The organism is Pseudomonas sp. FSL R10-1339, assembly GCF_009600545.1.
In the GTDB taxonomy this organism is placed as follows: Bacteria; Pseudomonadota; Gammaproteobacteria; order Pseudomonadales; family Pseudomonadaceae; genus Aquipseudomonas; species Aquipseudomonas bubulae.
On record NZ_WIVQ01000001.1, the window covers coordinates 114799 to 226747 of the forward strand.

Genomic DNA, 111949 nt, shown 5'->3' on the forward strand with positions numbered 1-111949 from the left:
CAGGACACTTTCATGCGGCTGCTGACCGCCCGCGAAACCCCGGCCCCTGGCGAACCCCGGGCGTTTTTGACCGTGGTCGCCAAGCGCGTGCTGTTTAATCACTATCGCCGCCAGGATCTGGAGCGCGCCTACCTGCAGGCCCTGGCTGACCTGCCCGAACAGGTTGCCCCCAGTGAAGAAGAACGCGCAATCATTCTGCAAACCCTGATGGAGCTCGATCAATTGCTCGACGGCCTGCCTTCCCCGGTCAAACGGGCCTTTTTACTGGCTCAGGTCGATGGCCTGGGCTACGCAGAAATCGGCGCTCAACTGGGTATCTCGATTGCCACGGTCAAACGTCATTTGAGCAAGGCAGCCCTGCGTTGCTACTTCGCCCTGTGAACGGTGCCTTCAATGCACCGCCCGACATCGGCACGGCGGTGGCCGAGCAAGCAGTCAGCTGGCTGGTCGAAATGCAGGGCGGTGCGCTCAGTCCCAGGCGCCAGCAGGCCTGGGAGCAATGGTTACACGCCCATCCTGAACACCAGCGGGCGTGGGAGCATATCCAGCGCATCAACCAGCGCTTGCGCGGTTTGTCGTCGCCACTGGCCCATGCGGCCCTGAACGCGCCCAAAAGCAGCAGTCGCCGTCAGGCATTGAAGCTGTTGCTGCTTTTAGGCGCAGGCTCGGCATTGACCTGGGGCCTGCGCGAGCAGTTGCCCGTCACCCCGTTGCTGGCAGACTTCAGCACACCGGTGGGCCAGCGGCGCAACCTGCAGTTGCATGATGGCAGCCAGCTCCAGCTCAACACCGCCAGCGCGGTGGATGTGAAATTCGATGCCCAGCAACGAGTCATCCGCCTGCTCGAAGGCGAAATGCTGCTCACCGCCGCCCGGGATTCGCGGCCCTTGCAGGTGCTCACCGCCCACGGCAGCTTGCAGCCCCAGGGCGCCCGCCTGAATGTGCGCCAATTTGGCGAGCATACTGAAATCGCCGTATTCGATGGCCGGGTAGCGCTGATGCCAACAGCGCATACGGGTAGTGCATTGTGGGTTGAGCCGCACCAGCAACTGAGCTTCACCCGCCAGGCCTGGAACACCCCGCGCCCTCTGGATGCGGGGAGCGGTGCGTGGACCGACGGCATGCTGGTTGCTGCGCATATGCGCCTGGCGGATTTTCTCGTCGAACTGGGCCGCTATCGCCGGGGCCAGCTCAACTGCGACCCAAAAGTCGCCGACCTGCTGATCTCCGGCACCTACCCGGTGGACGACAGCGAACGCGTGCTGGACCTGCTTGCCGTCAGCTTGCCAGTGCGAATCAAGCGCTTTACCCGCTATTGGGTAACGGTTGAAGCGCGGGTGTAACGGCTCTGTGCAAACGGACGTGTTGTAGCAGCGAGCTTGTTGTGGGAGCGGGCTTGCTCGCGATGGCAACAACGCGGTCTGCCAGTCACACCACGGCGATCCAATCGCGAGCAAGCCCGCTCCCACAAAGGGTGTGCATTTTATTTTCAAAAAATGTGAGCCGATTTCGGATCTGGCGTGACAGAGAAGGTAAGCCACTTAGATTCTCATCCCCACAGGATCCCTCATGCCCGCTCAGCCCTTCCGTCTTACGTCCCTGGCCCGCTTGCTATTAGGTGCCAGTTTGAGTTTCAGCGTCCTGCCGATGGCATTTGCCGACGCCAAGGCTTACCACATCGCACCGTCATCGCTGGAAAACGCTCTCAACCAATTCGGACGCGAAGCCGGGGTGCTGATTTCGTTCAGCTCCGCCGCCGCCAGCGGTATTCAGAGCAAGGGCCTGGAAGGCACCTACGATCCAGAACAAGGCTTGCAGGCCCTGCTTGAAGGCACTGGCCTGCAAGCCCGCGCTGAAGGCCTGGGGGCATTCAGCCTGCAACCTGCAACCACCTCGACAGCTCCGGCAAGCATTGAGCTGGGCGCTTCCAGCGTGGTGGGTGACTGGCTCGGCGACGCGGCGCAAACCGATGTGTTCGAACACCCCGGCGCCCGCGACGTGATCCGCCGCGAAGAGTTTGAACGCCAGGGCGCTACCAGCGCCCGCGAAGTGCTCAATCGCATCCCGGGCGTCAACGCCCCGGAAAACAACGGTACCGGCAGCCACGACATGGCGCTCAACTTTGGTATCCGTGGGTTAAACCCACGCCTGGCAACCCGTTCCACCGTGTTGATGGACGGCATTCCCGTGCCCTTCGCCCCCTACGGTCAGCCGCAGCTGTCGTTTGCCCCCATCAGCATGGGCAATATGGATGCGGTAGACGTAGTGCGTGGCGGCGGTGCCGTGCGGTATGGCCCGCAGAACGTCGGCGGTATCGTCAACTTCGTGACCCGCGCCATTCCTGACGAACCGACTGTAAAAGTTGGCCTGCAAACCGAAACCAGCCCATCGTCCACCCAGGATGGCTTCAAGAAAACCGCCAACCTGCTGGCCGGCGGCACCGCCGACAACGGCCTCGGCGGCGCCCTGCTGTATTCCGGCGTACGCGGCGGCGACTGGCGCCAGCATAGCGACACACGCATCGACGACCTGATCCTCAAGGGCAACTATCAGATCGACGAAGCCAACAGCCTGCACGCCATGGCCCAATACTACGATGGCGAGGCCGATATGCCCGGCGGCCTGAGCACCGCGGCCTACAAGGCTGACCCGTATCAGTCGACCCGCCCCAACGACAAGTTCTGGGGCCGTCGCACCCTGGTCAACTTTGGCTATCGCTACCAGGAAGATCGCCGTGAATTCACCGTCAACAGCTTCTTCACCAAGACCCTGCGCAGCGGGTATCTGGACCAGGGCAGCTTCCTCTCGCTGTCACCGCGGGAATATTGGGTGCGCGGGATCGAAACCCGCATAGCCCAGGGCTTTGATCTGGGCAACAGCAGCCACGAAGTGGGCGCAGGTTATCGTTATATCAACGAAGCCGGCCATGAGTTGCGCTACCGCACGCCGATTGCCGCCAATGAACTGCCCACCACCAACAGCCGCAATGACCGCGACACCCGTGGTGCCACCGAAGCCCATGCATTCTTTATCGACGACAAGATCGACATCGGCAAATGGACCTTCACTCCGGGCATTCGCTACGAAATGATTGAACAACAGCAAACCAACTTGCTGACCAACGTCAAATACAAGGGCGACTACAACACTCCGCTTCCAGCCCTGAACGTGATGTACCACGTGACCGACAGCTGGAATCTGTATGCCAATACCGAAGGCTCCTTCGGCAGCGTGCAGTACAGCCAGATGCCGAACCGGGTCATCGGCGGCGAGGTAAAACCGGAAAAAGCGCGCACCTGGGAAATTGGCACTCGCTACGACAATGGCAACCTGCGCGCGGAGATCGGCGCATTTCTGATCAACTTCAACAACCAGTACGACAGCAACCAAACCACCGACACGGTGATCGCACGGGGCAAGACCCGTCATCAGGGCATCGAGGCCAGCGTCAACTACGCGCTGGATGGCCTGAGCCCGGTACTGGCGGGGTTCGACGTATACGCCACCTATGCCTATGTTGACGCGACCATCCGCGAAGATGGGCCGAACAAAGGCAATCGTGTGCCGTTCTCCTCGAAAAACAAAGGTAGCATCGGCGTCGGCTATACCGAGGGGCCGTGGAAAGCCAACCTGGACAGCACCTTCCAGAGCAACCAGTTCGCCGACAACGCCAATACCCGCGCCGAAAGCGCTGACGGCAGCACCGGTTTGATCCCAGGCTATATGGTCTTCAACAGCCGTGTGGGCTATGACTTTGGCCACCAGCTGTCCGACCTTAACGTGGCTGTGGGGGTCAAAAATATCCTCAACCACGAGTACTACACCCGCTCGTTTGACGACAACAACAAGGGCAAATACGTGGGCGAGCCACGCACGCTCTATGTACAAACCTCTGTCGCATTTTGATTTAAATTGGCTAAAGCCCGCACACGCGGGCTTTTCCTACAGACAAAGACTGACACCGGTCACGACTTGAAAGACTTCCTGAAAATAGTGCTTGAAATATTTGCTCATCGGCCCAAACACTGTAACTGAGCGATGACGATGAACCTTTGTACACCCAAGGCCGTCAGACCTCACACGAGCACGCTTATATAAGGGAAGAACTATGCTTACTCACGTCTTTTCCGATAAACACATCGACAGTGACAAACGCACCCAGGACTGGGTCACCGCTACTGTTGAAGTCACGCTCGAACGCCATTTGGAAGATCTGACCCGGGTCGAGGTCCATCTCAGTGATGAAAATGGCGGCAAGTCCGGTCCCAAGGACAAACGCTGCAAAATGGAGGCTCGACCTAAAGGACACCAGCCAATTCTCGTATCCCACGACGCTGATTCACTGACCCAGGCTGTGGAGGGTGCTGCTCAAAAACTGGAGCACGCTCTGGAGCACCTGTTCGGCAAGCTGCGTGGCAAACGTACAGTGACCCTCGCCCCGGAAGGGTTTGAGGCAAAAGAGCCAAAGCAGACCGCTGATGACTTGCTTGAAGAAGAGTTCCTGGAGAAAGAAAAGGAACTCGACAAGATCAGCTGATTGAACGTCAGTGAGGCACAAAAAAGGGCGGGCTTACCTTGGTAAGCCCGCCCTTTTTCATATGTAAAATCGACTTACAACTCCCCCTTCTCCACTTCCGGATGCTCGCCGGAACCGGCACCGGTTTTGCGATGAGGGTTCTCGATCTTCACCGACGGGAACTGCGAAGACGCATAGCGCACCACCAGAATGGCGAAGGCTAGCAACAGGATCGCCCCGGTCAGGTACACCACTCCCATGTCTGGCGGGTTGTGATGGGACACATTGGAAATCAGCAAGCGGGTCAGCGCCGTGATCGCCACATAAATCAGGAAGCGTACGGGCATGTGGTTGGTCTTGAAATAAATCCCGACCATTGCCCCCAGCTCGAGGTAGATAAACAGCAGCAGGATGTCATCAATCGTGATGTTGCCCTTCTCCACCATTCCCAGGAATTCCATCACCGCCGCCCAGGCAGTGACCGCGCCAATGGCAAACAATGCCAGGTAATGGAAGGTTTCGACGAACAGGTTGCCCATCGACTCGGCCAGTTCATGAACCTGGCGACGTAGCTTCTCAGCTTTGTTAACTCTCACGATGCAGCTCCTTGAATCGACTCGAACGGATCATCCGCGATGCACATGACGCTTTTAACATGCAGAAAAAAGGCCATGTGGCAGCCTGATGCTGCTCACTTAAGATGATGGCGGGCGGCAATTAGACACGTCAGGCGCCCGCTGCGCCTATCAATTACAGCTAGAGTGAAAAAGCCGCTATTCAAATCCCGATGATTGGCTTATCCTTTTAGCTGTATATAAATACAGTAATCGCTAGATAATTTACGTGAAGGCATATGAGGTGGTAAATGGCCGTCGAAGTGGTATACCGCAGCAGCCGAGATCTGGAGCGTTTGTTCATGGATAAAGCCGAAGCTGACCGTCATGACAAAATGCTGGAACTGGCAGAGTTGCTGGCCGAAGTGTTGCAAAAAGCTGTGCCGTCCCTGAACGAGCAGCAAGTCGAAGAAGCCGGTATCTACATGGCGAAAAATCGCGATGTGTTTGCCAAGGCATTCAAGAGCCAGCCGGACGCCCTGTCCGAGTTGCTGGTCGACAGCGAGTAATCGCCCCCGGTTCTCGCTTGACTCTCCCCTACGGGGCAGCCTCTACCCTCAAAGGCCCCCTTTGAGGTTGGCGTCATGATGAGCAAGCGAGTACTGGTGATTCTCGGTCACCCCGGCACGAACAGTTTCTGTAGCGCACTGGCAGACAGCTACATAGCTGCCGCCAAGGATGCCAGCCATGAAGTACGCATCATGCGCCTGGGCGCCCTGCGCTTCGACCCGGTGCTGCGCGAAGGCTATCAGGAGGTCCAGGCACTGGAGCCTGACCTGCTCCACGCCCAGGCCAACATCCTCTGGACCGAACACCTGGTGCTGGTCTACCCGATCTGGTGGGGCGGAATCCCCGCATTGCTCAAAGGCTTTTTCGATCGCATCCTGCTGCCCGGTTTTGCCTTTCAATACCGCAAGGGCAAGGCTTTCCCCGACAAGCTACTGAAAGGCCGCAGCGCGCACCTGCTGGTGACGATGGACACCCCGCCGTGGTACTACAGATGGGTGTACCGCATGCCGGGGTTGCATCAGATACGCAAAACCACACTGGCGTTCTGTGGCATAAAACCCACCGCCACCCTGACGTTTGGCCCCATCCTGAACGCCACGCCTCATCAAAGAGACGCCTGGCTTCTAGAGGCACGCAAGCTCGCCACTCGATAATTCGGCGGGCGGCGATTAAAAGGACTTTTCATGTACATCGGCAAAGCCGCCCAATTGTCGGGCACCACCGTCAAAAGCATTCGCCACTACGAAGAAATCGGCCTGTTACCTGCACCGCAACGCCGTGGCGCTTATCGCATCTACAGCGAGCAAAGCGTTGAACTGCTGACATTTATCAAATGCGCGCAACAGCTGGGCTTCAAGCTCAAGGAAATGCAGGCCATCCTTGATCAACACCGCGGCCAGACGCTGCCATGGGAGGTCGTGAGCAACGCCATCGCCCGCAAAAAACACGCCGTAATGAATCAGATCGAAGCGTTGCAACAGGTGCATGCGGGGTTGGAAGAGTTTGAAACACGCTTTGCCATGGAAGGCCCGGAACTGGACCTGGCCTGTGTTCAGTCCTTGGGGTACAACAATTGATGAGCCAGCTCGTCCGAAACCCGTGCCGGTGAACGCTTTTCGGCCTGGGCGTGAGCATAGATGCCGGTCAGGCGCTGACTGATCTGCAGCAACTGCTGGTTGATGGCCTCGGGGGCGGCACCTTCATGGGTCAGGGCCATATAGATCAGCCCGCCGGAATTGATGACGTAATCCGGGGCATACAAGATCCCCCGCCGCTCGAGCTGATCGGCCACTTGTAGATTGGTCAGCTGGTTATTGGCACACCCGGCCACAGCCGAGCAGCGCAGTTGCGCGACGCTGTGCCAGTTCAATACGCCGCCCAGACCACACGGCGCAAGGATATCGCAGGGTGTGCTGAGCAAGGCTTCGCAGGCAATCGGGTGCGCCCCCAGTTGTTCCATGGCCAGGCGCACTTTGCCGGGGTCGGTATCGCAGACCAGCAATTCGGCGCCCGCAGCATGCAGCTGTTCGGCCAGCGCGTAACCCACTTTGCCCAGGCCCTGCACCGCCACCCGCAAACCTTCGAGGTTGTCGCTACCCAATCGCGACGATGCGGTGCTGCGAATGCCGGCAAAAACCCCCATGGCCGTATGCGGCGAAGGATCCCCCGCAGCAGTGGTGCTGGTGACATGCCGGGTGTGCTGGGCAATGCAGTCCATATCGGCAGTGGAGGTGCCGCTGTCAATTGCCGTGATATAGCGCCCGTCCAGTTGGTCCACACAGCGACCAAAAGCCTCAAACAGCGCCGCGCGACTATCAACGTGGGCCGCACGCACCACCACCGCCTGCCCCCCTCCAACAGCCAGCCCTGCCAGCGCGGCTTTGTAGCTCATGTCTTGGGCCAGGCGGATGGCATCACCGACTGCACTTTCGTCATTGGGGTAAGCAAGATAACGACAGCCCCCCAGCGCCGGCCCCAGACGAGTGTTGTGGATGGCTATCACGGCTTTAAGGCCTGTAACGGGGTCTACACTAAGGTGCAGCGACTCGAGCTGAGCGCTTTGCATAAGAGCAAACATCATCAGGCCCTCGAACGATTATGGGTAAACGCCAGTATAGGTGGCGCCAGAAAATTCGTTGAAGAGCTCAGGAATAAGCCTGCGCGGTTTTCAGGGTTTCGGACATATCCCGGCGGGATAGGGTTCTGTGGGAGCGGGCTTGCTCGCGATGCAGGCAATGCGGTTATTACGCAAGACCGCGTTGATTCGATCGCGAGCAAGCCCGCTCCCACACACAGAGTGAAGTCAGGCAGGCGTGTCAGGCTGATTGGCCGGATGCGCCAGGATAAAGGCCGGGTTTTGCTCAGCCAGCGCTGCCACTCGGGCAATGCGCGGGTACGCCGCCATTGGCACGCCAAAACGCTGCGCCGCGTACAGCTGAGGGATCAAATACACATCCGCCAACCCAGGCTGCGCGCCAAAGCAGTAACCTTCGTCACCGATCAACTGCTCGATGGCTGCCAGTCCTTGGCCGATCCAGTGACCGATCCACTCCACCACCTGCTCCTCATCCTGCCCCAACTGGCGCAGTCGATTGAGCACGCTGACGTTGTGCAACGGGTGGATATCACAAGCAACCAGAGCCGCTACCCCCCGTTCATGAGCGCGGGTGGCGAGGTCAGCGGACAGCAGCGCCACCTGGGGATAGCGCTCTTCAAGGTACTCGATGATTGCTGGCGACTGGGTCAAGACGCAGCCTTCATCGGTACGCAAGGCCGGCACGCGGCCCTGCGGGTTGATGGCCAGATACGCCGGCTGACGGTGTTCACCGCCAGCCGGTACGAGCAGATTGACCGGCACCGCCTGATAATCCAGCCCTTTCAGGGCCAGCGCGATACGCACCCGGTAAGACGAGGTTGAGCGGTAATAGGTGAAGAGTTCCATGACCCGCTCCTTTTAGCGCGCGGCAACAACCTTGCCCCGGCACTCGCCAAAACCGATGGAAGCATGGCCTTCACGGGCGCAGCGGGCACGCAGGATGATTTCGTCACCATCCTCCAGAAATTTACGCACTTCGCCTGAAGCCAGTTCTATCGGGTGTTTACCGCCCTCGGTGATTTCCAGCAGGCTGCCCAGTTGCGAACGGGCCGGGCCCGACAAGGTGCCCGAACCGAACAGGTCACCGGACTGCAACTGGCAGCCGTTGACGCTGTGGTGAGCCACCAGTTGGGCCGCGGTCCAGTACATGTTCAGGCTGTTGCTCAAGCCCAGACGATGGGCTGGCAGGTTCTGCTCACGCATCGCCTCGGTCAGCAGCAGCACTTCAAGTTCGATATCCAGCGCGCCATTGGCCTGATCCCTGGTATCGAGCAGGTAAGCCAGTGGCTGTGGATCACCCTCAGGACGGGCCGGTTGCGCGCGACGGAATGGTTCCAGCGCCTCGGCACTCACCACCCACGGCGAGATACTGGTGATAAAGCTTTTGGACAGAAACGGGCCCAGCGGCTGGTATTCCCAGGCCTGGATGTCCCGTGCCGACCAGTCATTGAGCAGGCAGAAGCCGGCAATGTGCTCTGCAGCTTCGCTGACCGGGATGGCATCGCCCATGTCATTGCCTTTGCCAACCCAGATGCCCAGTTCCAGTTCGTAGTCCAGGCGGGCGCACGGGCCAAAGGTTGGCTCGGTCTGCCCGGCAGGCAAGGTCTGGCCTTTAGGGCGCCGAACTTCGGCACCGGACGGGCGAATGGTCGAGGCGCGCCCGTGATAGCCAATCGGCACATACTTATAGTTGGGCAGCAGCGGGTTGTCCGGGCGGAACAGCTTGCCGACGTTTTTGGCGTGCTCAATGCCCACATAAAAGTCGGTGTAGTCGCCGATTTTGGCCGGCAGGTGCATCTGGCAATCAGCTGCCAGTGGCAGCAGGCGGGAACCCTGGGCTTCGATTTTGCCGCGCAGGGAACTGCCCTCCCCCAGCAGTTCCTGCAAACGCTCGCGCAGGGCAACCCGGGCGCCCCGATCCAGGGCAAAGTAGCTATTCAACGCCCCGCCCAACGAAGCCTCTACGGCTATCTTGGCCTGACCTTCAAACAGCCCCGCTGCCAGCCCGGCTTCCAGGTCGAAAATGGCATCGCCAATAGCCACCCCGCTACGTGGCGCCGAGCCATCAATGCTGAAAATGCCCATAGGCAGGTTTTGCAGGGGGAAGTCGCTGTGGCCGTTGGCGGAGGCGATCCAGCTGCGGGTCAAAGTGGACTGGGTCATGGGTTATCTCCGGTTCGGGGTGAAGGTCACGGGCAGCGTGGCCCAGCAAGCGTCGTAGTTCGATTGCAGCTGCGGGCACTCCAGGGCGAACCGGCTGGGGCGCAACACCTGGCTGGTTTCGAACATAAAGGCCATGGTGTTTTCGATCTTGCTGGGTTGCAGCTCGGCCGCAATGGCTTTGGTACAGGTTTCGCCGTCCGGCCCGTGGGCGCTCATGCAGCTGTGCAGCGATGCACCGCCGGGCAGGAAGCCTTCGGCCTTGGCATCGTAACTGCCCTGGATCAGGCCCATGAATTCGTTCATCAGGTTGCGGTGGAACCAGGGTGGCCGGAAAGTGTTTTCAGCCACCATCCAGCGCGGCGGGAAAATCACGAAATCGAGGTTGGCCAGTCCCGGTACGCTGGTAGGCGAAGTCAAAACAGTAAAAATCGATGGATCGGGATGATCGAAGCTGACAGTGCCGATGGTGTTGAAGCGGCGCAGATCGTATTTGTACGGCACGTTGTTGCCATGCCAGGCCACTACGTTGAGCGGCGAATGATCCAGCTCGCAGCCCCACAACTCACCAAGAAATTTTTGCACCAGTTGCGTAGGGAGCGCACCGTCTTCGTAGTGGGCGAGCGGAGTCAGAAAGTCGCGAGGGTTGGCCAGGCCATTACTGCCAATCGGCCCCAGATCAGGCAGGCGCAGCGGTGCACCATGGTTCTCGGCAACATAGCCGCGGGCCTGCGGGTCAAGCAACTCGACACGAAACTTGAGACCGCGAGGAATGACCGCGATCTCCAGAGGCTGCAGATCCAGACGCCCCAGTTCGGTACAAATGCGCAAACGCCCCGACTCGGGAACCAGCAACATTTCGCCGTCGGCATTGAAAAACACCCGCTGCATCGAAGTATTGGCGCAGTAATGGTAAATGCTGATGCCCGAGGGTTTATCCGACCCGCCATTGGCCACCATGCCCACCAGGCCGTCGATAAAGTCCGTAGCCTCGGCAGGAATCGGCAGCGGGTTCCAGCGCAAGCGATTCGGCGTCACCGGGCCCAACGGGCCACCAGCCAGTTGCCGCTCCAGTTTGACGAACGCCGGATGGTTGGCTGACGGCTGGATGCGGTACATCCACGTACGCCGCGCCTCGCTGCGCACCATGGTGAACGCAGTTCCGGAAAACAATTCGGCGTACAGACCGTAGGGGGCTTTTTGCGGGGAGTTCTGACCCACCGGCAGGGCGCCGGGCAATGCTTCGCTGCTGAATTCGTTGCCAAACCCGGACAGATAGCCAAGACCTGACAAAGGCGAATCGACGTTCATGGAGCCTCCAGCATGGAGAAGGCAGATGACTGCGCCCTGCGCTGAAGGCATTTGCGCGTCGCTGCGTTATTTTTATCGTAATTCAATTACGCATAACGTAATTTGATTGGTAACAAGCGTCAAGCTATAAAGACGCCCATTCGTCCCGAGATATAAACACTTCCATGGAAAAGCCCCGCAGCAGCAACGACAGCACCGGCAAGCAAAAAGTGCGTTCGGCCGAGGTCGGCACTGACATCCTCAAGGCGCTGGCCGAGCTCTCACCCTCCACATCGCTGTCGCGCCTGGCCGAACACGTGCAAATGCCCGCGAGCAAGGTGCATCGCTATTTACAGGCACTGATTGCCAGCGGGTTTGCCGAGCAAAATGTCGCCACCAATCATTACGGTTTGGGGCGCGAGGCGTTGCGTGTGGGACTGGCTGCGCTCAACAGCATGGATGTGCTCAAGGTCGCCAGCCTGCCCCTGGCCGAACTGCGCGACGACTTGAACGAAACCTGCTTTTTGGCGGTGTGGGGTAACCAGGGCGCGACCGTGGTGCATATCGAGCCGGCGGTGCGGGCGGTCACGGTGGTGACCCAGCTGGGCTCGGTATTGCCATTGCTGAGCTCATCCACGGGGCTGGTGTTCAACGCTTTTTTACCGGATCGCGAAACCGCCGACTTGCGCGAACTGGAGTTCAAGACTGATCAGGTCCATCCGCTGCAAACACCTGCAGCCTACGTCGCACTTTGCAGTCAAATCCGCCAGCGCGGCCTGCACTTCGTCCATGGCTTGCTGATGCCTGGCGTCGATGCCTTGTCGGCCCCGGTGTTCAATGCGACCGGTCAGGTGGCGGCCGTACTGACAGTGGTTGGTCCCACCTCCCTGTTCCACGCCGATGAAAACGGGCCCGCAGCCAAACGCTTGTTGGCCGCGAGCCAGGCCATCAGTTGGCGGATGGGTTATCAGCCAGCCTGACAGCTCATTGTTTTAGACCATCCACTCGTATTTGGCCTCATCGAGCAGGTCTTTCATCATCTGCTCGATGTCGGCCATGGACGGTTGATCCACTCGCAGGCTGTCATCGAATGTCCAGGACCGGGAAAACACCCCCGACTCCCAGTCATCATGGGCCTGCACAGCGCCCCACTCCAGCGTATCCACACCCAGGCCGAGCAGGCTCTGACTGTACGTCAGGGTCTGGTCAACGATGTTGTTCACCGTATTGAGATAGATGCTTCTGCAATCCAGGCCCTGGGGCTGGAGTCGCTCGTCAAGAAACGAGCGCACGCGCTCGATCACTTCTGCGCTGGGTTTGAGGCTGAAGCTGTTGATCGGCGATGCGGGTTTTTCATTACGGGTCATGGTGAACCTCCTGTCAGTGCTCCAGGCCCATCCGGCGTCGTGCACGGTTCAAGTCGACCTGGAGAGTCCGTGTGAAGGCTCATTCAACACCGGGACGACAGCAGGTGTGCGGCACATAGTTACCGCACAAGGACTGTTGCCGTAGCTGTAATACAGATTGTCCCAAACCGGGCTTACTCCGCTGCTGGCCAGCCCTTAAGCTTGCCGGACTTCGCAACACGGACACGCATCGAGTCGCATCGACTCTGCTCTCCCCGATTTACCCTGACGTTGATTTGTAGCTCCTTGATGAACGTCTTCCTTGGCCGCTGTTTTACAGCGGCCTTTTTTATGCTGCCCAAAAAATTCTGTGGGAGCGGGCTTGCTCGCGATGGCATCGACACGGTTTTTCAGTCAGACCGAGTTGAGTCAATCGCGAGCAAGCCCGTTCCCACGGGGTATGTGGCGGGTTTAAGAACTAGAACACCATCGCCAGCAACGGCGCGGCAAACAGGTTAAGGATGCCGGTCAGCACCATCACCAAGCCTGCTACCGAGCCTTCCTCACTGCCCACTTCGCGGGCACGGCTGACCCCTGCGCCATGAGCGCCGATACCAAACAGGGCGCCCCGGGCCAGACTGCTGCGCAGCGGCAACCACTTGAGCAAAATACCGCCCAGCAACGCGCCAAACACACCGGTGAACATTACAAACACCGCCGTGAGCTCAGGTACGCCACCCAGATCCTGTGCCAGCGGCATGGCAAACGGTGTGGTGATGGAGCGCGGCACCAGCGACATGGTCAATGAGGTGTCCAGCGCCAGCGCCCGGGCCAGCCAGAATGAACTGCCAATGGATGCCGCGCTGCCCGCCAGCATCCCCAGCAGCAACGCCACCCAGTGACGGGCCAGCAACTTGCGTTGCTGCCAGATCGGTACGGCAAAGGCCACCGTTACCGGCCCCAGAACCAGCATCAGCCAATGGGTATTGCTTGAGTATTCAGCATAGGCAGTGTGCAACGGCACGGCCACGGCTAGCAGCAAGGCCGGGACCAGGATCAGCGGAGACAGCAGGTATCGCCCGGTACGCCGGTACAGCCAGCGGCTGAAGGCGTAGGTCAACAGCGTGAACAGCAGCCAGAACATGGGCATCAGTTCAAACTTCATGACGCATCCTCCAGCGGCACACCGCTTCCACCGTAAACGCCGTCACCACCATCACCAGCAAGGTACTCACGCCAATGACCAACAGGATGCGCCAACCTTCATCACGCACGATTACACCGTAATCAAGCAGGCTCATGAGTGCAGGGATGAAAAACAACAGCATTTCGGCCATCAACACACCGGCCCCCAATTGCAGGGTCGCCGGTCTGACCCAGCCCAGGGCAAACGCCAGCAACAGCAGCGCCATGCCCACCACCCCGCCCGGGATCGGCAAGTGCCCCCAGGTTGCCAGCTGGCAGCCCAGAAAATACAGCGCCAACAAAACGGCCAGTTCACTGACCAACCGACCCAGGCGTTTTACATCGAAGCGTTTCATGTTGTTTCCATTTCAGACAGGTTTCCAGTTTAAAGAGCCTGCTAACATCCCGGAAACGAATTGTCAGACTTGTAGCCATTCCAAAATGGAATCACGCCAATGGAATTCAAACACCTGCGCACCTTTGTCGAAGTCGCCCGCCAGGGCGGTTTTACCCCCGCCTCCCACAGCTTGCATATCAGCCAGTCAGCGGTGAGCAAACAAGTGGCGCAGCTCGAGCACAGCCTCGGTACACCGCTGTTCGACCGCCTGGGTTCTCAGGTGCGGCTGACGGCAGCGGGCAATGTGGTGTTGCAGCGGGCCGAAGGCATGCTGCGCTTGCATCGGGAGTTGTTGAGCGAGCTGGACGACTTGAGCCAGATGACCCGGGGGGAACTGCGGGTGGGCCTGCCGCTGCTGGGCAGCAACACCCTGTTTGCCGGGCTGTTTGCCGAATACCGTCGACGCTACCCGAATATCCGGGTGCAGTTGCTCGAAGAAGGCAGCTTGAATATCGAACAGGCCGTTTTGAGCGGCGAACTGGAGCTGGGCGGCAGCCTGACCCCGAATAATCCCGCGTTTGCTTATCAGCCGTTTTGTGACGAGCCGCTGGATGTTCTGCTCCCGGCCGATCATCCGCTGGCCGAGGGGCCTGGCGTAAGACTTGAGCAATTGGCTGATACGCCCTTTTTGCTCTACCAGCGCAGCTTTGTGCTCAACGACCGGGTGCTCAAAGCCTGCCAGCAGTCAGGCTTTACCCCCAACGAAGGCGGGCGCAGTGGCCAGGCGGATTTTCTGGTGGCATTGGTGGCTGCAGGCCAGGGCGTAGTGTTGCTGCCCAGTGTGGTCGCCCGTGGGCTGGTGCGCCCCGGGGTGGTGCGGCTCAAACTGCTCGCACCGGATGACTTGCGCTGGGATATCGCGTTTATCTGGCGTGATGGCGCGTATCTGTCACGGGCAGCCCAGGCCTGGCTTGAGCTGCTGCGTGAACGCCCGGTTACGGCTTCAGTGTTTTGATCAGTTCTGCAATCCACGGCTCGGAGTCTTCCTCCGGAGTCACCGTGACGCTGGAGTCCAAACGCAGCATCGGCAGCACTTCACGCACGCCAAGCTCGGCAAACAGTTCGCGCATTTGTTCACCACCGCCACAAAACGTGTCACCGTAACTTTCATCACCCAGAGCAATCACTGCCCCAGGCAGCCCGCGCCAGGCGCCTGGCAACTGGTCACGGATGGCGCTGTACAGCGGCACGAGATTGTCCGGCAGCTCGCCCATGCCCGTGGTCGAGGTCACCGCCAGCAGCGCTTCGGGAGCAAACGCCTGGAGATCTGCCAAAGTGGCGCGGGTATTGAGCAAAACCTCAAAACCGGCATCGGTCAGCAGTTGTTTCGCATTGCGGGCGACTTCTTCAGCGGTGCCATACACCGAGCCGGAAAGGATGGCGACTTTCATCAATCTGATCCTGTAGCTGACTAAAAGCCTGGGATATTAACAGGTCTGGCAGCGATGCCTTACCATGCGCCCATCTGTATGCCTCTCTGGAGAACCACTCAATGATCAACGCCCGTTTATTACAACGCATGGTGGACGCGTCGCAGGACGGCATTGTCGTGGCCGAACAAGAAGGTGAAGACAACATCCTGATTTATGCAAACAACGCCTTTGAAACCCTCACCGGCTACAGCCGCGACGACATCCTCTATCAGGACTGCCGCTTCTTGCAGGCTGGCGACCGTGACCAGCAGGGCCTGCAATTGATCCGCGAGGCGATTGCCAGCGGTCAGCCCACCCGCCAGATCCTGCGCAACTATCGCAAGGACGGCACGCACTTCTGGAATGAACTGTCGATCACGCCGGTGTTTAACGAAAACGACAAGCTGACATACTTTATTGGCGTGCAAAAAGACGTCACCTTGCAGGTAAAGGCCCAGCAGCGGGTCGCCCAGCTCGAAGCCCGACTGGCCTCGGCTCAGGCTGAACTGCAGGCGCTCAAAGCGACGAGCGGATTAAACAAAACGTAGAAATTACGGTCTGATAGTCGCTGTGACGATTTTTCAGACACCTTTTCGAGCTTTATCCATGTCGCACGATGCCCTTTTGACTCAGGACGAACTGGATTTCATCCAAACGATGCACCAAAACCCGCTGTTGAATAAACGGGATGCTTCGTCGAGCCTGATGGTCAACGGGATGTCGCAAATCCGCGATTTGCTGACACGCCTTGCCGCCCATGAACAGGTCACCATCCAGGCACAAATTGCCATTCAGCAAATGAGTTTTCCGCTGCGCCTGGTTGAAGACGAATTCCATGCCCAGCATCTGCAACTCGGCGCCCCGAGCATCTTCGAAGACGGGCCAAAGGCGCGCCCCTGGCGCCTGTCACTGGCCGAGCCGGTGCCGCTGGAAAATATCCGCGGCAAGGCAGGTCATCTGTGGGTAACCGAACTGTCATTCAAAGGCGTGCTGATTGAAATGCGTCACGACAGCCAGCCGCCACGCCAGTTTGCACAGTGGTTCAGCCCCGATGGATATGAGCGGATCAACCTGCGCGGCACCCTGGAGCGCAAAACGGAAACGGGCCTTTATGCCTACCGCCTAAGCCAGAGCGACAAGGGCGAAACCGAGCATCTGCGCCAGTACATCCTGCAACAACACCGCCTGGCGCACCCGGGCCTGCACGTCTGATCAACCCCCCGGCGTTGCCTTGAGTTCAGCATCCAGACGTTGATTGATCAGGCGTGACACACTCCCCAGGCAAGCGATGGATGAGTTCGCCAAAGCCTCCTGAACCACATCCGAGGCCTCACCTGCCAACGACACCGAGCAATTCAGGGTCTGTGCCAGGCGTGTCAGCCTGCGCTGGTGGACCGTGTTCAATGCATGGTTGGCAAACAGCACAACGGCCCGGGGCTCCAGCTTCTGGCAAACCAGTGACAACTCTTCCAATGGCTGACCTATGGCCACAACCCTGACCACGCGGTCATTACGAGTCAGCAGCAAGCCCGCCACCAGCAACTCCAGCTCGCGGCACAACTCAGGCATCGCCACCACCAGCACGCACGGGCGGGCAACAGCGGCCTGCAATTGAAGGCGATGCTGTACCCGACCGCGCAAGAAGCCGTCCAGCAGCAGCCATTCACTGGTACGGCCAAAAGTATCCCGGGTCCCAAGCAGTTGCTGCCACAGCGGCAGGAAAATCCCCTGAAACACAACGTCAATCGGGTAGCTGGAGAAAATCTGCCCGTAAAGACGCTCCAATTCGGGTTCGTTAAAGTCCGTGAGGGCGCTGCCAATACGGGTTTGCCAGTCGCGGTACTCACTGCTGGCGGGTGCCGGGACATCGACGGAACTGTTGCTTGCTAGCAATTGCGCGACTTTGCTGACAGAAACCCCACGCTCAAGCCAGCCCATGACCTGACGAATCGTTCCAATATCGCTCACGGAATACAGACGATGCCCACTTTCGGTGCGTTTTGGTTCGATCAACCCATAGCGGCGCTCCCAGGCACGCAGGGTTACCGGGTTGATTCCCGTCAGCCTGGCCACTTCCCGGATCGGATACAGACCCTGGCAATCATCAGCCTGGGCAATGGGCTCGAGTTCAGTAATCACAGGCATCGGCAGGGCAACAATCAGAAAGGGTGACTGGATTCTACCCGTCAATCCAGACCCTGTGGGAGCGGGCTTGCTCGCGGTGCAGGCCACGCGGTCTGTCAGGTGAGCGCGGTGATGCCCGCTCCCACAAACGGCGCTGTGTGTATTCAGGAACAATCCTTGCTTGTTTTTACGGACATGGCCCACCACCCCGGCGCCGTGTTTTGTGATTGCCCTACCCGGGCAGCATCAGCCTCATGGAGATACACAATGTCTACCTCCCCTGTCACATTGATGGTTGCGCGCCGTGTCGCCAAAGGCCGCTACCAGGAACTGATCGCCTGGCTGCACGAAGGCGAACAGCTGGCCACGGACTTTGCCGGCTACCTGGGCTCGGGCGTTCTGGCGCCGCCACCGGGCGACGACGAATTTCAAATCATCTTCCGCTTTGCCGACGAATCCACCTTGCATGCCTGGGAGCACTCCGTCTCGCGCAAGGCCTGGTTGCTGCGTGGCAGCGACCTGTTCGCCAACCCTTCCGAGCACCGGGTCAGCGGCATCGACGGCTGGTTCGGCAATACCGGGCAAAGACCGCCCCGCTGGAAGCAGGCAGTCGCCATCTGGCTGGCGTTCTTCCCGGTCTCACTCCTGTTCAACTTTGTATGCGCCCCCTTGCTCGGCGAGTTAGCCCTGTTGCCACGGGTACTGGTCAGTACCCTGGCCCTGACGCCGCTGATGGTTTACCTGTTTATTCCACTCTCTACCCACTTGCTGGCAGGTTGGCTGCACAGCACCCCAGGCAAACCCCTGCGCAGCGCTATCGCGACACCGCGCCACTAATCTCGGGCTTGGCCGTCAGGTCGCGGACACTGGTATAGTTTTGCCAATGCGCCGCGACTGTTTCCGGCTTTTGTGCACCGAGTACGTCATGCCCACTTCTACCGCACCGATTCTGATCACTGGCGCAGGCCAGCGCGTTGGCCTGCATTGTGCGCAGCAGCTGCTGGCCGACGGCTATCCGGTGATTTTCACCTATCGCAGTGAAAAACCCGGCGTGCAAATTCTCCGCGACCTGGGTGCCATTGCGCTGTTTGCCGACTTTTCGACCGAAGCCGGCATTCTCGATTTTATCGAACGGCTGAAAATACACACCGACAGCTTGCGGGCGATTGTCCACAACGCCTCGGCCTGGCTGGAAGAAACCCCACAGACAGAAACCAGCGCCTTTTTGCACATGTTCAGCGTGCATATGCTCGCGCCATATCTGATCAACCTGCATTGCAGCGAGCTGCTCAAACGCTCGAACCCTGCAGATATTGTGCATATCAGCGATGATGTAACACGCAAGGGCAGCAGCAAGCATATGGCCTATTGCGCAACCAAAGCCGGGCTCGACAGCCTGACCCTGTCATTCGCGGCTAAACTGGCGCCACAGATCAAAGTCAACGGTATCGCCCCGGCCTTGCTGATGTTCAACCCCGACGACGATGCGGCGTACCGCACCAAAGCGCTGGCCAAATCCGTGCTGGGCATCGAGCCCGGCGCCGAGGTGATTTACCGCAGCCTGCGCTATCTGCTGGACAACCCGTATGTGACCGGCACCACCCTGACCGTCAACGGCGGCCGGCATTTAAAATAATGCCGCCCCGCGAGGAAGTACTTAGATGAGCGCATCACTGCCTGAGCATTACCGCGAGATTCTTATTGGTTTAGGCGAAGACCCTGAGCGCGAAGGCCTGCTCGACACCCCCAAACGCGCCGCCAAAGCCATGCAATACCTGTGTCATGGCTACGAGCAGAGCGTGGAGAAAATCGTCAACGGCGCCCTCTTCGCCTCTGACAGTGACGAAATGGTGATCGTGGCCAATATCGAGCTGTACTCATTGTGCGAGCATCACCTGCTGCCCTTTATCGGCAAGGCCCATGTGGCCTATATACCGACGGGCAAGGTACTGGGGCTGTCGAAAATCGCCCGCATTGTCGACATGTTTGCCCGGCGCCTGCAGATCCAGGAAAACCTCACCCGGGAAATCGCGGACGCCATCGAAAGCGTCACCCAGGCTGCCGGTGTGGCCGTGGTGATCGAAGCCCAGCATATGTGCATGATGATGCGCGGCGTAGAAAAACAGAATTCGACCATGAACACCTCGGTCATGCTCGGCGCCTTCCGCGAACCGAGCACCCGCATGGAGTTCTTGCAACTGATTGGACGGAGCAAGTCGTAATGCCACAACTTCAGCCAGGAATGGCCCGTATTCGCGTCAAGGACTTGTGCCTGCGTACCTATATCGGCATCAATGAGGAAGAAATCCTCAACAAGCAGGATGTGTTGATCAACCTCACCATCCTCTACGCGGCGCAGGAGGCGGTGCGCGATAACGATATCGACCACGCGCTCAATTACCGCACCATCACCAAGGCCGTGATCCAGCATGTCGAAGAGAACCGCTTCGCCCTGCTTGAGCGCCTGACCCAGGAGTTGCTGGATCTGGTGATGGCCAACGACGCGGTACTGTATGCCGAAGTCGAAGTCGACAAACCGCACGCGCTGCGCTTTGCCGAATCGGTGTCGATTACACTGGCGGCGAGCCGTCAGTCTGCAACCTCATAACCCCGGTGAACCCCATGACACCTCAAGAACAGCTTGAACTGGAGGCAGCCGCCTTTCGCCGCCTTGTCGCGCACCTGGACAGCCGCAAGGACGTGCAAAACATAGACCTGATGAACCTCTCGGGTTTTTGCCGCAATTGCCTGTCCAAGTGGTACAAGGCCGCAGCAGACGAGCGCCAGATCGCCATCAGCCTCGATGACGCACGCGAAGTGGTCTACGGCATGCCGTATGCCGAGTGGAAAGCCCAGTACCAGAAAGAAGCCAGCGCCGAACAGACGGCGGCGTTCACCCAAGGAAAAAAGCATGACTGATTTGAACACCCTGCGCGCCAGCCTCAACAGCGGCGAGCACGTTTTTGCCGATACCCTGGCGTTTATTGGCGCGCACTACGATTACCAGCCTCAGAGCTTCATCAACGGCGGTGTGGAAAACGCTGCAGGGCAAAATGAAGGTTCGTGCAAGACCCTGGGCCTGGCCCTGCTGGAAGGTTTGAGCGACCAGGAAACCCTGCTGGCTTTCGGCGAACACTACCGCTCGGTACTGGCCACGCCTGAAGGCACAGACCACAGCAACATTCGCGCACTGATTGCCCACGGCCTGGCCGGGGTCAAGTTCGAAGCCCAGCCGCTTACGCGCAAGGCTTAATACTGCAACTCATCGTGGGAGCGGGCTTGCTCGCGATGCAGGCGCCGATTTTTTTTAGTTACACCGCTGCGATCCCATCGCGAGCAAGCCCGCTCCCACAGGGCAGACACAAAAAAACCGGCCAAGGCCGGTTTTTTTGTTGAGGCAGGCTATCAGAACTGGGCGTTCTGCAGGCCGTCCAGGTAGCGCTCGGTGTCCAGCGCTGCCATGCAACCGGCGCCAGCCGAGGTGATGGCCTGACGATAAACGTGGTCCGCCACGTCGCCCGCAGCAAACACGCCTTCAACGCTGGTCGCAGTAGCGTTGCCTTCACGGCCGCCCTGCACAACCATGTAGCCGTCTTTAAGCTCAAGCTGGCCTTCGAACAACGAAGTGTTCGGTGTGTGGCCGATGGCGATAAATACGCCATCGACTTTCAGCTCGTCAAAGCTGCCGTCGTTGTTCTTCAGGCGGGCACCGGTCACACCCATGTTGTCGCCCAGCACTTCGTCCAGGGTCGCATTCAGCTTGAGTTCGATCTTGCCTTCAGCAACACGGGCGTGCAGCTTGTCGATCAGGATCTTCTCGGCGCGGAAGGTTTCGCGACGGTGAACCAGGGTTACTTTGCTGGCGATATTGGCCAGGTACAGGGCCTCTTCAACCGCGGTGTTACCACCACCCACTACAGCAACAGGCTTGTTGCGGTAGAAGAAACCGTCACAGGTCGCACAGGCAGAAACGCCTTTGCCCATGAATGCCTCTTCCGACGGCAAGCCCAGATAACGGGCGCTGGCGCCGGTAGCGATGATCAGTGCGTCGCAGGTGAACGTACCGCTGTCACCCTTGAGGGTGAACGGACGGTTTTTCAGGTCCACTTCATTGATGTGGTCGAAAATGATTTCCGTCTCGAAACGCTCGGCATGCTCACGCATGCGTTCCATCAAGGCCGGGCCGGTCAGGCCGTGAACATCACCGGGCCAGTTGTCGACTTCGGTGGTGGTGGTCAGTTGACCGCCAGCCTGCATGCCCGTGATCAGCAGTGGTTTGAGGTTGGCGCGGGCCGCATAGACAGCGGCGCTGTAACCGGCAGGGCCGGAACCCAGAATAATCACACGCGAATGACGTACTTCAGACATGACTCACTCCTATGACCGCCCGCATTGAAACCGGGTCGGAACGCCGCTTTACCGGCTGGAATAAAAAGAAACCGTAAACCTGCCCAGGCTATGCCTGCAACGCGCAGATCCTGAAAAATATGGGTGAAGCATATAGAGGCCGCAGAGAGTAAGGAAATACGCATTAACAATCCAGCTCATAGCAGGTCTCTATGTAGTCGAAGTCGATTTTAGACGGCTTTGTTACAGTTATTGTCGATACTGCGACAAGGCTTTCGTCCTGCGGACAAAGCCGCTAAGGTCGCCCGGTTTTCCACTGTTCGGAGCACGCTATGCCCGCCCCTGTTCTCTCTGGCCCGCAGTACCTGCGTGAGGGCCTTAAGTTGATCCTCAGCCCAGGCTTGCGCCTGTTCGTGCTGCTGCCGTTACTGATCAATCTGGTGCTGTTCGTCGGATTGATTTATTTCGCCGGGCATCAGTTCAGCCTCTGGGTCGATACCTTGATGCCGACCCTGCCCAACTGGCTCGGTTTCCTCAACTACGTGTTGTGGCCACTGTTCGTGGTGCTGGTGGCGTTGATGGTGTTTTTCACCTTCACCATGCTGGCCAACATCATCGCCGCGCCATTTAACGGTTTTCTCTCGGAGAAGGTCGAAGCCGTGGTGCGCGGGGTCGATAATTCGCCACCTTTCAGCTGGGGCGAACTGGCCGCCATGGTGCCGCGCACCCTGGCCCGTGAAATGCGCAAGCTGGGCTACTTTCTGCCGCGGGCCATTGCCCTGCTGATCCTCTCGTTTATTCCGGTGCTCAACCTGATCGCGGCACCGCTGTGGCTGCTGTTCGGGATCTGGATGATGGCCATCCAGTACATCGACTACCCGGCCGACAACCACAAGCTGGGCTGGAACGAGATGCTCGCCTGGCTGCGCGAAAAACGCTGGCAGAGCATGAGTTTTGGCGGCATCGTCTATCTGGTGCTGCTGATCCCGGTGGTCAATATCCTGATGATGCCCGCAGCCGTTGCCGGTGCAACCCTGTTCTGGGTGCGCGAGCGTGGCGATGAAGCGCTGGCAGCCGCCAACCGCAGCCGCTGACTTCATCATTCCATCATCACCGTGACACATTGACGTCATGACCCCAACGCACACTGGGGTCATGACCACAGCCCTTCATATCGCACTTGTTACCGAAACCTTCGCCCCTGAAATCAATGGCGTGGCCAATACCCTTGGCCACCTGTGCGATGGCTTGCGCGCCCGCAACCACCGCGTGCAACTGATACGCCCACGCCAGAGCGCCGATGGCAATCAGCGCAGCAGCGACGACCTGATGCTCTGCCGCGGTTGGCCGCTGCCCGGTTATCCCGGCCTGCAATGGGGCCTGACCTCCACCCATCGCCTGACCAGGCGCTGGTGCCAGCACCCCCCTGACGTGGTTTATATCGCCACAGAGGGGCCCCTGGGGCTGTGCGCACTCAGGGTTGCCCGACGCCTCGGCATTACCGCGGTCACCGGCTTTCATACCAATTTTCAGCAGTACTTGCGCCAGCATGGCCTGACCCTGTTTACCCGGGCGCTGACTCACTACCTGCGCGGGTTTCACAACCGCTCGGCAATGACCCTGGTGCCCAGTGCCAGCCAACGCGTAGAACTTGAGCGCAGGCATTTTGAACGCCTGGAGCTGCTGCCCCGTGGCGTCGATAGCCAGCTGTTCAGCCCGGCAAAACGTCAGAATGCCTTGCGCCAGAGTTGGGGGCTCAGAGAAAACGATATTGCCCTGTTGTATGTAGGACGCTTGGCACCGGAAAAAAATCTGGACGCACTCAAGCGCTGTTTCGATGAACTACAAGCCCGTTATCCCGCACGCCGCTTCAAATTGATCGTGGTGGGCAACGGCTCAAAACGTGCCTCACTGGAAGCCTCGTTGCCTGAGGCCATTTTTTGCGGGCAGCAGTCTGGCGAAGCGCTAGCGTGCCATTACGCATCCGGTGACGTGTTTTTGTTTCCCAGCCTGAGCGAAACCTTCGGCAACGTGGTGCTCGAAGCCCAGGCTTCAGGCCTGGGAGTGGTGGCCTATGACGAGGCTGCTGCCGGCTTGCATATTCGTCATGGCTACAACGGCGTACTGGCCATGCCGGGGGATGAATACGCCTGGATCGAAGCCGCCTGCTGGCTGCTTGATGACCCGGAAACCTTGCGCACCCTGCGCCTCAATGCCCGCTGCCATGCCAGTCGGCAAAGCTGGACGGGGATTGTCGAGCAGTTCGAAAACCAGTTGCAGCAGGCTCGCCAGGGCCGCGAATACGCAGCCCCGGTGCCGGTTCCGATGACCGTAAAAAAGCCTTAGGCCAGGGACTTCTCAATGGCCTGAATGACCGTGGCATCGTCTGGGGCGGTACGCGGTGAGAAACGCGCCAATACCCGGCCATCCTTGCCAACCAGAAACTTCTCGAAGTTCCAGGTAATTTCCCCTTCAAATTCGGCGCCCTCGCCTGCCAGCAACCGATAAAGCTGATGGCGGTCAGGCCCGTTGACCTCAAGCTTGCTGCTCAGAGGGAAAGTGACGCCGTAGTTGAGGCTGCAAAATGCCTGGATATCCTGCTCGCTCCCCGGTTCCTGCCCGGCGAACTGATTGCATGGCACGCCTAGAACGCTGAAGCCCTTGCCCTTGAATTGCTGGTAGAGGTTTTCCAGGGCTGCGTACTGAGGGGTCAAACCGCACTTGGAGGCGACATTCACTACCAGCACCACTTTGCCTTTAAAAGTCTCCAGCGGCAGCGGCTTGCCATCCAGCGCGTCCAGGGTAAGTTCGTGAAATGCACTCATGACGGACTCCAAAAATTCCCGTATCCACATTCAAACAATCGTTCAGCCTGCCGATTGCCCTCATAATCCAGGATGCAAAAAGGCGCCCGTAGGCGCCTTTCCTGGCTAGCTCTCATGTGAGCGTAGCAGCACTTGTCAGTGCTGATGACCGCCTTCACCGTGTACGTGGCCGTGAGCGATTTCTTCTTCGCTCGCGTCACGGATGGCCACAACCTTGACCTTGAAGTTCAGACGCTGACCAGCCAGTGGGTGGTTACCGTCTACAGTCACGTCGTCGCCGTCCAGGTCACGGATGGTCACGATCTGCATTTGGCCGTCCGGCGCCGAAGCGTGGAACTGCATGCCAACTTCCAGTTGGTCAACGCCTTCGAACATGCTGCTGCTCAAGGTGCTGACCAGTTCGGCGGAGTACTCGCCGTACGCGTCTTCCGGCTCAACGGTAACGTCCAGCTCGTCACCGACGGCCTTGCCAACCAGAGCCTTTTCCAGACCCGGGATGATGTTGCCAGCGCCTTGCAGGTAAACCAGCGGCGCGCCGCCGGCGGAGCTGTCGATGACCTCACCAGCGTCGTTGGTCAGGGTATAGTCGATGGAGACAGCCTTGTTAGCGGCGATCGTCATGGGGCGAGACCTTTTGCAAAAAATAATGAGTTCGCAAGTTTAACCAAGCAATCGCCCGAAAGCGAACACAACCAAGACCAACGGATAATTTTGAAAACTTCAACGATCATTGGCTGGCGTCAGGATGAGGAGCAGCACTGGGTTGCCGTGCTCTCCTGTGGCCACACACAGCACCAGCGCCATCAACCGCCCTGGCAATCCCGGCCGTGGGTGCTTGATCCCGGGCAACGCCAGGCCAAAATAGGCCAGCCCTTTGCCTGTGGCTGGTGTGCTCAAGAGGCGGATAGCGCTAATCTTGGCAATTGATTCAGGCACAAGCCCCGTTTGAAGGGTGTTGCCCTTGCACTGCCACGTCAGGAAGCTCGCATGCAAACTTTCTTTATCGCGCCCACCGATTTTGGTGTGGGTCTGACATCCATTAGCCTGGGCCTGGTTCGCACTCTTGAGCGCGCCGGGCTTAAAGTCGGGTTTTTCAAGCCCATTGCCCAGCCGCACCCGGGGGATTTGGGGCCGGAGCGCTCCACTGAACTGGTGGCCCGCACCCACGGCCTCAAGCCGCCTACCCCGCTGGGCCTGGCCCATGTCGAGCGCATGCTGGGTGACGGCCAGCTCGATGAGTTGCTCGAAGAAATCATCAACCTCTATCAACAAGCGGCCATCGGCAAGGACGTGCTGATTGTCGAAGGCATGGTGCCCACCCGCACGGCCAGCTACGCGGCACGGGTCAACCTGCACCTGGCCAAGAGCCTGGATGCTGAAGTGATCCTGGTCTCGGCCCCGGAAAACGAAGTGCTGACCGAGCTGTCGGGTCGGGTGGAGTTGCAGGCCCAGCTGTTTGGCGGGCCAAAAGACCCGAAAGTGCTGGGCGTGATCCTCAACAAGGTGCGCACCGACGAAAGCATGGACGCTTTTGCGGCACGCCTCAAAGAGCATTCGCCGCTGCTGCGCAGTGGTGACTTCAAGTTACTGGGCTGCATTCCCTTTCAGCCCGAGCTGAATGCTCCACGCACCCGCGATGTGGCCGAATTGCTGGGAGCCCAGGTGCTCAATGCCGGGGACTATGAAACCCGTCGCATGTCGAAAATCATCCTCTGCGCACGCACGGTGCTCAACACCCTGCAACTGCTCAAACCGGGCGTGCTGGTGGTCACCCCGGGAGATCGCGACGACATTATCCTGGCCGTGAGCCTCGCTGCCATGAACGGCGTCCCGCTGGCCGGCCTGCTGCTGACCAGCGACACCCAGCCCGACCCACGCCTGATGGAACTCTGCCGTGGCGCCCTGCAGGCCGGGCTGCCGGTGCTGTCGGTGAGTACCGGCTCGTACGACACCGCCAACCGTCTCAACGGCCTGAACAAGGAAATTCCCATCGATGACCGCGAGCGCGCGGAAATCATCACTGATTTCGTCGCCAGCCACCTCGATGCCCACTGGCTGCACCAGCGCTGCGGTACACCCCGCGAAATGCGCCTCACCCCTGCAGTTTTTCGCTATCAGTTGATCCAGCGTGCCCAGCAGGCCAACAAGCGCATTGTCCTGCCCGAAGGCAGCGAACCCCTGACCGTACAGGCTGCGGCCATTTGCCAGGCACGCGGTATCGCCCGTTGTGTATTGCTGGCCAAGCCCGAAGAAGTCCAGGCAGTGGCCAAGGCCCACGGTTTTGAACTGCCCGAAGGACTGGAGATTCTTGACCCGGACCTGATCCGCGGCCGGTACGTCGAACCGATGGTGGCCCTGCGCAAAACCAAAAGCCTCAACGCGCCGATGGCCGAGCAGCAACTGGAAGACCCGGTAGTGATTGGCACCATGATGCTGGCTCTGGATGAGGTCGACGGTCTGGTATCCGGGGTGATTCATTCCACCGCCAACACCATCCGCCCTGCCCTGCAACTGATCAAAACCGCGCCGGGCTGTACGCTGGTGTCATCCGTGTTCTTCATGTTGTTCCCCGAGCAGGTGCTGGTGTATGGCGACTGCGTCATGAACCCGCACCCGAGCGCCACTGAACTGGCTGAGATCGCCCTGCAAAGTGCCGACTCTGCCGCTGCCTTCGGCATCACGCCACGGGTAGCCATGATCAGCTATTCCAGCGGCGAATCGGCCAGTGGTGAAGAAGTCGAAAAAGTCCGCGAAGCCACCCTTCTGGCGCACGAAGCGCAACATGCGCTGCTGATCGACGGCCCGTTGCAATACGACGCAGCAGCCAACGAAGTGGTGGCCAGGCAACTGGCGCCCAACAGCCAGGTGGCGGGCCGGGCTACGGTATTTGTGTTCCCCGACCTCAATACCGGCAACACCACGCACAAAGCCGTACAGCGCAGCGCCGACTGCGTCAGCCTGGGGCCGATGCTGCAGGGCCTGCGCAAACCGGTAAACGATCTGCCTCGCGGCGCACAAGTGGACGATATCGTCTACACCATCGCCCTTACGGCGATTCAAGCCGCCAACCGACCTATGGATGTGTAAATGCTGGACTTTCTGCCTGCGCCGATACGCGGCGTCATCGCTTCACTGCTGCTGGCGATCAACACCATCCTGTGTTGCACGCCGTTGTTTATCGTCGCGATTTTCAAGCTGTGCCTGCCGTTCCCGGCGGCGCAACGGCTGACCGACGAATTGATGCGCCGGATCCACGAAGCCTGGGTCGGCAACAACAACCGCTGGATGGACCTGATACGCAAGACCCGCTGGCATATCAAAGGCCTTGAAGGGCTGGACTATGAGCACTCGTATCTGGTGACCAGCAACCACCAGAGCTGGGTTGACATCATGGTGCTTCAATATGTGCTTAACAAACGCATCCGTCCGCTGAAGTTCTTCCTTAAACAGGAACTGATCTGGGTTCCGGTGATTGGCCTGGCGTGGTGGGCACTGGGCTTTCCGTTTATGAAACGCTATTCGAAGGCGTACCTGGCCAGGCACCCGGAAAAGAAAGGCGCTGACCTGGCAACTACGCGCAAGACCTGCGCCAAATTCAAGAACCAGTCGGTGGGCATCTTCAACTTCGTCGAAGGCACGCGCTTCACCGAAGCCAAGCATGCGCAACAGAACTCGCCGTTTCGCTACCTGCTCAAGCCCAAGGCCGGCGGTATCGCCTTCGTCCTGGACGCGATGGGCGAACAGCTGAAATCAATCGTCAACGTGACCATCCACTACCCGGGCGGGCGTCCGGGGTACTGGGACTTGTTGTGCGGCAATGTGAAGGACGTAGTCGTGGTGTTTGAAGAGCTGCAAATACCCGATGAATTCCTGGGCAAGAACTACGACCAGGACCCGGAGTACCGCCTGGCGTTCCAGGGCTGGATCAACCAGCTCTGGGAAGAGAAGGACCGCTTGCTGGAGCAGTTGCATCGGGACTATCCGGCACAGTGAAGAAGATCAAAAGCCCCTCACCCTAACCCTCTCCCAAAGGGAGAGGGGACTAAAGGCAAAAGCAGACCTGTACAACACCACAAATCAGCTCCCTCTCCCTCGGGAGAGGGCTGGGGGAAAATACAGCGCCCAACAAAAAGCCCGCCACCGATCACTCGGTGGCGGGCTTTTTAGTGCGGCTTAAATTGCGCCGCGTTGACGCAACAGGTCCAGCACCTGCTTGACGCTTTCTTCCAGTGACAGCGTTTGCGTGTCGACCACCAGGTCGGCATTCAACGGCACGTCATACGGGAAGGACTCACCCGGAATATTGTCGCCACCCGCCGCATACAAACCTTGCGGGTCTCGCTCGGCGCATACGGCCGGGGATGCCTGCACATACACGGTAAGCAGACGGTCGCTGCCGATCAGCGCCTTAGCCTGTTCACGGCCTTCGGCATCTGGTGCCACGAACGCGGCCAATGTCAGCAAGCCCGCTTCGTTAAACTGACGCGCCACGTGAGCGGCACGACGCCAGTTTTCCGTACGACCGGCACGATCCTGTGGCAGCCCCTTGTTCAGGTCATGGCGCAGGTTCTGACCATCGAGTACAAACACCGCACGGCCCATGTCGAACAGCTTGCGCTCAACTGCATAGGCCAGGGTGCTCTTGCCGGCGCCGGACAGGCCGCTGAACAGCACTGTGGCTGGCTGCTGGCCAAAGCGCTGGGCACGCTCTTCAACCGCCACATGCGCCAATTTGCCATGATGGGTCGCGGTGCCATGACTCAACGGCTGCGCAACGATCATCCCGGCACCGACAGTGCCATTGGTCAAACGGTCGATGATGATAAACGAACCGGTGGTGCGGTTGCTGGCGTAGCCGTCCAGGGCGATCGGTGCGTCGAGGCTGATCTTGACCTTGCCGATCTCGTTCAGTTGCAAGGCGCTGGCCGGGCCCTCTTCCAGGGTGTTCACATCGACCTTGTTGATGATGCTGGCAATCGAACCCGGTACATAGCTGGTGGCGCGCTTGATGTCGTACTTCTTGCCCGGCAGCATCGGCTCTTCAGCCATCCACACCAGCATGGCTTCGAAGTTGTCAGTCACCAGCGGCACATTGTCGGCATGCACCAACAGGTCGCCACGGGAGATGTCGATCTCGTCTTCCATGGTCAGCGTAACTGCCTGGCCCGGGCCTGCGTGTTCCAGCTCACCTTCAAAGGTGACGATGGATTTGACCCGGCTGCTCTTGCCCGACGGCAATACGACGATTTCATCGCCCTTGTGCACGATGCCGCTGGCCAGGGTACCGGCAAAACCACGGAAGTTCAGGTTCGGACGGTTCACGTACTGCACCGGGAAGCGCAGGTCGGTGAGGTTGCGGTCGGCCGCCACTTCCACGGTTTCGAGGATTTCCATCAGCGACTGGCCGGTGTACCACGGCGAGCGCTCGGACTTGTTCACCACGTTGTCGCCTTTAAGGGCGGACATCGGCACAAAGTGCAGGCTGGTAGGCTTCATCTTCAAGCCTTCGGCGAACTTCAGGTAGTCGGCCTTGATCGACTCGAACACACCCTCGTCGAAACCCTTGAGGTCCATCTTGTTGATGGCCACGACGATATGCTTGATGCCCAGCAACGAAGCAATAAAGCTGTGGCGACGGGTCTGGGTCTGCACGCCGTAACGGGCATCCACCAGAATGATCGCCAGGTCACAGGTCGATGCACCGGTGGCCATGTTGCGGGTGTACTGCTCATGGCCAGGGGTGTCGGCAATGATGAATTTGCGCTTGGCGGTGGAGAAATAACGATAAGCCACGTCGATGGTAATACCCTGCTCGCGCTCAGCTTGCAGGCCGTCTACCAGCAGCGCCAGGTCGATATCGTCGCCTGTGGTACCGCTTTTTTTCGAGTCGCGGGTAATGGCTTCCAGATGGTCTTCGTAGATCATCTTGGAGTCGTGCAGCAAGCGCCCGATCAGGGTGCTCTTGCCGTCGTCGACGTTGCCACAGGTCAGGAAACGCAGCATTTCTTTGCGTTCGTGCTGGCCCAGGTAGGCGAGGATGTCCTCGCTGATCAAATCAGATACGTGCGACATGACAACCCCTTAGAAATAACCTTGACGTTTTTTATCTTCCATCGAGCCTGCGCCATCGTGATCGATGACTCGGCCCTGGCGCTCGGAAGTTCGCGTCAGGAGCATTTCCTGGATGATGTCGGTCAGGGTTTCAGCCTCGGACTCCACCGCGCCGGTCAGCGGGTAGCAGCCAAGCGTCCGGAAACGGACCTTTTTCTTGACGATACGCGCCTTGTCTTCATCAGACAGGTGCTCAAGGATGCGCTCGTCGTCGATCATGATCAGCGTGCCGTTCTTCTCGATCACTTCGCGTTCTGCGGCGAAGTACAGCGGCACAATCGGGATGCCTTCGAGGTAGATGTACTGCCAGATATCCAGCTCGGTCCAGTTCGACAACGGGAACACGCGAATCGATTCGCCTTTGTTGACGTTGCCGTTGTAGACGTTCCACAACTCGGGCCGCTGATTTTTCGGGTCCCAGCGGTGCTTGCTGTCACGGAAGGAATACACGCGCTCTTTGGCACGGGATTTTTCTTCATCGCGACGCGCACCACCAAAGGCGGCATCAAAACCGTATTTGTCCAGAGCCTGCTTCAGGCCCTCGGTCTTCATGATATCGGTATGCTTGGCGCTGCCGTGGGTGAAAGGGTTAATCCCTTGTGCCACGCCGTCCGGGTTGACGTGAGTGATCAGGTCCAGGCCCAGCTCGGCGACCATCTTGTCGCGAAAGCTGTACATCTCCTGGAATTTCCACTGGGTATCGACATGCATCACCGGAAACGGCAGCTTGCCAGGGAAAAACGCCTTGCGAGCAAGGTGCAGCATCACGGCGGAATCTTTACCGATCGAGTACAGCATCACCGGGTTATCGAACTCGGCGGCCACCTCGCGGATGATGTGGATGCTTTCCGCCTCCAGCTGTTTCAGGTGCGTCAGTTTGTCGACCATGGCTACTCACGAAAGCTATCTTATGAACGGCCTGCGGGCCGTGTTCGAGGGGCGAATGCTAGCACAGCACCCTCTTCTATAGATGGCGCCAACTAGATCGAAACGGTCTAAGAATAGACCTCGGAGTTTGGGCGATTACTCCATGTGGGAGCGGGCTTGCTCGCGATGCAGGCAATGCGGTTATACAGCAAGAACGCGTTGATTCGATCGCGAGCAAGCCCGCTCCCACAGGGTTCAACTCCAATGCTCAGATCGGATTCGGGCAATCGATAAACAGGTGTTCCAGGGCGAAGCGCCGCGCCAGGTAATCCCCCAGGGCTTGCACGCCATAACGTTCGGTGGCGTGATGGCCTGCGGCAATAAAGCTGATGTCGTTTTCCCTGGCACTATGGAAAGTCTGCTCTGACGCTTCGCCACTCAGATACAGATCAACCCCCGCCTGTACCGCCTGATCGACAAAGCCCTGCCCGCCACCGGTACACCAGCCCACGCGGCGGATCATTTCGCTGCCTTCAATCAGCAACGGCTCACGGCCCAGCGCTTCTTGCACACGGCGGGCAAAATCGCGGGCCGTTACAGGCTCGGCCAAGGAACCCACCAGCCCCACCACTTTCGAATTGCCCGGTTCCAGCGGACCTTCGACGGTGATATCCAGCTGCCGGGCCAATTGCACGTTGTTGCCCACTTCTGGATGCAGATCCAGCGGCAAGTGGTAGGCCAGCAGGCTGATATCGTGCTTGAGCAGGGTTTTCAGGCGGCGCTGCTTCATACCGGTAACGCACGGGTCTTCGCCTTTCCAGAAGTAGCCGTGATGCACCAGCACCAGATCAGCCTGGGCCTCGACTGCGGCATCCAGCAATGCCTGGCTGGCGGTCACGCCACTGACTATACGCATCACCTGCGGGCGGCCTTCGACTTGCAAGCCATTGGGGCAGTAATCGCCGATGGCGGCACAGTTGAGGTAACGATTTGCCTCTTCTACCAGCGTGCTCAGGGAGACAGCCATAAAAGACTCCTAAATATAGCGTTCAGAGCCGGGCGGCCCTCGTATAATGGCGTCATTATGGGCCGTCAGAATGGCTCTGCAACCTTCAGGACTGAGTTCAATGTTTAAGGCTTTGCGTTTCTTTGGCTGGCCGTTGCTGGCTGGCGTGCTTATCGCTTTGCTGATTATTCAGCGTTACCCGCAATGGGTTGGGCTGCCGAGCCTGGACGTTAATCTGCAACAAGCCCCGCAAACCAGTTACATGCAGCAGGGTCCCGTGACCTACGCCGATGCAGTGGTGCGCGCCGCGCCTGCCGTGGCCAACTTGTACACCACCAAGGTGGTGAACAAAAACGCCCGCCCATTGTTTGAAGACCCGCAGTTCCGTCACTTTTTCGGCAACAACGAGCCTAAACAGCGTCGTATGGAGTCCAGCCTGGGTTCGGCAGTGCTGATGAGCCCCGAGGGCTATTTACTGACCAATAACCATGTAGTCGCAGGTGCCGACCAGATTGTGGTGGCACTCAAGGACGGCCGCGAAACACATGCACGGGTTATTGGTAGCGACCCGGAAACGGACCTGGCAGTACTGAAGATCGACCTGAAAAACCTGCCTGCAATTACCATCGGCCGCTCGGACACCCTGCGCATCGGTGATATCGCCCTGGCGATCGGCAACCCGTTTGGCGTTGGCCAGACCACCACCATGGGCATTATCAGTGCCACCGGGCGCAACCAGTTGGGCCTGAACAACTACGAAGACTTTATCCAGACGGATGCCGCGATCAACCCGGGTAACTCGGGCGGCGCGCTGGTGGATGCCAACGGTAACCTGACCGGCATCAACACCGCGATTTTCTCCAAGTCCGGCGGCTCACAGGGCATCGGTTTTGCGATCCCTATCAACCTGGCCATGGAAGTCATGAAGTCGATCATCGAGCACGGCCAGGTGATTCGCGGCTGGCTGGGCATTGAAGTGCAGCCGTTGACCCAGGAGCTGGCCGAGTCGTTTGGCCTCAGTGGTCGTCCGGGAATTGTGGTGGCGGGGATATTCCGTGATGGACCGGCGCAAAAAGCCGGTTTGCAACTGGGAGACGTGATTCTGAGCATTGATGGCGAACCCGCCAGCGATGGCCGTCGTTCGATGAATCAGGTGGCGCGGATCAAACCTTCGGACAAAATCACCATACAGGTCATGCGCAACGGCAAAGAGCTCAAGCTCACCGCCGCAGTGGGCCTGCGACCGCCGCAAGAGCAGCCGCCGCAGAACGACTGAAAACCCTCACCCCAGCCCTCTCCCTCCGGGAGAGGGCAGCGGTTACAAGTCTGACAACCCTTCAATCAACGCCGCATTCTGCTCCGGCGTGCCGATGCTGATGCGCAGGAACTGGGCAATGCGCAGTTGCTTGAAGTGACGCACGATCACCCCCTGATCACGCAGCTTGGCCGCCAACGCCGCCGCATCGTGTTCCGGGTGACGGGCGAAGATAAAGTTCGCGGCCGATGGCAGCACTTCAAAACCCAGCGCCTGCAACTGCGCGACCACTTGCTCGCGACTGTCGATCACCCACTGACAGGTCTGTTCGAAATACTCGCGGTCGGCAAACGCTGCCGCTGCGCCAACAATGGCGATACGATCAAGCGGATAGGAGTTGAAGCTGTTCTTGATTCGCTCCAGCGCTTCGATCAGATCCGGATGGCCCACCGCCAGGCCGACACGCAAACCGGCCAGGGAGCGCGACTTGGACAGGGTCTGGGTGACCAGCAGGTTCGGATAACGGTCCACCAGGCTGATGGCCGTTTCGCCGCCAAAGTCGATATACGCTTCATCCACCACGACCACCGAATCAGGGTTGGCCTTGAGGATCTGTTCGATGGCCTCCAGCGCCAGCAGGCAACCGGTCGGTGCATTGGGGTTGGGGAAGATGATCCCGCCATTGGCCCGGGTGTAGTCCGCAGGCTGGATCTGGAACTGCTCATCCAGTGCTATGGCGTCAAACTCGATGCCATACAGGCCGCAGTAAACCGGATAAAAACTGTAACTTATATCCGGAAACAGCAGCGGTTTGTCGTGCTGGAACAGGCCATTGAAAACATGGGCCAGCACCTCGTCCGAGCCGTTGCCCAAAAACACCTGATTGGTCTGCACACCGTAATACTCGGCCACCGCCTGCTTAAGCAGGTCGCTGTTCGGGTCGGGGTATAAACGCAGGTTGTCATTGATTTCGGCCTGCATCGCTGCCAGCGCTTTAGGCGAAGGCCCATAGGGGTTTTCGTTGGTGTTGAGCTTGACCAGTTTGGTCAGCTTCGGTTGCTCACCCGGCACATAAGGCACCAGGGCTTTAACGAATGGGCTCCAGAACTTGCTCATACTTGTTACCCCTGTTTGTCGGCGAGGATGCGGTATTCAGCACTGCGGGCGTGACCGGTCAGCGATTCGCCGCGAGCGAGAATCGAAGCGGTTTTGCCCAGGTCGGAAGCACCCTGCTCGGAGCAGAAGATAATCGAGGAGCGCTTCTGGAAATCATAAACGCCAAGCGGTGACGAAAAACGCGCCGTACCGGAAGTCGGCAGTACGTGATTAGGCCCTGCGCAGTAGTCGCCCAGCGCCTCTGAGGTGTGACGACCCATAAAGATCGCACCGGCGTGGCGGATCTGCGGCAACCAGGCTTGCGGGTCTGCCACCGATAGCTCCAGGTGTTCCGGAGCAATGCGGTTGGCCACGTCGATAGCCTGCTGCATGTCGTTCACCAGAATCAGCGCACCACGACCATTGATCGAGGTTTCGATGATTTCGGCCCGTTCCATGGTCGGCAGCAGTTTGGCGATGCTGGCCGCCACCTTGTCGAGGAACTCGGCATCGGGGCTAACCAGAATCGCTTGCGCGTCTTCATCGTGCTCGGCCTGGGAGAACAAATCCATGGCAATCCAGTCCGGGTCGGTCTGGCCGTCGCACACGACGAGGATCTCCGAAGGGCCGGCAATCATGTCGATGCCTACCTGGCCAAATACATGACGCTTGGCGGTCGCGACGTAGATATTGCCCGGGCCTACCACCTTGTCGACTTTGGGTACGCTTTCGGTGCCATAAGCCAATGCCGCAACCGCTTGTGCGCCACCAATGGTGAACACCCGGTCAACGCCCGCAATGCAGGCGGCAGCCAGCACCAGTTCATTGATTTCGCCACGCGGGGTCGGCACGACCATCACCACTTCGGTCACGCCGGCAACCTTGGCCGGAATCGCGTTCATCAGCACCGACGAAGGGTACGACGCTTTGCCACCCGGTACGTACAGACCGGCACGATCCAGCGGCGTGACTTTCTGGCCCAGCACCGTGCCATCGGCTTCGGTGTAGCTCCAGGAGTCCTGTTTCTGTTTCTCGTGGTAGCTGCGCACGCGCTGTGCGGCCGTTTCCAGTGCTTCACGTTGTGGCGCAGTGATGCGGGTCAGGGCCAGTTCCAGGCGCTCGCGCGGCAGGATCAGGTCAGCCATCGAGGCCACTTCAAGCCCGTCAAAGCGCTGGGTGAACTCAACCAGGGCAGCATCGCCCCGCTCACGCACAGCCTTGATGATGTCGAGCACACGCTGGTTGACCGAGTCGTCAGACACACTTTCCCAGCTCAGCAGATGATCCAGATGCTGCGCGAAGTCCGGGTCAGCAGCGTTGAGTCGGCGAATTGCAGTGGGAGCGGTCATAGCGAGGGCCTCGGTAATGGGCGAATGCTTGGAATAAAGGTTTTGCGCAGCTCAGGCACCACAAGACTACCAAGCCATCCGCGTGGGTACCTGAGATTTCTGGCTATTACGCGGATAGATGGGCGCGACCTGAAGCCGCGCAGGTGAGTCAGCCGCGGTGTCGAGATTCCACTGCTTTGCGCAGGGTATCGATCAGGGCTTGAATACGGGCGTGCTGCATTTTCATCGAAGCCTTGTTAACCACCAGGCGGGAGCTGATGGCGGCAATGAATTCCTGGGGTTCCAGGCCATTGGCACGCAAGGTGTTGCCGGTATCGACCACGTCAATGATCTTGTCGGCCAGACCAATCAGGGGGGCCAGCTCCATCGAGCCATACAGCTTGATGATGTCGACCTGACGGCCCTGTTCGGCGTAGTAACGCTTGGCGACATTGACGAACTTGGTCGCAACGCGCAGGCGGCCCTTGGGTTCAGCGACACCAATGGCACCGGCGGTCATCAGCTTGCACTGGGCAATCTGCAGGTCCAGCGGCTCGTACAGGCCCTGGCCACCATACTCCATCAGCACGTCTTTACCGGCCACACCGAGGTCGGCGGCACCATGCTCAACATAAGTCGGCACGTCGGTGGCACGGACGATCAGCAGGCGGACGTCAGGCTGTGAGGTCGGGATGATCAGCTTGCGGCTTTTGTCCGGATTCTCGGTCGGCACAATGCCTGCTTCGGCCAGAAGCGGCAGGGTGTCGTCAAGGATACGGCCCTTGGACAGTGCAATGGTCAACATGGGAAACGTTAGTCCTTATCAGGGTACTTTTGCCCGTGCGCAATCGGCGCCGGACAAGCATCGAGCCTGATATCAGGCTCGATTTGAACGATTCGAGGCCAGGTAAGGTAACGCTTGCAGGCCGTTACGTCACCTGGCAGCTGGACACTATCCCTGTGCCCATGATGCCAAACAGCAAAAACTAGCCCGGAACGCGGCGGATTTTGGCGCCCAGCATTTGCAGTTTTTCTTCGATGCACTCGTAACCACGGTCTATGTGGTAGATGCGATCGATCAGGGTATCGCCTTCCGCCACCAGCGCCGAAATCACCAGGCTGGCAGAAGCACGCAGGTCGGTGGCCATTACTGGCGCGCCCTTGAGGGTTTCAGTGCCGGTCACGATGGCAGTGTTGCCTTCAACCTGGATCTTGGCGCCCATGCGGTGCAGTTCATACACGTGCATGAAGCGGTTTTCGAAGATCGTCTCGATCACTGCACCCGTGCCTTCGGCAATGGCGTTGAGCGAGATGAACTGCGCCTGCATGTCGGTCGGAAACGCCGGGTACGGAGCAGTACGCACGTTCACCGCTTTAGGGCGTTTGCCGTGCATGTTCAGCTCGATCCAGTCTTCACCGGTGGTGACCTCGGCGCCTGCTTCCTTGAGCTTCTCAAGGACGGCTTCAAGGATGGTCGGATCAGTGTCCTTGACCTTCACGCGGCCACCGGTGACGGCAGCGGCTACCAGGTAAGTACCGGTTTCAATACGGTCCGGCATGACGCGGTAAGTCGCCGAATGCAGCTCTTTGACGCCATCAATGGTGATGGTGTCAGTACCAGCACCGCTTACCTTGGCGCCCATGGCGTTCAGGAAGTTGGCCAGGTCGACGACTTCAGGCTCGCGTGCAGAGTTCTGCAATACGCTGCGGCCGTTGGCCAGTGCTGCGGCCATCATGATGTTCTCGGTACCGGTCACGCTGACGGTATCAAAGAAGAAGCTGGCACCGCGCAAGCCGCCTTCAGGCGCCTTGGCCTTGATGTAGCCACCTTCAACGTCGATCACTGCGCCCATGGCTTCAAGGCCGCGGATGTGCAGGTCAACCGGACGCGAGCCAATGGCGCAGCCGCCCGGCAAGGCAACTTCAGCGTAACCGAAACGTGCAACCATCGGCCCCAGTACCAGGATCGATGCGCGCATGGTTTTCACCAGCTCATACGGCGCGACCAGGGTTTTGATGGTGTTCGGGTTGATTTCGACACTGAGCTTTTCATCGATCACCGGCTCAATGCCCATGCGACCGAACAGCTCGATCATGGTGGTGATGTCATGCAAATGCGGCAGGTTGGCTACAGTGACCGGGCCATTGCACAGCAGGGTCGCTGCCAGGATCGGCAGGGCAGAGTTCTTCGCCCCGGAAATGCGGATCTCGCCATCAAGGCGGGCACCGCCGGTAATAATCAATTTATCCATAACAATCTCGACGCCAATGGGCTCAGGGGGCTCAGGTGCGCTCGGCCCAGGCCGCGCTGCTGAAGAATTTCATAGTGACCGCATGGATGCTGCCATCAGCGATCCACGGGTTCAAATGGGCATAGATGCTTTGTTGACGTTTGACCGGGCTCAGGGTCACCAGTTCGTCACTGATCACGTTCAACTGAAAGTTGCAGCCTTCGCCCTCAACTTCTACCTGGGTTCCTGGCAGCTTTCCTTCAAGAAAGCTCTTCACTTCTACGGCCTGCATGCTCAACCTCAATCGGCGCCTAACGCGCACGGGTCGGCCATCATACAAAAAAGCCCCGCGCCTGCGAACCCCGCATAACAGGACTCTGACAGGGGGGCTTATTTATATGTGGCGATTAATGATGTGCCAGCAGCTCGGTCACACCCGAAACCTGGGCGATTTCGCGCATGTCTTCGGGCATGGCACGAATGCTCAATGGCTTGTTCAGGGCCTGGGCATCACGGATATAACACAGCAGCAGCGACAAACCGACGCTGCTCGATTTGGTAACGCCCGAGCAGTCAACCACCAGCTCTTTGGCCAGGGCTTTTTTGATCAGGGCCTGACCTTCTGTGCGCAAACGGGGGCCAGTCTGATAATCGAGCACGCCACTAAGGCGAAGCTCGCTCTCGCCGGCCAGGGTTATGGCCGCTTCACTCATTGCCCGGCTGCCTTGGGCGATGCCGCATCAGTGGTCTGCTTGGCCTTGGCCACTTCACCCGCCCAGTTGTCGATGGTTTTATCCAGGTTGTTGCCGTTGCGCTGCATGGCATCGGCGAACTGATCGCGGAACAGCTTGCCGATATTGATGCCATTGATGATCACGTTACGCACTTTCCACTCGCCGTTGACCTTGTTAAGGGTATAGGACAATGGATAAATGGCGCCGTTGTCACCCTTGACGGTCATGTCGACACTGGTGCGATCGCCGCTTTCGTCCTTGGCCGGGCCAACGGTGATGCCCTGATTCTTGAACTCAAGCAAGGCATTGCCGTAGAACTGCATCAGGCTGCGCTTGAAGTTCTCTTGAAAGCGCTGCATCTGGGCAGGCGTTGCATTGCGCGAGTACTTGACCGTCATGATGCTTTTGGAGATGCCATCAACATCTACTGCAGGGCCGACGATTTCGTTCAGGGCATCATAGAACTTGCTTGGGCTTTGTTTGTATTGCTCCTTGTTGGCAGCCAGGTCGGCCAGCAACCTTGTCGTGGTATCTGAAACGATGTCATGGGCCAACTGCCCCGGCGCGGCGTTCGCCACCAGAGGAAGGGCTGCGGCCAGTATTACCAGCAGGCCACGGCGCAAGAGAGAAATCATCTGGAAGCTCCTTATTTGGCGTCTTTGCTAACGGTATTGAGCAGGAATTTACCGATCAGGTCTTCAAGAACCAGCGACGACTGCGTGTCGTGAATGGTGCCGCCGTCCTTGAGGGTCGCGTCTTCGCCACCCACGCTGATGCCGATGTATTTCTCGCCCAGCAGGCCTGCTGTGAGGATAGACGCTGTCGAATCCACAGGCAGGTTATCCACCGCTTTTTCGAGCTGCAATGTGACGCGGGCCATGTAGTTGTCACGGTCCAGGTCGATTGCTGTCACCTTGCCGATGGTCACGCCAGCCATGGTGACTTTGGCGCGCACGGTCAGCCCGGCAATATTGTCGAAATTGGCATAGAGCTTGTAGGTGTCAGTGCTCGCCGTCGGGGACAGCCCGCTGACCCGCAAGGCAAGCAACAGCAAAGCCAGGATGCCAGCCAGCAGGAACAGGCCGACACCGATTTCCATGGTGCGGTTTTGCATCAGAAATCTCCAAACATCAAGGCGGTCAATATAAAGTCCAGCCCGAGGACTGCCAGTGAGGCATACACCACGGTCTTGGTAGTGGCACGGCTGATCCCCTCTGAGGTGGGCTCACAGTCATAACCTTGAAACACGGCAATCCAGGTCACCACAAAGGCAAACACGATGCTTTTGATGATCCCGTTAATTACGTCACCACTGAAGGTTACGCTGTTTTGCATGTTGGCCCAGTAGGAGCCGTCGTAGACACCGAGCCAGTCCACGGCAACCCACGAACCACCCCAGATCCCGACCACGCTGAAAATCATCGCCAGCACAGGCAGGGAAATAAACCCGGCCCACAACCGCGGCGCAATGATGTACTTGAGCGGATCAACACCGATCATTTCCAGGCTGGACAACTGCTCGGTCGATTTCATGTTGCCGATTTCAGCCGTCAGCGCCGACCCTGCGCGCCCGGCGAACAGCAAGGCGGTAACCACGGGACCCAGTTCGCGCAACAGGGTCAGGGCCACCATCTGCCCCACTGCCTGCTCCGAACCATAGCTGGACAGGATACTGAAGCCTTGCAGTGCCAGTACCATGCCGATAAATATGCCGGACACCACGATAATGACCAGCGACATGACGCCAACCGAATGCAGCTGCCTGACCAGCAAACCAAACCCGCCCCCGATACCGCCACGCCCCAGCAGTGCATGAAACAGGAACACTGCCGAACGCCCCAGTACCGCAACGGTGTCGATCCCGGCCCGGCCGAACAGACCGATACGGCTCATTAATGACATCTTGCGCATCAGCGCTTCCCCAGTAGATCGGTTCGGTAGTCCGACGCCGGAAAGTGGAACGGAACCGGGCCATCCGGGTCGCCGGTCATGAACTGGCGAATGCGCGGGTTATCGGCGTTCATCAATTCTTCGGGCGTGCCCTGCCCCAGCACCTGGCCATCGCCGACTACATACAGATAGTCGGCAATGCTCGCAGTTTCAGCCAGATCGTGAGAAACCACGATACTGGTAATGCCCAGCGCATCATTGAGCAAACGAATCAGGCGTACCAGCACGCCCATTGCAATGGGATCCTGCCCCACGAAGGGTTCGTCATACATCAGGATCTGCGGATCCAGGGCAATCGCCCGCGCCAGCGCCACCCGGCGTTTCATGCCGCCGGACAACTCGTCGGGCATCAGGTCGATAGCTCCGCGCAAGCCCACCGCCTGCAATTTAAGCAGCACGATGTCACGGATCATTTCTTCCGGCAGCTCGGTATGCACCCGCAACGGGAAAGCAACGTTCTCGAACACGTCCAGATCGGTAAACAGCGCACCGCTCTGAAACAACACGCCCATATGCTTGCGGGCATCAAACAAATCACTGCGCGACAGGGCCGGCAGGTTTTGATTGTTGACCCACACTTCGCCGCTGTTGGGACGCAGTTGCATGCCCATCAGGCGCAACAGTGTGGTCTTGCCGCAGCCAGACGGCCCCATGATCCCCGTGACCTTGCCACGCGGGATGCGAATATCGACATTATTGAAGATGCTGCGCGTACCGCGCTTGAAGGACACTCCCTTCAGCTCGACCGCGTAGGCGTTATCGGCGCTCATCTAAACTCCTTGCGATGCAGCCTCTGCCTCTCACCCGGACACCAAACTTCTTGTGAAGAAGCACGCGTTCCCTGGCGGGCCGAACTGGCGGCGAACTATACCACTGCTCATAGTGACCGCCCAAGACCGAAGGAGTGCCGGTTAAGTCTCAGTACAGTGAAATAAAGATGTTTTTTCTGCAAACACACGCGCACTTTGTAAGCACATGCAATAAAGCACAGCGATCAAGCGTGAGGGAACGCCACATAACCGCTATAATCGTTGCCTTTTCTCAGGCTACCCGACTTCAACCATGAGCCAATCCAGCGACCTGATCCAATCCGCCCAACGCACCATCCGCCTCGAACTGGAAGCCGTAGAGGGCTTGCTGACACATATCGACGCAGATTTCGTACGCGCTTGCGAGATGATTTTGGCCAGTAAAGGCCGGGTGGTCGTGGTCGGCATGGGCAAGTCAGGACACATCGGCAATAAAATTGCCGCAACCCTGGCCAGCACCGGCACCACGGCTTTTTTTGTCCACCCGGCAGAAGCCAGCCACGGCGACATGGGCATGATTACCCGCGATGACATTATCCTCGCACTGTCCAACTCCGGCTCGACCGCCGAAATCGTCACCCTGCTGCCACTGATCAAGCGCCTGGGCATCAAGCTGATCAGCATGACCGGCAACCCCGAATCGCCGCTGGCCAAGGCCGCCGATGTCAGCCTGGATGCCCGCGTGGCCCAGGAAGCCTGCCCGTTGAATCTGGCACCGACCTCGTCCACCACGGCAACCTTGGTGCTGGGCGATGCACTGGCTATTGCCCTGCTTGAAGCTCGCGGTTTTACTGCAGAAGATTTCGCCTTTTCCCACCCCGGCGGAGCACTGGGCCGACGCCTATTGCTGAAAGTGGAAAACGTCATGCACTCTGGCGATGAACTGCCGCAAGTCGTGCGCGGTACATTGCTCAAGGAGGCGTTGATGGAAATGACCCACAAGGGCCTGGGCATGACCGTCGTCATAGAAGAGGACGGTCGACTGGCCGGAATCTTTACTGACGGCGACTTGCGCCGCACCCTGGACCGCGAAATCGACATCCGCAACGCCACCATCGACGCGGTCATGACCCCGCACGGCAAAACCGCCCGCGCCGACATGCTGGCAGCCGAAGCCCTTAAAATCATGGAAGACCACAAAATCAGCGCGCTGGTGGTGGTCGACAAGCAAGATCGTCCGGTTGGCGCCTTGAACATGCACGATCTGCTACGCGCAGGAGTAATGTAATGACCCAGGAACTTCTCAAGCGCGGCAAGGGCATCAAGCTGGCCATTTTTGACGTTGACGGCGTATTGACCGACGGCCGCCTGTATTTCCTCGAAGATGGCAGCGAATTCAAGACCTTCAATACCCTCGACGGCCAGGGCATCAAGATGCTTATGGCCGCCGGTGTGCAAACGGCAATTATCAGCGGCCGCAAAACCCCGGTGGTCGAGCGTCGCGCGCAAAACCTGGGCATTCCGTACCTGTACCAGGGCCGCGAAGACAAATTGGTCGTACTGGACGAGCTTCTTGGCCAACTCAACCTAAGCTATGAACAGGTTGCCTACCTGGGAGATGACTTGCCCGACCTGCCGGTTATCCGCCGGGTAGGTCTGGGCATGGCCGTGGCCAACGCTGCGGACTTTGTCCGCGAGCACGCCCACGGGGTAACCCGGGCGCGGGGTGGCGAAGGTGCCGCCCGTGAATTCTGCGAGCTGATTCTGCGTGCCCAGGGCAGCCTGGACGCAGCCCACGCCGCCTACCTATAGAGCTTTCTATGCTGAGCAAAAAGATTCGCCAAATAGTGCTGTTTACAGTGATTGCCTCGCTGTTTGCAGCTGCTGGCTACTGGAATATCAGGCCGGAACGTTTTCTCAATGCCCCTACCCTGGCGGTGGATGAAAGCGCTATCGACTACTACGCCACCAATGCACACAGCCGTCAGTTTTTACCTGACGGCAAGCTGCAGTACGACATGACGTCCGAGAAGCTTGAACATTTGAAGGCTTCCGAGGTCACTCAGATGACCCAACCGAAAATGCAGCTCTACCGCGGCACGGCCTACCCGTGGAACGTGCAGAGCGAGCGCGGTGAAGTCAACCCGGATGGCACCGAGGTCGAGCTTATCGATTCGGTGCGCATCGCGCGCACTGACGAAAAAAACCGCACCACCATTATTACCAGTACCCGTATGACTGTATTCCCCCAGAAGGAATATGCGCAGACCGAGCGAGACGTTAGAATCGACGGCGCTGGCGGCGTAACCACTGGCAAGGGCATGAAAGCATATTTGAAAGACGGCAGGATGGACCTGCTGTCCAACGTAAGAGGACAGTATGAGTCTCGTTAAAACCCTCCCTTTATTGCTCAGCCTGAGCGCAGCACTGGGAAGCGTGAGCGCCTGGGCTCTGCCGAACGACACCGAACAACCTATTCGCATCCAGGCCAACGAGGCACAACTGGATGACAAGCAAGGTATTGCCACCTACAAGGGCGATGTCATCATCACCCAGGGCTCGATGAAAATCACCGGCAACACCGTCACCATCACCCGTAATGCTGCGGGCGAAATCGACGTAGTGACATCCGTCGGCAACCTGGCCTACTTCGAGCAACTGCAAAAAGCCACTGACCCCAAACCGGTACAGGCTTATGCCGTCACCATTCAATACCATGCACCACAAAACCGCATCGTACTGATTGACAAGGCCAAAGTGATTAACGACGGCAATACCACCGAGGGCGAGAAAATCGTCTACGACACGGTAAAACAAATTGCCAGTGCCGGCCGCGCCAATGGCGCCAATGTCACCGCACCTCGCCCGCGCATCGACATGGTGATCCAGCCCAAGAAGAAAACCGACCAGCAGAAGGCCCAGTAATGGCAACTCTGAAAGCCCAGCATCTGGCCAAAAGCTACAAGAGCCGTCAGGTAGTACGTGATGTCAGCCTGTCGATCGACAGCGGGCAAATCGTGGGCCTGCTCGGCCCCAACGGCGCGGGCAAAACCACCTGTTTCTACATGATTGTCGGCCTGGTGCACGCCGATCAGGGTCGCGTACTGATCGATGACCTGGACGTCAGCCACGAGCCCATGCATGGTCGCGCACGCGCCGGTATCGGTTACTTGCCACAGGAAGCCTCGATCTTTCGCAAGCTGTCGGTGGCCGACAACATCATGGCAATCCTCGAAACCCGCAAGGAGCTCGACAAGACCGGTCGTCGCAAGGAGCTGGAAAGCCTGCTGCAGGAATTCCATATCAACCATATTCGCGACAACCTGGGCATGAGCCTGTCGGGCGGTGAGCGCCGTCGGGTAGAAATTGCCCGCGCACTGGCCACGGCACCCAAGTTCATCCTGCTCGACGAACCCTTTGCCGGTGTCGATCCGATCTCGGTGGGCGACATCAAACAAATCATCTACCACCTCAAAGCCAAGGGCATTGGCGTGCTGATCACCGACCACAATGTGCGTGAGACCCTCGATATCTGCGAAACGGCCTATATCGTCAATGACGGGCAATTGATCGCTGAAGGCGATGCTGAAACGATTCTGGCCAACAAGTTGGTGCGGGAAGTTTACCTGGGTCACGAGTTCCGCCTATAAGCCCGGACACATCATGGGCAGCCAGGGCATCCGGGCAGTAAAAATGCGCCAGCATTTTATTGCCCGAATATTCAACGGGGTGCTCTCGATCAGTTCACCACCCGCAAACTAATTTAGACCGCCCCCTAGGCAAACGCACCGATTTCAGGCATATAATTTGCTTATGTTTGGCGCTCACGCGCCCTGTAGTGGATGGCGCCATGTGCGCCGGCGAATAAGGTGTTAAGCCCCTGCCATGAAACCATCGCTAGTCCTGAGAATGGGCCAGCAGCTGACAATGACACCTCAGCTGCAACAGGCCATCCGCCTGCTCCAATTGTCGACCCTCGATCTGCAACAGGAAATCCAGGAAGCCCTGGAGTCCAACCCCATGCTCGAGCGCCAGGAAGAAGGCGACGACTTCGACAATGCAGACCCCCTTGCCGACAACATTGAGCAAAAGCCCAATCCCGACGTTCAAGAGCCCACCTACCAGGAAACTGCCCAGACCGTAGATAATCTGGAAGACGGTGACTGGGGTGAGCGCATTCCCAACGAACTGCCCGTGGACACTGCCTGGGAAGACATCTACCAGACCAGCGCCAGCAGCCTGCCAAGCAACGACGATGACGAGTGGGACTTCACCACCCGCACCTCGACCGGTGAAAGCCTGCAAAGCCACCTGCTGTGGCAATTGAACCTGGCTCCGATGTCCGACACCGACCGTCTGATCGGCGTAACCCTGATCGACTGCATCAACAACCAGGGCTACCTGGACGAAACCCTCGAAGAAATCCTCGAAGCCTTTGATCCGGAACTGGACATTGAACTCGATGAAATCGAAGCCGTCCTGCATCGCATCCAGCAATTCGAACCGGCTGGCATTGGCGCGCGCAACCTGGGCGAATGCCTGCTCCTGCAATTGCGCCAACTGCCTGCCAAGACCCCCTGGCTGAGCGAGGCCAAGCGCCTGGTCACCGACTACATCGACCTGCTGGGCGCACGCGACTACAGCCAGCTGATGCGCCGCATGAAGCTCAAAGAGGACGAACTGCGCCAGGTCATTGAACTGGTACAGAGCCTCAACCCGCGCCCGGGTTCGCAAATCGAATCCAGCGAAGCCGAATACGTCGTACCTGACGTGATCGTGCGCAAGGACAACGAGCGCTGGCTGGTCGAGCTTAACCAGGAGTCCGTACCGCGCCTGCGGGTGCACGCGCAATACGCCGGTTTCGTACGCAGAGCCGATACCAGCGCCGACAACACCTTTATGCGCAACCAGCTGCAGGAAGCACGCTGGTTTATCAAAAGCCTGCAAAGCCGCAACGAAACCCTGATGAAAGTGGCGACCCAGATCGTCGAGCACCAACGCGGCTTTCTCGAGCATGGCGATGAAGCCATGAAACCCCTGGTACTGCACGATATCGCCGAAGCGGTGGGCATGCACGAATCCACCATTTCCCGGGTTACCACACAAAAATTCATGCATACCCCACGGGGCATTTATGAACTTAAATACTTTTTCTCCAGCCACGTCAGCACCTCTGAAGGCGGCGAATGCTCCTCCACCGCGATCCGTGCCATCATCAAAAAACTGGTTGCAGCGGAAAATCAGAAAAAGCCGTTGAGTGACAGCAAGATCGCTGGTTTACTGGAGGCACAAGGTATTCAGGTAGCCCGTCGCACCGTCGCCAAGTACCGCGAATCCCTCGGGATAGCGCCTTCGAGCGAACGCAAGCGTTTGATGTAAGCCACGGACCCCGGCGTTTCAGTGGCAGGCTGCTCGGCCTGCCGCTTTATGCAATGGCATCAAAGGAGAAACTGTATGCAAGTCAACATCAGTGGACACCAACTGGAAGTCACCGAACCGCTACGCGCATACATCGGCGAAAAACTCGACCGACTGGAGCGTCACTTCGACAAGATTACCAACGTACAGGTAACGATGGCGGTCGAAAAACTGAAACAGAAAATCGAAGCCACCTTGCACATCCATGGAGGAGAAGTCGTTGCCAACGCCGAGCATGACGATATGTATGCCGCCATCGATCTGCTCACTGACAAGCTTGATCGCCAACTGAAAAAGCATAAGGAAAAGACCCAAAGCCTGCTCCAGGGCGCGACCGGTCGTTAATACTCCCTACCCATGATCCGACTTGAAAGTATCCTGACCCCCGGCCGTTCCCTGGTGAACGCGCCGGGCGGCAGTAAAAAGCGTGCACTCGAACATATTGCCAACCTGATCAGCCGCGAAGTGCCTGGTCTCGAAATGCAGGATGTTTTCGAGAGCCTTATTGCCCGTGAAAAACTGGGTTCCACCGGTTTTGGCAACGGCATCGCCATACCCCATTGCCGCCTCAAGGGCTGCGAGTCGCCTGTAAGCGCCTTGCTGCACCTCGACGCCCCCATAGATTTCGACGCCATCGATGGCGCGCCGGTCGACCTGCTTTTCGTTTTGCTGGTGCCAGAAGCGGCAACCGATGCACACCTGGAACTGCTCCGGCAGATTGCCAGCATGCTCGATCGCAAAGACGTGCGCGAAAGACTGCGCAACGCACCTAGCAACGAAGCGTTGTATCAGGTTGTTCTGGACGTACAGAACGGTCATTAATCATGCGCTTAGTCATAGTCAGCGGACGCTCCGGCTCCGGTAAAAGCACTGCCCTCGCCGTCCTTGAAGACAACGGTTTCTATTGCATCGACAACCTGCCAGCCGGCTTGCTGCCGGAACTGGCCGAACGCGCGTTGATTCACACTGAACTGGCCCAGCCACTGGTGGCCGTTTCGATCGATGCGCGCAACCTGCCGAGTCATTTGTCACGTTTTCCGCAGTTGCTTGAAGAGGTGCGTAACCGGCATATCCAGTGCGACGTGCTGTACCTGGATGCCGACGAAGAAACCTTGCTCAAGCGCTTCTCGGAAACCCGCAGGCGCCACCCGCTCAGCAGCGCGAGCCGCTCCCTTGCCGAAGCCATTCGCGATGAAACCCAGCTTTTGGGCCCCATTGCCGACCTCGCTGACCTGACCATCAACACCACCAATCTGAATCTGTATCAGTTACGTGACACCATCAAGCTGCGTCTGCTGAACAAGCCAGAGCCAGGCACCGCCTTTTTGGTGGAGTCGTTCGGTTTCAAGCGCGGTATGCCGGTGGATGCCGACCTGGTGTTTGACGTGCGTTGCCTGCCCAACCCGTACTGGAAACCCGAGCTGCGCGAGCAGTCAGGGCTGGACCAGCCGGTAGCCGATTATCTGGCGGCGCAACCTGATGTCGAAGAGATGTTCCAGGACATCTCCAGCTACCTGCTTAAATGGCTACCGCGCTTTGCAGCCAGCAACCGCGCCTATGTGACAATCGGAATCGGCTGCACGGGCGGGCATCACCGCTCCGTGTACCTGACCGAACGCCTGGGCAAATGCCTGCAAGAAACTCTGAAGAACGTCCAGGTTCGCCACCGCGACCTTACTTGAAGGATCTACCCCGCGATGCCTGCAGTGGAAATTGAAATCATCAACAAACTGGGCTTGCACGCCCGTGCATCGGCAAAGTTTGTCGGCATCGCAGGGCAGTTCCCATGTCAGATCCAGGCGGGTCGCACCCCTGAGTCGATGGTCGACGGCAAAAGCATCATGGCCATGATGATGCTGGCCGCCGGCAAGGGCACAACCATCCACATCAAGACCGAAGGTGAGAAGGATCAGGAAGCGCTGGACGCACTGGTTGCCCTGATCAATAACTACTTTGATGAAGGCGAATAAGCCTGAAGCCTTTTCGACGCAGCGGCAGGAAAACTGCCACCGTGGGAGGGAGCCTGCTCGCGAAGGTCGTTCGCGAGCAGGCTCGCTCCCACGGCAGGAATTGATCGACTAAAGAGTATCTGCAGAGATCGATTCAACCAAGCGCCGTATCCATCACCATCATCAAACAAAAGCCGACACACAGCCCCAGGCTCGCCAGCTTTTCGTGGCCATTGCGCCGCGACTCGGGGATGACTTCCTGGGTGACCACCAGCAGCATCGCCCCGGCCGCCAATGCCAGACCCAACGGCAACAGCACCTCGGCCAAGTTGACCAGCCAGGCACAGAGCACCGCAAAGACCGGCTCAACCAGACCTGATGCCGCACCAATCAGGAACGCCTTGACCCGCGACATGCCCGCCCCTGCCAATACAAGGGCAATCACCAGGCCTTCCGGCACATCCTGCAACGCAATGCCCATCGCCAGGCTATCGGCATCCGGCATGCCGCCACCCGCCGACACCCCGACCGCCATGCCTTCAGGAATGTTGTGCGCCACAATGGCAATCACAAACAACCAGATGCGCGGCGCGATGACCGGCTCGCCGGGGCGACTGACAAATACCTCCGGCCCGGCGCCCGAGACCTTGCGATCCACCAGAAACAGGCAGAATGCGCCCAGCAGGATCCCTGCACTTATAAGCCCGCTGGCGGGCCAGGGTGACAACCCCAGGCTTTGCGCTGCCGCAATGCCCGGCACAATCAGCGAAAAGGCCGTGGCCGCCAGCATCACACCGGCCCCAAAGCCCAGCAGAGTGTCACTGACCGCCACCGGCATTTTTCGAATAACCAGGACAGGCACGGCGCCTAACGCCGTGCCCAGTGCACACAACGCACCGCCCTGCAGCGCCCGCAGCAGCCGGGGCTCCAGATCCAGCCAGACCAGCCCCTTGGCAACCAACAGGGCCGTACCCGCCAACAGCAAAAGCGTACCGAAGGCATAGCGAAACATTCGAACGCCACCGACCGCTAAAATTTGCGTGCCCATAATCCGCCTGAATCCTTTCGTTGCGCTTAGCCAATCGCCGCTTGATAGCGTCGCGCCACTTCCGGCCAGTTGATCACGTTGTAAAACGCGTTGATATACTCCGGGCGGCGGTTTTGATAACGCAGGTAATACGCGTGCTCCCACACATCAAGCCCCAGGATCGGCGTATTGCCGTTCATCAGCGGGCTGTCCTGGTTGCCGCTGCTTTCGATTACCAGCGTTTTTTGCGGGGTCACGCTCAACCATGCCCAGCCACTGCCAAAACGCGTCAGCGCGGCTTTGGTAAAGTTTTCCTTGAACACCTCCAGACCACCCAACTGCTCGTCAATCGCCTTGGCCAGCGCACCTTCGGGCTTACCCCCGCCTTTAGGGCTCATGACTTCCCAGAACAACGAGTGGTTGGCATGCCCGCCACCCTGGTTGATCACTGCAGCGCGCAGCTTTTCGGGCAACTGATGAACACTGGCCACCAGTTTTTCCACCGGCCACTTGGCCCATTCGGTGCCCTCTACGGCCGCATTGAGGTTGTTGATGTAGGTCTGGTGATGCTTGGTGTAGTGAATTTCCATGGTTTGCGCATCAATATGCGGTTCAAGCGCGTCATAGGCATAAGGCAATGCAGGCAAGGTGTAAGTCATTTCAATGTGCTCCTAAGTGATGGCCGCTAACTGTCGAGAACTCATGGCTGCTCTGAGCCACATTGCTTTTGAGCAACAGGTTGGAGCGCGGGTACTCGCCGTACTCACTGATAAAATTCAAAAGCTCTACGTAGGTCTTGCTGCTCTGACGCAGCGCCGCTTCACGCAATGCTGTCGGCAGGCGCGCGTTCTGCATGGTTTGCAACAATCGCTGATGAATCGCACAGAGGTACTCCACGCTCTCCTCCGGTTGATTGAGGCGCAAATGCAGATCCGCCAGGTTGTGGTGTGAAATGACGCAGGCGGCCACTGCTTCGTCGGCATCACTCCAGCGCTCGAACAGCACCTGGGCCAGGGCCAGCGCCTGCAGATAATGCTCGCGGGCATCGACCAGTTCGCCTTCGGCGAAACAGCGGTTGGCTCTTTCGATCGTGCGTTTCCAGTGATCCATGTGAACCTCCAAAGCAGTGTCGATGGATTAAACGCCGCCGGCGGTGAGTTTCTCGGGGTCGAGAAGGACCTCAAGCTGGCTGCGTGACAAATCCGTGTATTCAAGTGCCACATCGATTACCGGGCGCCCTTGCTGGTAAGCGGTCTTGGCAATTTCGGCGGCTTTTTGATAACCGATGATCGGGTTCAGTGCCGTTACCAGGATCGGGTTGCGCGACAGCGCCTCCTTGAGCTTGGCTTCATTGACCTTGAAGCTGGCGATGGCCTTGTCAGCCAACAGGCGGCTTGAGTTGGCCATGAGTTCGATGCTGCTCAACAGGTTGTGCGCAATCACCGGCAGCATGACGTTCAGTTCGAAATTGCCGGACTGACCTGCCACGGTGATCGCCGCGTCGTTGCCGATGACCTGGGCCGCGACCATCGCCGTGGCTTCCGGAATCACCGGATTGACCTTGCCCGGCATGATCGACGAGCCCGGCTGTAACGCCTCAAGTTCGATTTCGCCCAGACCGGCCAGGGGGCCGGAGTTCATCCAGCGCAGGTCGTTGGCGATTTTCATCAGTGACACTGCCGTGGCCTTCAACTGACCAGAAACAGCCACTGCGGTGTCTTGCGAACCAATCAAGGCAAACAGGTCCTTGCCCGGCGTGAAGGCCACCCCGGTCAGCTCGCTGAGTTGCTGACTGAATAACGCAGCAAACTGCGGGTGGGCGTTAATCCCGGTGCCCACCGCGGTACCGCCCTGGGCCAGGGCTTGCAGAGCTGGCTGCAGGTTATGCAAATGCTCGATATTGGCCTTGAGCTGCTGCGCCCAGCCATTGAGCACCTGGCTCATGCGTACCGGCATCGCGTCCATCAAGTGGGTGCGCCCGGTTTTGACGTAGGCGTGAACCTCGATCGCCTTGCGCTCGATAACCTGCACCAGATGGCTCAGCGCCGGCAGCAACTGCTCGTGCAGGCCCAGTGCAGCGCTGACATGGATGGTGGTCGGGATAATGTCGTTGCTGCTTTGCCCGCAGTTGACGTGATCGTTGGGGTTCACCGGCTCGCCCAGCAGCCGCGTGGCTAGGGTTGCAATCACTTCGTTGGCATTCATGTTGGAGCTGGTGCCCGAACCGGTCTGGAAAATATCCACCGGGAAGTGCTCCATGAAATCACCGGTCAACAGGATCTGGGTGGCCTCGACAATCGCCTCGCCCTGGGCCGTGCTGATCTGCTTGAGTTCAACGTTGGCCAGGGCCGCTGCGCCCTTGGCCAGGATCAGGGCGCGAATGAATTGCGCAGGCATGCGTTGATGGCTGATGGGGAAGTTGTCGACTGCACGCTGGGTTTGCGCACCGTACAACGCGGATTCAGGCACACGCAACTCACCCATGCTGTCACGTTCGATACGAGTGTTACTCATCGGGAAATCCTTGCACCAGTTCTGTTAAAGAAATTGAAGGTTCGAGCTCGCAGGTTGCCAACTGCCAGGCAAAGCTTTGCCAGCGCTTGAGTCGGCAATTGCACAAGGCTTGGGTTTCGAGGTCGCGCAGCGGACGCCACGCGTTGTCCAGGCACAGATTGCGCCAGTGCCAAGGCAGCGCGGTGTCAGTGGCTGTATCTAGCATCAGGCGGAAGGTGGTGACCGCAATCAACCACGGGGAAGTGGCTGTACAGCCAGCAAGATAGCGGCCTTCAGCCAGGTAATGCTCGATCAGGCGCGGCTCGTCCGGCGCCAGCCCGCAGCGGATCTGGCGGCTCATCCAGCGCCAGCTTTCTAGATACGGCCCTTCACGCAACGCAGAACTCATGACCCAGGCTCGCTCGATAATGAGATTCATTATTAAGCGATATTGATTATCAAAACAAGTCTGCTAAAGGACAGGATGCACAAACACAAAAAAGGCGTATCACCGCTGCAGTGATACGCCTTGGCATGGAACCGGCCAGTCTTAGCTGCCCGCCACCATCATGCGTTCAATCAGCACCGAACCGGTGCGGATGTTGCTGCGCAGCTCCAGATCGTTGCCCACGGCCACGATCTGTTTAAACATATCGCGCATATTGCCGGCGATGGTCACTTCCTGCACCGGGAACTGGATTTCGCCATTCTCGACCCAGAAACCCGCCGCGCCACGGGAATAGTCACCGGTGACCATGTTCAGGCCGCTGCCCATTAACTCGGTGACAAACAGACCACGCCCCATTTTGCGAATCAAGGCTGCCTGGTCTTCATCACCGTGTGTCACAAAGAGGTTATGCACGCCGCCGGCGTTGGCAGTGCTCGGCATGCCCAGTTTGCGCCCCGAGTAAGTGCTCAGGATGTACGAAACCAACTCGCCGTCCTTGATAAACGGTTTGGCGTAAGTGGCCAGGCCATCATTGTCGAACGACGAGCTGCCCATGGCGCGCATCAGGTGCGGGCGCTCATCCAGGGTCAACCATTCAGGGAAAATCTGCTGCCCCATTGCATCGAGCAGGAACGACGATTTACGGTACAGGTTGCCACCCGAGATTGCCCCCAGGAAACTGCCAAACAGGCCGCCAGCCAGTTCGGCCGAGAACAGCACCGGCACCTCGCACGTCGGTACCGGGCGCGAGCCCAGTCGCCGGGCAGCGCGCTCGGCGGCGCGCTGGCCAATGCTCACGGCGTCCATCAACAACTCGCCCTGGCAATTGACGTCATACCAGTAGTCACGCTGCATCTGGCCGTCGCCTTCGGCAATCATTACGCAGCTGAGGCTGTGACGGGTCGAAGCCGAGCCGCCGATAAAACCATGGCTATTGCCGTACACGCGGCAGCCCTGATGGGTGCTGAGGGTGGTGCCATCGGCATTTTTGATCCGGCTGTCGGCCTCAAATGCAGCGGCTTCGCAGGCCAGGGCCTTTTCAATGGCCTGCTCGGGGGTGATGTCCCAGGTGTGGAACACATCAAAGTCTTTCAGTTCACGAGCCATCAGGCTGGCATCGGCCAAACCCGAGCTTTCGTCTTCCGAGGTGTGTTTGGCAATCGCCAGGGCGGCGGCGACGGTTTCGCGGATGGCATCCGGGCCGGTGGCCGAGGTGCTGGCCGAGCCTTTGCGCTGGCCTACATAGAGGGTGATGCCAAAACCCTGGTCACGGTTGAACTCTACGGTTTCAACTTCGCGCTGACGTACCGAGGTCGACAACCCCTGCTCCAGCGACACGGCGACTTCACAGGCGCTGGCACCCTGGCGCCTGGCTTCGGCGATGATTTGCTCGACCTGTTCCTGCAGTGCCGGCAAGGCCTGCGGGCCGACGCTTTGAACTGCACTCATGGTTTTCTCCACTCAAATTCTGTTTTCGGCAGGGCCGCCGAGCGACCGGGCCGGACAAGCGGCCCCCGACTGGTTATCATGGCGGCGTTTCTTTGCGGACTGCCACCATGGTTGATTCTTACGACGACGCCTTCGACGGCGAAAAAAGCAAATCGCAGGTCAAACGCGAGCTTCATGCTCTGGTTGATCTGGGCGAGCGTCTCACGACACTCAAGCCTGACTTGCTGAACAAAATGCCCCTGACTGACGCTATGCGTAAGGCTTTGGCAGATGCTCCAAAACACACGGCTCATATTGCGCGCAAGCGCCATATGATGTTCATCGGCAAACTGATGCGCGATCAACCGCTTGACGAAATTCTTGCCTTGATCGATCAAGTCGATGCCTCTTCTCGCCAGTACAACGAACGTTTTCACAACCTCGAGCGCTGGCGTGATCGCCTGATCGAGGGTGATGACGCTGTACTGGAAAAGTTTGTTGCCGAGTTCCCTGAAGCCGACCGCCAGCAAATGCGTTCGGTGATACGTCAGGCCAAACACGAGCTGGCTCATAACAAGGCACCGGCTTCAAGCCGCAAATTGTTCAAGTACATCCGTGGGTTGGACGAGACTCAACGCGGTCTGCGTTAAGCCTCGTACCCGTGAAGGTTGCCTGGCAACCTTCACGGGACCTCCCCTCAACCGCCCGTACCGCCTACAGTGATCGCGTCAATCTTCAGGGTTGGCTGGCCGACACCTACCGGCACCGACTGCCCATCCTTGCCACACGTGCCTACGCCGCTGTCCAGCGACAGATCGTTACCGACCATCGACACCTTGCTCATTGCTTCCGGCCCGTTGCCAATCAGGGTCGCGCCTTTGACTGGGCGAGTGATTTTGCCGTCTTCAATCAGATAGGCTTCGCTGGTGGAGAACACAAACTTGCCGCTGGTGATATCGACCTGACCACCACCCAGATTGGCGCAGTAGATGCCCTTTTTCACCGAAGCGATGATTTCGGCAGGATCGCTTTCGCCGCCCAGCATGTAGGTGTTGGTCATGCGCGGCATCGGCAAGTGCGCATAGGATTCGCGACGGCCGTTGCCGGTGCGCGCCACGCCCATCAGACGGGCATTGAGCTTGTCCTGCATATAGCCCTTGAGCACGCCGTTTTCAATCAGGGTGGTGCACTCGGTCGGGGTGCCTTCGTCATCCACGCTCAGCGAGCCACGGCGGCCCGCCAGGGTACCGTCATCGACGATGGTGCACAGTTTGGAAGCAACCATTTCGCCCATGCGTCCGCTGTAGGCAGAACTGCCCTTGCGGTTGAAGTCCCCTTCCAGACCGTGACCCACCGCTTCATGCAACAGTACGCCGGACCAACCCGAGCCCAGAACCACCGGCATGGTGCCTGCCGGAGCCGGTACCGCTTCGAGGTTGACCAGGGCCTGGCGCAACGCTTCACGGGCGTAACCCATGGCACGATCGTCAGTGAGGAAATAGCGGTAGTCGGTACGCCCGCCACCACCATGACCGCCGCGCTCGCGACGGCCATTCTGCTCAACGATGACGCTGACGTTGAAACGCACCAGCGGCCGGATATCTGCCGCCAGCCCGCCATCGGTGGAGGCCACCAGAATCCGCTCCCAGACCCCGGCCATGCTCACGGTGACTTGCTGGATACGCGGATCGAGGGCGCGGGTGGCGGCATCGACACGCTTGAGCAGCTCGACCTTTTCTGCGCGGCTGATGACTTCCAGCGGGTTGTCCGGGCCATACAGCTGGGCCACGTCCTGGGTGGTGAACGCCTGTACCGTGCCGTTTTGCCCGGCACGGGAGATCGAACGGGCGGCGCGGGCGGCCTGACCCAATGCGTCCAGGGTAATGGCATTGCTGTAGGCAAAGCCGGTCTTCTCGCCAGACTGGGCGCGAACACCTACACCCTGGTCGAGGTTAAAGCTGCCTTCTTTGACGATGCCGTCTTCCAGCGCCCAGGATTCGGAAATCTGGCCCTGGAAATACAGGTCTGCCGCGTCGATACCCGGCCCGGCCAGGTCGCCCAATACGCTTTGCAGGCTTTCGATGGTGACACCTCCGGGTGCCAACAGGTGTTCGCTGACTGAGGTCAACAACTCGCTCATAATCACTCCGTCTTGGCCCCTGCTTCAGCATCTTTGAGTGCTGAACCCTCGGGCCTGAAAAATCTGTTCTGTGGGAGCGGGCTTGCTCGCGATGGCATCGATGCGGGGCAACGGTTACACCCTGTCGCCTGCATCGCGAGCAAGCCCGCTCCCACTTAAATTAGATGGGCGTTGAACCGCCGATGGCTCACCACCGGCATGCGCGCCCTGATATCCGCCTGCTCAAGCGCATCGCGGCGGGCCAGCAACACTCCCTCGCCCTGCGCCTGCTCGGCCAGCACCCGCCCCCAGGGATCGATAATAGCTGCATGCCCCCAGGTTTCTCGCGGGCCCGGATGCACGCCGCCCTGGGCCGCTGCAAGGATATAGCACTGGGTTTCAATGGCGCGGGCGCGTATCAGTATCTCCCAATGGGCCGCACCCGTGACAGCGGTAAAGGCCGAGGGCGCGGTAATCAGTTCAGCGCCCGCAGTGCGCAGCTCACTGTACAGCTCCGGGAAGCGCAGGTCATAACATACGCTCAGGCCCAGCTTGCCGACCGGGGTATCCGCCACGACCACACGCCCTCCATGAGCATAGTCATCAGACTCACGGTAGCGGCCACGGTTGTCAGACACATCCACGTCAAACAAGTGCAATTTGTCGTAACGGGCCGCTTGCTCGCCCTCGGCGTTGATCAGCAATGAACAAGCATTGACCTTGGCTTCAGGCTGCCCCTCGGGCGGCAGAGGCAAAGTACCAGCCACTACCCATAACTTGAGGTCGCGGGCGGTCTGTTTCAACCAGGGCAGGATCGGGCCCTCGCCCAAGGCCTCGGCGCGGCCGATGGCGGCAGTATCGCGACGGCCCATCGCGGCAAAGTTCTCGGGCAACACGGCCAGTTGCGCACCGCCTTGGGCAGCCTCCTCCAGCAGCCGGCGCGCCTGGGCCAGATTGGCCAGGACATCGCTCTGGCTGACCATTTGAATCACTGCCAGGGTCATGCTGCGCTCCTAGTGTTTCTCGAAAGGCTTGTCGAAGGTGATTTTCGGATCGTTCCACGGGCCCTGGATGCTGTATTGCACGCTGGCGAAGCGCGACACCTGGTCACCGATCAGCTTGTTGAGCAGGAACATCGCCCCGCCCGCTGCCGGCCCGCCCACCAACAGCGCTGCAAGGGGCAGGTTATTGGTCACGGGCAAGGTCACCAGCAGCTTGGCGTCGACCCGGTCGGTGACCATGTTCAATGTACCGTTAAGTTCCAGATTGGTGGACGGCCCGGTCATCAGGATCGGCTTGCCTGTGCTGTACACGCCGCTGCGGGCATTGAGCACGCCCTTGACCCGGTCATAGCTCAGGCCCTTGCCGAACAGGTCGGAGAAGTCCAGGCGCAGACGACGGCCAATGGCGTTGAAGTTGAGCAAGCCAAAAATGCGCAGCACCTGGGCGCTGCCGTCGACTTCCACAAACTGCCCCTTGTTGAGCGAGGCGTCCAGTGTGCCGGAGAAACGCTTGAGGCCAATCCACGCTGGCGAACCGGGCCAGTTGCCATCGATGTCCACATGAAAGTTGTCGCTGGTGACGCTGGGGGCAAAGCCCCAGTTCTTCAGCACCGTGGCCAGGTTGCCGCCACCCAGGCGCCCCTGGTACCAGCTTTTGCTGTTACCCGCCACGCCTTCCCAGCCGCCCGAACCTTCAAGCAGCATGCCCTTGAGCCCCAGATTGAGACTGGTAAGGCTGATGCCACGGCTGTTGGGTCGAATGTTGAGTGACCAGGCACCAAGCAGGTCCGCCCCCTGGTAGAGCTGGCGAATAATGATGTCCAGGGCCGGTATTTTGCGCGGGTCGACCGCAGCCAGCGGGTCGGGGGCATTCTCGTCTGCCACCGTCTTGGGATCAGGCGCAGGCAGGCGAATGGTCTGCATGTTGACCACAATCGGTGCGTTGTTCGCATCCGGCAGGGTCACGGCGCCGATGGCCTGCTTGCTGTCGATTTGCAGCGCCCAGGAGGCGGCGACGCGCTTCATGACCAGGCGCACCTGATCCAATTGGGTGCCGAAGGCAATCAACTTGCCGACTTTAAAGTCCGCACTGCTGAGCAGTTGCTTGGCGCTGCCGCCGGGGTCATTGCCGGCATATCGTTCGACCAGCGCCTGCCAGGGGGCGACGTCCAGCTCCGACAGCACGCCGCGAATGCGCAGGCCCTTGGTCGTGGGCAAAACGGGTTTGCCATCGCCCAGGAACAACTCGCCACGCCCGTCTTCAAACTTGCCATTGGGGGCAGCAAAGGTCAGGTTGACCAGGTCGCCGTAGTCAAACCAGTACCGCCGCTCGGCCCCTTGCAGAGTCATGCGAAACACGCTGTTGCGGCTTTCATTGGCCGCCAGCCCGAAGGGTGCCGGCAAATCCACCACCGCGCCCTTGAGGCTGGAGCTGACGCGCAACTGGCTGTCGGCACCGTCCAGGGTCAGTTGCAACTGATAGGGCAAGTCACCGCTTACCGGGATCGGTTGGTTGAACTTGAGCCAGTCCGTGAGTTTTTTCACCCCCACCTGACCGCTGGCCACCACCCGGGTGCTGATGCGGCCAGGCTTGCCGTCGGCAAAGATCTGCGCGGTGATCGGGCGATCGAACGCCCGGGCGCTGATGCCCTTGCCGCTCAGACCCTTGGCACTGTCAAAGCGCAGGTCACCCTTGAGCTGGGTCAGTTCAAGCTCGGGTTCGCTGATTTTCAGGCGCGCCTTGTCGACATTGAAGTCCACCAGGATTTTCGGCTCCACGCCCTGTTCCAGCGGGATGTCCAGATCAACACGGCCCTTGAGCGAACCTTCACCCTGCCAGCCAGCGAACGTTTCTGCGGTACCTATCGGTGCTTCCTGAAGAATTTTCAGACCGTCCCCCAGCCCGCCCTCAAAGTCGCCATCCAGAAACAGATGGCTGACCTTGCCGGCAGGCACATGCGGGATGCTGACAGCCACGTTACGCACACGGGTGTCGAGTAGCTGACCTTTGCTGGCCATGATCCGCACACCGCTGTCTTCAATAAACACATCGCCCGACACGTTACGCACATGGGGCCAGCCAGGCTGGAACGCCAGTTCTGCGCCATGCACCTTGAAAAACAGGCTGATATTGCGCGCCGCCGCAACGGCGTCATGGCTCAGCGAACCTTGATACTGGAAAAAACCCTCTTCGACTGCGCCTTTGATAATCGCCGTGCTCAGCCATTCCGAAAGCGCCGGACTCAGTACTTCAGGCAGGTACTTGGGGGTAAAACGGCCGTCGCCATCTGTCAGGCCCACCCGCAGGTCCATGTAATCTTCCTGGGAATGGTCAAGGTGAATGCGGATCAAAAAGTCGGCCGCGATATTGCCCTCTTCCCCCAGCACTTTGATGTAGGGCGCAATCAGGGTGAAGCTGTCCTTGTTCAGGGTCCAGGTCAGCAGGGCATTGGCTTGCAGGTATTGCCAGGGCTTGGCGAAGATCGGGTCGAGGTGCAGCATGAAGTCTTTGCTGTCCAGGCGCAGTTCGCCCTTGCCCAGGTCGCCGCTGATCAGGCCACTGACATTGCGCGCCGCCGGAGCGCCGTGGGTGGCATTGAAGCCGACCTGCTCCAGATTGGCCGCAAAGCTGATTTTTTGATCGTCCGTGGCTGCTGGTCGATAATCAGCCAGCACATTGCGCAAGGTGCCGGTAACGCTCAGTTGATCGATGACTTTGGCGACGGCTTCCGGCACGGGGGCCAGTGAGTCCATCAGCGGCGTGATCGGGGTCAGGTCCAGGCGGTCGGCCTGCAGGTGCCAACGCTCCTGCTCCTTGTCGGTGGCCGCGAACTGCTGCAGTTGCAGACGGGTTTCCCAACGGGTCTTGCCCAGGTTCATGGCCAGTGAGTCGAGCACCACCCTGAAACCCTGTTTGCCGCGCTCAGCCCAGGCATGCAGCGCCAGGTTCTCGATGGTCTCGGGTTTGCGATCGGCATAGGCACCACTGAACCGGGTCGCATTCAGGCGCGCCACCGCGCTCTGTACCGAGCCCTGGCTCCAGTTGAACCAGAACTCGCCTCCAGCCTTGAGCTCGGAGACTTTCCACGGTGCGATCAGCGTGGCCGGCAGCCACTTGGCCCAATCACTTTGCGGCAGGCTCACATAGGCCTGGGCCGCACCGTCACGCCAGTGGCTGGCCTGAACCTGTGTGCTGAGGCTCAGCGCCACGGGCTGGCCATCGGGCAAGGTCAGCCGCGCATCAAGACGCTGGTCCGACGCGCCGACGTCCAGCGTCAGCCCGACATAAGTCAGGGTCAGCGGGGATTGTTTGTAGGGTTCCAGGGTCACCTGGCTGTCGAGCACCGACAACCGCGCCACACGTTGCAGCTGGTTGAGCAACTGCTCAGGGTCAAGCGGCTGGTCATCCTGCACCGGCAGCCCTTCGAGTGCCCAGTGGCCGTGTTCATCCTGGCGCAAGCTCAGTTGCAGACCATTGAGTTGCACGTGACCAATACGGATATCACGGTTCAACAGGCTGGCCCACACATCGGGCACCACCTGCACTTCATCCAGACGCAGGGCGCTGTTGCCCTCACCGACCATGACGTCGTGGGCCTTCAATACCGGCGCCATGCCGCTCCAGCTTCCTTCCAGGCTGCCAATGGTCAATGGCATGCCCAGCGCTTCGCGGGCTTTGCTCTGCACTTCAACGCGGTATTCGGCGATCAGGGGGGTCAATTCACGGCCGATACTGACGTACAACGCCGTCAGGACCAAAACCAGAGCGCACGCGCCCAGCCCCCAACGGGTCAGCGCGGCAAAAAAGCGTGTCAGACGCTCCATGTCAGGTGGCCCCTTAAATAATGATCGTAGGGGCCGGTTTCAGCCCCTTTTCGACGCTATGTGACGCTAGATACTTCAGAGCAGCACCACGTCGTATTGTTCCTGGGAGTACATGGTTTCGACCTGAAAACGAATCGTGCGACCGATAAACCCTTCCAGCTCCGCGACATTGCCTGACTCTTCGTCCAGCAAACGATCCACCACTTTCTGGTTGGCCAGCACACGATAGCCGGTCGCTTGATAAGCCCGGGCCTCTCGCAGGATCTCACGGAAGATTTCATAGCAGATGGTTTCGGGGGTTTTCAACTTTCCCCGGCCCTGGCAGCACACGCACGGCTCGCACAACACTTGCTCCAGGCTCTCGCGCGTACGTTTGCGGGTCATCTGCACCAGACCCAACTCGGTAATGCCGATGATGTTGGTCTTGGCGTGATCACGCTCCAGCTGTTTTTCCAGGGTGCGTATCACCTGGCGCTGGTGCTCTTCATCTTCCATGTCGATAAAGTCGATGATGATGATCCCGCCCAGGTTGCGCAGGCGCAGTTGCCGGGCAATCGCGGTAGCCGCTTCGAGGTTGGTCTTGAAGATGGTTTCCTCAAGGTTGCGATGCCCCACAAACGCGCCGGTGTTGACGTCGATGGTGGTCATGGCCTCAGCCGGGTCGACCACCAGATAACCGCCGGACTTGAGCGGTACCTTGCGGTCCAGGGCCTTCTGGATTTCGTCTTCAACGCCGTACAAATCGAAAATCGGCCGTTCGCCCGGGTAGTGCTCAAGGCGGTCGGCGATTTCCGGCATCAGTTCGGCAACAAATTGCGTGGTCCTCTGAAAGGTTTCCCGCGAATCGATGCGAATTTTCTCGATCTTAGGGCTGACCAGATCACGCAATGTACGCAGCGCCAGGCCCAGGTCTTCGTAGATCACCGTCGGCGCGCCAACCGTCTTGATCTGGGCACCGATCTGGTCCCACAAACGACGCAGGTAGCGAATATCCATCAGGATCTCATCCGCCCCGGCACCTTCGGCCGCCGTACGCAGGATAAACCCGCCGGCTTCCTTGATGCCTTCCTGGGCCACGCAATCACTGACCACCTGTTTAAGGCGTTCGCGCTCGGCTTCGTCTTCGATCTTCAGCGAAATGCCGACATGGGCAGTGCGCGGCATATACACCAGGTAGCGCGAGGGTATCGACAGTTGAGTCGTCAGGCGCGCACCTTTTGAACCTATCGGGTCTTTGGTGACTTGCACCACCAGGCTCTGGCCTTCATGCACAAGCGTACCGATGCTTTCAACGGCCTGGCCTTCACGCAGGGAAATTTCGGAGGCATGAATAAAAGCAGCACGATCCAGACCGATATCCACAAAGGCAGCCTGCATGCCGGGCAAAACCCTGACAATCTTGCCTTTGTAGATATTACCGACAATGCCCCGGCGCTGGGTACGTTCGACATGCACCTCTTGCAGAACACCGTTCTCTACCACTGCCACGCGCGATTCCATCGGCGTGATGTTGATCAGGATCTCTTCACTCATGGCTGGGTCTCGTTCAGGCGTCATCACAGTAGTGCCACGTCTCGTAGGTGCCGTATTCAGCGCACGGTAAGGTTTTGCCAACAGGGTATGCCGAAATGCCCGAGCAGTTCTGCGGTTTCGCACACAGGCAGGCCCACGACGGCGGAATAACTGCCATTCAGGCCCGCCACAAACACCGCAGCCAAGCCCTGAATGGCGTAGCCACCGGCTTTGTCCAGGGGTTCACCGCTGGCCCAATACAGGCTGGCTTCTTGTTTGCTGATGTTTCTAAAGCGTACCTGACTGCGTACCACTCGGGTTTCACAGCGCCCGGCGTCAATAATCGCGATCGCGGTCAACACCTCATGCTCCCGGCCAGACAGCGCCATGAGCATAGCCAAGGCGTCGGCCTCGTCGACCGGTTTACCGAGAATGTGCTCATCGAGCACCACGGCCGTGTCAGCCCCCAGTACGCAAAACGCACCGTCCGGCATGGTCGTCAGCAGTTGTTGGCGCCCGGCCTGGGCCTTTTCGCGCGCCAGGCGCTCGACATAGGCCACAGGGGATTCATTCGGGAGGGGAGTTTCGTCAATGGCTGCGCTGACCGTTTCAAACGGCACGCCGATCTGAGTCAACAACTCGCGTCGGCGCGGTGAGCCAGAGGCCAGATAAAGCGAGGTCATCAAGACATCTCCCTGTCGAGGTGCACAAACCAGGAAATGGCTCGTATCCGGTTAATTAATTTTGAAGCGTCTGCACAGCCCGCGCAGCCCGTAACTGACCCAGGGCCACAGCAGGGCACTGACCACACCCGGCAACACCAGCGCCAGCGTTGGCTGGCGATTGCCGGTCAACGCACTGAGCCACAGTTGGGCAAGCTGCGCCAGGCCGAACACAACCAGAAGCACCAGGCATTGCTGCCACATCGGGAACACCCGCAAGCGCTGCTGAAGGGACAGCACCAGAAAGGTAATCAGGGTCAGGGTCAGGGCGTTCTGCCCCAGCAACGTGCCATACAGCACATCCTCCGCCAACCCCAGGCAAAACGCGGTGACCATGCCCACTTTGTGCGGCATGTACAAGGCCCAGAAAGCCAGTAGCAATGCCAGCCAGAGCGGGCGCAGGATTTCCATGAACTGGGGCATGGGTGAAATACTGAGCAACAGGCCAATGGCAAATGTCAGCCAGATGATCCAGCCGTTACGCGAACGGGTACTCGCCATTTATTGCCTCTCCCGGGTAGTGGCCGGCACGGCGGCTGGCGGCTTGGCGGCAGGGGTTGCAGCGGGCGCAGGTTTTTTCACGGTCTTGGGCTCGGCAACAGCCGCCGGAGCTGGAGCCACAGCCGCCGGGATAACGGCCGCTGCAGGCGCAACCGGCTTGGGCACCGTCGCCGGAATGATCGGCGGCGGTTCACCGTTTTGTTCAGCCTGCTGAGCCTTGGCCGCATCGTTGGCCCGCTCTTCAGGGGTACGGCTGTCACTGAACACCAGCAGCAGGTAACGGCTGCGATTCAGGGCTGCCGTCGGCACGGCCCGCACAATGGCAAAGGGCTGACCCGAATCGTGAATCACCTCCTTTACCGTTGCCACCGGATAACCGGCCGGGAAGCGCTGCCCCAGGCCCGAGCTGACCAACAGGTCACCCACCTTGATATCCGCCGTATCGGCAACATGACGCAGTTCAAGGCTCTCGGGGTTGCCCGTACCGCTGGCAATCGCCCGCAACCCGTTACGGTTGACCTGCACTGGAATGCTATGGGTGGTATCGGTCAGCAACAGGACACGCGAGGTGTAGGGCATCAACTCAACCACCTGCCCCATCAGACCGCGGGCATCGAGTACCGGCTGGCCCAGCACAACGCCGTCACGTTCACCCTTGTTGATGATGATGCGATGAGTGAAGGGGTTGGGGTCCATGCCGATCAGCTCGGCCACTTCGACCTTTTCGTTGACCAGCGCCGAAGAGTTGAGCAACTCGCGCAGGCGAACGTTCTGCTCGGTCAAGGCCGCCAGCTTTTGCATGCGCCCCTGAAGCAGAAGGTTTTCGGTTTTGAGTTTCTCGTTTTCAGCCACCAGCTCAGTGCGGCTGCCGAACTGACTGGCCACGCCCTGCCACAAACGCTGCGGCAGATCGGTGATCCAGTAGGACTGCATCAGTACCAGGGACATCTGGCTGCGCACAGGCTTGAGTAACGTAAAGCGAGCGTCCACTACCATTAGCGCGACCGATAGCACGACCAGCACCAGAAAGCGCACGCCCAATGAGGGGCCTTTGGAAAAGAGCGGTTTAATAAGCCGCTCCTCCCGGGCAGGTGTTCAATTTATTCATACGGCTTCAAGCGGCCTGGATGAAGATTGACAGAAGATAAACGCCAAAAGGCAGCACTGCAAAGTGCTACCTTCTGATGATAACGAAAGGGCTGCACCACGCGATCTTATTCGCTGGAGAGCAGGTCCATCGTGTGTTTATCCATCATTTCCAGCGCACGGCCACCGCCACGCGCAACACAGGTCAACGGGTCTTCGGCAACAATCACCGGCAGACCGGTTTCCTGAGCCAGCAACTTGTCGAGGTCACGCAGCAAGGCGCCACCACCGGTCAGTACCAGGCCACGCTCGGCGATGTCCGAAGCCAGCTCTGGCGGAGACTGTTCCAGCGCGCTTTTCACGGCCTGAACGATGGTTGCCAGCGACTCTTGCAGAGCCTCGAGCACTTCATTGGAGTTCAGGGTGAAGGCACGTGGTACGCCCTCTGCCAGGTTACGGCCGCGTACGTCGACTTCACGTACTTCACCACCCGGGTAGGCAGTGCCGATTTCCTGCTTGATGCGCTCGGCAGTCGATTCACCGATCAGGCTGCCGTAGTTACGGCGCACATAGGTGATGATTGCTTCGTCGAAACGGTCGCCACCTACCCGTACGGATTCGGCGTAAACCACACCGTTCAGGGAGATCAGCGCGATTTCAGTGGTACCGCCACCGATATCGACAACCATCGAGCCACGAGCTTCTTCAACCGGCAGGCCTGCACCGATGGCCGCAGCCATTGGTTCTTCGATCAGGAACACTTCACGGGCACCGGCACCGAGTGCCGATTCACGAATGGCGCGACGCTCTACCTGAGTCGACTTGCAAGGCACGCAAATCAAGACTCGCGGGCTAGGTTGCAGGAAACTGTTTTCATGCACCTTGTTGATGAAGTACTGCAGCATTTTTTCGCAAACGCTGAAATCGGCGATAACGCCGTCCTTCATCGGACGAATGGCAGCAATGTTGCCCGGTGTACGGCCAAGCATGCGCTTGGCCTCGGTGCCGACAGCAACGACACTTTTCTGGTTACCGTGTGTCCGAATAGCCACAACTGATGGCTCATTCAGGACAATACCGCGCTCGCGCACGTAAATAAGGGTGTTGGCAGTGCCCAGGTCGATGGAAAGATCGCTGGAAAACATGCCACGCAGTTTCTTGAACATGGGAAAGGGACCCTAGGCAACGCGTGGGTAAAAAAGTGCGGCAAACTCTAACAACGACAGGGATTTTGGGCAAGGCGCCAATATGTTAAATTGGGCGCTTTTCTGAGCACCAACACCCACAATCGCGGCCATATGACCGTAGAAATGCGGTAGTGTTCCGACAATCTAACACACGGATAGCATCCGTCCTGTTTTCCACTGGAGAATCCCATGGCGCTAGACCGCTCCGACGTGGAAAAAATCGCACATTTGGCCCGTCTTGGCCTCAATGATGCCGATATTCCACGCACCACCGAAGCCCTTAACAGCATTTTGGGGCTGATTGATCAGATGCAGGCCGTCGACACGACCGGTATCGAGCCTCTGGCCCACCCACTGGAAGCCAGCCAGCGCCTGCGTGCAGACGTCGTGACTGAGAGCAATCATCGCGAGGCGTATCAGTCCATCGCACCGGCGGTCGAAAACGGCCTCTATCTGGTTCCGAAAGTCATCGAGTAAAGGGAAAGCGCCTGCATGCATCAATTGACTCTGGCCGAGATCGCCCGCGGACTCGCCGATAAAAAGTTTTCTTCCGAAGAGCTGACCAAGACCCTGCTGGCGCGTATCGCCCAGCTCGATCCTCAGCTCAACAGTTTTATCACCCTCACCGAAGACCTTGCCCTGGAGCAGGCCAAGGCCGCTGACGCACGCCGCGCCAACGGTGAAAGCGGTGCCCTGCTGGGCGCCCCGATCGCTCACAAGGACCTGTTCTGCACCCTGGGCGTACGCACCAGCTGCGCCTCGAAGATGCTCGACAACTTCAAGGCACCGTACGACGCCACAGTGGTAGCCAAGCTGGCCGCTGCCGGCGCCGTAAGCCTGGGCAAGACCAACATGGACGAGTTCGCCATGGGTTCGGCCAACGAATCGAGCTACTACGGCGCGGTCAAAAACCCGTGGAACCTTGACCACGTACCCGGCGGTTCGTCGGGTGGTTCGGCCGCCGCCGTTGCCGCCCGCCTGTTGCCTGCCGCGACGGGGACCGACACTGGCGGATCAATCCGACAGCCGGCAGCCCTGACCAACCTCACAGGCCTGAAACCGACGTACGGTCGCGTTTCGCGCTGGGGCATGATCGCCTACGCCTCCAGCCTCGACCAGGCCGGCCCGCTGGCTCGCACGGCCGAAGACTGCGCCATCCTGCTGCAAGGCATGGCCGGTTTCGACCCGCAAGACTCCACCAGCATTGACGAACCCGTACCGGACTTCAGCGCCAACCTCAATGGTTCGCTGAAAGGCCTGCGTATCGGCGTGCCTAAAGAGTTCTTCAGCGAAGGCCTCGACACGCGTATCGCCGAGCTGATCCACAACAGCATCAAGGAACTGGAAAAACTCGGCGCCGTGATCAAGCCGATCAGCCTGCCGAACATGCAGCACGCGATTCCTGCGTACTACGTCATCGCACCTGCCGAGGCCTCGTCCAACCTGTCGCGTTTTGACGGTGTGCGCTTCGGCCATCGCTGCGAAAACCCCAAGGACCTCACTGACCTGTACAAGCGCTCGCGCGCCGAGGGCTTTGGCCCGGAAGTACAGCGCCGGATCCTGGTGGGGGCCTACGCCCTGTCGGCGGGCTACTACGACGCTTACTACCTGCAGGCGCAAAAAATCCGTCGCCTGATCAAAAACGACTTCATGGCGGCATTCAACGAAGTCGACATCATCCTCGGCCCGACCACGCCTAACCCGGCCTGGAAAATCGGCGCTAAAAACAGCGACCCGGTTTCCGCCTACCTGGAAGACGTCTACACCATCACCGCCAACCTCGCGGGCCTGCCGGGCCTGTCGATGCCAGCCGGTTTTGTCGATGGCTTGCCAGTGGGCGTGCAGTTGCTTGCACCTTATTTCCAGGAAGGTCGCCTGCTCAACGTCGCCCACCAGTATCAGTTGAACACTGACTGGCACACGCGCTCACCTGCCGGCTTCTGAGGAGAAACATATGCAATGGGAAGTTGTGATCGGGCTGGAAATTCACTCCCAGCTCGCCACCCAATCGAAGATTTTCTCCGGTAGTGCCACCACCTTTGGTGCAGAACCGAACACCCAGGCCAGCCTGGTAGACCTGGGCATGCCCGGCGTATTGCCGGTACTGAACCAGGAGGCCGTGCGCATGGCCGTCATGTTCGGCGTGGCAGTAGATGCCGAGATCGGTCAGCACAACGTGTTTGCCCGCAAGAACTATTTCTACCCCGACCTGCCCAAGGGCTACCAGATCAGCCAGATGGAGTTGCCGATCGTCGGCAAGGGTCACCTGGACATCACTCTGGAAGACGGCACCGTCAAGCGGGTCGGCATTACCCGCGCGCACCTTGAAGAAGACGCCGGCAAAAGCCTGCACGAAGACTTCAGCGGCTCCACCGGCATCGACCTGAACCGCGCGGGCACACCGCTGCTGGAAATCGTTTCCGAACCGGACATGCGCAGCGCCAAAGAGGCCGTGGCCTACGTCAAAGCCATGCACGCCCTGGTACGTTACCTGGGTATCTGCGACGGCAACATGGCCGAAGGCTCGCTGCGTTGCGACTGCAACGTATCGGTGCGCCCGGTGGGTCAGGCCGAGTTCGGCACCCGCTGCGAGATCAAGAACGTCAACTCGTTCCGTTTTATCGAGAAGGCGATCAACAGCGAAATCCAGCGTCAGATCGAGCTGATCGAAGACGGCGGCAAGGTTATCCAGCAAACCCGCCTGTATGACCCGAACAAGGACGAAACCCGCGCCATGCGCAGCAAGGAGGAAGCCAACGACTACCGTTACTTCCCCGATCCCGACCTGCTGCCGGTGGTGATCGAAGATGCGTTTATCGAACAGGTTCGCGCCACCCTGCCAGAACTGCCACCGCAAAAGCGCGAGCGCTTCCAGTCGCAGTTCGGCCTGTCGGCCTACGACGCCAGCGTTTTGGCTTCGAGCCGCGAACAAGCTGACTACTTCGAAAAAGTCGTGAGCATCAGCGGCGACGCCAAGCTGGCGGCCAACTGGGTCATGGTTGAGCTGGGCAGCCTGCTTAACAAGCAAGGCCTGGACATCGACCAGTCACCGGTAAGCGCCGAACAGCTGGGCGGCATGCTGCAGCGCATCAAGGACAACACCATCTCCGGCAAGATTGCCAAAGTGGTGCTTGAAGCAATGGCCAATGGCGAGGGCAGCGCTGACGAGGTCATCGAAAAGCGCGGTCTCAAGCAAGTCACCGACAGCGGCGCCATTGAAAAGGTGCTGGACGAAATGCTGGCGGCCAACGCAGAGCAGGTCGAGCAATACCGTGCGGCAGATGAAGCCAAGCGCGGCAAGATGTTCGGTTTCTTTGTCGGCCAGGCGATGAAAGCGTCCAAAGGCAAAGCTAACCCGCAACAGGTCAACGAGCTGCTGAAAAGCAAACTCGAAGGCTAAGCCACTCAACTGTGGGAGCGGGCTTGCCCGCTCCCACAGATTTTTGTGGTTATTTCCCGCAACAGAAGGATTCCCCCATGAAGCAGCTACTCGGCGCCTGCGCCCTGCTCAGCTTGCTCGCCGGCTGTGCCAGCCATGACATAGACCCCCGCGGCTATGACAAAACCGGCATTGCCTCCTATTACGGCGCTCGCCACCACGGCAAGCGAACCGCCAGCGGTGAACCTTTCGACCAAAATGCCCTTACCGCTGCCCATCCCGCCCTGCCTTTCGGGACGCGGGTACTGGTCACCAACTTGAGCAACGACAAATCCGTCGTGGTACGCATCAATGACCGCGGCCCGCATACGCGCAGCCGCTTGATCGATCTTTCACGCCAGGCCGCCAGGCAGTTGGATATGCTGCGCAGTGGCACGGCTAAAGTCCGGGTCCAGGGCTTGAGCGACTAAGCGAGGGGGTCACTATTTTCGGCTTGAACGCATTATCTGCGTGGAGCGTGCTGCAACTGTTCGGCGGCCTGGTGCTGTTGATTGCAGGTGCGCAGCTGTTGGTGCGCTGCGCAGAGCACATTGCGAGCAAATTGAAGGTACGGCCACTTCTGGTCGGTTTGACCGTGGTAGCAATGGGCAGCAGCGCCCCCCAGATGACGGTCAGCCTGCAGGCCGCGCTCAATGACACCGCGGACATTGCCGTGGGCAGTGTCATTGGCAGCAATATTTTTAACATCCTCGTCACCCTCGGGCTTTCGGCGCTGATTATTCCACTGCGGGTGTCGCGACAGCTGGTGCGCCTGGACATCCCGTTGATGATTCTCGCCAGCATCATGGTGTTTGCACTGGCCCTGAACCATCAACTCGACCGCCTGGACGGCGCACTGTTGCTGGTCGGCTTGCTGGTGTACCTGTTCTTGCTGCTGCACCAATCCCGCCACAGCGGTCACCACCACCCCGGCCGCGACACCCCTCACGCTTCATGGCTACGCACACTCACGCAGATGGGCTGCGCCTTGCTCCTCCTCGGGTTTGCCGGCCACCTGCTGCTGGGCGCTGCCGTCGAGGTGGCGTCAGAGCTGGGCCTGTCCGAACGCATCATCGGCCTGACCATCATCGCCGTGAGTACCTCACTGCCCGAGCTGGCCACTTCCCTGATTGCTGCATTTCGCGGCCAGCGTGAAATTGCGGTGGGCAACGTCATTGGCAGCAACGTGTTTAACCTGCTGGGCGTATTGGGGCTCACCGCCCTGCTGGCGCCCGCGCCACTGTCGGTGTCGCCCAATGCACTGGCCTTCGACCTGCCGGTAATGCTGGGCGTCGCAGCACTGTGCCTGCCGGTGTTCTATAGCGGCTATCGGGTGACACGGGCGGAAGGCTTGCTGTTTCTCGGCTTGTATCTGGCGTATGGCCTGCACGTAGTGTCATTCACCACCGGCATGCCGCTGGCAGGCAAGCTCGAGCATCTGATGCTGTTTTACATTCTGCCGGCTTTGTTGCTGTTTCTGCTGTTCAGCACTTTGCGTGCATGGCGCCGACAACATTGAGGCGTGGTGATTACCACTTAATGCAGGAACAAAACCTACAACAAAGACAGGTACATCCTGCTGAAGTATTTAGATAACTCCCGTAAACATGGAGGATGCCGCGCGATAACATGCGCCTCTGGTATTTACGGGCCTGCCATGAACTCACTTCGCTCCCTCGTTTTACTCGCCCTCACCTTGCTGACAAGCGGTTGCAGTTACGCATCGGATGCCGCGATGACCTGCTTCATCAACAACGGTCAAGATTTCAGTAAAGTATTGGGCTGCTACAAACAGGCTCAAGCTGATCAGGCGCTGACGCACAAGTTCATCGGCTCAACATTGTTTCCCGGGGTGGAAAGACGTCGCTTCGAGCTTCAGTCCCAGCGCTGGACAGGGCATGACTTCGCTCGCCCGACCGACTGGGTTCACACTGTCGATATCTATATTCCGCACGCTGCATTGAATAGCCAGGCACTGTTGATCGCCAATAACGGGATCAATATCCCTGCAACCGACAAACCCCTGCAACCTTCAACAGACTTTGCCGAAGAAATGGCACTCGGCATTGCCCGGCAAACGCAAACCATTGTGGTCTCTGTCAGCAATATCCCGAATCAGTACCTGACCTATGCCGATGATGACCTGGCGCGTCGCGAAGATGACAGCGTGGCCCATAGCTGGTCTCTGTTTCTAAAAAGCCCTGAGACCAGGCCATTTCTTTCGCTGCACATTCCCATGATGCTCACACTGGTCAAAGCCATGGACCTTGCCCAACAGGAGCTCAAGCCATGGCAAATAGATCGTTTTATTGCCAGCGGCGCGTCCAAACGGGGGTGGGCGGTATGGATGACGGCGCTGACAGACTCGCGGGTGAGCGCAATAGCCCCCTTTGTTATCGATATTCTCAACACCAAAGCGGTTCTGAAACACACCTATGGTGCTTATGGTAAAAGCTGGCCGATTGCTTTCAATGCCTATCACCACGAAGGCATTACGCAACAGTTAGAAACGGCTGATTTCGACAAACTGATGCAGATAGAAGACCCTCTGCTCTATGTCAAATCATCAACCGACAGGATGACAATCCCCAAGTACATCGTGAATGCCAGCAGCGATGACTTTTTTCTCCCGGACAACGCACGGTTTTATTTTGACGCGTTGCCTGGAACAAAAATGCTCCGTGTCGCACCCAACGCAAACCATTACGGGATCAAGGCATTTATCGAGAGTTCGTTGATTGCTTTTACCAACCGACTGCAACAGAAACGTCCATTACCGACCCTAACAACCATCGAAAAAACCGAATCGGCAAGTTCAAAAATGCACCTTGGGTTTTCTGAACGCCCCACCAAACTGGTTCAATGGCGCGCGTTCAATCTCAATGATCGTGATTTCCGACTGGCCTGCGGTATCAGGTACGAAGCCACCCCGATTGTCATGACCGAAAACAACACGCTTACCGTTGAGTTGAACTCACCCGAAGAGGGCTGGAGCGCCAACTACATAGAGGCCACGATGGCCGACGGCCTGGTCATCAGTACGCCTGTACTGGTTTTGCCGCACACCTATCCGACCTGGACACCCAAACAAATCGGGCCTGCATGCAGAAACCTGAACGATCCAGCCTGAGATTAAATCCAGCCGCCCCACTGCAACACAAAAATCCCGATATTGGTGGTGATAGCCGCCATCAAGGTGGTGATCACGATAATCGCTGCTGCCAGCTCGTGATTACCATTGGCTGCCCGCGCCATGACATAACTGGCAGCCGCCGTAGGGCTGGCGAAGTACAGGAACAAAATCCCCAGTTCCGGCCCGCGAAAACCGCAGATCCAGGCGCCGAGGGTTGCCAGCAGCGGCATGCTGACCATTTTCACCAGGCTGGCGCTCAGCGCCATGTCGCCACTTTTGCGCAGGCTCGCCAATGACAGCGTGCCACCGATGCAAATCAGCGCCAGCGGCAAGGTCATCGCCGCCAGATACTCACCCGATGCCTGCAACCAGCCAGGCAAGCTGATCTTGAACAGCGCAAAGGGCACTGCAGCCAGAACACTGATGATCAGCGGGTTCTTGACCACACTTTTGCAGATACTCCACGGATCGGACTTGATGACCGGGCTGTAAACCGCCAATACGATGGTCGACAGGGTGTTGTAGAGCAGGATCACCAGGCCGGCGAGCACTGCCCCCAGTGAAATCCCGTAGTCGCCGTACATGCTGGCCGCCAGAGCCAGGCCGATAACCCCGTTATTACCGCGAAAAGCGCCCTGGGTGTAGATGCCGCGATCTTCCCGCGGGCAGCGCCAGATTGACCAGCCCCACGCCAGGGCAAAGCTGAGCAGGGTCGCCGCGACAAAATACGCCAGCACCTTGGGCTGCAAGGCAGCCCTGAGGTCTGCGTGCAAAATACCCAAAAACAACAACGCCGGCATGGTGACGTTAAACACCAATGCCGACGCCGTATGGATAAAGTTGTCATTGATCCAGCCCACGCGCTTGAGCACCACGCCTAAAAACAGCATGGCAAACACGGGAGCCGTAATGGAGAGCGTCTGAAGGAATATAGCCAGCATGTCGGCGCTCTCGTGAAGACAGGACAGGTTGAAGCCTTCCAGGGGTCAGCTTCAACGACCTTTATTACATACCTTTGACGGCATAAATGCCGGCAGCATTACGCCAGTAGCCTTTGTAGTCCATACCATAGCCAAACACGTAACGGTCAATGCAAGGCAAGCCCGTGTAGTCGGCCTTCAGGTCAGGACGCGCCTTGCGGTCATGTTCCTTGTCGATCAATACCGCGGTATGCACCTGACGGGCACCGGCGTGTTTGCAGAAATCAACGATCGCGCTCAGGGTGTGACCTTCATCGAGGATGTCATCGATGATCAGTACATGACGGTCTATAAACGAGACTTCAGGCTTGGCTTTCCAGAACAGGTCACCACCCGTGGTTTCATTGCGATAGCGTGTCGCATGCAAATACGACGCTTCAAGCGGAAATTGCAGATGGGTAAGCAGCTTGCCGGAAAAAATCAGGCCGCCGTTCATCACACAAAATACCACTGGATTGGTCTCGGCCATTTCAGCCGTGATTTGCGCGCCAACGCGGGCAATGGCTGCCTCGACTTCAGCTTCGGTGTACAGGCAGTCAGCCTCTCGCATGATTTGACGGATATGCTCGAGATCAGCAGACATGACGCTCTCCAGGGGGTGTTGTGCAAGAAAAGCGGGCAAAGGTACGCATCCGCTTGGCTCAGATCAAGCATTTATGGACTAACGTGCAGTAATGTCTGTAGGACATCACCCCGGATTAGATTAATCTAGGCCGGTTTTTTTGCCTGCCCCCGGAGTTTTTCCCTATGCCTATCCGTGAGATACGCCATCCGCTAATCCGTCACAAACTCGGCCTGATGCGTCGTGCTGACATTAGCACGAAGAATTTCCGCGAGCTCGCTCAGGAAGTCGGCGCGTTGCTGACCTATGAAGCCACCAGTGACCTGACCCTCGAAACCTACGATATCGACGGCTGGTGTGGCACTGTTCAAGTTGAAAAAATCGCCGGTAAGAAAATTACCGTCGTCCCGATCCTGCGTGCAGGTATCGGCATGCTTGAAGGCGTCCTTAGCCTGATCCCGGGCGCCAAGGTCAGTGCTGTCGGCATTGCCCGCAATGAAGAAACCCTCCAGGCCCACACTTACCTGGAAAAACTGGTACCGGAAATCAACGAGCGTCTGGCGATGATTATCGACCCGATGCTGGCCACCGGTTCCTCGATGGTTGCCACCATTGATCTGCTGAAAAAAGCAGGCTGCAAGGAAATCCGCGCCATGGTGCTGGTTGCTGCGCCTGAAGGGATTGCAGCTGTTGAAGCCGCTCACCCGGACGTGACCATCTACACCGCCTCCATTGATGAGCGTTTGAACGAACACGGCTACATCATTCCGGGCTTGGGTGATGCCGGCGACAAGATCTTCGGCACCAAGCAAAAGGACATTTAACATGCAGGACGAGTTCAACGACCCGCTCTGGCGCCAGATCATATCTGGCGCGCAGATGCTCTTCGTGGCCTTTGGCGCGTTGGTGTTGATGCCTTTGATTACAGGCCTGGACCCTAACGTTGCGCTGTTCACGGCGGGTCTCGGGACTCTGCTGTTCCAGATCGTGACCCGGCGCCAGGTGCCGGTCTTTCTGGCTTCGAGTTTCGCTTTCATTACTCCGATCATTCTCGCCAAGGGTCAGTTCGGCCTGGCCGCGACCATGGGCGGCGTGATGGCAGCCGGTTTCGTGTACACCTTTCTCGGTTTCGCGGTAAAGCTCAAGGGCACCGGTTTTATTGACCGCCTGCTGCCACCCGTGGTGATTGGCCCGGTGATTATCTCGATCGGCCTCGCGATGGCACCCATTGCTGCACACATGGCCATGGGTCGCGCTGAAGATGGCACCGAGCTGATTCACTATCAGACGGCCATGCTGATCTCGATGCCAGCACTGCTGACCACCTTGATCGTGGCCGTATTCGGCAAAGGGATTTTCCGTCTGGTGCCGATCATTGCCGGCGTGCTGGTAGGTTTTAGCATGGCGTTCTACTTCGGTGTTGTCGACACCGCCAAGATCGCTGCCGCCCCCTGGTTTGCGCTACCGCACTTCACCGCGCCCGAGTTCAACTGGCAGGCGATTCTGTTTATCGTCCCCGTGGCACTTGCCCCGGCCATTGAACATATTGGCGGTGTCATTGCCGTAGGCAGCGTAACCGGTCGCGACTACCTGAAAAAACCGGGCCTGCACCGCACACTGTTCGGTGACGGCATTGCCACCACTGCAGCCGGTCTGCTGGGTGGCCCACCCAACACCACGTACGCCGAAGTGACAGGCGCGGTGATGCTGACCAAGAACTACAACCCGAAAATCATGACCTGGGCGGCGATCTTCGCCATCAGCCTGGCATTTATCGGCAAGTTCGGCGCACTGCTGCAAAGCATTCCTGTGCCGGTGATGGGCGGGATTCTGTGCCTGCTGTTCGGTTCGATTGCGGCGGTGGGCATGAACACCCTGATCCGTCATCAAGTCGACCTGAGCGAAGCACGCAACCTGGTAATCGTCTCGGTGACCCTGGTATTCGGGATTGGCGGCGTACTGATCGGTACGGGGATGGGGCCTGAGGACTTCGGTCTCAAAGGCATCGCGCTGTGCGCCATTGTGGCGATTGCGCTGAACCTGATCCTGCCGGGCAATGACAGCTGGAAGCACAAGAAAAAAGGTGACGGGCCCGTCATCTGACCTGTAATCCTTGTGGGAGCGGGCTTGCTCGCGATGGCATCACCTCTATCCAACAGATAGACCGCGTTGACTGCATCGCGAGCAAGCCCGCTCCCACAGGGGTTTTCTACAGGGCCAGCGGCGCCCTCTCACACAACGTGTTCAACGCCTGCGCCCACTGCGGGTGGTCATTGAGACACGGCACCAGCACCAACTCCTCGCCCCCCGCCTCGATAAACTGCTCGCGTCCGCGATCGCCAATCTCTTCCAGGGTTTCAATGCAATCGGCCACAAACGCCGGGCACATCACCAGAATTTTCTTCACCCCTTGCTTGGCCAACGCATCCAGACGCGCCTCAGTGTAGGGTTCAATCCACTTGGCCCGGCCCAGACGGGACTGGAACGCCACCGACCACTTCCCTTCAGGCAAGCCCATGCGCTCGGCAAAGGCCTGTGCGGTGCGCAGACACTGCGCCCGATAACAGGTGGCAAGTACCGCAGGCGATGCATTCTTGCAGCAGTCATCATTTTTGAAGCAGTGGTTGCCGGTCGGATCCAGCTTGTGTAAATGCCGCTCGGGCAAGCCGTGAAAGCTCAGCAGCAAGTGATCGTAATCCTGCTCCAGATGCGGTTGGGCACTTGCCACGAGAGCATCGAGGTATTCGGGCTGATCATAGAACGGTTGCAGGATGGAGAACTGGACAGGCAGCTTTTTGGCCTTTACCACCCGCTTGGCCTCTTCAATCACCGTGGTCACGGTGCTGTCGGCGAACTGCGGGTAAAGCGGCGCCAGAGTGACCTTTTTGATGCCCTGCGCAGCGATACGGGTCAACACGGTTTCAATCGATGGCTCGCCGTAACGCATTGCCAGCTCGACCGGGCCCTGGCTCCACTCTTTGGTCATGGCCTGTTGCAAACGGCGGCTCAGTTCCACCAGCGGCGAACCTTCCTTCCACCAGATCGAGGCATAGGCATGGGCCGATTGCTCGGGCCGCTTGATCAGAATCAGCGACACCAGCAAGCGTCGCACCGGCCACGGCAGATCGATGACGTACGGGTCCATTAAAAACTGATTCAAGTAGCTGCGTACATCCGCTACCGAAGTAGACGCCGGCGAACCCAGGTTAACCAGCAACAGCGCGTGATCGGTCATGCAACTTCCTATTTCAGGGGCGGGCGGCGACATCTTCGAGCGCCGCACGCAAATCGGTGAACTGAAAAGTAAAACCCGCTGCCAGCAGTTTTGCCGGTTGAGCCCGCTGACCACCCAGCAACAAACCGGCCATCTCGCCGAGCAGCACACGTAACACAAAGGCAGGCATGGGCATAAAGGCCGGGCGGTGCAACACGCGACCCAGCACCTGAGCAAATTCGCCATTGCGCACCGGATGCGGCGCGCAGGCATTATAAGGACCGCTTGCGGCATTCTCATGCACAAGAAAATCAATCAGGGCGATTTGGTCATTGATATGAATCCACGGCATCCATTGCCGACCATTGCCTATCGGCCCGCCCAGCGCCAGCTTGAACGGCAACAACAGGCGCGACAAAAAGCCGCCTTCGGCCGCCAGCACCAGCCCCGTGCGCACCAGTACCACGCGCACCCCCAAAACCTGTGCCCGCTGAGCGGTCTCTTCCCAGGCAATACACAAGTGGCTGGCGAAATCCTCACTCACCGTCGGCGACTCTTCTGTCAGCTCGCGCTCACCACCGTCGCCATACCAGCCCACGGCCGAACCCGATACCAGCACTGAAGGCTTTTGCGCACGACTTTGCAACCAACCCACAAGGGTCTCGGTCAAGGTGATGCGGCTGCTCCACAACAAAGCCTTGCGCTTGCGGGTCCAGGGCCGATCGGCAATCGGCGCGCCGGCCAGGTTGATCACCGCATCAATCGGCTCCTCACCAAGCTCTTCAAGCAGGGCAATCCCTTTGACCTGGGCACCGCATAATTGAGCCACCTGTTCGGGGCGACGGCTCCACACACTGAGGCGATGGCCTTGCGCCAGCCAGTGACGACAGAGCTGACGCCCTATCAAGCCTGTACCGCCGGTCAGCAAAATGTGCATGAGTTGATCCTCACAAGGAGTTTTATCGGGAGCACTGGTCTATTTTTATCTAAAGACCTTTTATCGGTCGTTGAGCTGATTTAAGAATAGGCCACATGGATCTGGAACAAACACTAAAACCTATACTAAAAAACATAATTGTACAGGTATTGCCGACGGCGTAGTCTGTGCAAACAGAGATCGGGGGCCACAATGACTGTACCCATTGCAATTATCGGTGCCGGCATAGCCGGGCTGTCAGCCGCAAATGCCCTGCACAAGGCGGGGCATGCAATTCAATTGTTCGATAAAAGCCGGGGCAGCGGTGGACGCATGTCGAGCAAGCGCAGTGATGTCGGGGTACTGGACCTGGGGGCTCAGTATTTCACCGCACGCGACCGCCGTTTTGTCGATGAAGTCCAGCAATGGCAAGCCGAAGGCTGGGCTGCCGAATGGGAACCGCACCTGTACCACTATAAAAATGGCCTGTTAAGCCCCTCACCCGACGAGCAAACCCGCTGGGTGGGCACGCCGCGCATGAGCGCCATTACCCGAGGCCTGCTGGGCCATTTGCCCGTGAGTTTCTCCTGCCAGATCACCGACCTTATACGCGGCGAAAAACGCTGGCACTTGCTGGATGCCGAAGGTGAGGAACACGGCCCGTTCAGCCACGTCATCATCGCCACTCCGGCACCACAAGCCACGTCCCTGCTGGCCAGCGCACCCAAGCTCGCAAGCGCTGCTGCCGGTGTGAAAATGGAACCGGCCTGGGCCGTGGCACTGGCGTTCGAATCCCCCCTCGACACGCCCATGGAAGGCTGCTTCGTGCAAGGCAGCCCGCTGGACTGGCTGGCCCGTAACCGCAGCAAACCCGGGCGCGACAGCCAGCCTGACACCTGGGTCCTGCACGCCACCAGTGCCTGGAGCAAACAGAACCTCGACCTGCCCAAAGAGTCGGTGATCGAACATCTGCACGGCGCATTTGCCGAGTTGATGCACTTCCCTACTCCCGCACCGATTTTCAGCCTGGCCCACCGCTGGCTCTACGCCCGCCCTGCTGCGGCGCATGAATGGGGCGCGCTGGCCGACTCCGATCTGGGCCTGTATGCCTGTGGTGACTGGTGCTTGTCAGGTCGCGTGGAAGGCGCCTGGCTCAGCGGCCAGGAAGCAGCGCGAAGGCTGATCGAGCATCTGGATTGAAGCCACAACACGTGCCGCAGCAGCTGCCGCAGGAACGAGCAGCTGCTACGCGGGATTAACAACGCTCCAAATACCTGTACAAGAAATTTGACTTGTACAACATCTGGCATATGATGAACTCAAGTTGTACATCACCAAAAAGATGTACAAGTAATTCTTGGAGGTTCGTCACATGCCCAGCCCCGCATCTGCCCGGCACAAACCCAAAATAGCCATCAGCGCCTGCCTGTTGGGGGCTGAAGTGCGGTTCAACGGCGGGCATAAAGAGTCACGCCTGTGCAGCCAGGCCCTGACCCAACACTTCGAATTTGTCCCGCTTTGCCCCGAGGTCGCCATCGGTCTGGGCATTCCGCGCCAGCCGGTGCGATTGGTGGGCAACCCCTTACAACCCCAGGCTGTCGGCACGGTCGACAGCACGCTGGACGTGACCCGGCCCCTGCACGACTACGGCGTGGAAATGGCCGCGGCGCACACCGATATCTGCGGCTACATCTTCATGCAGAAGTCCCCGTCCTGTGGCCTGGAGCGGGTCAAGGTGTATCAGGACGGCGGACGCCCTGCCGAACTGAGCGGGCGCGGCATCTACGCCCGGGCATTCTGTGACGCTCAACCCGATTTACCCGTGGAAGAAGACGGCCGTTTGAACGACCCGGTGCTGCGGGAAAACTTCATGACCCGGGTGTACGCCTACAGCGCCTGGCAGGCACTGCTCAAACAGGGCGTTACCCGCCGCTCACTGACCGAGTTTCATGCCCGCTACAAATATCTGCTGATGGCCCATCATCCGGTGCAGTACAAAACCCTCGGCAACCTGCTCGGCAGCCTTGGCAAGCAAGACCCTATGGGCATCGCACCGCAGTACTTCAGCGAACTGATGAAAGCCCTGAAAAAATGTGCCACCCGCCGCACCCACACCAATGTGCTGCAACATATCAGTGGCTACCTCAAGCAAGCCATCAGCGCCGAAGACAAGCAGGAAGTCCAGCAACTGATTGGCCAGTACCTGCACGGCATCGTGCCACTGGTGGTCCCGCTGACCCTGCTCAAGCATCACTTTCGCCTGCACCCCCACCCGTACATCTCGCGCCAGGTTTACCTGCAGCCGCATCCGGAAGACCTCAGCCTGCGTAATGCCATCTGACCATGAATGATGACCTGATCATGTCCAACACCCCTGGTACGGACTACAGCCAGGCACTGGCCGAAGGCTGGTTGCCCATCCGCGAAGTATCGCGCATCACCGGAGTGAATGCCGTGACCCTGCGTGCCTGGGAACGCCGCTACGGCTTGATCGTGCCGCACCGCACGGCCAAGGGCCATCGCCTGTTCTCGACCGAGCATATCCAGCGCATCCAGCAGATTTTGTTGTGGCTCAACCGTGGCGTGTCGGTCAGCCAGATCAAGCCGCTACTCAACGCGCCGCCTACTCTCGCCCCGGCACCTGACAGCGACTGGCAGGCGTGGCGGCAAACCATGATTGAAGCCATCAGTGAGCTGGCCGAACGCCGCCTCGACGACTGCTTTAACCAGGCAATGTCGCTCTACCCTGCCCGCCCGCTCTGCGAACAACTGCTGCTGCCTCTTTTGAGCGAGCTGGAACAACGCTGGCAAGGGCAGTTCGGTGCGCAATTGGAGCGGGTGTTTTTCCACTCCTGGCTGCGCAGCAAGCTGGGGGCACGGATTTATCACAACAACCGTTCGCTCAAGGGCGCGCCGGTACTGCTGATCAATCATTCCGACCTGCCCTTCGAGCCGCAACTGTGGCTGACCGCCTTGCTGGTCAGCAGCAGCCACTGCCCGGTAGAAGTCTTCGACGCACCTGTGCCCGGCGGCGAACTGGGCCTGGCTGTCGAGCATTTGAAGCCCCGCGCCGTGGTGCTGTACTCCAGCAAAACCCTCAATACCCATCAACTGCCCCGACTGCTGCAGGGTATCGACTGCCCGATCCTGATCGCCGGACCGACGGTATGCATCCACTTCGACCAGTTGTCCGTAAGTACAACCGAGATCGCAGGATTGTATCTGGCCCACAACCCGGTAGAGGCCCATCAACGCCTCAGCCAACTCGGCCTTTATCGCTAGGAAATGATATGCAACTGATCTGGCTGCGCACCGACTTGCGCCACGACGACAACACCGCCCTGAGCGCCGCTGCCAAACGCGGCCCCACCCTGGCCGTATACCTGATCAGCCCCGAGCAATGGCTGGCCCATGACGATGCGCCAAGCAAGGTAGACTTCTGGCTGCGCAATCTGCGCACGCTGAGCAACAGCCTGCAACAGCTCAATATTCCTTTGCTTATTCGTACTGCGCCCAGCTGGGACCAGGCGCCTGCGGTGCTCCTTGAGCTGTGCCAGCAGCACGGAGTTGAGGCGGTACACACCAACCAGGAATATGGCATCCATGAAACCCGCCGCGACCAGGCAGTTGCCCGGGCCCTTGAAGCCCAGGGCATCGAGTTTCACGGTTACCTCGACCAACTGTTGTTCCAGCCGGGCAGCATCCTCACGCAGTCGGGCTCGTGCTTTCAGGTCTTCAGCCAGTTTCGCCGCATCTGCTACAACCGCCTGCACATGGCCTTGCCCAAGCTGGTTGCCAGGCCTGAAAAACAATCACCGCAGAATATCCAGAGCGACGTCATACCCAAGTCTGTCAGCGGTTTCGCCGTACCCAGCGATTCGCTGCGCGCATTGTGGCCAGCAGGCGAGGATCAGGCTCGCCAACGCCTGGCACAGTTTGCCGATGAGCAGATCCACTACTATCAGGACGAACGCGACCTGCCCGCCAAACCAGGTACCAGCCAGCTGTCGGCCTACCTCGCGGCAGGCGTGATCTCACCCCGCCAATGCCTGCACGCCGCATTGCAAAGCAACAACGGCGAGTTTGAAAGCGGCAGCCCGGGGGTCTTTACCTGGATCACCGAGCTGCTGTGGCGCGAGTTCTACAAACATATCCTGGTGGGCTACCCAAGGGTCTCACGTCACCGCGCCTTTCGTCCGGAAACCGAATACCTGCCCTGGCGCCACGCGCCGGATGAACTGGCCGCCTGGAAACAGGGCCGCACTGGCTTCCCGATTATCGACGCGGCCATCAGGCAACTGCTGGAAACCGGCTGGATGCACAACCGCCTGCGCATGGTAGTGGCTATGTTCCTGACCAAAAATCTGCTGATCGACTGGCGCGAGGGCGAGCGCTTTTTTATGCAGCATCTGATCGACGGTGATCTGGCCGCCAACAATGGCGGCTGGCAGTGGAGTTCATCCACGGGAACCGACTCGGTGCCGTATTTCCGTATTTTCAACCCGATCACCCAGTCCGAACGCTTCGACCCCGAGGGTAAATTTATCAAGCACTGGCTGCCCGAACTGGCCGAGCTGAACAAAAAACAGGTGCACAACCCCGCGTCGGTGGGCGGGCTGTTTGGCGTGGCCAATTACCCGGCGCCCATCGTCAACTTGAGCCAAAGCCGCGACCGCGCCTTGAGCGCCTTCAAAAATCTGCCCTCCCGGCAAATGCTGGAGGCCAGCCATGGCTGATCGGCGGCGGATCTGGCTCACGGGCGCGAGCAGCGGCATTGGTGCGCAAATGGCCGAAGAGTTGCTCAGTAGCGGCACCCGGCTGGCATTGACAGCCCGCACGCTGGCGCCTTTGAAAGCCTTGTCCGACCGTTACCCCGGACAGGTCTTGCTGGTGCCCGGCGACCTGACCGACAGCCTGCAGGTACGCGAAATTGGCAAGCGCATCCTCCAGGCCTGGGGCGCGCTGGACACCGTAATCCTCAATGCAGGCACCTGTGAGTATGTTGATGCCCGCCACTTCGACGCCGCACTGGTCGAGCGCGTGGTGCGCACCAACCTGCTGGCCAACAGCTATTGCCTGGAAAGCGCACTGCCACTGCTGCGCGCAGGCTCGCGACCGCATCTGGTGGGAGTGGTCAGCTCGGTCACCTTATGGCCATTGCCACGGGCCGGGGCCTACGGTGCGTCAAAAGCCGGCCTGCGCTACTTGCTCGAATCGTTGCGCATCGATCTGGCCCAGGAACAGATCGATGTCACCCTGGTCAGCCCCGGCTTTGTCGATACCCCGCTCACTGAACACAATGACTTCCCGATGCCCATGCGCTGGCCTGCACACAAGGCGGCACGGCATATTTGCCAGCGCCTGGAAAAACGCCCGCTGGAGATCGCCTTCCCGACGCTGTTCATTGCCTCCTTGCGGCTGCTGGCAAACCTGCCAAAGCGCCTGCAAGTGGCGTTAGGCAAGCGTCTGGCACGTACATCCGACGGTAATCCATCATGAAAATAGCGATCATTGGCAGCGGGATTTCAGGGCTGACCTGCGGCTACCTGCTGCATAAAGAACATGATGTCAGCGTGTTCGAGGCCAGCGACTGGATCGGCGGGCACACTCATACCGTCAATGTGAGCGTCAAAGGCCAAACCTATGCCGTGGACACCGGCTTTATTGTGTTCAACGATTGGACTTACCCTAATTTCATCAAATTGATGGAGCAATTGGGTGTTGGCTCCAAAGCCACTGAAATGAGTTTTTCAGTCCACGACACCGACAGCAACCTCGAATACAACGGCAATACCCTCAACAGCCTGTTCGCCCAGCGCAGCAACCTGTTGTCGCCCAGGTTCTGGGGCATGTTGCGCGATATTTTGCGTTTCAATCGCGAGGCCATTCGCGACCTGGACGAACAACGTATTGCCAGCAACACCCGGTTGGGCGACTACTTGCGACTGCGGGGTTATGGCTCGCGCTTTATCGAACACTATATCGTGCCGATGGGGGCTGCGATCTGGTCGATGTCACTGGTCGAGATGCAGGCCTTTCCATTGCAGTTCTTTGTGCGCTTTTTCAAGAATCACGGCCTGCTCAGCGTCAGCAATCGCCCGCAATGGCGTGTGATTGAAGGCGGTTCCAGTAGCTACCTAAAACCCTTGAGCGCAGGATTTGCCGACAGGATTCGCCGCAACTGCCCGGTTATCCAGGTTGAACGCAATGCCGAAAGCGTTCTGGTGCACAGCGTTGGTGGTACTGAATCTTTCGACAAGGTGATCTTTGCCTGTCACAGCGACCAGGCCCTGAAGCTGCTGGCCAAGCCCTCAGTTGCCGAACAACAGATTCTGGGAGCCATGCCATACGCCGACAACGAGGTCGTGCTGCACACCGATACCCGATTACTACCCGACCGAAAGCTGGCTTGGGCTAGCTGGAATTATCGCCTGGGCGGTGCAGGGCAAAAACGTGCAGCCGTAACCTACGATATGAACATCCTGCAAGGGATTCAGAGCGAGACCACTTTTTGCGTCAGTCTCAACCAAACCGCAGCAATTGATCCGCTCAAAGTGCTGGCCAGCTACACCTATGCCCACCCGCAATACAGTCTGGACGCCGTCGCCGCGCAAGCGCGCTGGCAAGAACTGCTGGGCGCACAGCACAGCTACTTTTGTGGCGCTTATTGGGCCAACGGCTTCCATGAAGACGGCGTGGTCAGCGCCTTGCGCGTGGCCCAGGCCTTTGGTCAGCAATTATGAACAGCGCCCTGTACAGCGGCTGGATCGGCCATCGGCGCTTTGCTCCAAAGCCCCATGCCTTTCGCTATCAGATCGGCCTGTTGTATCTGGATCTGGATGAGCAAGACGCTGTACTGGGGCTTTCACCACTGGCAGGCAAAAGTCGCTTTGCGCCCTTCTCGTTTCGTGAAACCGATTACCTGAAAACCTTCACCGCAACCGGCATGCGCCTGATTGATGCGGTACGCCAGCAAGTTTCCAGCGCTTTGGGGTATACGCCGCAAGGCCCGATATGCGTGCTCACACAAGCCCGCAGTTGGGGGCTGTCCTTCAACCCGGTGAGCTTCTTCTATTGTTACGAAGCTGACGGAAAACTGGCCGCCCTCCTGTGTGAAGTCACCAATACGCCTTGGCGCGAACGTTATCACTATGTGCTTCCCGCCAATGGAGACGGTCTTTCCCACGTTGCCGTGGCCAAAGCCTTCCACGTATCACCTTTTCTGCCACGGGATCTGGAATACCACATGAGCTTCAGCCCGCCCCAGGCCCGGCTCGGGGTGCATATGGCCGACTGGCAAGGTGATCTGAAACTGTTTGATGCCACCCGCAACCTGCAACGCACTCCCCTGGACCGCCCGGGCCTGCACCGCTATCTGCGGCAGTTCCCGTGGATGACCGCCAAAACCTGCTTGGCCATTTACTGGCAAGCCTTGCGCCTGTTTCTTAAACGCACACCGATTTTTTCCCACCAGGCCGCCGACGGCGCCTTTCGCATTGCCGCCCTGCAACCCAAGGATCAACGCCATGAAGAGCCCTAGCCTGGTGAGCAAAACCTCACTGTCGACTACCCACAACCTGACCAGCGCACTACTGCGACGCGGGGTGCTGCGCCAGCTCAGTCAATTGAAAAGCGGGCATCTGGTGGTCACCGAAAACGGTGAACGCCTGATCTTCGGTGACAGCGGCGCGGGCCTGGTCGGCGAGGTGCAGATTCACGATACAAGTGTCTGGGGCATGATCGCCAGCAACGGCTCGATTGGCGCCGGCGAAGCCTTTATTCATGGCTACTGGAGTTCACCTGACCTGACCAAAGTGATCCGCGTACTGGTCAGCAACATGGACGTGCTTGATGCCATGGAAGGTGGCCTGGCCCGCCTGGGTCGCCCGCTGATACGCGGCTTGCACTGGATCAATCGCAACACCCGCAAGGGCTCGCAAAAAAACATTGCTGCGCATTACGACCTGGGTAATGACATGTTCGAGCAATTCCTCGACCCGACCATGATGTATTCCGCCGCGCAGTTCTTAACGGCTGACGACACCCTGGAGCAAGCCCAGCTTAACAAGCTGCAGCGCATCTGCCAGAAGCTCGACCTCAAGCCCGCAGACCATTTGCTGGAAATCGGTACCGGCTGGGGCAGCATGGCGCTGTATGCAGCGCAACATTACGGCTGCAAGGTGACGACGACTACATTGTCCAAAGAGCAATTCGACTACACCCAAACCCGCATCGAGGCGCTGGGCTTACAAGAGCAAGTAACGTTACTGCTGGAGGATTACCGCGACCTGACCGGGCAATACGATAAGCTGGTGTCGATCGAGATGATCGAAGCAGTCGGCCATCACTTCTTGCCCAGTTACTTCAAGCAATGCGCCCGCTTGCTCAAGCCCCACGGTCTGATGCTGCTGCAAGCCATCACCATTCGCGAGCAGCGTTACGAGCAGGCAAAAAGTAGCGTGGACTTTATCCAGCGCTACATCTTTCCCGGTGGTGCACTGCCCAGCGTGCAAAAAATGCTCGAAATTGTCGGCAAGGACACCGATATGAATCTGATGCATATGGAAGATTTTGGCCTGCATTACGCCAAAACCCTGCGCCTGTGGCATGAGAACTTTCGCCGCGCCCACGGTCGCCTTACGGAGCTGGGTTACGACGAATATTTTCTGCGCCTGTGGGAGTTTTACCTGTGCTACTGCGAGGGCGGCTTTCTCGAGCGCAGCATCGGCACCGCACAATTGTTGCTGGCCAAGCCGGCGGCCATGCCCGAACCATTGCTTGGCCGGTTCAATGCTTAAAAACCTGGCCAATGCCGGGCTGTTCCAGCTCGGCTGGTTTGCCTGTGTACTGGGAGGCAACAGCCTGTGGTTGCTGCTGGCCGCGGGCGCCCTGCTGGTGCATCTGCTGTTTATCAGCCGCTCATTGGCAGAAGTGCGCCTGGTAGTGGTCGTGTGCGTGCTCGGCAGTACGGTGGACAGCCTGTTGCTCAATGCCGATGTTTTCGCCTTCAAGCAGCCCGGCATAGTGATTCCGTTCTGGCTGATGTTGCTTTGGGCCCTGCTGGCCATCACCTTGAACCACTGCCTGGCGTGGACTGCCAAGCCCTGGTGGCGTGCTGTTTTGCTGGGAGCCATCGGTGGACCGCTGTCGTATTACGCCGGGCAACGTCTGGGCGCGGTGCAATTCCCGCTGGGCCTGTGGCCGACGCTGGCCGGGTTGAGCCTGTTGTGGGCTGGGTTGTTTGCGGTCCTTGTAGCGATTGCCGACAGGCTACGTCCGGTTGCGCAGCAAGCGTAAATCCTGAGAGCGAGTTTCATCTGGCAAACCGCAATGGCTGACTTTACGACGGCTGCGGCAGCTGCAAGGTCTGAAGGAAATTTTAACTGTGGGAGCGAGCCTGCTCGCGAAAGTCGTTCGCGAGCAGGCTCGCTCCCACAGGGAGGGTTGACCGGCAACAGAGTATCTACGGGGGGTTATACATCTGCGTTCATCAGCACATTCACACCTGATGCCAGCACTGCCTTACACTGCACGCCTATGACCAACATCCCCCTGACCGAAATTACCGAACCCGCCGTTACCTGTTCAACGTGCGCGGCATGCTGCTGCCAGCTGGAAGTGATGCTGATCACCGATACCGGTGTGCCCGAGCGTTTTATTGCAGAGGATGACTGGGGCGGCGAAGTGATGCTGCGCCTGGATGATGGTTGGTGTGCGGCTTTGGACCGCAACACCATGATGTGCACCATCTATGAGCTTCGACCACTGATTTGCCGCGAGTTCGAAATGGGCGAAGTCGAATGCCTCAATGAACGCCAGGGCATTGCCACGGCGTATCGCTAAATACATGCCCCTACAGCGGCATGGTGTAGTGCAGCGCATAGCTTTCTACGCCGTCATTGGTGCTGGAGATCCCGGCATTGGAATAGTGGGTCGCACGTATCCCGACCTCATGACCACCGGCAAAGCGCAGGCCAAACCCCAAACGGTCTTCAAACTGGAAAGCTGTTCCCAGACGGTTGCCCTCCACTTCAGTGTGCGAGAACAACGCCACCCCGATCCCGGCTTCGAGATAGGGCTTTACGCTTCCACCGGCAAATTCGTACACCAGCACGGGCGAGAACGACAGGCTATTACTCGCGGATGACTTGTCACCTTCCCAGTAGGTGTAAGCCCCATCCCAATAGCCGGTCAGACGCCCCACATCACTTTGTAGCCAGCTTTTGTCCCAATCAGATTTCAAGCCCAGACGGTAGGTCATGGTCGATTCGCTGGTGTGCCCCACCGCAAATTCAAGCCCGGCAGCCTGTGCAGTAAAACTTTGCCCCAGTGCAGCGGCTGCAAGCGCAGCCAAACAAAACAGTCGCTTCATAAGAAAATCCTATTTTCATATGCCCATGTCAGTGGTTATGCGCTTCATCAGGCAGGTGTCATGAAGCATAAGTTCTGTTTTTTTACAGACCGAAGCTTCGCACAACGCCAGATTTATTCCACAACACAGGCAGGATATTTCCTAAGTGTTCAGGAGAAGCGCTGGTCCAGAACTGCGTTTCAGCAGGCGGGCCAGCTGCCAGCAAGCCGCGCTCAGCCAACAATCGCTTGAGCTGGCGCGCCACGGCGGCACCGGTGTCGATCAGGGTAATCGAACCAGGAAGCATCTGGCTTAGCAGAGGCTTGAGGAAGGGGTAATGCGTACAGCCAAGAATAATGGTGTCACAGCCCGCGGCCAGCAACGGTTCGACATAACCGCGCAACAAAGTTCGCAAGGTATCGCTGTGCAGGTCGCCGGTTTCGATCAGTTCCACCAGGCCCGGGCATGGCTGAGTGATAACCCGCACATCGCTGGCAAAACGATCGAGCAAGGCGGCAAATTTGGCGCTCTGCAATGTACCGGTCGTGGCGAGTACGCCTACCACACCACTGCGGGTGGCCGCTGCCGCCGGTTTGACCGCTGGCTCCATACCGACCATGGGCCAGGTCGGGTAACGCTGACGCAAATCCGCCACCGCAGCCACCGTTGCAGTATTACAGGCCAGCACCAGCGCCTTGGCGCCTTGCTGCTGGAAAAATTCAGCCATTACCGCGCAGCGCTGACGAATGAATTCGGGGCTTTTTTCGCCATAGGGGATATGCCCGCAGTCCGCCACATAAAGCAGCGATTCGTTGGGCAATAGCGCGTGGATCTCCTTGAGTACCGACAAGCCACCGACGCCGGAGTCGAAAACGCCAATCGGCGCCTCACTCATGGCCAGTACCGCATACGCTGCAGGCCGGGTCGCGCTTGACCCGCAATTCGCGAAAACGCGTGCTCGAGGCATCGACCAGCAACAGCCGGCCCACCAGTGGCTCACCAAACCCGGCCAATACCTTGAGCGCTTCAAGGGCCTGCAAGCTGCCGATCACCCCCACCAGGGGACCAATGACGCCGGCTTCGCTGCAGGTCAGCTCCTCTTCGCTGCCATGCCCGTACAGGCAGTGATAGCAAGGGCTGGCACTCTGGCGCGAGTCAAACACCGACAGCTGCCCCTCAAGGCGAATCGCCGCGCCACTGACCAACGGCTTGCGCGCCGCAACACAGGCTTTGTTCACCGCTTCACGGGTGGCAAAGTTGTCGCAGCAGTCGAGCACCAGATCCACCGCGGCAACGGCGTCGGCCAGCGAATCGGCATCCAGCGCCGAGCGGTGGGCAACCAGCTTGAGATGCGGATTGATCAGGCGCAGTCGGCGCAACGCCGAGTCCACCTTGCTCTCGCCAACATTGGCAGTGTCATGAATGATCTGACGCTGCAGATTGGTCAGGTCAACGCTGTCAAAGTCAGCCAGATGCAGCTCGCCGACACCGGCGGCGGCCAGGTACAGCGCGACGGGCGAGCCCAGCCCACCCAGCCCGACAATCAGCACACGGCTGTTTTTCAGCTTCAGCTGGCCATCGATATCAACCTGTTGCAACAGGATCTGTCGGCTATAGCGCAACAGCTCCTCGTCGGTCAGCACGGCAGGCGGCCCAATGTAATGCGTTCGTGGCCGCCCAGGTCCGTGCGGCTTTCAACCTCGGCAAAACCTGCGTCCTGCAACAGTTGGCGCACAGCTGCAGCCTGATCGTAACCGTGCTCCAGCATCAACCAGCCACCTGCATTCAAGTGCTGCGCAGAAGCGGTAATGATCTGGCGGATATCGTCCAGGCCATCGGCACCGGCAACCAGAGCGCTTTCAGGTTCGAAACGCACATCGCCTTGCGCCAGGTGAACATCACCGGCAGCAATATAGGGCGGGTTGCTGATAATCAGGTCAAAACGCTGGTCGTCCAGCGCGCTGAACCAATGGCTGGTAAACACATTGACGTTGTCGAGCTGCAAACGCTGGCGATTGCGCTCGGCCAGAGCCACGGCCTCAAGCACGCGGTCAACTGCCGTAACGTGCCAGGCGGCACGTTCACTGGCCAAAGCCAGGGCGATTGCGCCGCTGCCAGTGCCCAGGTCCAGCACTTTGGCCGGGGTTGCGGGCAGCAGGGCCAGCGCGGTTTCCACCAGCAACTCGGTGTCCGGGCGCGGAATCAGCGTATGCGGCGCCACTTCCAGATCAAGGTTCCAGAAACCCTGCTGCCCCAGAATATAGGCCACCGGCTCACCGGCACGGCGGCGCAGCAAGTACTCGGCGAAGGTCAAGGCGGCTTCGCTGCTGACGATTTTTTCGGGCCATGTGTGCAGATAGCTGCGCGACTTGCCCAGGGCAGCGGCCAGCAGCAGCTCCGCATCAAGACGGGCCGTAGGAGAATCAGGCAGTTCAGCAGCACGCAACAAGCTGGCAATAATAGTCATTTATTCACCCAGGGCTGTCAGTTGATCAGCCTGAAACTCCGCCAATAAAGGCTCGATAACGGCATCAACGCCGCCAGCCAGTACGTCATCCAGGGAATACAGGGTCAGGTTGACACGATGGTCAGTCACTCGCCCCTGCGCGAAATTGTAAGTGCGGATGCGCTCGGAACGATCCCCCGAGCCCACCAGCGACTTGCGCTCGCTGGCAATGGCATTGGCCGCGGCGCTGGTTTGCTGGTCATTCAATTTGGCCGAGAGCCAGGACATCGCCCGCGCCCGGTTTTTATGCTGGGAACGCTCTTCCTGACACTCCACCACAATGCCCGAGGGCAAGTGAGTAATGCGGATGGCCGAGTCGGTCTTGTTGACGTGCTGGCCACCGGCTCCGGAGGAACGGTAGGTATCCACACGCAAATCGGCCGGGTTGATCTCGATGGCTTCCTGCTCATCGGGCTCTGGCAGCACCGCCACGGTACAGGCCGAGGTATGGATACGACCCTGGGATTCGGTTGCAGGTACACGCTGCACGCGGTGTACACCGGACTCGAACTTCAGCTTGGCGTAAACATTCTCACCTTCGACACGGGCAATGACTTCTTTATAGCCACCATGCTCGCCGATGCTTTCGGACAGGATTTCAACCCGCCAGCCACGGCGCTCGGCGTAGCGCGAGTACATGCGAAACAGATCACCGGCAAAAATCGCCGCTTCATCGCCACCGGTGCCGGCGCGAATTTCCAGAAACACGTTGCGCCCGTCATTCGGATCCTTGGGCAGCAGCATGCGTTGCAGGTCTTTTTCCAGTTCGATCAATCGCTCTTTGGCTTCACGAACTTCCTCGACTGCCATTTCGCGCATGTCCGGGTCGTTGTCCTTGAGCAACGCCTGGGCGCCCTCAAGGTCGGCCTGCACTTTGAGCCACTGCGCGTAAGCGGCAACAATGGGTTCAACTTCCGAGTATTCCTTGGAATAGGCGCGGAATTTGGTTTGATCGGAAATGACTTCGCCATCGCCAAGCAATGCGGTCAGTTCTTCAAAACGGTCCTGGAGGATGTCCAGTTTATTAAGCAGTGACGCTTTCATTACTATTTTTTATCCGCAGAGCTATGCGATGAGCCCTCACCGAGGGCAAAAAGTTCTTGGGCCATGGCCAGCGCATCGAGGCGGCCTTCGGCGGAAAGTTTTTTCAGTTGTACGCTGGGGGCATGAAGCAATTTGTTGGTCAGCCCGCGCGCCAGTTGTACCAGCACATCTTCCGGATTGCTGCCGTTGGCGAGCATGCGCTGGGCCTTTTGCAGCTCTTCGTCACGCAGGCGTTCGCTTTGCTGGCGGTAGGCCTTGAGCACATCCACAGCCGCCAGTTCACGCAGGCGCACCATAAAATCGTCAGCGCCGATGCTCACCAGCTCTTCTGCCGCCTGGGCCGCGCCCTGACGGCTCTTGAGGTTTTCGGCAACCACTTCGTGCAAGTCGTCGACGGTATAGAGGTACACGTCGTCCAGCTCACCGACTTCAGGCTCGATATCCCGGGGAACGGCAATATCGACCATAAAGATCGGTTTGTGCTTGCGCAGCTTCAGGGCGCTTTCGACCGCGCCCTTGCCCAAAATCGGCAATTGGCTGGCCGTGGAGCTGATCACGATGTCGCTGTGGACCAGCTCCTGGGGAATATCCGACAGCAGTACCGCGTGGGCGCCAAACTGCTCAGCCAGGGTACTGGCGCGTTCCAGGGTACGGTTGGCCACCACGATACGCTTTACTCCCAGGTCATGCAGGTGGCGGGCGACCAGGGTAATCGTCTCGCCCGCACCGATCAGCAAGGCCTGGCTGCGCTGCAGATCGCTGAAGATCTGCTTGGCCAGGCTCACCGCGGCAAAGGCCACCGAAACCGGGTTTTCACCGATGGCGGTGTCGGTGCGCACCTGTTTGGCCGAGTTGAACGTGGCCTGGAACAAGCGCCCCAACAACGGCCCGACCGTGCCCGCCTCACGCGCCACGGCATAGGCAGACTTCATCTGGCCGAGAATCTGCGGTTCGCCCAACACCAGCGAATCCAGGCCTGAAGCCACGCGCATCATGTGACGAACGGCTGCGTCGTCTTCATGGATATAGGCGCAGGCACGCAGTTCATCGAGGCTCAGGTCATGATAGTCCGCCAGCCATTGCAGCACACGGTCTGCCGAAAGGTGGTCCTGCTCTATATAGAGCTCGCTGCGATTGCAGGTGGAGAGGATCGCAGCTTCGCGACTGTCGGTTAGGCGGCAGAGCTGCTGCAAGGCCTCAACCAACTGCTCCGGAGTAAAAGCCACGCGCTCGCGGACGTCTACTGAAGCAGTCTTGTGGTTAATACCGAGTGCGAGGAAGGCCATTCAAGATCGCTGATGATGACAAGAAGCCGACAATTGTCCTACTTCGCCAGATTCAGAACAACCATTGCTGACTATTGTCTCTATAGTTAACGTCTGTTGAACACATCATCAGCCCCGGATATCGATAGTCGCACCTGTTATGGTTTGCACCATTGCATGTGTCATGATGCCCAGACCGCAGGTAAGTCGCCCATCTCTTATATGAATAGATCCTCCGCGTTGCTCCTCGCTCTCGTCCTTCTCAGTGGCTGCCAGGCTCTGGCCCCCACGTCCCCGGATGACTCATCCGCGGCAGAAGACGTTTCCTCCACCCCGGAAAAACCCACGGTCTACAGTTCGTTCAGCGAAGACACGCTGTACAGCCTGTTGAGCGCCGAGCTGGCCGGCCAGCGCAATCGTCTGGATATCGCCCTCGATAACTACGTGACGCAAGCGATCAACACGCAGGATCCGGGAGTTTCCGAACGCGCTTTCCGTATCGCCGAGTATCTGGGCGCCGACCAGGCCGCACTGGATACCTCGCTAATCTGGGTGAAAAACGCCCCGGACGATATCGAGGCGCAACGTGCTGCAGCCATTCAGCTGGCGCGCAACGGCCGTTATGACGAATCCCTGGTCTACATGGAAAAAGTCCTGCAGGCCAAGGGTGATACTCACTTCGATTTCCTGGCCCTGGCGGCCATAGAAACCGATGCGGATACCCGGGCAGGTCTGCAAAAAAGTTTTGACAGCCTGCTGGCCAAGCACCCGGACAACGGTCAGCTGATTTTCGGCAAGGCCTTGTTGATGCAACAGGACGGTGATGCCGAAGGCGCGCTGAAGCTACTGGAAAAGAACCCGCCGCAAAACGGCGAAGTCGCCCCGATTCTGTTGCGCGCCCGTTTGTTGCAAAGCCTCAACCGCGGTGATGAAGCGTTGCCCCTGCTGAAAAAAAGCGTCAGCCAGTACCCCGATGACAAGCGCCTGGGCCTGACCTATGCGCGCACCCTGGTCGAGCAGAACCGCATGGCCGAGGCAAAAGTGCAGTTTGCCAGCCTGGTGGAGCAATACCCCGAAGACGATGAGCTGCGATTCTCGCTGGCACTGGTTTGCCTGGAAGGCAAATCCTGGGACGAAGCCGAAGGCTATCTGCAAGAGCTGATCGAGCGCGACAGCCATGTCGACTCGGCGCATCTGAACCTGGGCCGCATCGCCGAAGAACGCAATGATCCCGAGGGCGCACTGGTTGAGTACGCATTGGTAGGTCCCGGCAGCGAATACCTGCCCGCACAACTGCGCCAGGCGGACATCCTGATCAGCCATGGTCGCGGCGCCGAAGCCTCGAAAAAACTGGCCTCGGCCCGTGGTGCACAGCCCGACTACGCCATCCAGCTGTACTTGATAGAAGCCGAAACCCTGGCGGCGAACAACCAGACCGATCGCGCCTGGAACACGCTGCAACAAGCACTCAAGCAATACCCGGACGATCTCAACCTGCTGTATTCACGCGCCATGCTGGCCGAGAAACGTAACGATCTTGATCAGATGGAGCGGGATTTACGCGCCATCATCAAGCGTGAACCTGACAACGCCATGGCATTGAACGCCCTGGGCTATACGCTTTCGGATCGAACCACTCGCTACACGGAAGCCAAGGCGCTGATCCAGCAAGCCTACGATCTGAACCCGGACGACCCTGCTGTGCTCGACAGCCTGGGCTGGGTGAATTATCGCCTTGGCAATCTGGATGAGGCCGAACGCTTGCTGCGCCAGGCACTGGAGCGTTTTCCTGATCAGGAAGTAGCCGCTCATCTGGGCGAAGTGCTGTGGGCCAATGGCAAGCAGCGTGAAGCCAAAACAATCTGGGGCACTTTTCTTAAAGAAAATCCTGACAGCCCTATTCTGCGCAAAACCATTTTGCGCCTGACCGGATCAGAGACTCTTTAACTCATGTTTTATCGTCACTTGCGCCATCTCGTGGTTTTCAGCCTGATTGCCGTGCTCGCCGGTTGCGCGGGCTTCGGCGCCCGCGAATCCGTAGAAGGCCACGGCAGCCCTGCCCTGTGGTCAACCCACAAACAGCAATTGACCCGGCTCGACGGCTGGCAAATCAGCGGCAAAGTCGGCATTCGCGCCCCTAAAGAATCGGGCAGCGCCACGCTGTTCTGGCTGCAGCGCCAGGACTATTACGACATACGCCTTTCCGGTCCGCTGGGCCGCGGAGCCGCTCGCCTGACCGGGCGCCCGGGCAACGTGCTTCTGGAAGTGGCCAATCAGGGCCGCTATGAAGCACCGACCCCTGAAGCGCTTTTGGGCGAACAATTGGGCTGGAGCCTGCCAGTGTCACATCTGGTCTGGTGGGTACGCGGCTTGCCTGCGCCCGGCAGCAAAAGCCGGGTAACATTGAATGCTGACAGCCGCCTGGCCAACCTGGAACAGGACGGCTGGAAAATCGAATATTTGAGCTATGTCGAGCAAAACGGCTTCTGGCTGCCTGAGCGGGTCAAGCTGCACGGCCCGGATCTGGATGTCACGCTCGTGGTTAAAGATTGGCAACCTCGCTTGTTGGGTCAATAAGATGCAAGACCGTCTGAATCGAAACACTCTGGTTTTGCCCTCCCCGGCAAAGCTTAATCTGATGCTGCACATTCTCGGTCGTCGCGAAGATGGCTATCACGAACTGCAAACGCTGTTTCAATTTCTCGACTACGGCGATGAAATGACCTTTGCCGTGCGTGACGACGGAATCATTTGCCTGCACACCGAATTCCCCGGTGTTGCTCATGACGACAATTTGATCGTCAAGGCCGCAAAAAAGCTTCAGGCACAATCCGCTTGCCCGCTGGGGATCGATATCTGGATCAAAAAAGTGTTGCCCATGGGCGGCGGCATCGGTGGCGGCAGTTCCAATGCCGCCACAACACTGCTCGCGCTCAACCATCTTTGGCAACTGGCCTGGGATGAAGACCGGCTGGCAGCGCTGGGCCTGACTCTTGGGGCCGACGTCCCGGTTTTCGTTCGTGGCCACGCCGCATTTGCTGAAGGTGTCGGCGAAATTCTTACGCCTGCCGAGCCAGAAGAACCCTGGTATCTGGTGCTTGTCCCGCAAGTATCTGTAAGTACTGCAGAAATATTTTCAGATCCGTTGTTGACACGTGACTCTTTGCCCATTAAAGTGCGCCCCGTTCCCAAGGGAAACAGCCGAAACGACTGCGAAGCAGTAGTGAAGGAGCGTTATCCAGAAGTACGTAACGCTTTGAATTTGTTAGGTAAATATACCGAAGCAAAATTAACTGGAACTGGAAGTTGTATATTTGGGGCCTTCCCAAACGAAGCAGATGCTGATAAAGTGCTGCACCTTCTTACAGAGACCCTTACAGGGTTTGTAGCAAAAGGAAGCAACGTTTCGATGTTGCATCGCAAGCTGCAAAATTTGTAAAAGAAAACGGGTACACGGTACTCGTAGCAACAGATACAGGGGCGTCGCCAAGCGGTAAGGCAGCAGGTTTTGATCCTGCCATGCGTTGGTTCGAATCCAGCCGCCCCTGCCATTTCTTATACTCATCCAGGTTACCCTCAGCCTTCAGGTACTGCGCGTGTCCAAGATGATGGTCTTTACGGGGAACGCTAACCCCGATCTGGCTCGGCGTGTCGTACGTCAGCTGCATATCCCACTCGGTGACATCTCTGTCGGCAAGTTTTCCGACGGCGAAATTACCGCTGAGATTAATGAAAATGTCCGCGGTAAAGACGTTTTCATCATTCAGCCGACTTGTGCTCCGACCAACGATAACCTGATGGAACTCGTCGTGATGGCTGATGCCTTCCGCCGCTCCTCAGCGACTCGTATTACTGCTGTTATTCCTTACTTTGGTTATGCCCGTCAGGATCGCCGTCCGCGTTCCGCACGTGTGGCTATCAGCGCAAAAGTTGTTGCTGACATGCTTACCGTAGTCGGCATCGATCGTGTTCTCACGGTTGATTTGCATGCTGACCAAATCCAGGGTTTCTTCGATATTCCTGTAGATAACATCTATGGCTCCCCAGTTTTGGTGGATGACATCGAAGATCAGCGCTTTGAGAACCTTATGATTGTGTCCCCGGATATCGGCGGCGTCGTGCGTGCACGTGCTGTTGCCAAATCCCTGGGCGTCGATCTGGGTATCATCGACAAACGCCGTGAGAAAGCCAATCACTCTGAAGTGATGCATATCATCGGTGATGTCGAAGGGCGTACCTGTATTCTGGTTGATGACATGGTCGATACCGCCGGCACGTTGTGCCACGCGGCTAAAGCCTTGAAAGAGCATGGTGCTTCCAAAGTGTTCGCCTACTGCACACACCCTGTGCTGTCGGGTCGGGCAATCGAGAATATCGAAAATTCCATGCTGGATGAGCTGGTGGTGACTAACACCATCCCGCTGTCCGCTGCCGCACAAGCCTGTTCGCGTATCCGCCAACTGGATATCGCACCGGTTGTGGCTGAAGCGGTTCGCCGCATCAGCAACGAAGAATCGATCAGCGCGATGTTCCGATAAGGGCCCTGCCCTTTCAGGACTTCTGCTGACGAAAAGCGCCCCGCCCCAGCAATCCGTTGGGGCGGGGCTTTTTTGCCCATACCGTCCATGGCGCTGGTCGCAAACGCCAGGGCGGATGTGGTTATTTTGGAGATACAACATGAACGATTTTACTCTGAATGCTGAAGTGCGTTCCGACCTGGGGAAAGGTGCGAGCCGCCGCCTGCGTCGTCTCGCAAGCCTGGTTCCAGCTGTAGTTTACGGTGGCGAAAAAGCCCCTGAATCCATCAGCATGCTGGCTAAAGAAGTTGCCAAACTGCTCGAAAACGAAGCTGCTTACAGCCACGTTATCGAACTGACCGTTGGCGGCGTTAAGCAAAACGTGATCATCAAAGCTCTGCAACGTCACCCGGCTAAAGGCCACGTGATGCACGCTGACTTCGTACGCGTTGTTGCTGGTCAAAAACTGACTGCAATCGTACCGGTTCACTTCGTTGGTGAAGCGGCTCCGATCAAGAAAGGCGGCGAGATCTCCCACGTTGTTGCGGAAATCGAAGTTTCCTGCCTGCCAAAAGACCTGCCTGAATTCATCGAAGTTGACCTGGCTAACGCTGAAGTCGGCTCGATCATTCACCTGTCGGACATCACCGCTCCTAAAGGCGTTGAGTTCGTAGCTCTGGCACACGGTAACGACCTGGCAGTAGCCAACGTTCACGCTCCACGTGTTGCACCAGAAGCAGCAGAGTAATTCATTACTCTGTCGTTGGAGTCTTGAGAAACATCGCGAGCTAACACGCAGCGAGTAAAGCGGACAAGATCGCGAAGTTTACTCACGTAAACCCGCTTTCTTGTCCGTTTTCGCCGCTAACCGTTAGCGGCGATGTTATCCACAACTCCATAGAAGGGCCCTTGTCGTGACCGCCATAAAACTGATCGTTGGCCTGGGAAATCCAGGCACCGAATACGAACAGACCCGGCATAACGCAGGGGCCCTTTTTGTTGAGCGTCTCGCGGCAGCCAATGGGGTAAACCTCGTTGCAGACCGCAAATATTTTGGCCTGACCGGGCGCTTCAGCCACCAGGGTCAGGATGTTCGTCTGTTGATTCCCACCACCTATATGAACCGAAGCGGCCAGGCCGTTGCGGCGCTTGCCGGTTTCTACCGCATTGCGCCGGAATCCATATTGGTGGCCCACGACGAACTCGATCTCCCGCCAGGCGTTGCCAAGCTCAAGCTGGGCGGCGGCCACGGAGGTCACAACGGATTGCGCGACATCATCGCGCAACTGGGGAACAACAAAGATTTCTACCGTCTGCGGCTTGGCATTGGCCACCCGGGCGTCGCCAGCATGGTGTCCAACTTTGTCCTCGGTCGTGCGCCACGCGCCGAACAGGAAAAACTGGATGCCAGCATCGATTTTGCCCTCGGCGTGCTGCCGGATATCCTCGCCGGGGAATGGAACCGTGCGATGAAAAACCTGCACAGCCAGAAGGCCTGACTCTTTTTCCGAGGGGAAACACCATGGGATTCAACTGCGGCATCGTCGGCCTGCCTAACGTCGGCAAGTCCACCCTGTTCAACGCCCTTACCAAGTCCGGTATCGCGGCCGAGAACTTCCCCTTCTGCACGATCGAGCCGAACACCGGTATCGTGCCGATGCCCGACCCACGCCTGGACGCGCTGGCTGCCATCGTCAAGCCACAGCGTATCCTGCCGACCACCATGGAGTTCGTTGATATCGCGGGCCTGGTGGCTGGCGCATCGAAAGGTGAAGGCCTGGGTAACAAGTTCCTGGCCAACATCCGTGAGACCGATGCCATCGCTCACGTGGTCCGCTGCTTTGAAGACGAAAACGTTATTCACGTTTCCAACAGCGTTGACCCGAAACGCGACATCGAAATCATCGACCTTGAGCTAATCTTCGCCGACCTCGACAGCTGCGAAAAGCAACTGCAGAAAGTCGCGCGCAATGCCAAAGGCGGTGACAAGGAAGCCGTAGCCCAAAAAGCCCTGCTGGAACAGCTGATCGCCCACTTCACCCTGGGCAAGCCGGCACGCAGCCTGATCAAGAACATGGACGCAGATGAGAAAGCCATCATCAAAGGCTTCCACCTGCTGACCACCAAGCCGGTGATGTACATCGCCAACGTGGCTGAAGACGGTTTTGAGAACAACCCGTTGCTGGACGTTGTGCTGGCTATCGCTGAAGAAGAAGGCGCGATCGTTGTTCCGGTCTGCAACAAGATCGAAGCAGAAATCGCCGAGCTGGATGACGGCGAAGAGAAAGACATGTTCCTGGAGGCCCTGGGCCTTGAAGAGCCTGGTCTTAACCGTGTGATTCGCGCCGGTTACGAAATGCTGGACCTGCAAACCTACTTCACCGCCGGCGTGCAGGAAGTTCGCGCCTGGACAGTAAAAGTAGGTGCGACCGCCCCTCAAGCAGCCGGTGTGATCCACACCGACTTCGAAAAAGGCTTTATCCGCGCTGAAGTTATCGCCTACGACGATTTCATCAAGTTCAACGGGGAAGCGGGCGCGAAAGAAGCCGGTAAGTGGCGTCTGGAAGGCAAGGAATACATCGTTAAAGACGGTGACGTCCTGCACTTCCGTTTCAACGTGTAATACAGCACACGTATAAAAAACCGCGCCCAGGCGCGGTTTTTTTTGGCCTGGCGTTTGTGGCGCACTCCGGGGCGCAACAACGGTCTATGGTTAACGCCATCTCACCTCATGATCGGGAGCCTCAATGATTCCCCGCGCCAAATTCCTCAGCCGCTATACCGACCCCATAGTCGAAAAAATCAAGGCCCGCTGGTCCCTGGGCTGGCGAGACGCCCTGGCCTCAGCCATTGCCGCCGCACTGGCGTGGATTATCGCCCGGCATTTTTTCGGTCACATACACCCCGTGTTTGCCGCAATCAGTGCCGTGGTGTGCCTGGCTCCAGGCCTGCCCAGTCATGGCAAGCAAGCGGTGGGCCTGATGGTGGGTGTCGCCACCGGGATCATCGTAGGCGAAGCCGCCTTGTGGTTGCCGGATGCTTACCCGTTGGTGCGTATTGGCTTTGCTACCTTCTCTGCCATCGCCATCGCGGCACTCTATGGCCTGGGGGCCGTGGTGCCCATCCAGGCCGGTGTATCGGCGGTGCTGATGCTGGCCGTAGGCCCGGAAAGTGCTGGCGTGGTACGGATGCTTGATGTGGTCGTGGGCTCATGCGTCGGGCTGGTTTTCAGCCAGATACTGCTGACCCCCAACCCGATCGGCATTATCGACAGCTCCGCCAAGGAGTTGCTCGAAAAGCTGGCGTCGGGATTCGGTAAAAGCCTGCAAGCTCTCGAAGGACAAGATGCGGCCAAGGCTCAAAATGCCGTGCAGATATTTTCCAGGGCCCACGACAGCCTTATTGCCCTGGAGAACGGCATCAGCATGGCCCGCAATACCGCCCGCTGGACCTTGCGCGGGCGCTTTGTATCACGGGAAGTCAAAGACATTGCCAGCCGTTACGAGCGCCACGCCGTGCGTTTATACGCCAGCTCCCTGTTGTTTGCAGAAGCCTTTGCCGATGCCTTGCGCAAGGAACAGGGCCCGGCACCGTCCTCCCTCCACGAACGGCTGGCAAACGTTGCTTCAGGGTGCGCCTCGATCGCCAGCGACGATGAACACCCGGTACTCATCCCCGTAGCCGGCGATGAATCGGCCGATGTTGTGTCAGCACCATGGCAGCTGTGCATGCAGCACTTGAGCACCGTTGAAAGCGCCCTTCTGACCTTCGGATTTACGACTCAGGGCGATAGCAGAAAAAACCCTGAATAAAAATACGAATAAATACCCGTTTACCCTTACCTCCACGAAGTTCGATCCATGGAGGTAAGGCACGCTATCCCTACGCCAATAAATACTAATCCTTACCGTGTCTATGTGTTTTAGCTCTCGACAGGCGGCCAGTTCAGGCCTTGGTTTAAACCGTCAACACCTTCAAACTATAAAATAAAAAGCGTTGTTTATACCTGTTTAACATTGCGAATTTCCCCTACCAAAAAAACATGGCGCCGGAGTATATTCAATGGGATCCTTTCGCCCGGACAAAGAGCCTTCAAGCCTATATTTTTCCGATGACACACAACTTCACGCTACTGTCAGAAATGCGGCAGCACAAAATATCGACATAATGATTCATGGTGAAACAGGCACAGGCAAAGATACATTGGCCGAGCATCTGCATACCTTATCCGGGCGCCGTGGTCGTTATATTGCACTCAATTGCGCGGCCATCCCCGAGAGTCTGGCGGAAAGCCAGTTGTTTGGTGTCACCCAAGGCGCATTCACCGGCGCCCTGCAATCACGTGCAGGATTTATAGAAGCTTCAGATAAAGGCACTCTGTACCTGGATGAAATAGACAGCATGCCGCTGGCTTTGCAGGCCAAATTATTGCGCGTTCTGGAAACCCGTGGTGTTGAGCGATTGGGCTCGACAACATTCATCCCTGTGGACATGCGTGTGATTGCCTCGGCCCAAACCTCCCTTGCGAAGTTGGTGGCACAAGGTCATTTCAGGTGCGACCTGTACTATCGCCTGAATGTCGTGAACCTGCACTTGCCGCCTTTGCGAGAACGACGCGAATACATTACCCCCTTGTTTATGGAGTTTATTCAGCGTGAGGCCCGGCATTTCAACTCATCCATACCAGTACCGAACACTGCGCTGCTACAACAGATCATCTGTCATGACTGGCCGGGCAATGTCAGGGAGTTACGCTCCGCAGCAAAGCGCTTTGTGCTCGGGCTACCCCCGCTGGATACCTCTTCCTGTGAACATGAATCCACAATTCTAAATTTAAAAATGCGCCTGCAACAAATAGAAAAGCAGTTGATCGCAGATTGTTTGCGACGCCACTTTAATTGTATCGATTCTGTGGTAATCGAACTTGGGATTGCCAAGCGCACGCTGTACCACCGAATGAAACAATTAGACATTTACTGAGTAGTTCCCACTGGAACTGCCCACATGGATATCGACACTTAAATAGCGAACAGACGTTCTGTTGCACTCCCAATACCGAACCACAGAGGCACATACATGTTCCCTTTACTTTCACTTGTAATGCCCTTTGCGAGCCAGGTCCTCAACGCGCTTGGCGGATTTGGAAACACAAGAATGCCCCCTGCAAACCCGGCAAATACTCACACCAAAAATATCGATCACTCTCAAACGAACATATATATAAATAATAAAATTTCGTTCTGACCTTCCTGTAAAAAACCAAGAGGATACAGACCATGATTGGAGCAATAATTGGATTGATTGCAGGAATGTCGCGCGCTGCTGGCGACGACCCCCTCCAAGCGCAAAAGAATTTTGCGCGCGAACAAGAATGGAAAGCCGCCGCGGCCGCCATGCACAAAACGGGAGTTGACACGAGAAACGGCATAGCCGCCGGAGTAATGGACTCAAGTAGCAAGTCAATGAATGCAATCTTTGCAGGTGCCAAGGCCATCTCGTACTGATTTTATTCATACCGCCCCATCTCGAATGGGGCATCCGGCCAATCGGGGCGTGCAGCCACACAAGCATGCAACTACAACTCACAGCTTGAGGTTTCAAATGAAAACCCACTTTCCTTCGAAGCTCCCCCAGGCCGTCTTGAGTGCCTCTGAACTACCCTCGAACACCCCCGAACTGGCCGATATCCATTGGTTCAACGCCTCTTTGCTTGCCACGGCAACTAAAGCAACCAATACCGAGATATCCGATAAATTGACCAGCCACCCACTCAAACAGCGCTCTGCACTTTTAGCGGGTCTGTCGAGTACCGCCGCAAGGGCCCTGCAAAAAGCCAGTACCAGCACCGACCCCCTCGACATGCTCAAATCCACCCGGGCCCTGTCGGCGCTCCACCTTGAGACCGTGCTGAGCGCCAAGATGATCAGCAAGACGTCACAAGCCATCGAAAAACTCACCAATCTGTCTTAGGTAACCGCATGGCAGCGCGCCTGATCAAGAGCGTGTGTTTCCTGCTCGTGCTGGCCGTCACCGGTTGTGGTGAAAGCGTGGTGCTTCACAGCCAGCTCTCCGAACAGGAGGCCAATGCAGTCATTGCAGAACTGGCAGACAAACAGGTCCACGCTCAAAAAGTCCCCGATAAAAATGGCATTTCCATTCGTGTCAGAACAGAAGCTATCAGCCGGGCGATTAACTCGCTGTCGGCGGCTGGCCTGCCCAGAACAAAGCGCTCCACACTGGGTGATATTTTTCGCAAGGAAGGTGTCATTTCTACGCCACTTGAGGAGCGCGCCCGTTACATCTATGCGCTGTCACAAGAGCTTGAAGCCACACTGTCGAGCATTGACGGGGTGATAGTCGCGCGCGTGCATGTGGTACTGCCCGAGCGTGTGGCGCCAGGTGAGGCCGTGCAGCCCGCATCCGCTTCGGTGTTTATCAAACACGATGCCAGACTGGACCCCGACGGCATCCAGTCGCGGGTACGGCGGATGGTTGCCAGCAGCATTCCGGGCATGGCAATGGCAATCGACAACCCGCACAAAATAACCACGGTTTTTGTTCTTGCCGCCGCGTTTCAGGACAACCAGCAACTGCTGTTCTTCGGACCTTTTCTGGTGCCGCAGCAAGACCTGGGGTTCTGGAAAAGCCTGTTCGCTGCACTGGTGACAGGGTGCCTGCTGGCAATCATTACGCCAGTTGTATGGTTAAAGCTGCGCAAAAAGGGCTCTGCATGAATGACATTGATGCCTGGGTACAGTGGTGGGCCTTGCCATGGCGCTACGCTCATCCGCACTGGCAGATCCTTGACGCATCGCCCGCCTTGCTGCGCAACCAGCATGCAGGCGCCAGCAAGAGCTTGGGTATCGCCCCCTGCCTGCCCTGTGCGCCCACAACCAGCCTGATGCAGCTGGCACTGGCGCAACCGGCGCACTATGACGCGTTGCTGCAAAGGGTCGAGCGTATCTGCCGCACTACACCTTCTGCTGCACGGGATGACACGCAGCGTTTGTGGTGCCAGCGCCTTGCCAGGGCTTTGCACACGCAGGACTGGCTCGAGCCCGCCGACGATCCCTTGCAACTGCTCAGAGCATGGCTCGAACCACCGGTCTGGCAGAGGTTGCGACTGCGCTTTGCCCCTGCACGGATCGAAACGCTGGAGCAAAAACCGGTGCCGGCCATTTCACCGGCCAAACTCCGAACGCTCTGGCAAACAGTGTTGTGGCACACACGACCCCGCGACGAGGGGCACAACCATGCTGACACGCCGCACGATTGAGCTGCAGCCAGGCGCAACCGGGCTGCCCCAGGTACTGATCAGCAGCCAGAACCTGATCGATTGCGGCCTGGCCAATGAGGTGCTGGCCCAGGCACGTGCCCAGGCAGACGAACTGCTGAGCAACGCTGAAAACGCTGCCGAAACGCTGCTGCAAAAGGCCCACAGCGAATTCTGGCAACAGGCCAATGCCCATCTGGCGCGTTGGCAACAGGAACATGGCGCCTTGTGCCAAGCGATTGAAACCAGCGCCTCGCAAGTGGTCAATCAGGCTCTGGAGCGATTGCTCGGTGAGGTGCCGCCACAGATGCGAATCAATGCCTTGCTGGCGCAACTGCTGCCAGCCCAATGCCCGCCATTGAATGCAACCCTGCGCTGCCACCCGCAGATGCTTGCACCTGTACGGCAGTGGCTAAGCACCCGCCCGGATACCGCATGGCAACTGCAAGCAGATGAACGCCTCGACCCCTTCGCTCTGGTGCTGGTCACTGCGCAACACGACCTGCGCATTGACTGGGCCACAACGCTCAAGGCGCTGCTGATCCCCATGACCACTGATGGAACTGATCCGGCAGGAGCTACCACTGAGTGGTGAGTATTGACTGATGGAGGTTCTATGGCTTCGTTCGAAAGCATTCAGCGTCGCATTGACACCCGCTTTATCCAGGCCCAAAAAAAACTGGAGGAGATCGCCCTGAACAATCAAGCAAGCCCCGAAGACATGCAGCGCTTCCTCGACGCTTCACAAAAAATGGCCATTGCCAGTTTCTCGATCAACGAGCAAACCCGATTCAAGCACAGCCTGACCAAAAGCATTATTGATGCCGTGCAGTGATGCTCAGGTTCAAGCACTCCTTGCAACGGACCCTGTTGCCAGCTCTTTTTTTGCTAGCCAACGGGGCGATGGCCGCCGTTCCACAGGAGTGGCAAAAAACGCCTTATGCCCATGAAGCCAATAACCTGTCAGTGCCTGATTTTCTAGGGGCCTTTGCCCATACCGTGGGCCTGCAACTACAGATTGATGGCGCGCTTCAAGGCGTCGTAAACGGCAAGCTACGCGCCGACACGCTCACCGGTTTAATGGAGCGGCTTGCACTGGAACACCGTTTCCAGTGGTTTGTGCATAACAACACGCTCTACATCAGTTCGCTTGACCAGCAGACCACGAGCCGCCTTGAAGTTGCGGACGATACCATTGCCGATCTGAAGCAGGCCCTGACCCGGATAGGCCTGCTGGATGAGCGTTTCGGCTGGGGCGAGTTGCCGGATATCGGCGTGGTACTGGTGTCCGGGCCTAAACGCTATATCGAGCAGATCAGGCAGTTCAGTCGCAAACGGGCAGAACCCGCCAATAAACAGGATGTGCTGAGTTTCACACTGCAGTTCGCCAATGCGGCAGACCGGCAGATCGATTATCGGGGCGAAAAACTGAGTGTGCCCGGTATCGCCAGCTTGTTGCGCGGGTTGCTCGATACCAAGTCATCGAGCCCGTTCGCTGCTCCCTCCCCCGGCCCCTCGCCAGTATCCGGCACGGCCTCCCCCATGCCTTATTCAAGCAATCCACCACTGCCCGCGCTCACCGCCGATTTGAAATCATCAGGCCTGAACGCCATCCGCGTGGAGGCCGATGTACGTAACAACAGCGTGTTGATCTACGACGCCAGCGAACGCGGGACGCTCTATCAGGCACTGATCGCCAAGCTCGATGTCCCGCGCAAACTCGTGGAAATAGACGCCGTGATTCTCGATATCAACCGCACCCAACTCAACGAACTGGGGACGAAATGGGGCTTTCAGAGCGGCCGTTTCGGGATGGCTACTGGGTTGTCTGGCACTTCCCCGACAACCGTGTCCATGATCCAGGCTGACCGTTTTGCAGCCGAGATCAAGGCGCTTGAAGCCCGCGGGCTGGCAACGGTGGTATCCAACCCCTCGATCATGACCCTGGAAAACCAGCCCGCTGTTATCGATTTCAATCGCACGCAATATATCCAGGCCGTCGGTGAGGGCGTGGCCAACATCATGCCGGTCACCACCGGCACCAGTTTCCAGGTCATACCCCGGGTAATCGAAGCCAGTGGCGCCAATCAGATTCACCTGATCATCGATATCGAAGACGGCACCTTTGCCGACAACACAGGGCAGCATTCCACACCGGATGTTCGCAAAGGCAACATCAGTACCCAGGCAGTGATCCACGAAAAACAATCCCTGGTCATCGGCGGTTTTCATGTCGCTGAAGAGGTCGACAGCCGCAATCAAGTCCCTGTATTGGGAAATATCCCATGGCTGGGCAAGCTGCTGTTTTCGTCCACGCAGAACACTAAAAATCGCCGTGAGCGACTGTTTATCCTGACACCCCGCCTGATTGGCGACCAGACCAACCCTGCCCGCTACCTGCCACAATCGGATCAGGCGCAACTGGAGGCAGCGCTGACCCCATTGAGACGGCGTGATGCGAAGCAGCCAGTGATTCAGCGCTCCGACATTACCCGGGTGTTCCGCCAACTGGTCACGGGCCACGTGCCTGGCCGGTTCACAGCGATGCCGATGCCGCCCCGGACGGGCAGCCTGTGCAAAGCGTTCACGTCTCTGAAGGTCGATACCGAGCGTCATCAGTGGTACGAAAGTGAGGACTACAACGTGGCCGTACTGGTATTGCACAACCAGAGCCAGAGCCGGGTGCGCGTCGATGAACGTGATTGCAGCACTGCCGGCACCCTGGCGGTGAGTATCTGGCCGACTCCGTGGCTGGCGCCCGGCGAACGTGCGGAGGTGTTTATCGCGACACGAGCACCCGACCCCGACGAACAATCAAGCGTGTCTCGGCCATCATTGCTGGAGGCCACGCCATGACTCGGCTGATCGCAGTTGCCATGGCGGCGGCCCTGGCTGGACTGTTGCAAGGCTGCACCTCGGATTGCCGTGCAGACCTGTGCGCGCGCCCGGCCTCCAGCGCCAGGACGCTGGTGATCTGGTGGCCACCACACATGCGTACAGAAACAGGCTCGTATGCTGAACGTTCAGACCATCACGTTGTGCCTCTGGAACCCTAGATCAACCGTGCAACGACCCATTGCCCCGGTGATCTGAAGACATTCAAACCCACGCATCCAATCCTGCGCAGAGTCTTAGCCCCCACCCCCATGTACCGGCCTGTCTGATTATCAGCCAGGCCGGTATTGTCGTTACATCAAAGGGCTGCGGCCATGCCGGATCTTTTGGTCAAGCTGCTCGGGATTCAGCTCCCGAATACGAGCCGAGGGCAACGTATCCTTGAACTCAACGCGCAAGGGAGTGTTCTGATCCATACCGTATTTCAACTCAATGTTGAGGAGTTTGCAGGAATTGCTCAAGGCTGCCCTGCTGGAGTAGGCCACAAGAGGAATGGGGGTCTTCATAGCGTCGGTTCTAGTTGCCGTATAGCTTACAGCCAAGGTTTTAATCCGCAGGTTGTCCGGGTTTTCCAGGGCCTTTTGCACATCATTTATGGCGTTAGGCCCATCCCCTATCTGATTGTCAATCATGCGCAGCACCTTCGGCTTGACCTCCAGCCTGATCACTACCGAGGTGCCCTGGCTGCTTTCCAGGTCGTTGATGATCCGCTCGAATTGTGGCTGCTGGGCAAACAGCCGGAGAATTGCCGCCTTGTTAGCAGGCGCAGCGTCATTCAGCCACTCATGGTCAGGGCCACCTTTTACCCCCACATAGGAAACCGTTCTTTCAACTGATTTGAGTGCTCGCCGACCTTGTGCGGCCAGCGCCTCCTGGTGAAGGCAGGTTTGCAGCTGTTCATTGAGGGCATGGTGCTCTTCAGAACGGGTAGCGGGTGACGGTAGCTGAATGAATAGACGATGCAGATGTTGCAGTTGCTCCACCAGTGGGCCCTGTGCTGCAAACGAGGTCAGGTGTTGCTTGAGTGGCGCAGAATGCCGGGACAAGGCATCGCGTAATCCATTGACTTGCGCCTGATCGATCACAGCAGGCTGCTTGAAGGTAAAACGCATGCTGCGGGCAACACTGCGATCAAACCCCAGGGTGAACGAAGAATCACTCGTGATATACGGCACCCACGTAGGTCCATCGGCACCGAGCTGAGTCCACAAGGCGCCATTGGCCGGCGCCATACCTAAAGAGGCACTGCCTCTGGCTAACCATTGGGTATTCACGCTTTGGGCCCGGGTTATTTCATCCTGCCCCAAGACGACAGCGCTGCGTTGATCAACATGAAACAGTTGAAGCCCCCCCCCCCGCATTCACCATAGTACGTACCAGGCCACCAGGTGTATTCGAGGTTTCCGGCATCAACATGTGAAAGCGGGGCTGCACATGAGCGGAAACACTCAAGTCCAAAGCGTTTTTCGAGCTCGTGCCGCTCTTGTGATTGCTGCCAAGATCCAGCAAGTCGAAAACGTTCCCTTTCTCCCCGGTGAGGATGGCCATCATTGCGGGAAAATCTGCCTCCCTGATATCAAAGCTGACGCTTTGCTCGTTTTCATGCGTCAACGCCAATGTAGTCTCAGCCCCTACCCTGAGCCGGCCTTCGAGTGGCACCTCGGAGGGAAGCAACATGTTACCGACGCCTACAGAACCAGTGACGGTATGGCCAGTGCCCATATTGATGTCAACGCTGACCCCCTGATCGGTTCGAGTCAGCGTTATGCCGTTGGTATTGTCTCTTGAAACACCCCCTATGATTTCAAGCAACGGGACTGGAAGTAAGAACAGGGATGCCGATAAGGTTTTGCTCCGGCTCGATGCAACTGACTGGCCGCTTTCAGACTTTTGAATGCATTGCAGCAGAGCCTGCTTGACCGTCTCTTGTGGATTGAGCCCCAAGGTAGTGGTTATATGAAAATTGAGCGCTGATCCCGGGGTACCCAAGTCCCTGGCCAACAACTTGAAGTTGTTATAGAGCGTTTCTGCCTGCTTCAATCCATTGATGTTCTGCGATGTTTTCTTGTGTACCGGGCTGCTTTGATAGTCCTCTATCGCACTCTCCAGGCGGGCTGTTATTTCGGCCTGATCAGGCGCTTTACCCTCCAGCCGGTCGACCAGTTTGACCAGCCTGAAAAGTGTGCGGGCGTGCTGAATCAAATCGCTCTCGATCAGCCCGGTCGAATTGCTCAAATCACGTTTCAGGCCAGCGTCGTGCAACGACAAACAAACACCCTGTTTTTCGTAACTGCGCAGCAAGGCCGCTGTGATATCAGACTTTGAAGAGCCCATATTCTCGAAGGACTGGCGAATTCGGGACAGGTTGCTCGCTGAGCCTTCAGTGGGTTTGCCACTCGTTGTGGGCAGATAATCCGGGATCACACGGGCTCCCTTGATGTCGCCCAATCGCCTGGCCAATTGCACGCTGTACTCTTCTACCTGACTCATAAAACGCTTGAGTTTTGTGGCCAGGGCCTGGGTTGGCTTGCCCTCGCCCAGGCGGTCAAGGCGACTTGAAATATCCATCGTACGGGGTGTCACGCTCGCCAGCGTACGCAATAGCCCCTGCAGTTCCCGCACATCCGCGTAGAGGTCTGCCAGCCCGCGTCGCCCTTTAACATCATGCTGGATACCAAGGCCGATATTCTTGATCCCCTGAACAGGATGAAAATGGGCTAAAGCACTTTTAATAACCCCACGATCAACCGACAGGGCTTCAGTCTTGTGGCCAAAACAATCGGAGGTCACGGCCCAGGAGGTGCCGTTGTCCTGACTCTTCAACTCAGCGTTGCCCAACACCGTACCCAGTGATCTCGCGGGGGTGTTTGAGTGTGCCGTTAAAGGTTTCCATTGCGGGTCACCATCCGCTGAAACAATCAACTGCCGATAGTGTTCACCCCATCTTTTTTGTTGCGCATTGTTTTCACCCCAGCTGACGATCAATTGCTGACCTGCTCCCATACGCAACGA

General features: G+C 58.4%; 120 protein-coding genes, 1 tRNA gene and 1 pseudogene (2 of these 122 running past the window's edge). 70 read left to right on the top strand and 52 right to left on the bottom strand.

The features are described from left to right. From GHO03_RS00550 to GHO03_RS00565, 4 genes are all read left to right on the top strand, one after another. Positions 1 to 381: the 3' portion of a sigma-70 family RNA polymerase sigma factor gene (locus GHO03_RS00550; protein ID WP_095023060.1), read on the top strand. It extends 108 nt beyond the left edge of the window; only the last 381 of its 489 coding nucleotides appear in the window; the start codon falls outside the window, past its left edge; its stop codon occupies positions 379 to 381. Then, positions 378 to 1343: a FecR family protein gene (locus tag GHO03_RS00555; RefSeq protein WP_346769610.1), complete on the top strand. Its 966-nt coding sequence runs from the start codon at positions 378 to 380 to the stop codon at positions 1341 to 1343. Before GHO03_RS00550 ends, GHO03_RS00555 begins: the two co-directional genes overlap by 4 nt. A gap of 226 nt (positions 1344 to 1569) precedes the next feature. Continuing rightward, the gene (gene fecA, locus GHO03_RS00560; RefSeq protein WP_153398816.1) at positions 1570 to 3906 is read left to right on the top strand and encodes a TonB-dependent Fe(3+) dicitrate receptor FecA; all 2337 of its coding nucleotides are present in this window, start codon (positions 1570 to 1572) and stop codon (positions 3904 to 3906) included. Positions 3907 to 4108: 202 nt separating this feature from the next. Continuing rightward, positions 4109 to 4537: an HPF/RaiA family ribosome-associated protein gene (locus GHO03_RS00565; protein ID WP_095001183.1), complete on the top strand. Its 429-nt coding sequence runs from the start codon at positions 4109 to 4111 to the stop codon at positions 4535 to 4537. A gap of 74 nt (positions 4538 to 4611) precedes the next feature. Here GHO03_RS00565 and GHO03_RS00570 read toward each other — a convergent pair whose 3' ends face one another. Next, positions 4612 to 5112, bottom strand: coding sequence for a phosphate-starvation-inducible protein PsiE (locus tag GHO03_RS00570; RefSeq protein WP_016781843.1), 501 nt, complete (start codon positions 5110 to 5112; stop codon positions 4612 to 4614). A gap of 269 nt (positions 5113 to 5381) precedes the next feature. Here GHO03_RS00570 and GHO03_RS00575 point away from each other — a divergent pair, with 269 nt between their 5' ends. The 3 genes from GHO03_RS00575 to GHO03_RS00585 all read left to right on the top strand — a co-directional run bounded on the left by GHO03_RS00575 (position 5382) and on the right by GHO03_RS00585 (position 6716). After that, positions 5382 to 5639, top strand: a complete 258-nt coding sequence (locus GHO03_RS00575; RefSeq protein ID WP_016781842.1) for a YebG family protein — start codon at positions 5382 to 5384, stop codon at positions 5637 to 5639. Between the two features lie 78 nt (positions 5640 to 5717). After that, entirely contained in the window at positions 5718 to 6293 is a 576-nt protein-coding gene (locus GHO03_RS00580; RefSeq protein WP_153398940.1) for an NAD(P)H-dependent oxidoreductase, read from the top strand. A 30-nt stretch (positions 6294 to 6323) separates the two neighbouring features. Then, complete coding sequence (locus GHO03_RS00585) at positions 6324 to 6716, top strand: MerR family transcriptional regulator (RefSeq protein WP_095018224.1); 393 nt, start codon at positions 6324 to 6326, stop codon at positions 6714 to 6716. Here GHO03_RS00585 and GHO03_RS00590 read toward each other — a convergent pair. The 4 genes from GHO03_RS00590 to hmgA form a co-directional block, all read right to left on the bottom strand. After that, entirely contained in the window at positions 6692 to 7717 is a 1026-nt protein-coding gene (locus GHO03_RS00590) for a Glu/Leu/Phe/Val dehydrogenase dimerization domain-containing protein (protein ID WP_095018259.1), read from the bottom strand. The two genes, GHO03_RS00585 and GHO03_RS00590, sit on opposite strands and share 25 nt — an antisense overlap. Before the next feature lie 225 nt (positions 7718 to 7942). Then, positions 7943 to 8581, bottom strand: coding sequence for a maleylacetoacetate isomerase (maiA, locus tag GHO03_RS00595; RefSeq protein WP_153398819.1), 639 nt, complete (start codon positions 8579 to 8581; stop codon positions 7943 to 7945). Between the two features lie 12 nt (positions 8582 to 8593). Then, positions 8594 to 9898 carry a fumarylacetoacetase gene (fahA, locus tag GHO03_RS00600; protein WP_130871992.1) on the bottom strand — a complete coding sequence of 435 codons (1305 nt, stop codon included), beginning with the start codon at positions 9896 to 9898 and terminating at the stop codon, positions 8594 to 8596. 3 nt (positions 9899 to 9901) lie between these two features. Next, positions 9902 to 11206: a homogentisate 1,2-dioxygenase gene (gene hmgA, locus GHO03_RS00605; RefSeq protein WP_095018226.1), complete on the bottom strand. Its 1305-nt coding sequence runs from the start codon at positions 11204 to 11206 to the stop codon at positions 9902 to 9904. Between the two features lie 164 nt (positions 11207 to 11370). Here hmgA and GHO03_RS00610 point away from each other — a divergent pair, with 164 nt between their 5' ends. Then, a complete protein-coding gene (locus tag GHO03_RS00610; protein WP_095001178.1) occupies positions 11371 to 12165 on the top strand; it encodes an IclR family transcriptional regulator in 795 nt (264 codons plus the stop codon). 12 nt (positions 12166 to 12177) lie between these two features. Here the strand turns inward: GHO03_RS00610 and GHO03_RS00615 are convergent, their stop codons facing one another. From GHO03_RS00615 to GHO03_RS00625, 3 genes are all read right to left on the bottom strand, one after another. Continuing rightward, on the bottom strand, positions 12178 to 12552 hold the full coding sequence (locus GHO03_RS00615; protein WP_095001177.1) for a hypothetical protein: 375 nt from the start codon (positions 12550 to 12552) through the stop codon (positions 12178 to 12180). A gap of 457 nt (positions 12553 to 13009) precedes the next feature. Next, positions 13010 to 13696: an LrgB family protein gene (locus GHO03_RS00620; protein ID WP_095001175.1), complete on the bottom strand. Its 687-nt coding sequence runs from the start codon at positions 13694 to 13696 to the stop codon at positions 13010 to 13012. Then, the gene (locus GHO03_RS00625) at positions 13686 to 14072 is read right to left on the bottom strand and encodes a CidA/LrgA family protein (RefSeq protein ID WP_095001174.1); all 387 of its coding nucleotides are present in this window, start codon (positions 14070 to 14072) and stop codon (positions 13686 to 13688) included. The genes GHO03_RS00620 and GHO03_RS00625 overlap by 11 nt, the downstream gene beginning before the upstream one ends. Positions 14073 to 14171: 99 nt before the next feature. On the opposite strand from GHO03_RS00625, the gene GHO03_RS00630 reads away from it, so the two are divergent. Further along, on the top strand, positions 14172 to 15068 hold the full coding sequence (locus GHO03_RS00630; protein WP_095001173.1) for a LysR family transcriptional regulator: 897 nt from the start codon (positions 14172 to 14174) through the stop codon (positions 15066 to 15068). On the opposite strand, the gene GHO03_RS00635 is transcribed toward GHO03_RS00630, so the two are convergent. Beyond that, positions 15049 to 15504 carry a flavodoxin gene (locus tag GHO03_RS00635; RefSeq protein WP_095001172.1) on the bottom strand — a complete coding sequence of 152 codons (456 nt, stop codon included), beginning with the start codon at positions 15502 to 15504 and terminating at the stop codon, positions 15049 to 15051. The two genes, GHO03_RS00630 and GHO03_RS00635, sit on opposite strands and share 20 nt — an antisense overlap. A 101-nt stretch (positions 15505 to 15605) precedes the next feature. Here GHO03_RS00635 and GHO03_RS00640 point away from each other — a divergent pair, with 101 nt between their 5' ends. After that, a complete protein-coding gene (locus tag GHO03_RS00640; protein ID WP_153398824.1) occupies positions 15606 to 16073 on the top strand; it encodes a PAS domain-containing protein in 468 nt (155 codons plus the stop codon). Between the two features lie 58 nt (positions 16074 to 16131). After that, positions 16132 to 16737, top strand: coding sequence for a hypothetical protein (locus GHO03_RS00645; protein ID WP_153398827.1), 606 nt, complete (start codon positions 16132 to 16134; stop codon positions 16735 to 16737). Here GHO03_RS00645 and GHO03_RS00650 read toward each other — a convergent pair whose 3' ends face one another. After that, a complete protein-coding gene (locus tag GHO03_RS00650; RefSeq protein ID WP_095018231.1) occupies positions 16738 to 17670 on the bottom strand; it encodes a MerR family transcriptional regulator in 933 nt (310 codons plus the stop codon). A 246-nt stretch (positions 17671 to 17916) separates the two neighbouring features. Between GHO03_RS00650 and GHO03_RS00655 the strand changes: the two genes are divergently transcribed. The 6 genes from GHO03_RS00655 to GHO03_RS00680 all read left to right on the top strand — a co-directional run bounded on the left by GHO03_RS00655 (position 17917) and on the right by GHO03_RS00680 (position 20902). Beyond that, complete coding sequence (locus GHO03_RS00655; RefSeq protein ID WP_095001168.1) at positions 17917 to 18486, top strand: antibiotic biosynthesis monooxygenase; 570 nt, start codon at positions 17917 to 17919, stop codon at positions 18484 to 18486. A gap of 88 nt (positions 18487 to 18574) precedes the next feature. After that, positions 18575 to 19285 carry a dihydromonapterin reductase gene (gene folM / locus GHO03_RS00660; RefSeq protein WP_095038771.1) on the top strand — a complete coding sequence of 237 codons (711 nt, stop codon included), beginning with the start codon at positions 18575 to 18577 and terminating at the stop codon, positions 19283 to 19285. 25 nt (positions 19286 to 19310) lie between these two features. Further along, entirely contained in the window at positions 19311 to 19871 is a 561-nt protein-coding gene (folE, locus tag GHO03_RS00665; protein ID WP_095001166.1) for a GTP cyclohydrolase I FolE, read from the top strand. Next, positions 19871 to 20257, top strand: coding sequence for a dihydroneopterin triphosphate 2'-epimerase (gene folX / locus GHO03_RS00670; RefSeq protein WP_095026602.1), 387 nt, complete (start codon positions 19871 to 19873; stop codon positions 20255 to 20257). The genes folE and folX overlap by 1 nt, the downstream gene beginning before the upstream one ends. Before the next feature lie 14 nt (positions 20258 to 20271). Continuing rightward, entirely contained in the window at positions 20272 to 20568 is a 297-nt protein-coding gene (locus GHO03_RS00675) for a DUF1244 domain-containing protein (RefSeq protein ID WP_095018232.1), read from the top strand. After that, positions 20561 to 20902: a HopJ type III effector protein gene (locus tag GHO03_RS00680; protein ID WP_095018233.1), complete on the top strand. Its 342-nt coding sequence runs from the start codon at positions 20561 to 20563 to the stop codon at positions 20900 to 20902. Before GHO03_RS00675 ends, GHO03_RS00680 begins: the two co-directional genes overlap by 8 nt. Positions 20903 to 21054: 152 nt before the next feature. Here the strand turns inward: GHO03_RS00680 and trxB are convergent, their stop codons facing one another. Next, positions 21055 to 22017, bottom strand: coding sequence for a thioredoxin-disulfide reductase (trxB, locus tag GHO03_RS00685; protein WP_016781820.1), 963 nt, complete (start codon positions 22015 to 22017; stop codon positions 21055 to 21057). Between the two features lie 311 nt (positions 22018 to 22328). On the opposite strand from trxB, the gene cysZ reads away from it, so the two are divergent. Continuing rightward, positions 22329 to 23090 carry a sulfate transporter CysZ gene (gene cysZ / locus GHO03_RS00690; protein ID WP_095001162.1) on the top strand — a complete coding sequence of 254 codons (762 nt, stop codon included), beginning with the start codon at positions 22329 to 22331 and terminating at the stop codon, positions 23088 to 23090. A 61-nt stretch (positions 23091 to 23151) separates the two neighbouring features. Further along, entirely contained in the window at positions 23152 to 24342 is a 1191-nt protein-coding gene (locus GHO03_RS00695) for a glycosyltransferase family 1 protein (protein WP_232527634.1), read from the top strand. On the opposite strand, the gene GHO03_RS00700 is transcribed toward GHO03_RS00695, so the two are convergent. Then, entirely contained in the window at positions 24339 to 24821 is a 483-nt protein-coding gene (locus GHO03_RS00700; RefSeq protein ID WP_095001160.1) for a glutathione peroxidase, read from the bottom strand. The two genes, GHO03_RS00695 and GHO03_RS00700, sit on opposite strands and share 4 nt — an antisense overlap. Before the next feature lie 135 nt (positions 24822 to 24956). Then, the gene (locus GHO03_RS00705; protein ID WP_095001159.1) at positions 24957 to 25442 is read right to left on the bottom strand and encodes a peptidylprolyl isomerase; all 486 of its coding nucleotides are present in this window, start codon (positions 25440 to 25442) and stop codon (positions 24957 to 24959) included. Between GHO03_RS00705 and GHO03_RS00710 the strand changes: the two are divergent. The 3 genes and pseudogenes from GHO03_RS00710 (at position 25441) to GHO03_RS00720 (ending at position 28814) form a co-directional block, all read left to right on the top strand. Next, a pseudogene (locus tag GHO03_RS00710) lies at positions 25441 to 25748 on the top strand (DUF3565 domain-containing protein). The gene GHO03_RS00705 and the pseudogene GHO03_RS00710 sit on opposite strands and share 2 nt — an antisense overlap. A 60-nt stretch (positions 25749 to 25808) precedes the next feature. Then, the gene (pta, locus tag GHO03_RS00715) at positions 25809 to 27908 is read left to right on the top strand and encodes a phosphate acetyltransferase (protein WP_133144311.1); all 2100 of its coding nucleotides are present in this window, start codon (positions 25809 to 25811) and stop codon (positions 27906 to 27908) included. After that, the gene (locus GHO03_RS00720) at positions 27909 to 28814 is read left to right on the top strand and encodes an acyltransferase (RefSeq protein WP_095018235.1); all 906 of its coding nucleotides are present in this window, start codon (positions 27909 to 27911) and stop codon (positions 28812 to 28814) included. A gap of 180 nt (positions 28815 to 28994) precedes the next feature. Here the strand turns inward: GHO03_RS00720 and cysN are convergent, their stop codons facing one another. From cysN to GHO03_RS00735, 3 genes are all read right to left on the bottom strand, one after another. Further along, positions 28995 to 30893, bottom strand: coding sequence for a sulfate adenylyltransferase subunit CysN (cysN, locus tag GHO03_RS00725; protein ID WP_153398830.1), 1899 nt, complete (start codon positions 30891 to 30893; stop codon positions 28995 to 28997). Positions 30894 to 30902: 9 nt separating this feature from the next. Beyond that, positions 30903 to 31820, bottom strand: a complete 918-nt coding sequence (gene cysD, locus GHO03_RS00730) for a sulfate adenylyltransferase subunit CysD (RefSeq protein WP_095001155.1) — start codon at positions 31818 to 31820, stop codon at positions 30903 to 30905. 247 nt (positions 31821 to 32067) lie between these two features. After that, positions 32068 to 32826, bottom strand: a complete 759-nt coding sequence (locus tag GHO03_RS00735; RefSeq protein WP_153398850.1) for a Nif3-like dinuclear metal center hexameric protein — start codon at positions 32824 to 32826, stop codon at positions 32068 to 32070. A 100-nt stretch (positions 32827 to 32926) separates the two neighbouring features. Here GHO03_RS00735 and algW point away from each other — a divergent pair, with 100 nt between their 5' ends. Then, on the top strand, positions 32927 to 34081 hold the full coding sequence (gene algW, locus GHO03_RS00740; RefSeq protein WP_095001153.1) for a Do family serine endopeptidase AlgW: 1155 nt from the start codon (positions 32927 to 32929) through the stop codon (positions 34079 to 34081). Positions 34082 to 34123: 42 nt separating this feature from the next. Here the strand turns inward: algW and hisC are convergent, their stop codons facing one another. The 10 genes from hisC to GHO03_RS00790 all read right to left on the bottom strand — a co-directional run bounded on the left by hisC (position 34124) and on the right by GHO03_RS00790 (position 42168). After that, on the bottom strand, positions 34124 to 35176 hold the full coding sequence (gene hisC / locus GHO03_RS00745; RefSeq protein ID WP_095024927.1) for a histidinol-phosphate transaminase: 1053 nt from the start codon (positions 35174 to 35176) through the stop codon (positions 34124 to 34126). A gap of 5 nt (positions 35177 to 35181) precedes the next feature. Then, the gene (gene hisD / locus GHO03_RS00750; protein ID WP_095001151.1) at positions 35182 to 36504 is read right to left on the bottom strand and encodes a histidinol dehydrogenase; all 1323 of its coding nucleotides are present in this window, start codon (positions 36502 to 36504) and stop codon (positions 35182 to 35184) included. Positions 36505 to 36652: 148 nt separating this feature from the next. Continuing rightward, positions 36653 to 37288, bottom strand: a complete 636-nt coding sequence (gene hisG / locus GHO03_RS00755; RefSeq protein ID WP_016781809.1) for an ATP phosphoribosyltransferase — start codon at positions 37286 to 37288, stop codon at positions 36653 to 36655. Positions 37289 to 37469: 181 nt separating this feature from the next. After that, positions 37470 to 38735 (bottom strand): UDP-N-acetylglucosamine 1-carboxyvinyltransferase, encoded by a 1266-nt coding sequence (gene murA, locus GHO03_RS00760; protein ID WP_095001150.1) that lies wholly within the window; start codon positions 38733 to 38735, stop codon positions 37470 to 37472. 31 nt (positions 38736 to 38766) lie between these two features. Further along, complete coding sequence (locus GHO03_RS00765) at positions 38767 to 39006, bottom strand: BolA family protein (protein ID WP_153398853.1); 240 nt, start codon at positions 39004 to 39006, stop codon at positions 38767 to 38769. A 115-nt stretch (positions 39007 to 39121) separates the two neighbouring features. Beyond that, complete coding sequence (locus GHO03_RS00770; RefSeq protein ID WP_095001149.1) at positions 39122 to 39427, bottom strand: lipid asymmetry maintenance protein MlaB; 306 nt, start codon at positions 39425 to 39427, stop codon at positions 39122 to 39124. Beyond that, positions 39424 to 40083: a phospholipid-binding protein MlaC gene (locus GHO03_RS00775; protein ID WP_153398856.1), complete on the bottom strand. Its 660-nt coding sequence runs from the start codon at positions 40081 to 40083 to the stop codon at positions 39424 to 39426. Before GHO03_RS00775 ends, GHO03_RS00770 begins: the two co-directional genes overlap by 4 nt. 11 nt (positions 40084 to 40094) lie before the next feature. After that, a complete protein-coding gene (gene mlaD, locus GHO03_RS00780) occupies positions 40095 to 40562 on the bottom strand; it encodes an outer membrane lipid asymmetry maintenance protein MlaD (RefSeq protein WP_095018238.1) in 468 nt (155 codons plus the stop codon). Then, on the bottom strand, positions 40562 to 41359 hold the full coding sequence (gene mlaE, locus GHO03_RS00785; RefSeq protein ID WP_095001146.1) for a lipid asymmetry maintenance ABC transporter permease subunit MlaE: 798 nt from the start codon (positions 41357 to 41359) through the stop codon (positions 40562 to 40564). The genes mlaD and mlaE overlap by 1 nt, the downstream gene beginning before the upstream one ends. Beyond that, positions 41359 to 42168, bottom strand: a complete 810-nt coding sequence (locus GHO03_RS00790) for an ATP-binding cassette domain-containing protein (RefSeq protein ID WP_095001145.1) — start codon at positions 42166 to 42168, stop codon at positions 41359 to 41361. The genes mlaE and GHO03_RS00790 overlap by 1 nt, the downstream gene beginning before the upstream one ends. Before the next feature lie 292 nt (positions 42169 to 42460). On the opposite strand from GHO03_RS00790, the gene GHO03_RS00795 reads away from it, so the two are divergent. From GHO03_RS00795 to GHO03_RS00840, 10 genes are all read left to right on the top strand, one after another. Continuing rightward, entirely contained in the window at positions 42461 to 43435 is a 975-nt protein-coding gene (locus tag GHO03_RS00795) for a KpsF/GutQ family sugar-phosphate isomerase (protein ID WP_095001144.1), read from the top strand. Further along, complete coding sequence (locus tag GHO03_RS00800) at positions 43435 to 43959, top strand: HAD family hydrolase (protein ID WP_095001143.1); 525 nt, start codon at positions 43435 to 43437, stop codon at positions 43957 to 43959. Before GHO03_RS00795 ends, GHO03_RS00800 begins: the two co-directional genes overlap by 1 nt. Positions 43960 to 43967: 8 nt before the next feature. Then, entirely contained in the window at positions 43968 to 44540 is a 573-nt protein-coding gene (lptC, locus tag GHO03_RS00805) for an LPS export ABC transporter periplasmic protein LptC (protein ID WP_153398859.1), read from the top strand. Beyond that, positions 44527 to 45072 carry a lipopolysaccharide transport periplasmic protein LptA gene (gene lptA, locus GHO03_RS00810; RefSeq protein ID WP_095001141.1) on the top strand — a complete coding sequence of 182 codons (546 nt, stop codon included), beginning with the start codon at positions 44527 to 44529 and terminating at the stop codon, positions 45070 to 45072. Before lptC ends, lptA begins: the two co-directional genes overlap by 14 nt. Then, a complete protein-coding gene (lptB, locus tag GHO03_RS00815) occupies positions 45072 to 45797 on the top strand; it encodes an LPS export ABC transporter ATP-binding protein (protein ID WP_095001140.1) in 726 nt (241 codons plus the stop codon). The genes lptA and lptB overlap by 1 nt, the downstream gene beginning before the upstream one ends. A gap of 235 nt (positions 45798 to 46032) precedes the next feature. Next, the gene (locus GHO03_RS00820) at positions 46033 to 47526 is read left to right on the top strand and encodes an RNA polymerase factor sigma-54 (protein WP_153398862.1); all 1494 of its coding nucleotides are present in this window, start codon (positions 46033 to 46035) and stop codon (positions 47524 to 47526) included. A 75-nt stretch (positions 47527 to 47601) separates the two neighbouring features. Further along, complete coding sequence (gene hpf / locus GHO03_RS00825) at positions 47602 to 47910, top strand: ribosome hibernation-promoting factor, HPF/YfiA family (RefSeq protein WP_016781796.1); 309 nt, start codon at positions 47602 to 47604, stop codon at positions 47908 to 47910. Between the two features lie 12 nt (positions 47911 to 47922). Next, positions 47923 to 48387, top strand: coding sequence for a PTS IIA-like nitrogen regulatory protein PtsN (gene ptsN, locus GHO03_RS00830; protein ID WP_095001138.1), 465 nt, complete (start codon positions 47923 to 47925; stop codon positions 48385 to 48387). A gap of 2 nt (positions 48388 to 48389) precedes the next feature. After that, positions 48390 to 49247 carry an RNase adapter RapZ gene (gene rapZ, locus GHO03_RS00835; RefSeq protein WP_019825031.1) on the top strand — a complete coding sequence of 286 codons (858 nt, stop codon included), beginning with the start codon at positions 48390 to 48392 and terminating at the stop codon, positions 49245 to 49247. Positions 49248 to 49262: 15 nt separating this feature from the next. Then, on the top strand, positions 49263 to 49535 hold the full coding sequence (locus GHO03_RS00840) for an HPr family phosphocarrier protein (protein WP_095001137.1): 273 nt from the start codon (positions 49263 to 49265) through the stop codon (positions 49533 to 49535). A 133-nt stretch (positions 49536 to 49668) separates the two neighbouring features. On the opposite strand, the gene GHO03_RS00845 is transcribed toward GHO03_RS00840, so the two are convergent. From GHO03_RS00845 to pmbA, 6 genes are all read right to left on the bottom strand, one after another. Continuing rightward, complete coding sequence (locus GHO03_RS00845) at positions 49669 to 50562, bottom strand: ZIP family metal transporter (protein WP_095001136.1); 894 nt, start codon at positions 50560 to 50562, stop codon at positions 49669 to 49671. 26 nt (positions 50563 to 50588) lie between these two features. Continuing rightward, positions 50589 to 51200 carry a superoxide dismutase gene (locus tag GHO03_RS00850; RefSeq protein WP_153326378.1) on the bottom strand — a complete coding sequence of 204 codons (612 nt, stop codon included), beginning with the start codon at positions 51198 to 51200 and terminating at the stop codon, positions 50589 to 50591. A gap of 1 nt (position 51201) precedes the next feature. Next, entirely contained in the window at positions 51202 to 51651 is a 450-nt protein-coding gene (locus GHO03_RS00855; RefSeq protein WP_095001134.1) for a hypothetical protein, read from the bottom strand. Between the two features lie 27 nt (positions 51652 to 51678). Next, positions 51679 to 53055 (bottom strand): aspartate ammonia-lyase, encoded by a 1377-nt coding sequence (locus GHO03_RS00860; RefSeq protein ID WP_153326376.1) that lies wholly within the window; start codon positions 53053 to 53055, stop codon positions 51679 to 51681. Continuing rightward, positions 53048 to 53443, bottom strand: a complete 396-nt coding sequence (locus tag GHO03_RS00865) for a FagA protein (protein WP_095001132.1) — start codon at positions 53441 to 53443, stop codon at positions 53048 to 53050. Before GHO03_RS00865 ends, GHO03_RS00860 begins: the two co-directional genes overlap by 8 nt. A 141-nt stretch (positions 53444 to 53584) precedes the next feature. Further along, entirely contained in the window at positions 53585 to 54931 is a 1347-nt protein-coding gene (gene pmbA / locus GHO03_RS00870) for a metalloprotease PmbA (protein ID WP_095018242.1), read from the bottom strand. A 107-nt stretch (positions 54932 to 55038) separates the two neighbouring features. On the opposite strand from pmbA, the gene yjgA reads away from it, so the two are divergent. Next, on the top strand, positions 55039 to 55560 hold the full coding sequence (yjgA, locus tag GHO03_RS00875) for a ribosome biogenesis factor YjgA (protein WP_016781786.1): 522 nt from the start codon (positions 55039 to 55041) through the stop codon (positions 55558 to 55560). A 47-nt stretch (positions 55561 to 55607) separates the two neighbouring features. Here the strand turns inward: yjgA and tldD are convergent, their stop codons facing one another. From tldD to mreB, 8 genes are all read right to left on the bottom strand, one after another. Further along, positions 55608 to 57050 carry a metalloprotease TldD gene (gene tldD / locus GHO03_RS00880; protein WP_016781785.1) on the bottom strand — a complete coding sequence of 481 codons (1443 nt, stop codon included), beginning with the start codon at positions 57048 to 57050 and terminating at the stop codon, positions 55608 to 55610. A gap of 155 nt (positions 57051 to 57205) precedes the next feature. Further along, the gene (locus tag GHO03_RS00885; RefSeq protein ID WP_150629128.1) at positions 57206 to 58033 is read right to left on the bottom strand and encodes a carbon-nitrogen hydrolase family protein; all 828 of its coding nucleotides are present in this window, start codon (positions 58031 to 58033) and stop codon (positions 57206 to 57208) included. 9 nt (positions 58034 to 58042) lie between these two features. After that, positions 58043 to 61855 (bottom strand): YhdP family protein, encoded by a 3813-nt coding sequence (locus GHO03_RS00890; RefSeq protein WP_095001128.1) that lies wholly within the window; start codon positions 61853 to 61855, stop codon positions 58043 to 58045. 75 nt (positions 61856 to 61930) lie between these two features. After that, entirely contained in the window at positions 61931 to 63388 is a 1458-nt protein-coding gene (gene rng, locus GHO03_RS00895) for a ribonuclease G (RefSeq protein ID WP_095001127.1), read from the bottom strand. A 56-nt stretch (positions 63389 to 63444) separates the two neighbouring features. Further along, positions 63445 to 64050 (bottom strand): nucleoside triphosphate pyrophosphatase, encoded by a 606-nt coding sequence (locus tag GHO03_RS00900; RefSeq protein WP_150629126.1) that lies wholly within the window; start codon positions 64048 to 64050, stop codon positions 63445 to 63447. Positions 64051 to 64101: 51 nt separating this feature from the next. After that, positions 64102 to 64590, bottom strand: coding sequence for a rod shape-determining protein MreD (mreD, locus tag GHO03_RS00905; RefSeq protein ID WP_095001125.1), 489 nt, complete (start codon positions 64588 to 64590; stop codon positions 64102 to 64104). Continuing rightward, positions 64591 to 65661: a rod shape-determining protein MreC gene (gene mreC / locus GHO03_RS00910; protein WP_095001124.1), complete on the bottom strand. Its 1071-nt coding sequence runs from the start codon at positions 65659 to 65661 to the stop codon at positions 64591 to 64593. 143 nt (positions 65662 to 65804) lie between these two features. Continuing rightward, on the bottom strand, positions 65805 to 66842 hold the full coding sequence (mreB, locus tag GHO03_RS00915; protein ID WP_002555108.1) for a rod shape-determining protein MreB: 1038 nt from the start codon (positions 66840 to 66842) through the stop codon (positions 65805 to 65807). 210 nt (positions 66843 to 67052) lie between these two features. Here mreB and gatC point away from each other — a divergent pair, with 210 nt between their 5' ends. From gatC to GHO03_RS00945, 6 genes are all read left to right on the top strand, one after another. Further along, positions 67053 to 67340 (top strand): Asp-tRNA(Asn)/Glu-tRNA(Gln) amidotransferase subunit GatC, encoded by a 288-nt coding sequence (gene gatC / locus GHO03_RS00920; RefSeq protein WP_016781778.1) that lies wholly within the window; start codon positions 67053 to 67055, stop codon positions 67338 to 67340. Positions 67341 to 67355: 15 nt separating this feature from the next. Then, a complete protein-coding gene (gene gatA / locus GHO03_RS00925; protein WP_095001123.1) occupies positions 67356 to 68807 on the top strand; it encodes an Asp-tRNA(Asn)/Glu-tRNA(Gln) amidotransferase subunit GatA in 1452 nt (483 codons plus the stop codon). Positions 68808 to 68817: 10 nt separating this feature from the next. Then, a complete protein-coding gene (gene gatB / locus GHO03_RS00930; protein WP_095018246.1) occupies positions 68818 to 70263 on the top strand; it encodes an Asp-tRNA(Asn)/Glu-tRNA(Gln) amidotransferase subunit GatB in 1446 nt (481 codons plus the stop codon). Between the two features lie 77 nt (positions 70264 to 70340). Beyond that, complete coding sequence (locus tag GHO03_RS00935; RefSeq protein WP_095018247.1) at positions 70341 to 70712, top strand: septal ring lytic transglycosylase RlpA family protein; 372 nt, start codon at positions 70341 to 70343, stop codon at positions 70710 to 70712. A gap of 47 nt (positions 70713 to 70759) precedes the next feature. Next, complete coding sequence (locus GHO03_RS00940) at positions 70760 to 71800, top strand: calcium/sodium antiporter (protein WP_169916777.1); 1041 nt, start codon at positions 70760 to 70762, stop codon at positions 71798 to 71800. A gap of 138 nt (positions 71801 to 71938) precedes the next feature. After that, complete coding sequence (locus GHO03_RS00945) at positions 71939 to 73411, top strand: PhoPQ-activated pathogenicity-related family protein (protein WP_153326367.1); 1473 nt, start codon at positions 71939 to 71941, stop codon at positions 73409 to 73411. 2 nt (positions 73412 to 73413) lie between these two features. On the opposite strand, the gene GHO03_RS00950 is transcribed toward GHO03_RS00945, so the two are convergent. Both GHO03_RS00950 and GHO03_RS00955 read right to left on the bottom strand, forming a co-directional pair. Beyond that, positions 73414 to 74355, bottom strand: coding sequence for an AEC family transporter (locus GHO03_RS00950; RefSeq protein ID WP_095023081.1), 942 nt, complete (start codon positions 74353 to 74355; stop codon positions 73414 to 73416). Positions 74356 to 74419: 64 nt separating this feature from the next. Beyond that, a complete protein-coding gene (locus GHO03_RS00955; RefSeq protein ID WP_095018249.1) occupies positions 74420 to 74977 on the bottom strand; it encodes a hypoxanthine-guanine phosphoribosyltransferase in 558 nt (185 codons plus the stop codon). Between the two features lie 164 nt (positions 74978 to 75141). On the opposite strand from GHO03_RS00955, the gene upp reads away from it, so the two are divergent. After that, complete coding sequence (upp, locus tag GHO03_RS00960) at positions 75142 to 75780, top strand: uracil phosphoribosyltransferase (RefSeq protein ID WP_095001117.1); 639 nt, start codon at positions 75142 to 75144, stop codon at positions 75778 to 75780. A gap of 1 nt (position 75781) precedes the next feature. After that, positions 75782 to 77059 (top strand): uracil-xanthine permease family protein, encoded by a 1278-nt coding sequence (locus GHO03_RS00965; RefSeq protein ID WP_153398865.1) that lies wholly within the window; start codon positions 75782 to 75784, stop codon positions 77057 to 77059. 106 nt (positions 77060 to 77165) lie between these two features. Here the strand turns inward: GHO03_RS00965 and hemH are convergent, their stop codons facing one another. Both hemH and GHO03_RS00975 read right to left on the bottom strand, forming a co-directional pair. Further along, positions 77166 to 78191 (bottom strand): ferrochelatase, encoded by a 1026-nt coding sequence (gene hemH, locus GHO03_RS00970; RefSeq protein WP_095001115.1) that lies wholly within the window; start codon positions 78189 to 78191, stop codon positions 77166 to 77168. 13 nt (positions 78192 to 78204) lie between these two features. Then, on the bottom strand, positions 78205 to 79107 hold the full coding sequence (locus GHO03_RS00975) for a TIGR01777 family oxidoreductase (RefSeq protein WP_095001114.1): 903 nt from the start codon (positions 79105 to 79107) through the stop codon (positions 78205 to 78207). Positions 79108 to 79299: 192 nt separating this feature from the next. On the opposite strand from GHO03_RS00975, the gene GHO03_RS00980 reads away from it, so the two are divergent. The 10 genes from GHO03_RS00980 to GHO03_RS01025 all read left to right on the top strand — a co-directional run bounded on the left by GHO03_RS00980 (position 79300) and on the right by GHO03_RS01025 (position 88929). Next, positions 79300 to 80286: an NAD(P)/FAD-dependent oxidoreductase gene (locus tag GHO03_RS00980; RefSeq protein ID WP_095001113.1), complete on the top strand. Its 987-nt coding sequence runs from the start codon at positions 79300 to 79302 to the stop codon at positions 80284 to 80286. A gap of 172 nt (positions 80287 to 80458) precedes the next feature. Then, positions 80459 to 81427 (top strand): DUF523 and DUF1722 domain-containing protein, encoded by a 969-nt coding sequence (locus GHO03_RS00985; protein ID WP_095001112.1) that lies wholly within the window; start codon positions 80459 to 80461, stop codon positions 81425 to 81427. A 2-nt stretch (positions 81428 to 81429) separates the two neighbouring features. Beyond that, the gene (locus GHO03_RS00990; protein WP_095001111.1) at positions 81430 to 82368 is read left to right on the top strand and encodes a MerR family transcriptional regulator; all 939 of its coding nucleotides are present in this window, start codon (positions 81430 to 81432) and stop codon (positions 82366 to 82368) included. An 8-nt stretch (positions 82369 to 82376) separates the two neighbouring features. Further along, positions 82377 to 83822 (top strand): deoxyribodipyrimidine photo-lyase, encoded by a 1446-nt coding sequence (gene phrB / locus GHO03_RS00995; protein WP_153398867.1) that lies wholly within the window; start codon positions 82377 to 82379, stop codon positions 83820 to 83822. Continuing rightward, positions 83815 to 84585: an SDR family oxidoreductase gene (locus GHO03_RS01000; RefSeq protein ID WP_153398870.1), complete on the top strand. Its 771-nt coding sequence runs from the start codon at positions 83815 to 83817 to the stop codon at positions 84583 to 84585. The genes phrB and GHO03_RS01000 overlap by 8 nt, the downstream gene beginning before the upstream one ends. Next, positions 84582 to 85829, top strand: coding sequence for an NAD(P)/FAD-dependent oxidoreductase (locus GHO03_RS01005; RefSeq protein WP_095001108.1), 1248 nt, complete (start codon positions 84582 to 84584; stop codon positions 85827 to 85829). The genes GHO03_RS01000 and GHO03_RS01005 overlap by 4 nt, the downstream gene beginning before the upstream one ends. Next, on the top strand, positions 85826 to 86626 hold the full coding sequence (locus GHO03_RS01010; protein WP_153398873.1) for a DUF1365 domain-containing protein: 801 nt from the start codon (positions 85826 to 85828) through the stop codon (positions 86624 to 86626). Before GHO03_RS01005 ends, GHO03_RS01010 begins: the two co-directional genes overlap by 4 nt. Next, the gene (locus GHO03_RS01015) at positions 86613 to 87884 is read left to right on the top strand and encodes a cyclopropane-fatty-acyl-phospholipid synthase family protein (protein WP_095020518.1); all 1272 of its coding nucleotides are present in this window, start codon (positions 86613 to 86615) and stop codon (positions 87882 to 87884) included. Before GHO03_RS01010 ends, GHO03_RS01015 begins: the two co-directional genes overlap by 14 nt. Beyond that, positions 87877 to 88383 (top strand): DUF2878 domain-containing protein, encoded by a 507-nt coding sequence (locus GHO03_RS01020; RefSeq protein WP_095001105.1) that lies wholly within the window; start codon positions 87877 to 87879, stop codon positions 88381 to 88383. Before GHO03_RS01015 ends, GHO03_RS01020 begins: the two co-directional genes overlap by 8 nt. Positions 88384 to 88623: 240 nt before the next feature. After that, positions 88624 to 88929: a YkgJ family cysteine cluster protein gene (locus GHO03_RS01025; protein WP_095001104.1), complete on the top strand. Its 306-nt coding sequence runs from the start codon at positions 88624 to 88626 to the stop codon at positions 88927 to 88929. Positions 88930 to 88939: 10 nt separating this feature from the next. Here the strand turns inward: GHO03_RS01025 and GHO03_RS01030 are convergent, their stop codons facing one another. The 6 genes from GHO03_RS01030 to hemA all read right to left on the bottom strand — a co-directional run bounded on the left by GHO03_RS01030 (position 88940) and on the right by hemA (position 94273). Further along, the gene (locus GHO03_RS01030) at positions 88940 to 89458 is read right to left on the bottom strand and encodes an acyloxyacyl hydrolase (protein ID WP_095001103.1); all 519 of its coding nucleotides are present in this window, start codon (positions 89456 to 89458) and stop codon (positions 88940 to 88942) included. 82 nt (positions 89459 to 89540) lie between these two features. Then, positions 89541 to 90332 carry a glutamate racemase gene (gene murI, locus GHO03_RS01035; RefSeq protein ID WP_095018255.1) on the bottom strand — a complete coding sequence of 264 codons (792 nt, stop codon included), beginning with the start codon at positions 90330 to 90332 and terminating at the stop codon, positions 89541 to 89543. Next, a complete protein-coding gene (locus GHO03_RS01040; protein ID WP_095023086.1) occupies positions 90325 to 91080 on the bottom strand; it encodes a molybdopterin-synthase adenylyltransferase MoeB in 756 nt (251 codons plus the stop codon). The genes murI and GHO03_RS01040 overlap by 8 nt, the downstream gene beginning before the upstream one ends. Further along, positions 91074 to 91904 carry a peptide chain release factor N(5)-glutamine methyltransferase gene (prmC, locus tag GHO03_RS01045; RefSeq protein ID WP_095003172.1) on the bottom strand — a complete coding sequence of 277 codons (831 nt, stop codon included), beginning with the start codon at positions 91902 to 91904 and terminating at the stop codon, positions 91074 to 91076. The genes GHO03_RS01040 and prmC overlap by 7 nt, the downstream gene beginning before the upstream one ends. After that, the gene (gene prfA / locus GHO03_RS01050; RefSeq protein ID WP_095003173.1) at positions 91905 to 92987 is read right to left on the bottom strand and encodes a peptide chain release factor 1; all 1083 of its coding nucleotides are present in this window, start codon (positions 92985 to 92987) and stop codon (positions 91905 to 91907) included. It abuts the gene before it with no gap. Between the two features lie 2 nt (positions 92988 to 92989). Further along, the gene (gene hemA, locus GHO03_RS01055) at positions 92990 to 94273 is read right to left on the bottom strand and encodes a glutamyl-tRNA reductase (protein ID WP_095003174.1); all 1284 of its coding nucleotides are present in this window, start codon (positions 94271 to 94273) and stop codon (positions 92990 to 92992) included. A 201-nt stretch (positions 94274 to 94474) separates the two neighbouring features. On the opposite strand from hemA, the gene GHO03_RS01060 reads away from it, so the two are divergent. The 18 genes from GHO03_RS01060 to hrpT all read left to right on the top strand — a co-directional run bounded on the left by GHO03_RS01060 (position 94475) and on the right by hrpT (position 109098). Beyond that, the gene (locus GHO03_RS01060) at positions 94475 to 96199 is read left to right on the top strand and encodes a tetratricopeptide repeat protein (RefSeq protein WP_095023088.1); all 1725 of its coding nucleotides are present in this window, start codon (positions 94475 to 94477) and stop codon (positions 96197 to 96199) included. 3 nt (positions 96200 to 96202) lie between these two features. Then, positions 96203 to 96829: a lipoprotein insertase outer membrane protein LolB gene (lolB, locus tag GHO03_RS01065; RefSeq protein ID WP_153398876.1), complete on the top strand. Its 627-nt coding sequence runs from the start codon at positions 96203 to 96205 to the stop codon at positions 96827 to 96829. A 1-nt stretch (position 96830) separates the two neighbouring features. Continuing rightward, positions 96831 to 97691: a 4-(cytidine 5'-diphospho)-2-C-methyl-D-erythritol kinase gene (gene ispE, locus GHO03_RS01070; RefSeq protein ID WP_370688637.1), complete on the top strand. Its 861-nt coding sequence runs from the start codon at positions 96831 to 96833 to the stop codon at positions 97689 to 97691. Positions 97692 to 97728: 37 nt separating this feature from the next. Beyond that, positions 97729 to 97803, top strand: a tRNA-Gln gene (locus tag GHO03_RS01075). 45 nt (positions 97804 to 97848) lie between these two features. Further along, the gene (locus GHO03_RS01080) at positions 97849 to 98790 is read left to right on the top strand and encodes a ribose-phosphate pyrophosphokinase (protein ID WP_019825119.1); all 942 of its coding nucleotides are present in this window, start codon (positions 97849 to 97851) and stop codon (positions 98788 to 98790) included. A 139-nt stretch (positions 98791 to 98929) separates the two neighbouring features. Beyond that, positions 98930 to 99517, top strand: a complete 588-nt coding sequence (locus GHO03_RS01085; protein ID WP_095003177.1) for a 50S ribosomal protein L25/general stress protein Ctc — start codon at positions 98930 to 98932, stop codon at positions 99515 to 99517. Positions 99518 to 99683: 166 nt separating this feature from the next. Then, positions 99684 to 100268: an aminoacyl-tRNA hydrolase gene (gene pth / locus GHO03_RS01090; RefSeq protein ID WP_016781749.1), complete on the top strand. Its 585-nt coding sequence runs from the start codon at positions 99684 to 99686 to the stop codon at positions 100266 to 100268. A gap of 23 nt (positions 100269 to 100291) precedes the next feature. Then, complete coding sequence (gene ychF / locus GHO03_RS01095; protein WP_086798695.1) at positions 100292 to 101392, top strand: redox-regulated ATPase YchF; 1101 nt, start codon at positions 100292 to 100294, stop codon at positions 101390 to 101392. A 124-nt stretch (positions 101393 to 101516) separates the two neighbouring features. Beyond that, entirely contained in the window at positions 101517 to 102581 is a 1065-nt protein-coding gene (locus GHO03_RS01100; RefSeq protein WP_095003178.1) for an aromatic acid exporter family protein, read from the top strand. A gap of 250 nt (positions 102582 to 102831) precedes the next feature. Continuing rightward, positions 102832 to 103749 (top strand): sigma 54-interacting transcriptional regulator, encoded by a 918-nt coding sequence (locus tag GHO03_RS01105; RefSeq protein ID WP_153398879.1) that lies wholly within the window; start codon positions 102832 to 102834, stop codon positions 103747 to 103749. A 296-nt stretch (positions 103750 to 104045) separates the two neighbouring features. Beyond that, positions 104046 to 104273, top strand: a complete 228-nt coding sequence (locus GHO03_RS01110) for a hypothetical protein (RefSeq protein ID WP_095019655.1) — start codon at positions 104046 to 104048, stop codon at positions 104271 to 104273. 97 nt (positions 104274 to 104370) lie between these two features. After that, entirely contained in the window at positions 104371 to 104739 is a 369-nt protein-coding gene (locus GHO03_RS01115) for an EscI/YscI/HrpB family type III secretion system inner rod protein (protein WP_095003181.1), read from the top strand. A gap of 8 nt (positions 104740 to 104747) precedes the next feature. Then, positions 104748 to 105503, top strand: a complete 756-nt coding sequence (gene sctJ, locus GHO03_RS01120) for a type III secretion system inner membrane ring lipoprotein SctJ (protein WP_095019656.1) — start codon at positions 104748 to 104750, stop codon at positions 105501 to 105503. Next, on the top strand, positions 105500 to 106045 hold the full coding sequence (locus GHO03_RS01125; RefSeq protein ID WP_095021243.1) for a type III secretion protein: 546 nt from the start codon (positions 105500 to 105502) through the stop codon (positions 106043 to 106045). The genes sctJ and GHO03_RS01125 overlap by 4 nt, the downstream gene beginning before the upstream one ends. Next, positions 106023 to 106637, top strand: coding sequence for a type III secretion system stator protein SctL (sctL, locus tag GHO03_RS01130; RefSeq protein WP_095021224.1), 615 nt, complete (start codon positions 106023 to 106025; stop codon positions 106635 to 106637). Before GHO03_RS01125 ends, sctL begins: the two co-directional genes overlap by 23 nt. A 21-nt stretch (positions 106638 to 106658) precedes the next feature. Further along, positions 106659 to 106877: a type III secretion protein HrpF gene (locus GHO03_RS01135; protein WP_095019658.1), complete on the top strand. Its 219-nt coding sequence runs from the start codon at positions 106659 to 106661 to the stop codon at positions 106875 to 106877. Positions 106878 to 106945: 68 nt separating this feature from the next. After that, positions 106946 to 108898, top strand: coding sequence for a type III secretion system outer membrane ring subunit SctC (sctC, locus tag GHO03_RS01140; protein WP_256668335.1), 1953 nt, complete (start codon positions 106946 to 106948; stop codon positions 108896 to 108898). Beyond that, positions 108895 to 109098: an HrpT family type III secretion system protein gene (gene hrpT / locus GHO03_RS01145; RefSeq protein ID WP_095031450.1), complete on the top strand. Its 204-nt coding sequence runs from the start codon at positions 108895 to 108897 to the stop codon at positions 109096 to 109098. Before sctC ends, hrpT begins: the two co-directional genes overlap by 4 nt. Before the next feature lie 132 nt (positions 109099 to 109230). Here hrpT and GHO03_RS25460 read toward each other — a convergent pair whose 3' ends face one another. Then, positions 109231 to 110211: an AvrE-family type 3 secretion system effector gene (locus tag GHO03_RS25460; RefSeq protein ID WP_338661110.1), complete on the bottom strand. Its 981-nt coding sequence runs from the start codon at positions 110209 to 110211 to the stop codon at positions 109231 to 109233. Positions 110212 to 110263: 52 nt separating this feature from the next. Continuing rightward, positions 110264 to 111949, bottom strand: the 3' portion of a protein-coding gene (locus GHO03_RS01150) for an AvrE-family type 3 secretion system effector (RefSeq protein WP_256668336.1). It continues 1605 nt past the right edge of the window; the window shows 1686 of its 3291 coding nt (coding positions 1606–3291); the start codon falls outside the window, past its right edge — the gene reads right to left on this strand; it ends in the stop codon at positions 110264 to 110266.

Bases quoted from the DNA above. Each gene is read 5' to 3' on its own strand.
- fecA (WP_153398816.1), top strand. From the start codon at position 1,570: ATGCCCGCTCAGCCCTTCCGTCTTACGTCCCTGGCCCGCTTGCTATTA.
- GHO03_RS00565 (WP_095001183.1), top strand. From the start codon at position 4,109: ATGCTTACTCACGTCTTTTCCGATAAACACATCGACAGTGACAAACGC.
- GHO03_RS00575 (WP_016781842.1), top strand. From the start codon at position 5,382: ATGGCCGTCGAAGTGGTATACCGCAGCAGCCGAGATCTGGAGCGTTTG.
- GHO03_RS00580 (WP_153398940.1), top strand. From the start codon at position 5,718: ATGAGCAAGCGAGTACTGGTGATTCTCGGTCACCCCGGCACGAACAGT.
- GHO03_RS00585 (WP_095018224.1), top strand. From the start codon at position 6,324: ATGTACATCGGCAAAGCCGCCCAATTGTCGGGCACCACCGTCAAAAGC.
- GHO03_RS00590 (WP_095018259.1), bottom strand. From the start codon at position 7,717: ATGTTTGCTCTTATGCAAAGCGCTCAGCTCGAGTCGCTGCACCTTAGT.
- maiA (WP_153398819.1), bottom strand. From the start codon at position 8,581: ATGGAACTCTTCACCTATTACCGCTCAACCTCGTCTTACCGGGTGCGT.
- fahA (WP_130871992.1), bottom strand. From the start codon at position 9,898: ATGACCCAGTCCACTTTGACCCGCAGCTGGATCGCCTCCGCCAACGGC.
- hmgA (WP_095018226.1), bottom strand. From the start codon at position 11,206: ATGAACGTCGATTCGCCTTTGTCAGGTCTTGGCTATCTGTCCGGGTTT.
- GHO03_RS00610 (WP_095001178.1), top strand. From the start codon at position 11,371: ATGGAAAAGCCCCGCAGCAGCAACGACAGCACCGGCAAGCAAAAAGTG.
- GHO03_RS00615 (WP_095001177.1), bottom strand. From the start codon at position 12,552: ATGACCCGTAATGAAAAACCCGCATCGCCGATCAACAGCTTCAGCCTC.
- GHO03_RS00620 (WP_095001175.1), bottom strand. From the start codon at position 13,696: ATGAAGTTTGAACTGATGCCCATGTTCTGGCTGCTGTTCACGCTGTTG.
- GHO03_RS00625 (WP_095001174.1), bottom strand. From the start codon at position 14,072: ATGAAACGCTTCGATGTAAAACGCCTGGGTCGGTTGGTCAGTGAACTG.
- GHO03_RS00630 (WP_095001173.1), top strand. From the start codon at position 14,172: ATGGAATTCAAACACCTGCGCACCTTTGTCGAAGTCGCCCGCCAGGGC.
- GHO03_RS00635 (WP_095001172.1), bottom strand. From the start codon at position 15,504: ATGAAAGTCGCCATCCTTTCCGGCTCGGTGTATGGCACCGCTGAAGAA.
- GHO03_RS00640 (WP_153398824.1), top strand. From the start codon at position 15,606: ATGATCAACGCCCGTTTATTACAACGCATGGTGGACGCGTCGCAGGAC.
- GHO03_RS00645 (WP_153398827.1), top strand. From the start codon at position 16,132: ATGTCGCACGATGCCCTTTTGACTCAGGACGAACTGGATTTCATCCAA.
- GHO03_RS00650 (WP_095018231.1), bottom strand. From the start codon at position 17,670: ATGCCTGTGATTACTGAACTCGAGCCCATTGCCCAGGCTGATGATTGC.
- GHO03_RS00655 (WP_095001168.1), top strand. From the start codon at position 17,917: ATGTCTACCTCCCCTGTCACATTGATGGTTGCGCGCCGTGTCGCCAAA.
- folM (WP_095038771.1), top strand. From the start codon at position 18,575: ATGCCCACTTCTACCGCACCGATTCTGATCACTGGCGCAGGCCAGCGC.
- folE (WP_095001166.1), top strand. From the start codon at position 19,311: ATGAGCGCATCACTGCCTGAGCATTACCGCGAGATTCTTATTGGTTTA.
- folX (WP_095026602.1), top strand. From the start codon at position 19,871: ATGCCACAACTTCAGCCAGGAATGGCCCGTATTCGCGTCAAGGACTTG.
- GHO03_RS00675 (WP_095018232.1), top strand. From the start codon at position 20,272: ATGACACCTCAAGAACAGCTTGAACTGGAGGCAGCCGCCTTTCGCCGC.
- GHO03_RS00680 (WP_095018233.1), top strand. From the start codon at position 20,561: ATGACTGATTTGAACACCCTGCGCGCCAGCCTCAACAGCGGCGAGCAC.
- trxB (WP_016781820.1), bottom strand. From the start codon at position 22,017: ATGTCTGAAGTACGTCATTCGCGTGTGATTATTCTGGGTTCCGGCCCT.
- cysZ (WP_095001162.1), top strand. From the start codon at position 22,329: ATGCCCGCCCCTGTTCTCTCTGGCCCGCAGTACCTGCGTGAGGGCCTT.
- GHO03_RS00695 (WP_232527634.1), top strand. From the start codon at position 23,152: ATGACCACAGCCCTTCATATCGCACTTGTTACCGAAACCTTCGCCCCT.
- GHO03_RS00700 (WP_095001160.1), bottom strand. From the start codon at position 24,821: ATGAGTGCATTTCACGAACTTACCCTGGACGCGCTGGATGGCAAGCCG.
- GHO03_RS00705 (WP_095001159.1), bottom strand. From the start codon at position 25,442: ATGACGATCGCCGCTAACAAGGCTGTCTCCATCGACTATACCCTGACC.
- pta (WP_133144311.1), top strand. From the start codon at position 25,809: ATGCAAACTTTCTTTATCGCGCCCACCGATTTTGGTGTGGGTCTGACA.
- GHO03_RS00720 (WP_095018235.1), top strand. From the start codon at position 27,909: ATGCTGGACTTTCTGCCTGCGCCGATACGCGGCGTCATCGCTTCACTG.
- cysN (WP_153398830.1), bottom strand. From the start codon at position 30,893: ATGTCGCACGTATCTGATTTGATCAGCGAGGACATCCTCGCCTACCTG.
- cysD (WP_095001155.1), bottom strand. From the start codon at position 31,820: ATGGTCGACAAACTGACGCACCTGAAACAGCTGGAGGCGGAAAGCATC.
- GHO03_RS00735 (WP_153398850.1), bottom strand. From the start codon at position 32,826: ATGGCTGTCTCCCTGAGCACGCTGGTAGAAGAGGCAAATCGTTACCTC.
- algW (WP_095001153.1), top strand. From the start codon at position 32,927: ATGTTTAAGGCTTTGCGTTTCTTTGGCTGGCCGTTGCTGGCTGGCGTG.
- hisC (WP_095024927.1), bottom strand. From the start codon at position 35,176: ATGAGCAAGTTCTGGAGCCCATTCGTTAAAGCCCTGGTGCCTTATGTG.
- hisD (WP_095001151.1), bottom strand. From the start codon at position 36,504: ATGACCGCTCCCACTGCAATTCGCCGACTCAACGCTGCTGACCCGGAC.
- hisG (WP_016781809.1), bottom strand. From the start codon at position 37,288: ATGTTGACCATTGCACTGTCCAAGGGCCGTATCCTTGACGACACCCTG.
- murA (WP_095001150.1), bottom strand. From the start codon at position 38,735: ATGGATAAATTGATTATTACCGGCGGTGCCCGCCTTGATGGCGAGATC.
- GHO03_RS00765 (WP_153398853.1), bottom strand. From the start codon at position 39,006: ATGCAGGCCGTAGAAGTGAAGAGCTTTCTTGAAGGAAAGCTGCCAGGA.
- GHO03_RS00770 (WP_095001149.1), bottom strand. From the start codon at position 39,427: ATGAGTGAAGCGGCCATAACCCTGGCCGGCGAGAGCGAGCTTCGCCTT.
- GHO03_RS00775 (WP_153398856.1), bottom strand. From the start codon at position 40,083: ATGATTTCTCTCTTGCGCCGTGGCCTGCTGGTAATACTGGCCGCAGCC.
- mlaD (WP_095018238.1), bottom strand. From the start codon at position 40,562: ATGCAAAACCGCACCATGGAAATCGGTGTCGGCCTGTTCCTGCTGGCT.
- mlaE (WP_095001146.1), bottom strand. From the start codon at position 41,359: ATGCGCAAGATGTCATTAATGAGCCGTATCGGTCTGTTCGGCCGGGCC.
- GHO03_RS00790 (WP_095001145.1), bottom strand. From the start codon at position 42,168: ATGAGCGCCGATAACGCCTACGCGGTCGAGCTGAAGGGAGTGTCCTTC.
- GHO03_RS00795 (WP_095001144.1), top strand. From the start codon at position 42,461: ATGAGCCAATCCAGCGACCTGATCCAATCCGCCCAACGCACCATCCGC.
- GHO03_RS00800 (WP_095001143.1), top strand. From the start codon at position 43,435: ATGACCCAGGAACTTCTCAAGCGCGGCAAGGGCATCAAGCTGGCCATT.
- lptC (WP_153398859.1), top strand. From the start codon at position 43,968: ATGCTGAGCAAAAAGATTCGCCAAATAGTGCTGTTTACAGTGATTGCC.
- lptA (WP_095001141.1), top strand. From the start codon at position 44,527: ATGAGTCTCGTTAAAACCCTCCCTTTATTGCTCAGCCTGAGCGCAGCA.
- lptB (WP_095001140.1), top strand. From the start codon at position 45,072: ATGGCAACTCTGAAAGCCCAGCATCTGGCCAAAAGCTACAAGAGCCGT.
- GHO03_RS00820 (WP_153398862.1), top strand. From the start codon at position 46,033: ATGAAACCATCGCTAGTCCTGAGAATGGGCCAGCAGCTGACAATGACA.
- hpf (WP_016781796.1), top strand. From the start codon at position 47,602: ATGCAAGTCAACATCAGTGGACACCAACTGGAAGTCACCGAACCGCTA.
- ptsN (WP_095001138.1), top strand. From the start codon at position 47,923: ATGATCCGACTTGAAAGTATCCTGACCCCCGGCCGTTCCCTGGTGAAC.
- rapZ (WP_019825031.1), top strand. From the start codon at position 48,390: ATGCGCTTAGTCATAGTCAGCGGACGCTCCGGCTCCGGTAAAAGCACT.
- GHO03_RS00840 (WP_095001137.1), top strand. From the start codon at position 49,263: ATGCCTGCAGTGGAAATTGAAATCATCAACAAACTGGGCTTGCACGCC.
- GHO03_RS00845 (WP_095001136.1), bottom strand. From the start codon at position 50,562: ATGGGCACGCAAATTTTAGCGGTCGGTGGCGTTCGAATGTTTCGCTAT.
- GHO03_RS00850 (WP_153326378.1), bottom strand. From the start codon at position 51,200: ATGACTTACACCTTGCCTGCATTGCCTTATGCCTATGACGCGCTTGAA.
- GHO03_RS00855 (WP_095001134.1), bottom strand. From the start codon at position 51,651: ATGGATCACTGGAAACGCACGATCGAAAGAGCCAACCGCTGTTTCGCC.
- GHO03_RS00860 (WP_153326376.1), bottom strand. From the start codon at position 53,055: ATGAGTAACACTCGTATCGAACGTGACAGCATGGGTGAGTTGCGTGTG.
- GHO03_RS00865 (WP_095001132.1), bottom strand. From the start codon at position 53,443: ATGAGTTCTGCGTTGCGTGAAGGGCCGTATCTAGAAAGCTGGCGCTGG.
- pmbA (WP_095018242.1), bottom strand. From the start codon at position 54,931: ATGAGTGCAGTTCAAAGCGTCGGCCCGCAGGCCTTGCCGGCACTGCAG.
- yjgA (WP_016781786.1), top strand. From the start codon at position 55,039: ATGGTTGATTCTTACGACGACGCCTTCGACGGCGAAAAAAGCAAATCG.
- tldD (WP_016781785.1), bottom strand. From the start codon at position 57,050: ATGAGCGAGTTGTTGACCTCAGTCAGCGAACACCTGTTGGCACCCGGA.
- GHO03_RS00885 (WP_150629128.1), bottom strand. From the start codon at position 58,033: ATGACCCTGGCAGTGATTCAAATGGTCAGCCAGAGCGATGTCCTGGCC.
- GHO03_RS00890 (WP_095001128.1), bottom strand. From the start codon at position 61,855: ATGGAGCGTCTGACACGCTTTTTTGCCGCGCTGACCCGTTGGGGGCTG.
- rng (WP_095001127.1), bottom strand. From the start codon at position 63,388: ATGAGTGAAGAGATCCTGATCAACATCACGCCGATGGAATCGCGCGTG.
- GHO03_RS00900 (WP_150629126.1), bottom strand. From the start codon at position 64,050: ATGACCTCGCTTTATCTGGCCTCTGGCTCACCGCGCCGACGCGAGTTG.
- mreD (WP_095001125.1), bottom strand. From the start codon at position 64,590: ATGGCGAGTACCCGTTCGCGTAACGGCTGGATCATCTGGCTGACATTT.
- mreB (WP_002555108.1), bottom strand. From the start codon at position 66,842: ATGTTCAAGAAACTGCGTGGCATGTTTTCCAGCGATCTTTCCATCGAC.
- gatC (WP_016781778.1), top strand. From the start codon at position 67,053: ATGGCGCTAGACCGCTCCGACGTGGAAAAAATCGCACATTTGGCCCGT.
- gatA (WP_095001123.1), top strand. From the start codon at position 67,356: ATGCATCAATTGACTCTGGCCGAGATCGCCCGCGGACTCGCCGATAAA.
- gatB (WP_095018246.1), top strand. From the start codon at position 68,818: ATGCAATGGGAAGTTGTGATCGGGCTGGAAATTCACTCCCAGCTCGCC.
- GHO03_RS00935 (WP_095018247.1), top strand. From the start codon at position 70,341: ATGAAGCAGCTACTCGGCGCCTGCGCCCTGCTCAGCTTGCTCGCCGGC.
- GHO03_RS00945 (WP_153326367.1), top strand. From the start codon at position 71,939: ATGAACTCACTTCGCTCCCTCGTTTTACTCGCCCTCACCTTGCTGACA.
- GHO03_RS00950 (WP_095023081.1), bottom strand. From the start codon at position 74,355: ATGCTGGCTATATTCCTTCAGACGCTCTCCATTACGGCTCCCGTGTTT.
- GHO03_RS00955 (WP_095018249.1), bottom strand. From the start codon at position 74,977: ATGTCTGCTGATCTCGAGCATATCCGTCAAATCATGCGAGAGGCTGAC.
- upp (WP_095001117.1), top strand. From the start codon at position 75,142: ATGCCTATCCGTGAGATACGCCATCCGCTAATCCGTCACAAACTCGGC.
- GHO03_RS00965 (WP_153398865.1), top strand. From the start codon at position 75,782: ATGCAGGACGAGTTCAACGACCCGCTCTGGCGCCAGATCATATCTGGC.
- hemH (WP_095001115.1), bottom strand. From the start codon at position 78,191: ATGACCGATCACGCGCTGTTGCTGGTTAACCTGGGTTCGCCGGCGTCT.
- GHO03_RS00975 (WP_095001114.1), bottom strand. From the start codon at position 79,107: ATGCACATTTTGCTGACCGGCGGTACAGGCTTGATAGGGCGTCAGCTC.
- GHO03_RS00980 (WP_095001113.1), top strand. From the start codon at position 79,300: ATGACTGTACCCATTGCAATTATCGGTGCCGGCATAGCCGGGCTGTCA.
- GHO03_RS00985 (WP_095001112.1), top strand. From the start codon at position 80,459: ATGCCCAGCCCCGCATCTGCCCGGCACAAACCCAAAATAGCCATCAGC.
- GHO03_RS00990 (WP_095001111.1), top strand. From the start codon at position 81,430: ATGAATGATGACCTGATCATGTCCAACACCCCTGGTACGGACTACAGC.
- phrB (WP_153398867.1), top strand. From the start codon at position 82,377: ATGCAACTGATCTGGCTGCGCACCGACTTGCGCCACGACGACAACACC.
- GHO03_RS01000 (WP_153398870.1), top strand. From the start codon at position 83,815: ATGGCTGATCGGCGGCGGATCTGGCTCACGGGCGCGAGCAGCGGCATT.
- GHO03_RS01005 (WP_095001108.1), top strand. From the start codon at position 84,582: ATGAAAATAGCGATCATTGGCAGCGGGATTTCAGGGCTGACCTGCGGC.
- GHO03_RS01010 (WP_153398873.1), top strand. From the start codon at position 85,826: ATGAACAGCGCCCTGTACAGCGGCTGGATCGGCCATCGGCGCTTTGCT.
- GHO03_RS01015 (WP_095020518.1), top strand. From the start codon at position 86,613: ATGAAGAGCCCTAGCCTGGTGAGCAAAACCTCACTGTCGACTACCCAC.
- GHO03_RS01020 (WP_095001105.1), top strand. From the start codon at position 87,877: ATGCTTAAAAACCTGGCCAATGCCGGGCTGTTCCAGCTCGGCTGGTTT.
- GHO03_RS01025 (WP_095001104.1), top strand. From the start codon at position 88,624: ATGACCAACATCCCCCTGACCGAAATTACCGAACCCGCCGTTACCTGT.
- GHO03_RS01030 (WP_095001103.1), bottom strand. From the start codon at position 89,458: ATGAAGCGACTGTTTTGTTTGGCTGCGCTTGCAGCCGCTGCACTGGGG.
- murI (WP_095018255.1), bottom strand. From the start codon at position 90,332: ATGAGTGAGGCGCCGATTGGCGTTTTCGACTCCGGCGTCGGTGGCTTG.
- prmC (WP_095003172.1), bottom strand. From the start codon at position 91,904: ATGACTATTATTGCCAGCTTGTTGCGTGCTGCTGAACTGCCTGATTCT.
- prfA (WP_095003173.1), bottom strand. From the start codon at position 92,987: ATGAAAGCGTCACTGCTTAATAAACTGGACATCCTCCAGGACCGTTTT.
- hemA (WP_095003174.1), bottom strand. From the start codon at position 94,273: ATGGCCTTCCTCGCACTCGGTATTAACCACAAGACTGCTTCAGTAGAC.
- GHO03_RS01060 (WP_095023088.1), top strand. From the start codon at position 94,475: ATGAATAGATCCTCCGCGTTGCTCCTCGCTCTCGTCCTTCTCAGTGGC.
- lolB (WP_153398876.1), top strand. From the start codon at position 96,203: ATGTTTTATCGTCACTTGCGCCATCTCGTGGTTTTCAGCCTGATTGCC.
- ispE (WP_370688637.1), top strand. From the start codon at position 96,831: ATGCAAGACCGTCTGAATCGAAACACTCTGGTTTTGCCCTCCCCGGCA.
- GHO03_RS01085 (WP_095003177.1), top strand. From the start codon at position 98,930: ATGAACGATTTTACTCTGAATGCTGAAGTGCGTTCCGACCTGGGGAAA.
- ychF (WP_086798695.1), top strand. From the start codon at position 100,292: ATGGGATTCAACTGCGGCATCGTCGGCCTGCCTAACGTCGGCAAGTCC.
- GHO03_RS01100 (WP_095003178.1), top strand. From the start codon at position 101,517: ATGATTCCCCGCGCCAAATTCCTCAGCCGCTATACCGACCCCATAGTC.
- GHO03_RS01105 (WP_153398879.1), top strand. From the start codon at position 102,832: ATGGGATCCTTTCGCCCGGACAAAGAGCCTTCAAGCCTATATTTTTCC.
- GHO03_RS01110 (WP_095019655.1), top strand. From the start codon at position 104,046: ATGATTGGAGCAATAATTGGATTGATTGCAGGAATGTCGCGCGCTGCT.
- GHO03_RS01115 (WP_095003181.1), top strand. From the start codon at position 104,371: ATGAAAACCCACTTTCCTTCGAAGCTCCCCCAGGCCGTCTTGAGTGCC.
- sctJ (WP_095019656.1), top strand. From the start codon at position 104,748: ATGGCAGCGCGCCTGATCAAGAGCGTGTGTTTCCTGCTCGTGCTGGCC.
- GHO03_RS01125 (WP_095021243.1), top strand. From the start codon at position 105,500: ATGAATGACATTGATGCCTGGGTACAGTGGTGGGCCTTGCCATGGCGC.
- sctL (WP_095021224.1), top strand. From the start codon at position 106,023: ATGCTGACACGCCGCACGATTGAGCTGCAGCCAGGCGCAACCGGGCTG.
- GHO03_RS01135 (WP_095019658.1), top strand. From the start codon at position 106,659: ATGGCTTCGTTCGAAAGCATTCAGCGTCGCATTGACACCCGCTTTATC.
- sctC (WP_256668335.1), top strand. From the start codon at position 106,946: ATGGCCGCCGTTCCACAGGAGTGGCAAAAAACGCCTTATGCCCATGAA.
- hrpT (WP_095031450.1), top strand. From the start codon at position 108,895: ATGACTCGGCTGATCGCAGTTGCCATGGCGGCGGCCCTGGCTGGACTG.